At 69.2% G+C, this 115,343-nt stretch carries 103 protein-coding genes and 1 pseudogene (2 of these 104 running past the window's edge); 40 read left to right on the forward strand and 64 right to left on the reverse strand.

Translation table 11 applies throughout. From position 1 onward, the window contains the following. A protein-coding gene (locus Q9R39_RS05415; protein ID WP_311277184.1) for a bifunctional methylenetetrahydrofolate dehydrogenase/methenyltetrahydrofolate cyclohydrolase crosses the window boundary here: on the reverse strand, positions 1-639 show its 5' portion. Its footprint begins 237 nt before the window's first position; only the first 639 of its 876 coding nucleotides appear in the window; the start codon lies at positions 637-639; the stop codon falls past the left edge of the window. Positions 640-679: 40 nt separating this feature from the next. Between Q9R39_RS05415 and Q9R39_RS05420 the strand changes: the two genes are divergently transcribed. Further along, complete coding sequence (locus Q9R39_RS05420; protein WP_396275644.1) at positions 680-1,612, forward strand: serine/threonine dehydratase; 933 nt, start codon at positions 680-682, stop codon at positions 1,610-1,612. A 54-nt stretch (positions 1,613-1,666) separates the two neighbouring features. Next, positions 1,667-2,131: a tRNA (cytidine(34)-2'-O)-methyltransferase gene (locus Q9R39_RS05425; RefSeq protein ID WP_058250672.1), complete on the forward strand. Its 465-nt coding sequence runs from the start codon at positions 1,667-1,669 to the stop codon at positions 2,129-2,131. Here the strand turns inward: Q9R39_RS05425 and Q9R39_RS05430 are convergent, their stop codons facing one another. The 4 genes from Q9R39_RS05430 to Q9R39_RS05445 all read right to left on the reverse strand — a co-directional run bounded on the left by Q9R39_RS05430 (position 2,132) and on the right by Q9R39_RS05445 (position 6,945). After that, complete coding sequence (locus tag Q9R39_RS05430; protein WP_065630705.1) at positions 2,132-2,359, reverse strand: DUF167 domain-containing protein; 228 nt, start codon at positions 2,357-2,359, stop codon at positions 2,132-2,134. A gap of 63 nt (positions 2,360-2,422) precedes the next feature. Beyond that, positions 2,423-5,710: an error-prone DNA polymerase gene (locus tag Q9R39_RS05435; RefSeq protein WP_065630704.1), complete on the reverse strand. Its 3,288-nt coding sequence runs from the start codon at positions 5,708-5,710 to the stop codon at positions 2,423-2,425. Positions 5,711-5,757: 47 nt separating this feature from the next. Beyond that, complete coding sequence (locus Q9R39_RS05440) at positions 5,758-6,558, reverse strand: enoyl-CoA hydratase (RefSeq protein ID WP_065630703.1); 801 nt, start codon at positions 6,556-6,558, stop codon at positions 5,758-5,760. Between the two features lie 24 nt (positions 6,559-6,582). After that, the gene (locus Q9R39_RS05445) at positions 6,583-6,945 is read right to left on the reverse strand and encodes a metalloregulator ArsR/SmtB family transcription factor (RefSeq protein ID WP_065630702.1); all 363 of its coding nucleotides are present in this window, start codon (positions 6,943-6,945) and stop codon (positions 6,583-6,585) included. Between the two features lie 296 nt (positions 6,946-7,241). Here Q9R39_RS05445 and Q9R39_RS05450 point away from each other — a divergent pair, with 296 nt between their 5' ends. The 3 genes from Q9R39_RS05450 to Q9R39_RS05460 all read left to right on the forward strand — a co-directional run bounded on the left by Q9R39_RS05450 (position 7,242) and on the right by Q9R39_RS05460 (position 12,352). Next, positions 7,242-9,173 (forward strand): heavy metal translocating P-type ATPase, encoded by a 1,932-nt coding sequence (locus tag Q9R39_RS05450; protein ID WP_311277186.1) that lies wholly within the window; start codon positions 7,242-7,244, stop codon positions 9,171-9,173. 156 nt (positions 9,174-9,329) lie between these two features. After that, positions 9,330-11,273: an SDR family oxidoreductase gene (locus tag Q9R39_RS05455; RefSeq protein ID WP_211538167.1), complete on the forward strand. Its 1,944-nt coding sequence runs from the start codon at positions 9,330-9,332 to the stop codon at positions 11,271-11,273. After that, positions 11,270-12,352 carry an alanine racemase gene (locus Q9R39_RS05460; RefSeq protein ID WP_211538168.1) on the forward strand — a complete coding sequence of 361 codons (1,083 nt, stop codon included), beginning with the start codon at positions 11,270-11,272 and terminating at the stop codon, positions 12,350-12,352. Before Q9R39_RS05455 ends, Q9R39_RS05460 begins: the two co-directional genes overlap by 4 nt. Before the next feature lies 1 nt (position 12,353). Here the strand turns inward: Q9R39_RS05460 and Q9R39_RS05465 are convergent, their stop codons facing one another. The 4 genes from Q9R39_RS05465 to Q9R39_RS05480 all read right to left on the reverse strand — a co-directional run bounded on the left by Q9R39_RS05465 (position 12,354) and on the right by Q9R39_RS05480 (position 17,472). Beyond that, the gene (locus Q9R39_RS05465; RefSeq protein ID WP_211538169.1) at positions 12,354-13,583 is read right to left on the reverse strand and encodes a UPF0158 family protein; all 1,230 of its coding nucleotides are present in this window, start codon (positions 13,581-13,583) and stop codon (positions 12,354-12,356) included. Positions 13,584-13,666: 83 nt separating this feature from the next. Further along, positions 13,667-15,340 carry a DNA polymerase Y family protein gene (locus Q9R39_RS05470; RefSeq protein ID WP_211538170.1) on the reverse strand — a complete coding sequence of 558 codons (1,674 nt, stop codon included), beginning with the start codon at positions 15,338-15,340 and terminating at the stop codon, positions 13,667-13,669. Then, a complete protein-coding gene (locus Q9R39_RS05475) occupies positions 15,340-16,188 on the reverse strand; it encodes a hypothetical protein (RefSeq protein WP_211538171.1) in 849 nt (282 codons plus the stop codon). Before Q9R39_RS05475 ends, Q9R39_RS05470 begins: the two co-directional genes overlap by 1 nt. A 258-nt stretch (positions 16,189-16,446) precedes the next feature. Further along, positions 16,447-17,472: an Rv2578c family radical SAM protein gene (locus Q9R39_RS05480; protein ID WP_065629888.1), complete on the reverse strand. Its 1,026-nt coding sequence runs from the start codon at positions 17,470-17,472 to the stop codon at positions 16,447-16,449. A 78-nt stretch (positions 17,473-17,550) separates the two neighbouring features. Between Q9R39_RS05480 and Q9R39_RS05485 the strand changes: the two genes are divergently transcribed. Then, positions 17,551-18,810, forward strand: coding sequence for a serine/threonine-protein kinase (locus Q9R39_RS05485; RefSeq protein ID WP_211538172.1), 1,260 nt, complete (start codon positions 17,551-17,553; stop codon positions 18,808-18,810). Positions 18,811-18,826: 16 nt separating this feature from the next. On the opposite strand, the gene Q9R39_RS05490 is transcribed toward Q9R39_RS05485, so the two are convergent. Next, the gene (locus Q9R39_RS05490; protein ID WP_265965336.1) at positions 18,827-19,567 is read right to left on the reverse strand and encodes a response regulator transcription factor; all 741 of its coding nucleotides are present in this window, start codon (positions 19,565-19,567) and stop codon (positions 18,827-18,829) included. Beyond that, on the reverse strand, positions 19,564-20,832 hold the full coding sequence (locus Q9R39_RS05495; protein WP_265965339.1) for an ATP-binding protein: 1,269 nt from the start codon (positions 20,830-20,832) through the stop codon (positions 19,564-19,566). Before Q9R39_RS05495 ends, Q9R39_RS05490 begins: the two co-directional genes overlap by 4 nt. 171 nt (positions 20,833-21,003) lie before the next feature. On the opposite strand from Q9R39_RS05495, the gene Q9R39_RS05500 reads away from it, so the two are divergent. Together Q9R39_RS05500 and Q9R39_RS05505 are read left to right on the forward strand one after the other, a co-directional pair. After that, on the forward strand, positions 21,004-22,542 hold the full coding sequence (locus tag Q9R39_RS05500) for a PspC domain-containing protein (RefSeq protein WP_311277187.1): 1,539 nt from the start codon (positions 21,004-21,006) through the stop codon (positions 22,540-22,542). Next, positions 22,539-22,769 carry a hypothetical protein gene (locus tag Q9R39_RS05505; protein WP_211538175.1) on the forward strand — a complete coding sequence of 77 codons (231 nt, stop codon included), beginning with the start codon at positions 22,539-22,541 and terminating at the stop codon, positions 22,767-22,769. Before Q9R39_RS05500 ends, Q9R39_RS05505 begins: the two co-directional genes overlap by 4 nt. A 60-nt stretch (positions 22,770-22,829) precedes the next feature. On the opposite strand, the gene guaA is transcribed toward Q9R39_RS05505, so the two are convergent. After that, on the reverse strand, positions 22,830-24,377 hold the full coding sequence (gene guaA / locus Q9R39_RS05510) for a glutamine-hydrolyzing GMP synthase (protein WP_058250688.1): 1,548 nt from the start codon (positions 24,375-24,377) through the stop codon (positions 22,830-22,832). A 160-nt stretch (positions 24,378-24,537) separates the two neighbouring features. Between guaA and Q9R39_RS05515 the strand changes: the two genes are divergently transcribed. The 3 genes from Q9R39_RS05515 to Q9R39_RS05525 are packed head-to-tail and all read left to right on the forward strand — an operon-like array spanning position 24,538 to position 26,473. Then, positions 24,538-25,176 (forward strand): biotin transporter BioY, encoded by a 639-nt coding sequence (locus Q9R39_RS05515; RefSeq protein WP_058250881.1) that lies wholly within the window; start codon positions 24,538-24,540, stop codon positions 25,174-25,176. A gap of 23 nt (positions 25,177-25,199) precedes the next feature. Next, the gene (locus Q9R39_RS05520) at positions 25,200-25,874 is read left to right on the forward strand and encodes an energy-coupling factor ABC transporter ATP-binding protein (protein ID WP_058250689.1); all 675 of its coding nucleotides are present in this window, start codon (positions 25,200-25,202) and stop codon (positions 25,872-25,874) included. After that, on the forward strand, positions 25,871-26,473 hold the full coding sequence (locus Q9R39_RS05525; RefSeq protein ID WP_058250690.1) for an energy-coupling factor transporter transmembrane protein EcfT: 603 nt from the start codon (positions 25,871-25,873) through the stop codon (positions 26,471-26,473). The genes Q9R39_RS05520 and Q9R39_RS05525 overlap by 4 nt, the downstream gene beginning before the upstream one ends. 9 nt (positions 26,474-26,482) lie before the next feature. On the opposite strand, the gene Q9R39_RS05530 is transcribed toward Q9R39_RS05525, so the two are convergent. The 4 genes from Q9R39_RS05530 to guaB form a co-directional block, all read right to left on the reverse strand. After that, positions 26,483-27,418: an epimerase gene (locus Q9R39_RS05530; protein ID WP_058250691.1), complete on the reverse strand. Its 936-nt coding sequence runs from the start codon at positions 27,416-27,418 to the stop codon at positions 26,483-26,485. Between the two features lie 95 nt (positions 27,419-27,513). Beyond that, complete coding sequence (locus Q9R39_RS05535; protein WP_078112082.1) at positions 27,514-29,301, reverse strand: FAD-dependent oxidoreductase; 1,788 nt, start codon at positions 29,299-29,301, stop codon at positions 27,514-27,516. A 226-nt stretch (positions 29,302-29,527) separates the two neighbouring features. After that, positions 29,528-30,685, reverse strand: coding sequence for a GuaB3 family IMP dehydrogenase-related protein (locus Q9R39_RS05540; RefSeq protein ID WP_058250882.1), 1,158 nt, complete (start codon positions 30,683-30,685; stop codon positions 29,528-29,530). Between the two features lie 87 nt (positions 30,686-30,772). After that, positions 30,773-32,284, reverse strand: coding sequence for an IMP dehydrogenase (gene guaB, locus Q9R39_RS05545; RefSeq protein WP_058250693.1), 1,512 nt, complete (start codon positions 32,282-32,284; stop codon positions 30,773-30,775). 146 nt (positions 32,285-32,430) lie between these two features. Between guaB and Q9R39_RS05550 the strand changes: the two genes are divergently transcribed. Beyond that, complete coding sequence (locus Q9R39_RS05550; protein WP_058250883.1) at positions 32,431-32,820, forward strand: DUF5319 domain-containing protein; 390 nt, start codon at positions 32,431-32,433, stop codon at positions 32,818-32,820. A gap of 136 nt (positions 32,821-32,956) precedes the next feature. On the opposite strand, the gene Q9R39_RS05555 is transcribed toward Q9R39_RS05550, so the two are convergent. From Q9R39_RS05555 to Q9R39_RS05565, 3 genes are all read right to left on the reverse strand, one after another. After that, on the reverse strand, positions 32,957-34,030 hold the full coding sequence (locus Q9R39_RS05555; RefSeq protein ID WP_058250694.1) for an anti-sigma-D factor RsdA: 1,074 nt from the start codon (positions 34,028-34,030) through the stop codon (positions 32,957-32,959). Continuing rightward, a complete protein-coding gene (locus Q9R39_RS05560) occupies positions 34,014-34,601 on the reverse strand; it encodes a sigma-70 family RNA polymerase sigma factor (RefSeq protein WP_010841867.1) in 588 nt (195 codons plus the stop codon). The genes Q9R39_RS05555 and Q9R39_RS05560 overlap by 17 nt, the downstream gene beginning before the upstream one ends. Positions 34,602-34,776: 175 nt before the next feature. Next, positions 34,777-35,736, reverse strand: coding sequence for a hypothetical protein (locus tag Q9R39_RS05565; protein ID WP_058250695.1), 960 nt, complete (start codon positions 35,734-35,736; stop codon positions 34,777-34,779). Between the two features lie 416 nt (positions 35,737-36,152). On the opposite strand from Q9R39_RS05565, the gene Q9R39_RS05570 reads away from it, so the two are divergent. Then, positions 36,153-36,449, forward strand: a complete 297-nt coding sequence (locus Q9R39_RS05570) for a WhiB family transcriptional regulator (RefSeq protein ID WP_010841865.1) — start codon at positions 36,153-36,155, stop codon at positions 36,447-36,449. A gap of 99 nt (positions 36,450-36,548) precedes the next feature. On the opposite strand, the gene groL is transcribed toward Q9R39_RS05570, so the two are convergent. From groL to alr, 8 genes are all read right to left on the reverse strand, one after another. After that, positions 36,549-38,165 carry a chaperonin GroEL gene (groL, locus tag Q9R39_RS05575; RefSeq protein ID WP_058250696.1) on the reverse strand — a complete coding sequence of 539 codons (1,617 nt, stop codon included), beginning with the start codon at positions 38,163-38,165 and terminating at the stop codon, positions 36,549-36,551. Between the two features lie 132 nt (positions 38,166-38,297). Beyond that, a complete protein-coding gene (gene groES, locus Q9R39_RS05580) occupies positions 38,298-38,597 on the reverse strand; it encodes a co-chaperone GroES (RefSeq protein ID WP_004019185.1) in 300 nt (99 codons plus the stop codon). Between the two features lie 195 nt (positions 38,598-38,792). After that, positions 38,793-39,839: a tRNA (adenosine(37)-N6)-threonylcarbamoyltransferase complex transferase subunit TsaD gene (gene tsaD / locus Q9R39_RS05585; RefSeq protein ID WP_058250697.1), complete on the reverse strand. Its 1,047-nt coding sequence runs from the start codon at positions 39,837-39,839 to the stop codon at positions 38,793-38,795. Continuing rightward, a complete protein-coding gene (gene rimI, locus Q9R39_RS05590; RefSeq protein ID WP_058250698.1) occupies positions 39,836-40,345 on the reverse strand; it encodes a ribosomal protein S18-alanine N-acetyltransferase in 510 nt (169 codons plus the stop codon). Before rimI ends, tsaD begins: the two co-directional genes overlap by 4 nt. Beyond that, on the reverse strand, positions 40,342-41,046 hold the full coding sequence (gene tsaB / locus Q9R39_RS05595; RefSeq protein ID WP_058250884.1) for a tRNA (adenosine(37)-N6)-threonylcarbamoyltransferase complex dimerization subunit type 1 TsaB: 705 nt from the start codon (positions 41,044-41,046) through the stop codon (positions 40,342-40,344). Before tsaB ends, rimI begins: the two co-directional genes overlap by 4 nt. Next, entirely contained in the window at positions 41,043-41,519 is a 477-nt protein-coding gene (gene tsaE / locus Q9R39_RS05600) for a tRNA (adenosine(37)-N6)-threonylcarbamoyltransferase complex ATPase subunit type 1 TsaE (RefSeq protein ID WP_058250699.1), read from the reverse strand. Before tsaE ends, tsaB begins: the two co-directional genes overlap by 4 nt. Next, positions 41,516-42,652 (reverse strand): alpha/beta fold hydrolase, encoded by a 1,137-nt coding sequence (locus Q9R39_RS05605; RefSeq protein WP_058250700.1) that lies wholly within the window; start codon positions 42,650-42,652, stop codon positions 41,516-41,518. The genes tsaE and Q9R39_RS05605 overlap by 4 nt, the downstream gene beginning before the upstream one ends. After that, the gene (alr, locus tag Q9R39_RS05610) at positions 42,649-43,815 is read right to left on the reverse strand and encodes an alanine racemase (RefSeq protein ID WP_058250701.1); all 1,167 of its coding nucleotides are present in this window, start codon (positions 43,813-43,815) and stop codon (positions 42,649-42,651) included. Before alr ends, Q9R39_RS05605 begins: the two co-directional genes overlap by 4 nt. A gap of 126 nt (positions 43,816-43,941) precedes the next feature. Here alr and Q9R39_RS05615 point away from each other — a divergent pair, with 126 nt between their 5' ends. After that, the gene (locus tag Q9R39_RS05615) at positions 43,942-44,481 is read left to right on the forward strand and encodes a hypothetical protein (protein WP_231742303.1); all 540 of its coding nucleotides are present in this window, start codon (positions 43,942-43,944) and stop codon (positions 44,479-44,481) included. Here Q9R39_RS05615 and Q9R39_RS05620 read toward each other — a convergent pair. The 12 genes from Q9R39_RS05620 to eccCa all read right to left on the reverse strand — a co-directional run bounded on the left by Q9R39_RS05620 (position 44,429) and on the right by eccCa (position 59,464). After that, positions 44,429-45,898: an NAD(P)H-hydrate dehydratase gene (locus Q9R39_RS05620; RefSeq protein WP_311277188.1), complete on the reverse strand. Its 1,470-nt coding sequence runs from the start codon at positions 45,896-45,898 to the stop codon at positions 44,429-44,431. The genes Q9R39_RS05615 and Q9R39_RS05620 overlap by 53 nt on opposite strands. 9 nt (positions 45,899-45,907) lie before the next feature. After that, positions 45,908-47,770, reverse strand: coding sequence for a glutamine--fructose-6-phosphate transaminase (isomerizing) (gene glmS, locus Q9R39_RS05625; RefSeq protein ID WP_058250703.1), 1,863 nt, complete (start codon positions 47,768-47,770; stop codon positions 45,908-45,910). 100 nt (positions 47,771-47,870) lie between these two features. Continuing rightward, positions 47,871-48,860, reverse strand: a complete 990-nt coding sequence (locus Q9R39_RS05630) for an alpha/beta hydrolase (RefSeq protein WP_058250704.1) — start codon at positions 48,858-48,860, stop codon at positions 47,871-47,873. A gap of 10 nt (positions 48,861-48,870) precedes the next feature. Then, positions 48,871-49,131 carry a hypothetical protein gene (locus tag Q9R39_RS05635; protein WP_058250705.1) on the reverse strand — a complete coding sequence of 87 codons (261 nt, stop codon included), beginning with the start codon at positions 49,129-49,131 and terminating at the stop codon, positions 48,871-48,873. Then, positions 49,128-50,255 carry a hypothetical protein gene (locus Q9R39_RS05640; protein ID WP_311277189.1) on the reverse strand — a complete coding sequence of 376 codons (1,128 nt, stop codon included), beginning with the start codon at positions 50,253-50,255 and terminating at the stop codon, positions 49,128-49,130. The genes Q9R39_RS05635 and Q9R39_RS05640 overlap by 4 nt, the downstream gene beginning before the upstream one ends. Further along, entirely contained in the window at positions 50,252-50,632 is a 381-nt protein-coding gene (locus tag Q9R39_RS05645) for a hypothetical protein (RefSeq protein WP_068970166.1), read from the reverse strand. The genes Q9R39_RS05640 and Q9R39_RS05645 overlap by 4 nt, the downstream gene beginning before the upstream one ends. Positions 50,633-50,797: 165 nt before the next feature. After that, a complete protein-coding gene (locus Q9R39_RS05650) occupies positions 50,798-51,502 on the reverse strand; it encodes an HAD family hydrolase (RefSeq protein WP_068970165.1) in 705 nt (234 codons plus the stop codon). Continuing rightward, a complete protein-coding gene (gene glmM, locus Q9R39_RS05655; RefSeq protein ID WP_068970164.1) occupies positions 51,499-52,845 on the reverse strand; it encodes a phosphoglucosamine mutase in 1,347 nt (448 codons plus the stop codon). Before glmM ends, Q9R39_RS05650 begins: the two co-directional genes overlap by 4 nt. A gap of 2 nt (positions 52,846-52,847) precedes the next feature. Continuing rightward, complete coding sequence (gene rpsI / locus Q9R39_RS05660; RefSeq protein WP_065629913.1) at positions 52,848-53,369, reverse strand: 30S ribosomal protein S9; 522 nt, start codon at positions 53,367-53,369, stop codon at positions 52,848-52,850. Then, on the reverse strand, positions 53,366-53,809 hold the full coding sequence (rplM, locus tag Q9R39_RS05665) for a 50S ribosomal protein L13 (protein WP_058250710.1): 444 nt from the start codon (positions 53,807-53,809) through the stop codon (positions 53,366-53,368). Before rplM ends, rpsI begins: the two co-directional genes overlap by 4 nt. 206 nt (positions 53,810-54,015) lie before the next feature. After that, the gene (locus tag Q9R39_RS05670; protein WP_247451833.1) at positions 54,016-55,368 is read right to left on the reverse strand and encodes a type VII secretion-associated protein; all 1,353 of its coding nucleotides are present in this window, start codon (positions 55,366-55,368) and stop codon (positions 54,016-54,018) included. A 16-nt stretch (positions 55,369-55,384) separates the two neighbouring features. After that, a complete protein-coding gene (gene eccCa, locus Q9R39_RS05675) occupies positions 55,385-59,464 on the reverse strand; it encodes a type VII secretion protein EccCa (RefSeq protein ID WP_311277190.1) in 4,080 nt (1,359 codons plus the stop codon). A 97-nt stretch (positions 59,465-59,561) separates the two neighbouring features. Between eccCa and eccD the strand changes: the two genes are divergently transcribed. Further along, positions 59,562-61,115 carry a type VII secretion integral membrane protein EccD gene (gene eccD, locus Q9R39_RS05680; RefSeq protein WP_311277191.1) on the forward strand — a complete coding sequence of 518 codons (1,554 nt, stop codon included), beginning with the start codon at positions 59,562-59,564 and terminating at the stop codon, positions 61,113-61,115. Further along, positions 61,115-62,512 (forward strand): type VII secretion-associated serine protease mycosin, encoded by a 1,398-nt coding sequence (mycP, locus tag Q9R39_RS05685; protein WP_311277192.1) that lies wholly within the window; start codon positions 61,115-61,117, stop codon positions 62,510-62,512. The genes eccD and mycP overlap by 1 nt, the downstream gene beginning before the upstream one ends. Positions 62,513-62,540: 28 nt before the next feature. Here the strand turns inward: mycP and Q9R39_RS05690 are convergent, their stop codons facing one another. Continuing rightward, positions 62,541-63,494 (reverse strand): 4-hydroxy-3-methylbut-2-enyl diphosphate reductase, encoded by a 954-nt coding sequence (locus Q9R39_RS05690; RefSeq protein WP_058250715.1) that lies wholly within the window; start codon positions 63,492-63,494, stop codon positions 62,541-62,543. A gap of 52 nt (positions 63,495-63,546) precedes the next feature. Between Q9R39_RS05690 and Q9R39_RS05695 the strand changes: the two genes are divergently transcribed. The 3 genes from Q9R39_RS05695 to Q9R39_RS05705 are packed head-to-tail and all read left to right on the forward strand — an operon-like array spanning position 63,547 to position 65,773. Next, positions 63,547-64,251: a lipid droplet-associated protein gene (locus tag Q9R39_RS05695; RefSeq protein ID WP_211538181.1), complete on the forward strand. Its 705-nt coding sequence runs from the start codon at positions 63,547-63,549 to the stop codon at positions 64,249-64,251. Then, complete coding sequence (gene xseA, locus Q9R39_RS05700; RefSeq protein WP_211538182.1) at positions 64,248-65,534, forward strand: exodeoxyribonuclease VII large subunit; 1,287 nt, start codon at positions 64,248-64,250, stop codon at positions 65,532-65,534. The genes Q9R39_RS05695 and xseA overlap by 4 nt, the downstream gene beginning before the upstream one ends. Beyond that, on the forward strand, positions 65,531-65,773 hold the full coding sequence (locus Q9R39_RS05705) for an exodeoxyribonuclease VII small subunit (RefSeq protein ID WP_058250718.1): 243 nt from the start codon (positions 65,531-65,533) through the stop codon (positions 65,771-65,773). Before xseA ends, Q9R39_RS05705 begins: the two co-directional genes overlap by 4 nt. A 6-nt stretch (positions 65,774-65,779) precedes the next feature. On the opposite strand, the gene Q9R39_RS05710 is transcribed toward Q9R39_RS05705, so the two are convergent. Together Q9R39_RS05710 and Q9R39_RS05715 are read right to left on the reverse strand one after the other, a co-directional pair. Beyond that, positions 65,780-66,109 (reverse strand): hypothetical protein, encoded by a 330-nt coding sequence (locus Q9R39_RS05710; RefSeq protein ID WP_211538183.1) that lies wholly within the window; start codon positions 66,107-66,109, stop codon positions 65,780-65,782. Between the two features lie 57 nt (positions 66,110-66,166). Beyond that, on the reverse strand, positions 66,167-66,748 hold the full coding sequence (locus tag Q9R39_RS05715) for a DUF4245 domain-containing protein (protein ID WP_068970157.1): 582 nt from the start codon (positions 66,746-66,748) through the stop codon (positions 66,167-66,169). A gap of 135 nt (positions 66,749-66,883) precedes the next feature. Between Q9R39_RS05715 and glpX the strand changes: the two genes are divergently transcribed. From glpX to Q9R39_RS05735, 4 genes are all read left to right on the forward strand, one after another. Further along, entirely contained in the window at positions 66,884-67,879 is a 996-nt protein-coding gene (glpX, locus tag Q9R39_RS05720; RefSeq protein WP_058250720.1) for a class II fructose-bisphosphatase, read from the forward strand. Between the two features lie 89 nt (positions 67,880-67,968). Further along, positions 67,969-69,666, forward strand: coding sequence for a fumarate hydratase (locus Q9R39_RS05725; RefSeq protein ID WP_058250888.1), 1,698 nt, complete (start codon positions 67,969-67,971; stop codon positions 69,664-69,666). Positions 69,667-69,674: 8 nt separating this feature from the next. Next, complete coding sequence (locus Q9R39_RS05730; RefSeq protein ID WP_058250721.1) at positions 69,675-71,099, forward strand: class II fumarate hydratase; 1,425 nt, start codon at positions 69,675-69,677, stop codon at positions 71,097-71,099. A 5-nt stretch (positions 71,100-71,104) separates the two neighbouring features. Next, positions 71,105-71,791, forward strand: coding sequence for a PIG-L deacetylase family protein (locus tag Q9R39_RS05735; RefSeq protein ID WP_058250722.1), 687 nt, complete (start codon positions 71,105-71,107; stop codon positions 71,789-71,791). 367 nt (positions 71,792-72,158) lie between these two features. On the opposite strand, the gene Q9R39_RS05740 is transcribed toward Q9R39_RS05735, so the two are convergent. After that, the gene (locus tag Q9R39_RS05740; protein WP_058250889.1) at positions 72,159-73,877 is read right to left on the reverse strand and encodes a GAF domain-containing sensor histidine kinase; all 1,719 of its coding nucleotides are present in this window, start codon (positions 73,875-73,877) and stop codon (positions 72,159-72,161) included. A gap of 171 nt (positions 73,878-74,048) precedes the next feature. On the opposite strand from Q9R39_RS05740, the gene Q9R39_RS05745 reads away from it, so the two are divergent. Next, entirely contained in the window at positions 74,049-74,696 is a 648-nt protein-coding gene (locus tag Q9R39_RS05745; protein WP_058250890.1) for a response regulator transcription factor, read from the forward strand. A gap of 168 nt (positions 74,697-74,864) precedes the next feature. Continuing rightward, positions 74,865-75,104 carry a hypothetical protein gene (locus Q9R39_RS05750; RefSeq protein ID WP_058250723.1) on the forward strand — a complete coding sequence of 80 codons (240 nt, stop codon included), beginning with the start codon at positions 74,865-74,867 and terminating at the stop codon, positions 75,102-75,104. Here the strand turns inward: Q9R39_RS05750 and Q9R39_RS05755 are convergent. The 5 genes from Q9R39_RS05755 to Q9R39_RS05775 form a co-directional block, all read right to left on the reverse strand. Beyond that, positions 75,092-76,066, reverse strand: coding sequence for a L,D-transpeptidase (locus Q9R39_RS05755; RefSeq protein WP_058250724.1), 975 nt, complete (start codon positions 76,064-76,066; stop codon positions 75,092-75,094). The two genes, Q9R39_RS05750 and Q9R39_RS05755, sit on opposite strands and share 13 nt — an antisense overlap. Positions 76,067-76,624: 558 nt before the next feature. Beyond that, positions 76,625-77,917, reverse strand: coding sequence for a PhoH family protein (locus Q9R39_RS05760; RefSeq protein WP_058250725.1), 1,293 nt, complete (start codon positions 77,915-77,917; stop codon positions 76,625-76,627). A 341-nt stretch (positions 77,918-78,258) separates the two neighbouring features. Further along, positions 78,259-79,125: an acyl-ACP desaturase gene (locus tag Q9R39_RS05765; protein ID WP_058250726.1), complete on the reverse strand. Its 867-nt coding sequence runs from the start codon at positions 79,123-79,125 to the stop codon at positions 78,259-78,261. Positions 79,126-79,168: 43 nt separating this feature from the next. Continuing rightward, entirely contained in the window at positions 79,169-80,476 is a 1,308-nt protein-coding gene (gene glyA / locus Q9R39_RS05770; protein WP_058250727.1) for a serine hydroxymethyltransferase, read from the reverse strand. A gap of 51 nt (positions 80,477-80,527) precedes the next feature. Continuing rightward, complete coding sequence (locus Q9R39_RS05775; protein WP_058250728.1) at positions 80,528-81,760, reverse strand: hypothetical protein; 1,233 nt, start codon at positions 81,758-81,760, stop codon at positions 80,528-80,530. 97 nt (positions 81,761-81,857) lie between these two features. Between Q9R39_RS05775 and coaA the strand changes: the two genes are divergently transcribed. After that, positions 81,858-82,799 (forward strand): type I pantothenate kinase, encoded by a 942-nt coding sequence (coaA, locus tag Q9R39_RS05780; RefSeq protein ID WP_058250729.1) that lies wholly within the window; start codon positions 81,858-81,860, stop codon positions 82,797-82,799. Here the strand turns inward: coaA and Q9R39_RS05785 are convergent. Continuing rightward, positions 82,771-83,280 carry a carboxymuconolactone decarboxylase family protein gene (locus Q9R39_RS05785; RefSeq protein WP_058250730.1) on the reverse strand — a complete coding sequence of 170 codons (510 nt, stop codon included), beginning with the start codon at positions 83,278-83,280 and terminating at the stop codon, positions 82,771-82,773. The two genes, coaA and Q9R39_RS05785, sit on opposite strands and share 29 nt — an antisense overlap. Next, a complete protein-coding gene (locus tag Q9R39_RS05790) occupies positions 83,277-84,056 on the reverse strand; it encodes an SDR family oxidoreductase (protein WP_058250731.1) in 780 nt (259 codons plus the stop codon). The genes Q9R39_RS05785 and Q9R39_RS05790 overlap by 4 nt, the downstream gene beginning before the upstream one ends. A gap of 82 nt (positions 84,057-84,138) precedes the next feature. On the opposite strand from Q9R39_RS05790, the gene Q9R39_RS05795 reads away from it, so the two are divergent. Beyond that, entirely contained in the window at positions 84,139-85,602 is a 1,464-nt protein-coding gene (locus Q9R39_RS05795) for a PLP-dependent aminotransferase family protein (RefSeq protein ID WP_058250732.1), read from the forward strand. Between the two features lie 27 nt (positions 85,603-85,629). On the opposite strand, the gene Q9R39_RS05800 is transcribed toward Q9R39_RS05795, so the two are convergent. Further along, complete coding sequence (locus Q9R39_RS05800) at positions 85,630-86,412, reverse strand: isoprenyl transferase (protein ID WP_058250733.1); 783 nt, start codon at positions 86,410-86,412, stop codon at positions 85,630-85,632. A gap of 114 nt (positions 86,413-86,526) precedes the next feature. On the opposite strand from Q9R39_RS05800, the gene Q9R39_RS05805 reads away from it, so the two are divergent. The 4 genes from Q9R39_RS05805 (at position 86,527) to Q9R39_RS05820 (ending at position 91,238) form a co-directional block, all read left to right on the forward strand. Further along, positions 86,527-87,195: a hemolysin III family protein gene (locus Q9R39_RS05805; protein WP_058250734.1), complete on the forward strand. Its 669-nt coding sequence runs from the start codon at positions 86,527-86,529 to the stop codon at positions 87,193-87,195. A gap of 59 nt (positions 87,196-87,254) precedes the next feature. Continuing rightward, positions 87,255-87,806 carry a hypothetical protein gene (locus Q9R39_RS05810; RefSeq protein ID WP_231742312.1) on the forward strand — a complete coding sequence of 184 codons (552 nt, stop codon included), beginning with the start codon at positions 87,255-87,257 and terminating at the stop codon, positions 87,804-87,806. A 107-nt stretch (positions 87,807-87,913) separates the two neighbouring features. Continuing rightward, the gene (locus Q9R39_RS05815) at positions 87,914-89,473 is read left to right on the forward strand and encodes a PepSY domain-containing protein (RefSeq protein ID WP_374193859.1); all 1,560 of its coding nucleotides are present in this window, start codon (positions 87,914-87,916) and stop codon (positions 89,471-89,473) included. 115 nt (positions 89,474-89,588) lie between these two features. Beyond that, positions 89,589-91,238 carry an alkaline phosphatase D family protein gene (locus tag Q9R39_RS05820; RefSeq protein ID WP_311277193.1) on the forward strand — a complete coding sequence of 550 codons (1,650 nt, stop codon included), beginning with the start codon at positions 89,589-89,591 and terminating at the stop codon, positions 91,236-91,238. A gap of 235 nt (positions 91,239-91,473) precedes the next feature. Here Q9R39_RS05820 and Q9R39_RS05825 read toward each other — a convergent pair whose 3' ends face one another. Together Q9R39_RS05825 and Q9R39_RS05830 are read right to left on the reverse strand one after the other, a co-directional pair. Next, on the reverse strand, positions 91,474-92,562 hold the full coding sequence (locus Q9R39_RS05825) for a 3-deoxy-7-phosphoheptulonate synthase (RefSeq protein ID WP_058250736.1): 1,089 nt from the start codon (positions 92,560-92,562) through the stop codon (positions 91,474-91,476). A 249-nt stretch (positions 92,563-92,811) separates the two neighbouring features. Further along, entirely contained in the window at positions 92,812-93,258 is a 447-nt protein-coding gene (locus tag Q9R39_RS05830) for an Lrp/AsnC family transcriptional regulator (protein ID WP_058250893.1), read from the reverse strand. Between the two features lie 97 nt (positions 93,259-93,355). Here Q9R39_RS05830 and rocD point away from each other — a divergent pair, with 97 nt between their 5' ends. Then, complete coding sequence (gene rocD / locus Q9R39_RS05835) at positions 93,356-94,612, forward strand: ornithine--oxo-acid transaminase (protein WP_058250737.1); 1,257 nt, start codon at positions 93,356-93,358, stop codon at positions 94,610-94,612. Here rocD and Q9R39_RS05840 read toward each other — a convergent pair. Genes Q9R39_RS05840 through mca form a run of 3 tightly spaced genes read right to left on the reverse strand, consistent with a single transcriptional unit; the run spans position 94,578 to position 96,329 of the window. After that, positions 94,578-95,081: a TspO/MBR family protein gene (locus tag Q9R39_RS05840; protein ID WP_058250738.1), complete on the reverse strand. Its 504-nt coding sequence runs from the start codon at positions 95,079-95,081 to the stop codon at positions 94,578-94,580. The two genes, rocD and Q9R39_RS05840, sit on opposite strands and share 35 nt — an antisense overlap. A gap of 22 nt (positions 95,082-95,103) precedes the next feature. After that, entirely contained in the window at positions 95,104-95,433 is a 330-nt protein-coding gene (locus Q9R39_RS05845) for a hypothetical protein (RefSeq protein ID WP_058250739.1), read from the reverse strand. Continuing rightward, complete coding sequence (gene mca / locus Q9R39_RS05850) at positions 95,433-96,329, reverse strand: mycothiol conjugate amidase Mca (protein WP_055474886.1); 897 nt, start codon at positions 96,327-96,329, stop codon at positions 95,433-95,435. The genes Q9R39_RS05845 and mca overlap by 1 nt, the downstream gene beginning before the upstream one ends. Positions 96,330-96,377: 48 nt before the next feature. Between mca and Q9R39_RS05855 the strand changes: the two genes are divergently transcribed. From Q9R39_RS05855 to greA, 3 genes are all read left to right on the forward strand, one after another. Then, on the forward strand, positions 96,378-96,875 hold the full coding sequence (locus Q9R39_RS05855; RefSeq protein WP_055474887.1) for a DUF4307 domain-containing protein: 498 nt from the start codon (positions 96,378-96,380) through the stop codon (positions 96,873-96,875). Next, positions 96,872-97,645 (forward strand): queuosine precursor transporter, encoded by a 774-nt coding sequence (locus Q9R39_RS05860; RefSeq protein WP_058250740.1) that lies wholly within the window; start codon positions 96,872-96,874, stop codon positions 97,643-97,645. The genes Q9R39_RS05855 and Q9R39_RS05860 overlap by 4 nt, the downstream gene beginning before the upstream one ends. A 128-nt stretch (positions 97,646-97,773) precedes the next feature. Next, a complete protein-coding gene (greA, locus tag Q9R39_RS05865) occupies positions 97,774-98,265 on the forward strand; it encodes a transcription elongation factor GreA (protein ID WP_004020945.1) in 492 nt (163 codons plus the stop codon). 164 nt (positions 98,266-98,429) lie between these two features. Here greA and Q9R39_RS05870 read toward each other — a convergent pair whose 3' ends face one another. The 3 genes and pseudogenes from Q9R39_RS05870 to Q9R39_RS05880 form a co-directional block, all read right to left on the reverse strand. After that, complete coding sequence (locus Q9R39_RS05870) at positions 98,430-98,798, reverse strand: Ltp family lipoprotein (protein ID WP_231632647.1); 369 nt, start codon at positions 98,796-98,798, stop codon at positions 98,430-98,432. Between the two features lie 182 nt (positions 98,799-98,980). Beyond that, positions 98,981-99,916 (reverse strand): annotated as a pseudogene (locus tag Q9R39_RS05875) (hypothetical protein). A 162-nt stretch (positions 99,917-100,078) separates the two neighbouring features. After that, a complete protein-coding gene (locus tag Q9R39_RS05880) occupies positions 100,079-100,849 on the reverse strand; it encodes an Ltp family lipoprotein (protein WP_084817203.1) in 771 nt (256 codons plus the stop codon). A 193-nt stretch (positions 100,850-101,042) separates the two neighbouring features. Here Q9R39_RS05880 and Q9R39_RS05885 point away from each other — a divergent pair, with 193 nt between their 5' ends. After that, positions 101,043-101,561 (forward strand): hypothetical protein, encoded by a 519-nt coding sequence (locus Q9R39_RS05885; RefSeq protein ID WP_055474890.1) that lies wholly within the window; start codon positions 101,043-101,045, stop codon positions 101,559-101,561. A 15-nt stretch (positions 101,562-101,576) separates the two neighbouring features. Here the strand turns inward: Q9R39_RS05885 and Q9R39_RS05890 are convergent, their stop codons facing one another. Beyond that, positions 101,577-102,326 (reverse strand): hypothetical protein, encoded by a 750-nt coding sequence (locus tag Q9R39_RS05890; RefSeq protein WP_055474891.1) that lies wholly within the window; start codon positions 102,324-102,326, stop codon positions 101,577-101,579. Between the two features lie 249 nt (positions 102,327-102,575). Between Q9R39_RS05890 and Q9R39_RS05895 the strand changes: the two genes are divergently transcribed. From Q9R39_RS05895 to Q9R39_RS05905, 3 genes are all read left to right on the forward strand, one after another. After that, positions 102,576-103,875, forward strand: a protein-coding gene (locus tag Q9R39_RS05895; protein ID WP_156354154.1) for an IS3 family transposase whose coding sequence is annotated in 2 segments (ribosomal slippage) — positions 102,576-102,862 and positions 102,861-103,875 — 1,302 coding nt in all. Because the reading frame shifts where the segments join, the coding sequence is not laid out codon by codon here. 105 nt (positions 103,876-103,980) lie between these two features. Further along, complete coding sequence (locus Q9R39_RS05900; RefSeq protein ID WP_058250745.1) at positions 103,981-105,051, forward strand: ATP-binding cassette domain-containing protein; 1,071 nt, start codon at positions 103,981-103,983, stop codon at positions 105,049-105,051. Further along, positions 105,048-105,881: an ABC transporter permease gene (locus Q9R39_RS05905; protein WP_058250746.1), complete on the forward strand. Its 834-nt coding sequence runs from the start codon at positions 105,048-105,050 to the stop codon at positions 105,879-105,881. Before Q9R39_RS05900 ends, Q9R39_RS05905 begins: the two co-directional genes overlap by 4 nt. Here Q9R39_RS05905 and Q9R39_RS05910 read toward each other — a convergent pair. Genes Q9R39_RS05910 through Q9R39_RS05925 form a run of 4 tightly spaced genes read right to left on the reverse strand, consistent with a single transcriptional unit; the run spans position 105,863 to position 114,108 of the window. Then, a complete protein-coding gene (locus Q9R39_RS05910) occupies positions 105,863-109,090 on the reverse strand; it encodes a BTAD domain-containing putative transcriptional regulator (RefSeq protein ID WP_078112088.1) in 3,228 nt (1,075 codons plus the stop codon). The genes Q9R39_RS05905 and Q9R39_RS05910 overlap by 19 nt on opposite strands. A gap of 28 nt (positions 109,091-109,118) precedes the next feature. Further along, positions 109,119-110,318 carry a threonine ammonia-lyase gene (gene ilvA, locus Q9R39_RS05915; protein WP_058250748.1) on the reverse strand — a complete coding sequence of 400 codons (1,200 nt, stop codon included), beginning with the start codon at positions 110,316-110,318 and terminating at the stop codon, positions 109,119-109,121. A 49-nt stretch (positions 110,319-110,367) separates the two neighbouring features. Next, complete coding sequence (locus tag Q9R39_RS05920) at positions 110,368-113,370, reverse strand: BTAD domain-containing putative transcriptional regulator (protein ID WP_159370432.1); 3,003 nt, start codon at positions 113,368-113,370, stop codon at positions 110,368-110,370. Between the two features lie 30 nt (positions 113,371-113,400). Further along, positions 113,401-114,108, reverse strand: a complete 708-nt coding sequence (locus tag Q9R39_RS05925) for a PIG-L deacetylase family protein (RefSeq protein ID WP_058250750.1) — start codon at positions 114,106-114,108, stop codon at positions 113,401-113,403. 163 nt (positions 114,109-114,271) lie between these two features. Between Q9R39_RS05925 and Q9R39_RS05930 the strand changes: the two genes are divergently transcribed. After that, a protein-coding gene (locus Q9R39_RS05930; protein ID WP_058250751.1) for a class I SAM-dependent methyltransferase crosses the window boundary here: on the forward strand, positions 114,272-115,343 show its 5' portion. It continues 35 nt past the right edge of the window; the window shows 1,072 of its 1,107 coding nt (coding positions 1-1,072); its start codon is at positions 114,272-114,274; its stop codon lies beyond the right edge, outside the window.

Raw genomic sequence — 115,343 nt, forward strand, 5'->3', positions numbered from 1 at the left:
CACGCCGGCCGCGGCGATCACGATGTCGGCGCGCTCGATCTCCGACGCCAGGTCGGTGGTACCGGTATGGCACAGGGTGACCGTCGCGTTCTCGCTCCGGCGGGTCAGGAGCAGCCCGATGGGCCGGCCGATGGTGACCCCGCGCCCGACCACCGTGACCCGGGCGCCGGCCAGCGGGACGTCGTAGCGTCGCAGGAGGTGGATGACCCCGCGCGGGGTGCAGGGCAGCGTCGACTCCTTGCCCAGCACCAACCGCCCGAGGTTGATCGGGTGGAGTCCGTCGGCGTCTTTCAGCGGGTCGATCCGCTCGAGGGCGGCGTTCTCGTCGAGATGCCTGGGCAGCGGCAGCTGCACGATGTAGCCCGTGCAGGCCGGATCGGCGTTGAGCTCGTCGATCGCCGCGTTGAGCTGGTCGGTGGTGGCATCGGCCGGCAGGTCCTTGCGGATGGAGGCAACGCCGATCTGGGCGCAATCAGCGTGCTTTCCCTTGACATAGGAGTGCGAACCCGGATCGTCGCCGACCAGAACGGTACCCAGACCCGGCGTGATACCCGCCAGCCTGAGCTTCTCCACCCGCTCGGCCAGATCAGCGAAGATCTCGTCGCGTGTGGTCTTGCCATCGAGTCGTATCGCGGTCACGCCGACATTCTTCCACGGCGCTACTGTCGGAACGGTGACCGTGGTGCGCAGCGACGTCGACCTCGCCCGCGCGGCGATCGCACCCCACCTCCGTCGCACCCCGGCGCTGCGCACGACCATCGGCACCGTCGACGGGCCGGTCGAGGTGGTTCTCAAACTCGAGTACACCCAGCTCGGCGGGTGCTTCAAACCGCGCGGCAGTCTGTGGGCCACGCTGCACGCCCGTGACCAGGGGTTGCTGACCGACGCCGGCGTGCTCGTCGCCTCCGGCGGCAACGCCGCGATCGGCGCGACGATCGCCGCGCGGATCGTCGGCGTGCCGGTCACCGTGGTGATCCCCGAGACCGCGCCGCCGGTCAAGATCGACGCGCTGCGCGCCGCGGGAGCGCGCGTCCACCTCATCGGACGGCGTTATTCCGAGGCCGCCGACGCCGCCGTCGCGCTGGCGGAGCAGACCGGCGCGCTCGCGCTGCACGCCTACGATCTTCCCGATGTCGTCGCGGGCGCCGGCACCATCGGTCTCGAGATCACCGACGACGTGCCCGGATCGCTCACCACGGTTGTCTGTGTCGGTGGTGGCGGCCTGCTGGCGGGCCTCACGGCGACGCTGCGCCCGGGCGACCGCATCGTCGGCGTCGAACCACTCGGTGCGTCGTGTCTGCATCAGGCCCTCGCCGCGAGAGCTCCCGTACCCGTCGAGCTCGAGAGCATCGCCGCGGACTCGCTCGGCGCCACCAGCGTCGGCCAGCTCTGCTGGAACGCCGTCGCCGGGAACCCGGCGGTCGGCAGCGTCCTGGTGACCGACGAGCAGATCATCGCGGCGCGACGGATGCTCTGGGACACCCACCGCATCCTCGTCGAACACGGCACCGCCACCGCGGTCGCCGGTGTGGTCTCGGGAGCTGTTCGGCCGCAACCCGATTCGACGCTGTGCATCGTGCTTTGCGGGGCCAACACCGCGCTCGCCGTGTGACCGGCGCGATCGCGCGCATCTGCGACGGTCGTCACCGACTACGCTGGCACCATCATGTTCCGAATCATGTTCTACCAGCCGTGCATCCCGCCGAACACCGGCAACGCGATCCGGCTGGCCGCCAACACAGGGTGCGAACTGCACCTCATCGAACCGCTGGGGTTCTCGATGTCCGACGCACAGGTGAAGCGCGCGGGACTCGACTACCACGAGATGGCCAATGTCACCGTGCATCCGAACCTGGTGACCGCCTGGACGACGCTGAAGCCGGAACGGGTCTTCGCGTTCACCGCCCATGCCGAGCGCTACCACACCGACGTCGACTACCAGCCGGGCGACGTGTTGCTGTTCGGCCCCGAGCCGACCGGGCTACCGGCGGAGGTCCTCGACGAACCCGAGGTGACCGACCGCGTCCGCATCCCGATGCTCGCCGGACGTCGTTCCCACAACCTCGCCAACGCCGCGAGCATCGTCGTCTACGAGGCGTGGCGGCAGCACGGTTTCGCCGGCGCGGTCTGATCAGCCGACGCGGTAGCGCTTGGTGCGTGCCGTGGCACCGCCGATGAGCGCGATCTTGCTCTTCGGGACCCCGAGGTGGGCGGCGAGCAGTTCGGAGACGGCCTTGTTCGCCCGGCCATCGGTGGCCGGCTCGCGGACGTAGACGGTGATCGCGCCGCCGGGACCCGTCTCGACCAACGGGCCCTTGCTGCTCTTCGGTTTGACGGTCACCACGACCTGTTGCGGCATGACTCTTCCTGTTCTTCGTGAACACCGATCCGGCTCGGACATCCCGGCGCGTCCGCCGGAGGACTACTGCCAGTCCCGGGATCTGCTCCCCACCCGAAGATCCATGCGCTGCAGTCGATCTGCGACGACGGTCACAGCGCCTTCGGCGTTCTGCACCCGGCCGCGGATCAGCAGAGCGGGTGCCGTCTGAGCGAGTACACGGTACCGCGCCCACAAACCGACCGAACACACCACGTTGACCATCCCGGTCTCGTCCTCGAGGTTGATGAAGGTCACCCCGGACGCGGTGGCGGGACGCTGCCGATGGGTCACCGCGCCACCGACCAACACGCGCGAACCGTCGGGCACCGACAGCAGGCGATCAGCGGCCAGCACACCCATCGCGTCGAGCCGGGGACGCAGGAACTGCGTCGGATACGACGTGGGGGTGATCCCGGTGGCCCAGGCGTCGGTGGCCGCCAGCTCGACGTCGGAGAGACCCGGAAGCGTGGGGGTCGCCTGCGCCGATTCCAGGGCCAGCTGATCGTCGCGCACCGTCGCGGCGGCCCCGGCCTCCCACAGGGCCTGACGCCGGCTGAGGCCGAACCCGTCGAAGGCGCCGGCGCCGGCGAGCCCCTCGAGTTCCTTGGTCGTCAACCGGGCGCGCCGGGAGAGATCGGTGATGTCGAGGTAGGGACCGTCGGACCGACGGTCGACGATGCGCTGCGCCGCCTCCTCCCCGACGCCGCGCACCCCGTCGAGACCCAACCGGACATCGAGACCCTCGTTCTCCAGGGTGGCGTGCGCGAGTGAGGCATTGATGTCGGGGCGATGGACCGCGACACCGTGCCGTCGGGCGTCGGCCACCAGGGTCTGCGGTGAGTAGAAACCCATCGGTTGCGCCCGTAGCAGCGCGGCGCAGAACGCCGCCGGGTGATGCAGCTTGAACCACGACGAATAGAACACCAGCGACGCGAAGCTCTGCGAATGACTCTCCGGGAAGCCGAAATTGGCGAACGCGGCCATCTTCTCGAAGATGCGGTCGGCGGTGTCCCCGGTGATGCCGTGCAGGTTCTCCATGCCCTCGTAGAAACGTTGCCGCAGGCGTTCCATCTTCTCCGGCGACCGTTTGGAACCCATCGCCCGGCGCAACTGGTCGGCCTCGGAGGCGTCGAATCCGGCCACGTCGACGGCCAACTGCATCAGCTGCTCCTGGAACAGCGGCACCCCCAGGGTGCGTTCGAGCGCCCTGCTCATCGACGGATGCTCGACCGTCACCGGCTCTTCCCCGTTGCGCCGTTTGATGAACGGATGCACCGAGCCGCCCTGGATGGGGCCGGGCCGGATCAGGGCCACCTCGACGACGAGATCGTAGAAGCAGCGCGGTTTCAGCCGCGGGAGGGTGGCCATCTGCGCACGGGACTCCACCTGGAACACGCCGACCGAGTCGGCGCGACAGAGCATCTCGTACACAGCGGGTTCAGCGAGGTCGAGGGTGGCGAGGTCGACGTCTATCCCCTTGTGTTCGGCGACCAGGTCGATCGCATAGTGCAGCGCGGAGAGCATGCCGAGACCCAGCATGTCGAATTTGACCAGCCCGATGGCGGCGCAGTCGTCCTTGTCCCACTGCAGCACGCTGCGGTTCTCCATCCGCGCCCACTCCGTGGGGCAGACATCGGCGATCGGCCGGTCGCAGATCACCATGCCGCCGGAGTGGATACCCAGATGCCTTGGCATTCCGAGGATCTCACCGGCGAGTTCGGCGACGTCGGCGGGAGCGGTGTCGGGCATCTTGGCCCAGGCGTCCTGCTGGCCGGGCGCGTACCCGAGCGCCCGGGCCATGTCCCGGATCGCCGACTTCCCCCGGTAGGTGATGACGTTGGCGACCTGCGCGCTGCGCTCCCGGGTGTAGCGGCGGTAGACGTACTGGATGGCCTCCTCGCGTCGGTCGGACTCGATGTCGATGTCGATGTCGGGCGGGCCGTCGCGCTCGGGGGCCAGGAACCGTTCGAAGAGCAGCGTGTTGGCGACCGGGTCGACGTTGGTGATCCCGAGGGCGTAACAGACGGCCGAGTTGGCCGCACTCCCCCGGCCCTGGCACAGGATGTCGTTGGCCTTGCAGTAGTCGACGATGTCGGCGACCACCAGGAAGTAGCCGGGGAACGTGAGCGTCTCGATGATGGCGAGCTCGTGCTCGATCTGCCGGTAGGCCTGCGGATGTTCGGCGGGGGTGCCGTACCGGCGGCGTGCCCGGGTCATGGTGAGTTCGCGCAACCAACTCGCCTCGGTGTACCCGTCGGGGACGTCGAAGGGTGGCAACTGCGGTGCGATGAGGCCCAGGTGGAATGCGCAGTCCGCGGCGATGCCCACCGCGTTGTCGATGGCATCGGGATGTGCGGGCAGCAGCCGCGCCATCTCGTCGCCGCTGCGCAGATGTGATCCGGCGACGCCGGGCATCCACCCGGAGATGGTGTCGATGTCGGTGCGGGCCCGGACGGCGGCCATCGCCATCGCCAGCCGTCGGCGCCGGGGCGCGGCGAAGTGGGCGCCGGTGGTGGCCACGGTCGGCACGCCCGCCCCGGCGGCGAGGCCGGCGAGCACCGCGTTGCGTTCGTCGTCGTCGGCCATGCCCTGCGCGGTCAGCTCGACGACGATGTTGTCGTGGCCGTAGGTCTCGATCAGTTCTCGCAGCGCCTGCTCGGCGGCCGGGACGCCGCCGCGGTCGAGGGCGCGTCGGAGGGCACCCTTCCGGCATCCGGTGAGGATGAGCCAGTGCCCGCCGCCGGCCGCGGCGAGCGCTTCGCGGTCGTAGCGGAGCAGACCCTTCTCCCCTGCGACCATGTGCGCCTCGGCGATGGTCCGTGACAGACGGCGGTAGCCCTCACCGTCCCGGGCGAGGACCAGCAGATGCTCGCCCGGTGGATCGTTCTGACCCGTCCGCGCGATGTCGGGTTCCAGTGACAGCTCAGCACCGAAGACGGTCGGCATGCCGAACTCACGGGCCGCCTCGGCGAAGCGCACGATGCCGTAGAACCCGTCGTGATCGGTGACGGCCAGTGCGCGGAGTCCGAGCCGTTGCGCCTCCTCCACCAGCTCCTCCGGCATCGACGCACCATCGAGGAAGCTGTACGAACTGTGGGCGTGCAGTTCGGCGTAGGGCACCGCCGACGAGCCGCGCGCGATGTCCTCGGCCTGATAGGCGCCGCGTTTGCGCGACCAGGCCGGACTGTCGCCGCCATCCCCGGGGAACGGCGCCCATTCGCTGAGGTCGGGACCGAACTCGGTGCCGGGCCGGTCGGCACTGCCGGGCGCTCGGCCGGCGAGCACCCGTTCCATCTCCGACCACGTCGGTGGTCCTTGATCCCAGCCCACCCGCCAAGCTTATCGAACACAAGTTCGATGCAACAGCCGGGGAGGACTCAGCTGTTGGCCCGGCCCCGCTCGACAATGCCGGACCGACGATCGGCCACCCGAGCGGGGTCGAAACCTGCCATCCACTCGACCGACATGTCGTTCTCCACGTCGAGCGCTGGGCCGACGAGATGCTGCTCGGCACGTCGATACGAGTCGAGCATGGTCCGCACCGCGAGCTGGTCACTCCCGGCCATGGACACCGCGAGTTCCATCGCCGCGGCCATCAGCTGATCGTGGGCCACCACCTCGGTCACCAAACCGACCCGCAGCGCCGTCTGAGCATCGACGAACTCCCCGGACAAACTCATGCGGCGCGCGAAACCCCGGCCGACCGCTTCCGGCAATCGGGACGTCAGACCCCAGCCCGGCAACACCCCGACCCGCGAGTGGGTGTCGACGAAGCGGGCCCGTTCGGACGCGATCAGGACATCGCACGCGAGGGCGAACTCCAGACCACCGGTGGCGGCGACACCGTTGACGGCGCCGATGATCGGCTTCGAGATGGGGCGCCACGGATGCCCGACAGGTACGTCCGCATGATCGAGCAGTCGAGCGCTCTCGGTCGACGAGCCCAACTCGGCCAGGTCCAGGCCGGCGCAGAATGCCGAGCCCGCGCCGGTGAGGATGACGACGTCGACGTCATCGGCCCGGTCCGCGTTCTCCAATTCGGTACGGAGAGCCTCGATCAGGCCGGAGCTGAGCGCATTCCGGACCTCCGGACGGTTGAGGACCAACGTCCGCACCCGTCCGGATTGCTCGATCAGCAGAAGCGGTTCTCCCGACGTGGCCGTGTGGTCACTGGTCATGCGATGCCTTTCGGTGACGTCGGATCAACCCGCCGATTGCGGACGCTCGGCGAGCCCGAGCCGCAAGTGTTCGCTGTGGTAGACCGCCTCGTCGAGCAGCTGGGCGACATGGCTGTCATAGAGGCTGTAACTGATCGACCGACCCGACCGGGTGCCGGTGACCAGCCCGAGGTTGCGGAGCAACCGGAGCTGATGGGAGACCGCGGACTGCTCCATGCCGACGGCGTCGGCGAGATCGGTCACCGAACGCGGTCCGGACCGCAACTTGGTGAGGATGAGCAGCCGGCTCGGGGTCGCCAGCGCCTGCAGAGTGGTGGCGACGTGCACGGCCGATTCCGGATCGAGCCGCGCAGCCGGCCGCATCCCTTCATCGATGCCGTGTCCCATGCAGCGGATGCTACCGGCCGGACCTCACATGAAAACCTCTTCATATGAACTGTTACTGTCTGAGAGGTGGTTGTCGGCGAGTGGCTTCGACTCGGCGCCTCGCTCGCGCTCGGTGCCGGCTCAACCAGCAGGAGGGCGGCTGTCGGCAATTGGCTTCGACTCGGCGCCTCGCTCGCGCTCGGTGCCGGCTCAACCAGCAGGAGGGCGGCTGCCGGCAAGTGGCTTCGACTCGGCGCCTCGCTCGCGCTCGGTGCCGGCTCAACCAGCAGAAGGGCCGACGACAGATGGGAGACACGATGGGTACGGCGGAGACGACGGAACGAACGGCCCGCGACTCGACGCTTACGGGAGCAGACCGCGGGAGCACCCCGCCGTCGATCGTCCGGACCGGACTTCGGCTACCCGAGGTGCGCTGGGCGGGCCTCGCGCTGGCACTGTTCCTCGCGGGTTGGCTGCTCCAGATCTGCCAGGCGCCCGAATGGTCCTGGTGGACCGCATATCTCGCGTGCTATCTGGCCGGCGGATGGGAACCGACCCGATCGGGCCTGCAGGAACTGCGGGAACGACGACTCGACGTCGATCTGCTGATGATCGTCGCCGCCGTCGCCGCCGCGTCGATCGGGCAGGTCTTCGACGGCGCGCTGCTGATCGTGATCTTCGCGACCTCGGGCGCGCTGGAGGTCGTCGTCACCCAGCGCACCGCCGATTCGGTGACCGCCCTGCTCGGACTGGCCCCCGAACGGGCCACCCTGTATGCGCCCGACGGCACGACACGCGAGATCGACTGCCGCGAACTCGAAGTCGGCCAGCGCATCCTCGTCCGTCCGGGCGAACGGGTGGGCGCCGACGGCGTCGTCGTCGACGGCCGCAGCGAGGTCGACCAGCAGGCCGTGACCGGCGAGTCGGTCCCGATCGTGCGGGCGGCGGGCGACGACGTGCTGTCCGGCACCGTCAATGGCACCGGCGCGCTGATCGTCGAGGTCGCCCGTCCGGCGTCGGAGTCGGTGATCGCCCGCATCGCGACGCTCGTCGCCGAGGCATCCGAGACGAAGGCGCCGACCCAGCTCTTCATCGAGAAGGTCGAGCAGACGTACTCCGTCATCGTCGTCGTCGCCACCCTCCTGGTGCTGGGCGTCCCGATGATGTTGTTCGGCAACACATTCGACGAGGCGCTGCTTCGTGCCATCGTGTTCATGATCGTCGCCTCGCCTTGCGCCGTCGTCCTGTCGACGATGCCGCCGCTGCTCGCGTCGATCGCCAATGCCGGTCGGCACGGCGTCCTGGTCAAGTCCGCCGCGGTGATGGAGTCGGTGGGACGGACCTCGGTCGTCGCGTTCGACAAGACCGGCACCCTCACCGAGGGACGCCCGCAGGTCGTCGACGTGACGGCGTTCGACGGTCACGACCCGTTCCAGGTGTTGGCGCTGGCCGCCGCGGTCGAGTACCCCAGTGAGCATCCCCTCGGTCGCGCGATCGTGACCGCCGCCGCCGACCGCGGACTGCGCGTCGGGGCAGTGGACAATTTCCGGGCACTTCCCGGGCGCGGGGTGACGGGTGCGGTCGGCGGGCGCCGCGTCACCGTCGAGCGCACCGTCGCCGGTTCGACCGGGACGATGGTCGGCGTTCTCGTCGACGGACGGGAGATCGGCCGGATCGAACTCGTCGATCGCCTGCGGGACGACGCCGCCGAGGCGGTGCGGCTGATCGGCGACGTCACGTCGGGTTCGGTCCTGCTGCTGACCGGCGACCGGCCATCGGTCGCCGCGGACGTCGCCGACCGGACCGGAATCCGCGAGGTACACGCCGACCTGCTGCCGGAGGACAAGGTCCGGATCGTCGGCGAGATCGAGGGACACGTGCTCGTGGTCGGCGACGGCATCAACGACGCACCGGCACTCATGGCGGCGGGGACCGGCATCGCGATGGGTCGTCGCGGTGCGGACCTCGCGGTCCAGACCGCCGACGCGATCATCGTGCGTGACGACCTCACCGCGGTCCCCGCACTGATACGGCTGTCCCGCCTCGCCCGCCGTTACGTCATCGCCAATCTGTGCATCGCCGCCACCGTGATCCTCACCCTCGTGACCTGGGATCTCATCGGCACCCTGCCACTTCCCCTGGCCGTGGCCGGGCACGAGGGTTCGACCGTGCTCGTCGCCCTCAACGGCGCCCGCCTGTTGCGGAAGTCGGCCTGGTCAGGCCCTCGGGGCGCACAATCGAAGACTTGAGGCGCACGGTCGACGCATTCGGGCGCGCGACGCCGCGCGCGTAGTCGTTGCCATCACCGCAAGTTAGTGTCACCCTGAGTACCAGACAGATCCGCGGCCCGCGGGCCGTGGACAGCCAGCGGGCCGTCGGCCCGCCCATCTGATGGGATCTCATCCATGACGAGCTACTTCATCACCGGGGGCAGCGGGTTCATCGGGCGACGCGTACTCGAACGCCTCCTGACCGTCGCTCCCGACGCCACCATCCACGCACTGGTACGTGAGACCTCGCGCTCCGCGTTCGTCGCCATGCTCGACGACCTCGACGCGGGCGACCGCGTCACCCCCGTGGTCGGCGACCTGACCGCACCCGGACTCGGTATCGCACCGGACACCGTCCCCGCGATCGATCACGTCATCCACCTCGCGGCGATCTACGACATGGCCGCCGACGCGGAATCACAGCGCGCCGCCAACGTCGCCGGGACCTCGCGCGCCGCCGACTTCGCGATCGCGCACGATGCGCTGTTCCACCACGTCTCCTCGATCGCCGTGGCCGGTGATCACCGCGGGCGTTTCACCGAAATGGACTTCGAAGTCGGACAGGGCTTTCCGACTCCCTACCATCGCACCAAGTTCGAGGCCGAACGCGTTGTGCGCGAACGTGAGGGACTCCGCTGGCGCATATACCGGCCGTCGATCGTGGTCGGCGACTCGCGCACCGGCGAGATGGACAAGATCGACGGTCCCTACTACTTCTTCGGCCACCTCGCGACGCTCGGCCGACTGCCCTCCATGCTGCGACTGCCGATGCCCGATCTCGGGACGCTCAACATCGTGCCGGTCGACTACGTCGCCGCCGCGATGGTCGCCCTCCTCGGCGTGAACCCCACGCGCAGCGGACTGGTGTTCCATCTCAGCGACCCGAAGTCGCTCACCACCACCGAGATGTACAACGCGCTGGCACCGGCGTTCAACGCGCCGAAGGGGTTCGACGCCATCCCACGGGCTGCGGTGGAACCGGTGATGACGTTGTCCGGCATGGGGGTCGCGCGCGTCGGACGCAACCTCGTCGCCGCTCAGCAGGGCATCCCCGGGGCAGTACTCGACGCGGTGACGCTGCCGGTCGACTTCCGCGCCGACACCACCGTGGCGGTCCTGGGTGACCTCGGCATCACCGTGCCCGCCTTCGCCGACTACGCCCCGCGCCTGTGGACCTACTGGTCACGACACCTCGACCGGTCGCGCAACCGGCGCACCGATCCGCGCGGGCCGCTCGTCGGCAAGAACGTCCTGATCACCGGCGGGTCGAGCGGAATCGGCAAGGCCACCGCACGGATGTGTGTCGCACGCGGGGCCAACGTCCTCATCGTCGCCCGCAACGCCGACGAACTCGAGTCGGCGACCGAGGAGTTGAACTCGACGACGAGCAAGAAGGGCATCCCGCCCGGTCAGGTGACCGCATACCAGTGCGACATCACCGACGAGGAATCGGTCCATGCGCTCGTCAAGACCGTGCTGGCCGCGCACGGTCACGTGGACGTCCTGGTCAACAATGCCGGCCGGTCGATCCGTCGTGCCACGGTCAACTCGGTGGATCGGTCTCACGACTACCACCGGGTGATGGCGGTCAACTACTTCGGCGCGGTGAACCTCGTCCTCGGACTGCTGCCGCACATGATCGCCCGGCAGGCGGGTCATGTGGTGAACGTGACCTCGATCGCGGTGCAGTCGCGTGGCCCGCGGTTCGGTGCCTACGCGGCGTCGAAGGCCGCCTTGGAGGCCTTCAGCGACGTCACCGGTACCGAGACGGTTTCCGACCACGTGACCTTCTCCAATGTCCGTCTCCCCCTCGTGAAGACGCGGATGATCGCGCCCACCGAGGCCTACGACAACCAGCCCGGGACCTGGAACGTCGACCGGGCCGCGGCGCGCGTGCTGCACGCGATCATCGATCGACCCAAGCGCGTCGACTCGCTGGTCGGGCTCGTCGTCGAGATCGGGCACCGCGTCACCCCCGGACTGACCACTCGCATCCTGCACCAGGAGTACCTGGTCTTCGGCGAATCGGCGGCGGCGCTGGGCCGTTCGGATCGTGACGCCGGCGGGCGGGACGCGTGATCGACACCCCGTATCTCGAGGTCGACGTCGACCGCATGACGCGCAACCTCGCGGTGCTCGCCGACCGCGCGCGATCGGCGGGCGTCGACTTCCGGCCGCATGCGAAGACCCACAAATGCGCCGAGATCGCGCGGATGCAGATCCATTCCGGTGCCACGGGGCTGGCGGTGGCCACCATCGGCGAGGCCGAGGCCTTCGCCGACGCCGCCGACATCACCTCGTGCACCGACATCTTCATCGCCTATCCCATCTGGCCGACCCCGGCGAAAGCCGCCCGGTTGCGCGCCCTTGCAGACCGGGTGTCGCTACGGGTGGGTGTCGACTCGGCGGAGGGCGCACGGCATCTCGGGGCGCTGCTCGGCGGGCAGCGGATCGAGGCGCTCGTCGAGGTCGACTCCGGACAACACCGCACCGGGGCCGTGCCAGGGGACGCCGGAGGCGTTGCGGTGGCGGGCGTGTCAGCGGGGCTCGACGTCGTCGGCGTCTTCACCTTTCCCGGCCACGGCTACGGCGTCGGCGACACCCGCCGGCGGGCCGCGGAACAGGAGGTGGCGGCACTGCGTACGGCGGCGGAGAGTCTCCGAGCGCAGGGCATCGATCCGCGGGTGCGTAGCGGCGGGTCCACACCCACCGTCGAATTCGTCGGCGACCCCGCGTATGCGGGCGTGCTCACCGAGATCCGTCCGGGCGTGTATCCCCTCAACGACGCCCAGCAGGTCGAGATCGGCACCTGCGGATTCGACGACGTCGCACTGACTGCGGTGGCGACCGTGGTACGGAGCGAACCCGGACGGATCGTCGTCGACGCGGGCAGCAAGATCCTCGGCGCCGACCGAGCCGCCTGGGCGACCGGCCACGGACGCCTCCTCGATCACCCCGACGCCCGCGTCGTGCAGTTGTCCGAACATCATGCGGTGGTGGAGTTCCCGGCGGAATCGACGTCGGCCCCCCGGTTGGGCGACGTGATCCGGGCGGTGCCCAACCACGTCTGCACCGCGGTCAATCTCGTCGACGAACTGGTGGCGACCGACGGCTCGGACAGCCGGTGGCCGGTCATCGCGCGGGGGCGCAACAGCTGAGTCAGACGGGTCGGATTCCTTGCCGGACCAGGAATTTGCGTGCCCGTCCGAACTTGCGGTCGGTGGAGAACGCGTACCACTGCTGACTCACACCCGCTTCGTGGACGACGTCCCGGAACCTGCGGAACGCACCTCGTCCCTCTATCGCGCGCTCCAGACGGTTTCGCAGGTCGGGATCAGTGGTGCGCGTGGCGAAATCGGCCATGTCCCGCCAGCTGTCGCGCGAACCGATGCAGTCGAAGCGCAGCCAGCGGTCCGGGTCCTCCTCGACGTCGATCTCCTCATCGAGCACGCCCGGGTCGAGCATCTCGTCGTTGTACACGAAGCCGGTGCTCAGGTCGATGAGTCCGCCGGTTGACCGGTTCGGATCACCCTCCATCTCGTCGCTGAGCATCTCGAGATCCACCGCGATCGGCCGTCCCGGCGCGGGTTCCCCGCGCAGGCTCGCGAGCAGTTCCTCGGCGAGTTCGGCGTCGCCGGCCTCTCCCCGTCGGTTGAGTTGTTCGACGATCGACACGGCCACCGGTTCGGCTCGCTCGCGGCGCTTCTGCAGTGCCATCGGTACCCCGGGGCCGACCTGCTGGAGTGCGTCGTGCAGATCGCATCCGATGACGGCATCCAGGAAACGATCGGCATCCGACGACGCGATCGACCCGCGTACCTCGCCCAGATCGAGTTCACGTATCTCCTTCTGCGCGGGCCACTGTCCGACGAGCATCGGATGAGGAACGGTGGGGCGTGGTGGCGTGTCGTCGTCCCCATCGGCCGTCCGTCGACCGTACTGATCCGGGATGTCACCCCACCCGAAGTACGGCAACGGCGCTTTCGGCTTGATGCCCAACACGTCCACCGGGTCGACCTTCAGATCCCCCACGACGCACCGATGGGTCCACCCGTCGCCGAGATCGAAGGTGTACTGGAACTCGGAGCCGGTCGCTGCGAACGCGGCGACCTTGGCCGTGGCGATGTCCACGGGCTCGGAGATCGGGCCGCCGATACCACCGGCCAGGTCGGAACCGAGCGCGGCGTCGGCGACGACCCGGCCGTCGTCCAGGGTGAACAGTGACAGATGGGAACGATCCCATCGAGCGAACGCGTCATCGATGGCGGTCGCCAGATCCTTGAACGTGTGCGCCGGCCCGACCGCGAAAACCCTTCCGGGCCAGGGCCACAAATCGATTCCACGACCACCGAGCAATTCCACGGTGACCGACAACCAGGTACGTGCCATGCGTCGAGAGTGGCATCTTCGAGGCGAACGCGCACGCTTTCGGTCGCGGCGTTTCTTCCCGAAGGCCACTCCGCGGGACGCAGTCACTCGTAGACACCTTCGACGATCCACTCCCCGGCGCGGTAGCACAGCAGCAGGGCGCGCGAATCGTCGAGCAGCACCTGCGCCCGCGCGGTCAGTCCGGTCTCGGCGGCTCCGGTCGGCACCGAGGCCCCGGCGGGCCGGTCGGCGCCTCCGACCGGCCACGGCCCGGCCCACCAGCACAGACCCCAACTCGACCGGCGCGCCCGGGACGAGGCCAGCGCGACGGTCACCGGTTCGGCGGTGAAGGCCCCGCGATCGGTCACCTTCACCGGTTGCCCGACGGCGTCGAGCACGTGGATCGCGGTCTCCACCAGCACCGTCGGGCTGGGTTGTGGCAGGCGTCCGGGCCATGGCGCCGACGGATCCCGGCGCGGCACCGGCTCGTCGCCCAGTGAGACCATGGTGATCCGTTCGGCGGGTCCACGACCACCGCTCAGCACGGGAATACGGACCGCATCCCCGCCCAGCAGCCCCTGTATCCGCACCAGCGAACGCCGGGCGCGCTCCTCCACATCCGGTTCACCGGCCAGCCCGCCACGGGAGAGATCGTCGGTGAGCTGATAGTGCAGGGCCCCGGCCTCGACGACCTCGACCGGTTCGAGCCGCAGCCGGACGATCGGCGAGTCGGGTCGGGCACTGCTCCTCGCTGCGCGCGGCTCGACCCGCGGGGAGGTGGGCCGCGCCGCGCCGGTCAGCCACCCCTCGAGTTGCCATCGGATACGATCCGCGGTTGTCTCCGGCGTCAGCGGTTGGGCACATCGCCAGGTCCGCGAATGCTGTTGTCCGCGTTCGGTGGTCGCGATGATGGTGAGTCGCGTGCAGGCCACCGCGGCATCACGCAGGCGTCGGTGCAGCACGTCGGCGAGGGTGCGACCGATGAACGCCGCGACGTCGATGCGGTCGACCGGCGGGTCGCAGGTGTGGTCGACGTCGAGTTCGGCCGGCACACCACGTGACGACGGGACACGCCCCGGCACCGCATTGGCCAGCCGGTGCGCGACGACCGCATCCCGGGCGAACCGGGTGGCGACGTCGGTGACGGACATGTCGGCGAAGGCGCCGATCGTGCCGATCCCCAGCCGGCGCAGCAACTCCACGAGATCGGCACGGGACGGATCGCTCATGCTGGGTTCGACGGCGAGGTCGGCGACGGGGCGGCCGGCGAGGTACTCCCGGTCACCCCCGGGCTCCACCTGATGTCCGTGCCGGGCGGCGAGGACGGCGGTGAAGATCTCGTCGGCGATGCCGACCTGCGACTCGATGCCGCACGCCGACACCACGTCGACGAGCTCCTCCGCGAGGGCCTCCATCCCGCCGAAGTAGCGGGCGGCACGGTCGCCGGCGATCACCAGGAGACCCGGCCGGAGCACTTCGAGGGCGGGGATCACCTCGGCGACCGCGGCGACCACCGGTTCGAACAGCCGTCCGTCCCGGTTCTCGTCGGCGGCGACCACGGTCATCTCCGTGCACGCCGCCTGCGCCTGTCGCTTCCGCATTCCCCGCCGCACACCGGCGGCCCGTGCCGAGGCCGAACAGGCCACCACCCGATTCGCCGACAGCACCGCGACCGGATGCAGCGGGGGCAGATCCGCCTCGGCCGCCGCGGCCATCGCCGGCCAGTCCGGGCACCAGAGCGCGAGGATACGCCGGGACCCCGGCTCTCCGGAGGGCATCAGTTCGCCACCGCGAGCACCGGGGAGACGGTCGTCGCCGCGACCATCTCGACCGTGCGATCGGCACCGTGGCCCGTCGCCCGGAGTTCGACCTCGGTGCTCTCGGATTGCCGGCCGCGACCCGACACCGTGACCTGCAGCCGCATCCCGCCGATGCGGCCGTAGCCGCTGCGTGCGGAGTCGAGACCGGCCGCGCGGGAGGCGGGAGCAGACCGGCCGGGCAGGACCGGACTGTGCCGGTAGGTGAGGACACGGGCCTCGATGGCCAGTTGCGCACCCGGCCATGCACCACCGGTCACCAGCAGCACCGACGACTGCTTGCGCACGCGGCCCATGACCACCCGGGCACGCGAGGGGGTCACCATCTCGTTCCGCGGGCGGGCCCCCTCGCCGCCGCTCCCCAGGTCCAGGATCACCAGGTCCATACCGTCGAGCAGCACCGCTGCCACCTCGACCGGGTCGGGACCGGGATCGGGGATGGTGGCGATGCGGGACAGGTCGGCGCCCATCTCCGCCGCGGGCAGCAGACTCAACCGGGGCAACCCGACGATCCCCACCTGTCCACCCGCACGGGTCACCGAAGCGATCATCGCGATCAGCACCGAACGGGCGCCGTCGAGCCGGGCCACCGAACCTCGCGGAATGCCGTTGTGCGGCAAGATATCCGACAACGATTCCGGCACGGGGAGGACACCCACCGACCGGTCTCGGACCTCGACCACCCGCTGGTCGGGCCGACCGGACATGGCCGCCATCCGCCGGCGCAGACCCGCCAGCTCGTCGGCCCGGCCACCGGCCGCCGTATCGGTCACGGCATCGGTCACGGCCACACCAGCAGAGACATCCATTCCGGCACCCTCCAGTCGACATGAGTAGTTCTCGACGAGCCGGGAAGGTGCGCGCCATCAGGGTTCTCGACACAGTTCCCGAACGATCCCGAGGGAGGCCCCTCGTCCGCCGATCATTCGAACACTGTTTCGATTGTTCGAGAGTAGAACCAACCACCGACAAGCGTCAACTGAAGCCGAAAGCCGTTGCGCAGCATAGGATTTTCGTATCCACGTCGAATCCGCCCAGCTCAGCGGGCGCGGTCAGGACGGCACGGGTCAGAACAGGGTGAGGGCGTGCTGCAACTCGGGCGCGGCCACCGTCGCCGGCGAGTCGGGACCCGATTGCCGGAGACCGCCGGAACCGGCCAGGCCATGCCGGTGCACGAGCGGCTTCATCCGGTCACGCAGCCACGAGGAGTACTCCGGGGTGACATAGGCGCCACGCCCGTAGAGCCCCCGGTACCGGCGGATGAGCGCCGGATGCTCCCCCGCCAGCCACTCGAGGAACCACGGCTTGGTCGAGGAGCGCAGATGCATCGGGAACGCGGTCACACCCGACGCGCCCGCCTCGGCGAGGGCCTCTAGCAACGAGTCGAGATGCGCGGTCGAATCCGTGAGGTACGGGATGACGGGGGCCACCATCACGTGCGGCGCGATGCCGGCGTCGGCGAGATCGCGGATCACCGACAGCCGCGCCTGGGGCGACGGCGTCCCCGGTTCGATCTTCTTCTGCAGGTCCTGATCGAGGATCGCCAGCGAGATCCCGACGCTGACCGAGACCTCCCCCGCAGCCTGACGCAACAGCGGAAGATCCCGACGGATCAAGGTGCCCTTGGTCAGGATGGAGAACGGCGTCCGGGACTCGGCGAGCGCGGAGATCACGCCGGGCATGAGTCGGTACCGCCCCTCGGCACGCTGATACGGGTCCGTGTTGGTGCCCAGCGCCACCGTCTCCCGGGTCCACGACCGGCGCTTGAGCTCCTTGCGCAGCACTGCCGCGACGTTGAGCTTCACCACGACCTGGGTGTCGAAATCGGTGCCCGCGTCGAGGTCGAGATACTCGTGCGTCGGACGGGCGAAACAGTAGCGGCAGGCATGCGTGCACCCACGAAAGGTGTTGACCGTGAACTGGAACGGGAGCTGCGAGGCCTCCGGCACGCGGTTGAGCGCACTCTTGGCCAGTACCTCGTGGAATGTGACACCCTCGAAATCGGGCGTACGCACCGACCGCACCAGACCCGAGCGGCTCAGCCCCGGGAGCGACCCGTCGTCGACCTCGACCGCCTGATCCGACCATCGCATGATGGGAGTCGAACATACGTACGAGATGGCTGTCAAGTGCGGTGCCCGCGGCGTCGACCTCGCCGCTATCATCTCCGTATGTCGACGACCGCCGGAACCCACCATGCGCCGGGTCCCCAGTACCTGGTGGCCGGCCGGTACCGTCTGAAGTCGCGCATCGGCGGCGGCGGCATGGGAACCGTGTGGCTCGCCCGCGACCAACTCCTCGACCGTGACGTCGCCGTCAAGCAGGTCGTCTCCACCGAGGGCCTCACCGAGGACTCCGCCGACAACGTGCGCAAGCGGGCCATGCGGGAGGGGCGGATCGCCGCAAAGCTCTCCCACCGCAATGCGATCGCCATGCACGATGTCGCCCTCGACCGGGGCGAGCCCTGGCTGGTCATGGAATACCTACCCTCCCGCAGTGTGGCCCAGATCTTGCACGCCACAAAGACTCTCGCGCCCGCCGAGGCCGCCCAGATCGGCGCCCAGGTGGCCGATGCGATGGTCGAGGCCCACGCCGCGGGGATCGTGCACCGCGACATCAAGCCCGGCAACATCCTCATCGCCGAGGGCGGACGGCAGACCGGCCTGGTCAAGATCACCGACTTCGGGATCTCGCGGGCGAAGGACGATGTCACTCTCACCCAGACCGGCGTGATCACCGGAACGCCTGCGTATTTCGCACCCGAGGTCGCGCGCGGCGCCGATCCGCAGGAGGCCTCGGACGTCTACTCGCTGGGCGCGACCGTCTACACGATGGTGGAGGGTCAGCCGCCCTTCGGTGTCGACGACAACTCGATCGCGCTGCTGCACAAGGTCGCACGCGCACGCATCAATCCCATGCAGAATGCCGCCGAGCTCGAGCCGATCCTGCTGCGCCTCCTGGAACCGAGCCCGACCAAACGCCCGACGATGAGTCAGGCACGAGACATGCTCACCTCGTTCGCGGCCGGTTCCCGAGGCACCCGCGAGGCGGTCCTGACCGGCCTCATCACCCGGCCCGGAGCGGGCACGCCGACCTGGTCACAGCGCGGCGGCCGGTCGTCGACGACCGGTTCGCATCGTCCGGCCGGTGCCACCCTGCCCCCATACGCCCCGACGATGTCCGCCGATCGCGGCTCCCGCGACCTTCCGGACACACGTCGCGGCATGTCCCCGACCCTGATGTCGACGCCGCAACCACATTCGTCGACGCCGAGACCGCCTGCCTCCCAGCAGTACTCATCCGGATCCCGGCAACCGAACCCCGGTCCGCCGGCGCCGGGCACGTCGAGCACGGCACTGGCGGTGTCGATCTTCGTGTTCTTCGCCGTGCTCGCGGTCGTCGTCGTACTCGCGATCGCGCTGTTGCGCTGAGCCGGCGCCGCTGCGGTCAGCCGATGTGACGGGTGGCCGCCCATCGGGTGAGGGCATTGCGGTTGGACTGCTGGGTCTTCCGCAAAACGTTCGACGCATGTGTCTCGACCGTCTTGATCGAGATGAACAGCTCCTCGGCGATCTCCCGATAGGTGTACCCGCGCGCCAGCAGGCGCAACACCTCCAGTTCGCGCCTGGTCAGCGAGTCGAGTTCGGGGTCGAGCGGCGGTTCGGGTGCCGCGGACTTCCCGGTGAACGAGTCGAGGACGAAACCCGCGAGACGTGGGCTGAACACCGCGTCGCCGTCGGCGACCCGGCGGACCGCGTCGGCGAGTTCCGGGCCCGCGATCGTCTTGGTCACGTAACCGCGGGCACCGGCCCGGATGGTCGCGATGACATCCTCGGCCGCGTCCGACACACTCAGGGCCAGGAAGACCGGCGGTGTCGAACCCGTGGCATTCGAACCGGTTGCATTCGAACCCGTTCCGTTCGATCCGAGTCGATCGAGCACTCCGCGCAGGACCGCCACCCCGCCGCCGGCCGGCATGTGCACGTCGAGCAGGACCACATCGGGAGCCGCCGCGACGACCCCGTCGATCGCCTCGGGTACGGTGCCCGCCTCGCCGACGACGCGTAGGCCCGGTTCGTCGGCCAATTCGGCACGGACCCCGGAGCGGAAGACCGCATGGTCGTCGACGAGATAGACGGTCACCGGACCGGGGCCGGTCGGGTCGGAACTCGGGGAACTCGGCGTCATCGTGCCTTCCTGTTGTCGGTCGGGGCGACCGCGTCGACGGTCACCTCGGCAGAGCGTCGGGTGTCGTCCGCTCTCTCGTCGATCGATCCCGATCCCCCGTCACCACGCGGCATCATCAGACCCACGTTCGTCCCGCGCCCGGGGGTCGATGTGATCCGCACGCGGCCGCCCATCCTCTCCACACGTGCGCGGATCGACCGGGAGATGCCTTGGCGGTCGTCGTCGACGGCGTCGGGGTCGAAACCGATTCCCCGGTCACGGACATACACCTCGACCTCGTCGTCGGTGATCTCGCCGTACACGTCCACCGTGCGTTCACCGGAGTGCTTGGCGGCGTTGACCAGCGCCTCGCGGGTGGCCCCGACGAGAGCCGACCAGCGTTTGGCGTCCCGGGTGTTGTCCGGACGCAGATCGCCGACGGTGATGATCTCCACCTCGATACCGTAGGCGTCCTCGACCTCGGCGCCGATACTCCGGAGTGCGGCCGCGAGCGAGCCGCGTTCGGTGGCCGGGTCGCCGAACAGCCAGGCCCGCAGCTCGCGTTCCTGACTCCGGGCCAGGCGTGCCACCTCTTCGGGGCGGCCCGCCTTCTTCTGGATCAGGGCCAGGGTCTGCAGGACCGAGTCGTGCAGATGCGAGGCGATCTCCTCGCGCTCGGCGTTGCGAATCCGGGCCGAGCGCTCCTCGTTGATGGTGCGCAGCATCCGCATCCACAGGGGCACGGTCAACAGGACGACGCCGATCAGGGTCGCCCCGACCGCGAGGATCGTGGAATTGAGACCGCCGAAGCTGCGATCCCCGGCCACCACCACGACCACGAGGCCACCGACGACGAGGGCGACCCCGCCGATCAACCGCGTCCAGGTGCGCAGTGGGGTGCGGGGTGCCCGGGGGGATGTGTCGAACTCGCGCCACACGAGGGCGGCGCCCAACGCGATGAAGACGAACGGGATGAGATATTCCGCCGGGGTCCCCGACGCCGCGAATCCCACCACGGCCATGGCCACCAGCCCGACCATCGCCAGACCGAGGGATTGACGACGCTCTCCCGGTGCCGGTGACGCGGTGTCGTCGCCCTGCGGGCAGAAGAACCACAGCAGCCCGTAGGCGGCGACCCCGGCGCCGGCCAGCGCGGCCAGGACCACGAAGACGATCCGCACGCGGAAGACCTCGACCCCGAGATGATCGGCCAATCCGCCGGCGACACCGGCGACGACGCGGCCGCCGTCGCGGCGCACCAGTTTCGGGACCGGCTCGACCTCCATTCGACTCACTCCTCGATCGTCCCATGCGATCGGCTTCGCGACATCGGGGTCAACCCCGGTTCATGCGCCGCGATCTCAGGGTGTGTCCGCTCCGCCGCCCCGGGCCTCGGGATTCTCCGGGGGACAATTCAGGGGATCACCCGATGTGTCCGGGGCCGGACGGGCGGCACGATGATCGTCATGGACACCAAGGAGTTCCAGCAGCAGATCCAGGGCCTGTGGGCGACCCGTCCGTATCGGCCCGACGATCGGACGATCGCCGGCGTGTGCACCGGCATCGCCGCCCGGTATCGCGTCGACCCGACTCTGGTGAAGGTCGCGTTCGTGGTGGCCGCCTTCTTCGGCGGCAGCGGACTCATCCTCTATCTCGCGGCCTGGGTCGCGTTCCCGGGCGCCGGACGCGCCCGGGCCGATGCGCTCCGTGTCGATTCCTCCCTGGCCGGTCACACCGCGTCGAACAACTCGATGCACGGACTGGGGAATCCGCAGGTGATCCTGCTGGTGGTGCTCGCGATCGTCATCGTCACCTCATTCGGCCCCAATCGCACCTGGGGCTCGGGCGGGCTCGTCGGCGCGATCCTGATGCTCGGCGGCTGGTACCTGCTGTACCTGCGGACCCCGACTCCAGCGGCCGGTACCAGCATCGACACCGCGGCGGTCACCGACATCGTCGTCCCGCCACCGGCGGCCGGGCAGTTCGAACGGTGGGTGCCGCGCGCGATGAGCCACCCGGCCCCCGGCGCGGTCACCCCCACGGACGGCCCCCAGACCCCAGGAGTATCCATGACCAAAGCACCGGACACATCCGCGATCGGCGGGGATCCGGCCACCGAACACCCGGCCACCCCAGCGCCGGGCGTCGAACTGTCAGAGGACCCTTCGAGGCTCGTCGCTAACGCTCCTCACACCTCAGGGAGCGGAGAGAGGGGCGCTGACGCTCCTCACACCTCAGGGAGCGGAGGGTCGAGCGACGTGCAGACCCAGAGCAGTCGAGAACTCGATGCCGACTTCGAGGCGAGTCCACCCGCGTGGGATCCGTTGGGAGCGGCGCGGTTCGCCTGGGATCTGCCCGAGCCGACCCGCCCGGCCGAACCGGCCGTCCGTCGGCACCGACGCTCACCGCTGACCCTGATCGTGGTCGGTCTGGCGACCATCGTGGGTGCGATCGGTGCGGGCCTGCACCAGATGGGTGTCGAGTGGTTCACCGTCCCCCACATCCTGTCGCTCTCCCTCGCCGTGATCGGAGCCGGACTCCTCGTCGCGGCCGTCGTCAAGCGCCGCACCGGTGAGCACAGCACGGGCCTGGCGCCCATCGCGGTCTCTCTCGGTGCCGCGGTCATCGTCACCACCGTGATCTCCGGGGTCAACGGCCTGTCCGGCCCGCTGCCGCCCGGCGGGGTCGGTGACCGCGAGTGGAAGCCGTTGACCGAGAACGACATCCAGGCCGAGTACTCACTCGGCATCGGCGAGATGGCCTTGGACCTACGCGCGGTCGAACTCACCGCCGACCGGACCGTACGACTCGAGAGCGGGGTCGGCAAGATCACGGTGCACGTGCCAGAGACGATGAACGTGCGTGCCGATTGCCAGACCGGTGTCGGCGACTACAACTGCCCCACCGGGCTCGACGGCGGACGTGACGGCACCGATGGCCCGGTCCTGCAGATCGAGGCCCGCACCGGATTGGGAGAGGTCGAGGTCCTGCGATGAGCACCGAGATGAACGCTTCCGGCACCGATGACGACCGAGGTTGTGGCGCGACCCATCGCGCTCCCGGTCTGGGGCTGCTCGGAATCGCCGCCCTTGCGGTCGCCGGGTGGGGGCTCGCCGACGGGCCGGCACTTCCCGACGCCGCCGACCTCGGATGGGTCGTCGTCGGAATCGGGCTGCTGGTCGGACTCGTGCTGATCGTGTCCGGCACGCGTTCCCGGCGCTGAGACCCGGCACGCGCAGACGAGAGCGGCCGGTGGCAGACGCCACCGGCCGCTCTCGTCAGCTCATTCCCACTCGATGGTGCCCGGCGGCTTGCTCGTCACGTCGAGCACCACCCGGTTGACCTCGGCGACCTCGTTGGTGATGCGGGTGGAGATGATCTCGAGGACCTCGTAGGGCACACGCGTCCAGTCCGCGGTCATCGCGTCCTCGCTCGACACCGGGCGCAGCACGATCGGGTGGCCGTAGGTGCGGCCGTCTCCCTGCACGCCCACGCTGCGCACGTCGGCCAGCAACACGACCGGACACTGCCAGATCTGCGAGTCGAGGCCGGCGGCGGTCAGTTCCTCGCGCGCGATCAGGTCGGCCTTGCGCAGCGTCTCCAGTCGGTCGCCGGTCACCTCGCCGACGATGCGGATCGCCAGGCCGGGCCCGGGGAACGGCTGGCGGGCGACGATCTCCTCGGGCAGCCCCAGTTCGCGGCCGACCGCACGCACCTCGTCCTTGAACAGCAGACGCAGCGGTTCCACGAGACTGAACTCGAGGTCGTCGGGCAGACCGCCGACGTTGTGATGACTCTTGATGTTCGCGGTACCGCTGCCGCCGCCGGACTCGACGACGTCGGGGTACAACGTGCCCTGCACGAGGAAGTCGACCTTCTCCCCCGCCTCGGCCTCCTCGCCGAGGACCTCGCTGACCGCACCCTCGAACGACCGGATGAACTCGCGGCCGATGATCTTGCGCTTGGTCTCGGGGTCGCTGACGCCGGACAGCTCACGCAAGAAGGTGTCGGCGGCGTCGACCGTCACCAGCTTCGCCCCGGTCGCCCCGACGAAATCGTGCTGTACCTGTTCGCGTTCTCCGGCGCGCAGAAGACCGTGGTCGACGAAGACACAGGTCAGACGATCGCCGATGGCGCGCTGCACCAGCGCGGCGGCCACCGCGGAATCCACGCCGCCGGAGAGCCCGCAGATGGCCCGCCCGTCACCGATCTGGTCGGCGACCGCGTCGATCAGCGCGTCGGCGATGTTGGCCGCCGTCCAGGTGGCCTCGAGACCGGCGATCTCGTACAGGAAACGGGTGAGGATCTGCTGGCCGTGCGGTGTGTGCAGCACCTCGGGGTGGTACTGCACACCGGCCATCCGGCGCTTCAGGTTCTCGAAGGATGCGACCGGCGCGCCGGGCGTCGACCCGGTGACGGTGAACCCCTCCGGCGGGGACTGGACGGCGTCGTTGTGGCTCATCCAGACCGGCTGGGTGTCCGAGAGACCTTGGTGGAGAACGCCTTCGCCGTTGGTCGTGAACGTCGTCCGGCCGAACTCGCGCCCGCCGGTGTTGGCCACCTCGCCGCCCAGCTTGTCCGCCATCGCCTGGAAGCCGTAGCAGATGCCGAAGACCGGGACGTCGAGGTCGAAGAGGGCGGGATCGAGGTCCGGCGCGTCCTCCGCGTACACCGACGACGGTCCGCCCGACAGGATGATCGCGACCGGATCCTTCTCCTGGATCTCCGCGATCGGCGCCTCGTGCGAGATCACCTCCGAGTAGATCCGCGCTTCCCGCACCCGACGCGCGATCAGCTGCGCGTACTGCGCGCCGAAGTCGACGACGAGCACCGGCCGCGGGCCCTCGAGGAAATCCTCGGGAGAGGACGAGTTCGCAGAAGAAGTGTCTGTCACCGGGCCGAGTCTAGTGGGCGGACCGGCGTCGATACCTGGTCACCCCGCCCGGTGGGTGCGGCTGCGCCGCCGCCGCGTGAAATACTCCGGAATCGACATGACTGCATCGCCGAAATCCCCCAACCGCTGGTCGCTGAGCATCGGCGACCTCACCCAGGCCGCCGTGTTCGCCGCGCTGATCGCCGCGCTCGGCCTGCCCGGGACCATCAACATCGGCACCAGCGGTGTGCCGATCACGTTCCAGTCGCTCGGGGTCATCCTCGCCGGGGCGGTCCTCGGCCCGCGGAAGGGCACGCTGGCCGTGGTCATCTTCATGGTGCTGGCGATCGCCGGACTCCCGATCCTCTCGGGCGGACGCAACGGCCTCACCGCGCTGTCCTCCCCGACGGCCGGATACTTCATCGGGTTCCTCCCGGCGGTCATCGTCATCGGGGTGCTGACCGCACTCATGGTCTCGACCGGCGGGAAGACGGGCTCCGGGAAATATCGCGTGCTGTGGGGCATCGGCATCAACGCGCTCGGCGGCATCGTCGTCCTCTACGCCTGCGGGGTGCTCGGCCTGCTGGTGCGGACCGACCTGACACTGTGGGCGGCCATCGCGACCAACGGTTCGTTCATCCCCGGCGACATCGCCAAGTGCGTCATCGCGGCCCTGGTCGCGGCCCAGGTCCACCGCGGCCGGCCGGGCCTCATCGAACCGTTGCGCGCGCGCCGATCCGGCACCGTGGCCGGCTGAGAAGCCGCCCCACCCCAGCGGCGATGATCGAATTCACCGATGTCACCCACGCCTACGGCGACCGGGTCGTCCTGCGCGAGGTCTCACTGACGTTGTCGGAGAACCGGATCGGGATCGTCGGCGCCAACGGCAGCGGCAAGTCGACGCTGGCGCGGATGATCAACGCGCTCGTCGTGCCCGACTCCGGGACCGTCATCGTCGACGGGCTATCGGTCGCGAAGAACAAGCGTGAGGTCCGACGCCGGGTGGGCTTCATCTTCTCCGACCCCGACCGTCAAATCATCATGCCGACGGTCCGCGAGGACATCGAACTGTCGCTTCGTCGAACCGATCTCGACAAGTCCGCGCGCGCCGAGCGTGCCGGCGAGGTGCTCGCCCGATTCGGCCTCGCCGACCACGCGGACCATCCGGCCCAGCGGCTCTCCGGCGGGCAGAAGCAGCTCCTCGCCCTGGCGTCGGTGTTCGTGACCGACCCCGCGATCATCGTCGCCGACGAACCCACCACCCTGCTCGACCTGCGCAACACCCGCATGCTCACCGACGTGTTCGCGACCCTCGACGAGCAACTCGTCGTCGTCAGCCACGATCTCGACATCCTGGCCGACTTCGACCGCGTCATCGTCATCGACGAGGGGCGGGTCGTCGTCGACGACGAACCTCGGCCTGCGCTGGCCGCCTACCGCGGGATGATGTCGTGAACGTCCTCGGCGTCTACCGTCCCGGCAACACGCTGCTGCACCGACTGCCCGCAGGCGTCAAGTTCGTCGCGATGGGCGTGGTGATCCTGGTGCTGTCGCTGACGGTCCGGTCGCTCACCGCCCTCGGCATCGCGACGGCCGGGGTCGCGGTCGTCTACGCGCTGGCGGGGATCGGGCCGCGCGAGGCGTGGCGGCAGCTGCGGCCACTGATGTGGTTGCTGCTGTTCATCTTCGCGTTCCAGGTCGTCTTCACCGACTGGCGGCGGGCGGTAATCGTCTGCGGCGTCCTCGCGCTGTCGGTCGCACTCGCCGCGGCCGTCTCGCTGACCACCCGCACGACGGACATGCTCGACACGATCGTCCGTGCGCTCGGCCCCCTGAGACGGCTCGGGGTGCGCGTGGACCTCATCGCCCTCGCGCTGGCGCTGACCATTCGGGCGATCCCGCTGATGGTCGAGGTGGTGCGGGAGGTCGACGAGGCACGCAAGGCTCGCGGGCTCCGGCCCGGTCCACGCATCCTCGTCGCGCCGGTTGTCCTCGCCGCCCTGCGCACCGCCGACGGTTTCGCCGACACCCTCACCGCGCGCGGACTGGACTGAGGCGACCTCTCAGAGCAGATCGGAGAGTGCGTCCTCGAGCCGTGGGAAGCGGAATTCGAAACCGGCGTCGGCCAGTACATCAGACCGCGCGCGGCGCCCCGTGAGTCCGAGGGCCGGGTCCGTGCGCAGCACCACCGCACCGAGCTTCAGCAACCACGCGGGCGTCGGCGGCGCGGGCGGCCGTCCGATCTCCGCGCGCAGCATCGCCATAAGTTCGGAGTTGCGCACCGGATTCGGACTGGCCGCCACGACGACACCGTCGGGCAGCGACACCGCGCCGTCGACCCGCAGCGCCGCGCGGGCGATCGCGAGCCAGTCGTCGATGTGAATCCAGCTGAACCATTGCCGGCCGTCGCCGACCCGCCCGCCGAGTCCGAACCTGGTCAGGCCCACGAGGCGTCGGATGGCCGGCGAATCCGCATCGAGCACGATCGAGGTGCGCAGCACGGTCAGATGGTCGGTGTTCGCGCCGTCCACCGCCTCCTCCCAGGGCTGCGCCACACCGGTCATCTGCGGGAGGCCCACCGGGATCGGCGTCGATTCGGTGCACCACAGTTCACCCGCGTCGCTCCAGATCGCGGTCGTGCTGGACTGCAGCCAGTACGAGATCGGCGTCGTGCGTTCGCGCGATGCGGTGACGAGTGCTCGCGTCGCGTCGACCCGACTGTTCCGCAGTGCGGCGATGTTGGCGTCCGTGGGGCGGCAATCCACGAGTTTGCCCGCGAGGTTGACCACCGCCGTCGGACGATCTGCGGCCAGCGTCTCGACCCAGTCGCCCTGGGTCCTGCCGTCCCAGACCACCTGCTCGAACGGCGACGACGGATCGACCCGCCGCGTCAGGATGACCGGATGGTATCCACGCTCGGCGAGATCGGTCGCCAGATGCGTTCCCAGCGAGCCACTTCCGCCCGCCAACACCACGGTCAGCGGCTCTGTACCCGACATGCGTCTCCCCCCGTTCGGCACTGGACGACGACACTACCCGCCGACGCCTCCGACCGGGATTTCGTGGTCACAGTGCGCGTGACGGCGCACCGGCGCTACGAGATGCGTTGTGCCGTGAGTGGAGTGGCGGGGACGACCGGGGTGATCGGCAGCCGCAGGGCGCCGGGTGCGTCGGCCGGCACCACCGGGGACGCCGGCGTCGTCGGCTCGATGCGGCGGTACGGGTCGCCCTGCGCAGGACGCCGGTCCTGTTCGCCCTTGTTCGGCCACAGTGCCGCCGCGCGTTCCGCCTGCGCGCAGATCGTCAGCGACGGATTGACGCCGAGGTTCGCCGACACCGACGCGCCGTCGGCGATGTGCAACGTCGGGTAGTTCCACACGCGCTGGTAGGGATCGATGACGCCGTTGTCCGGGTCGTCGGAGATCGCGCAGCCGCCGAGATAGTGCGCGGTCAGCGGCATGTTGACGATGTCGCCCCAGGTCCCGCCGGCGACGCCGCCGTCGAGTTTCGCCGCGATCCGGCGAGTTGCCTCGTTGCCCTTCGGAATCCACGTCGGGTTCGGCTCGCCGTGGCCCTGCTTGCTGGTGACGTACCGCACCGGTCCGCGCTTGCGGACGAAGGTGGTCAGCGAGTTGTTGTTGTTCTGCATGACCAGGGCGATCACGGTCCGCTCGCTCCACTGTCGCACCACGAGCAACCGCACCAGCAGGAACGGGTTGCGGGCGACCTGACGCAGGAACTGCCCGAACCGATTGCGCCGGGACCCGCCGTCGGTGAGCAGGGTCTGCAGGTACGCGATCGCGTTGGAGCCCTTGCCGTATCGCACCGGTTCGATGTGCGTGTTCGGCTCGGGATAGAACGACGAAGTGATCGCGACGCCGCGCGAGTAGTCGTTCTCCGGATCGATCCGCGACCCCATCGCACCCAGTATCGACTCCGAGTTGGTGCGCGTGAGCCGACCCATCGCGTCCGAGATCTGCGGCAGCGTACCGAGTTTCGCGTGGTGCAGCAGTCGTTGGGTGTTGAACGTGCCGGCCGCCAGGATGACCTGACCCGCCGTGATCGTGCGTCGACGGCGTCCGAGCGGACCCCACGACGACGAGTGATGCGTGCCCACCTCCCAGACACCGTCGGCGCGCTGCCGGAGCGAGTCCACCGTGGTCCGGTCGATGATGGTGGCGCCGTGGCGTTCCGCGAGGCCGAGATAGTTCTTCAGCAGGGTGTTCTTGGCACCCACCCGGCACCCGGTCATGCACGCGCCGCACTCGGTGCAGGCGGTCCGGTCCGGACCCGCACCGCCGAAGTACGGGTCGGCGACGGTCTCGCCGGGCGCCCCGGACAGACCCGTCTTCGCACCGAAGAACACACCGACCGGCGTCGGGGTCACCGTGTCCCCGACACCCATCTCGGCGGCGACTTCGGCGACCACGCGGTCGGACGCGGTGACCGTCGGGTTGGTGACCACGCCGAGCATCCGCCGGGCCTGGTCGTAGTACGGGCTGAGCTCGTCCTCCCAGTCGGTGATGTGATTCCACTGGGGATCGGTGAAGAACGGCGTCGGGGGCTTGTAGAGCGTGTTGGCGTAGTTGAGCGAGCCGCCGCCGACGCCCGCCCCGGCGAGGATCATCACGTCTTTCAGGGCGTGGATCCGCTGGATGCCGTACAGGCCCAGCTTCGGTGCCCACAACCACCGGTTGAGGCGCCAGCTGGTCTTGGCGAAGTCCTCGTCCTCGAACCGACGACCGGCCTCGACCACGCCGACGCGGTACCCCTTCTCCACGAGCCGCAGCGCACTCACGCTGCCGCCGAACCCGGAGCCGACGATCAGAACGTCGAAGTCGGTGGCGCGTTCGGTCGACTTGTCGAATCCCATGCCGAACATACTAACGCGCCTTGTCACATAACGAGACCCAGGTCACCCTAACCCTTCGTGACGCACCCTCCGCAAGCTCCGGGCGCTCCTCAGGGAGCGGAGGGGCCGCTGCCGTCCCGCAAGCTCCGAGCGCTCCCCAGGGAGCGGAGGGGCCGCTGCCGTCCCGCAAGCTCCGAGCGCTCCCCAGGGAGCGGAGGGGCCGCTGCCGTTCCGCAAGCTCCGGGCGCTCCTCAGCTCAGCCGCGGACGGACAACCCCACGCGCTGGAATTCCTTGAGGTCGCAGTAACCGGCCTTCGCCATGGCCCGACGCAGTGCGCCGACGACGTTCAGCTCGCCGTACGGGTCGTCGGAGGGGCCGTAGAGGACCCGCTCGAGACTCGGTCGGTCCTCGCCCGCGGCGACCTGCAGGAGGGCGCCGCGCGGGGTGTCGGGGTGAGCAGCGGCCGACGGCCAGTACCACCCGTTGCCGGGCGCGGAACTCGTTGCGGCGAGCGAGGTCCCGAGGACCGCGGCGTCGGCTCCACAGGCGATCGCCTTGACGATGTCGCCCGAGCTGTGGATGTCGCCGTCGGCGATGACGTGGACATAGCGGCCGCCGGTCTCGTCCAGGTAGTCGCGACGCGCGGCGGCGGCGTCGGCGATGGCGGTGGCCATCGGCACACCGATGCCGAGCACCTCGCCCGTCGTGGTGGCTCCCGCGGCGGAACCGTAGCCGACGATCACGCCCGCGGCACCCGTCCGCATCAGGTGCAGCGCGGTGCGGTGGTCGTGCACGCCGCCCGCGATGACCGGTACGTCGAGATCGGCGATGAAGGTCTTCAGGTTCAGCGGTTCCCGCTGCGTGCCGTCGGCATCGACCTGCGCCACGTGCTCCGCCGAGATGATCGTGCCGTGCACCACCAGGATCTCCACCCCGGCGGCCAGCAGCGCCGGGGTCAGCTCGGGTGCGTGCTGCGGGCTGACGCGGACGGCCGTGGTGACCCCCGCGTCGCGGACCTGGGCCACGGCCTCGCCGAGCAACCCGCTGTCGAGCGGGGCCGAGTGGAGTTGCTGCAGGTGTCGAACCGCCGCATAGGGATCCGGGTCCTCCGCCGCGATGGCGACGAGTTCGGCGATCTTCGCCTCGACGTCGCGGTGACGGGCCCACAGCCCCTCACCGTTCAGGACGCCGAGCGCGCCGAGCTTGCCCAGTTCGATCGCGACCGACGGCGACACCAGGGCATCCGTCGGGTGGCTCAGGATCGGCGAGGAGAACCGGTAGGCATCGATCTGCCATGCGGTGGAGACGTCCTTGGACGAACGGGTCCGACGGGACGGGACGATGCTGATGTCCCCCAGCTCGTAGGTCCGTCGGGCTGTCCGGCCCATGCCGATTTCGACGAGGTCACGCACCACTGCGCCTTTCTGCGGAGTTCAGCTGCACAACGACCCTACGGCCTGGCCCCCCGGACGAGTCCGGCGGGAACGACCTCGGGGAGTTCAGCGGGAATAGTAGTTGGGTGCCTCTGCGGTCAGCGTGATGTCGTGCGGGTGGGATTCCTTCAGGCCGGCCGCGGTGATCTGGACGAACCGCGCGGTCTGCAGATCCGGGATCGTCGACGCGCCGGTGTAGCCCATCGCGGCACGAAGGCCGCCGACGAGCTGATGTATCACCTGCGACAGCGGACCGCGGAACGGCACCCGTCCCTCGATGCCCTCGGGAACCAGCTTCTCCTCTTTGAGGACGTCGTCCTGGAAGTAGCGGTCCTTGGAGTACGACTTCGCCTGTCCGCGACCCTGCATCGCACCCAGCGAACCCATGCCGCGGTAGCTCTTGAACTGCTTGCCGTTGACCAGGACCAGCTCGCCGGGGGCCTCGGCGGTGCCGGCGAGGAGCGAACCGAGCATCGCGGTCGACGCCCCCGCCGCGAGGGCCTTGGCGATGTCGCCGGAGTACTGCAGACCACCGTCGGCGATCACGGGCACTCCCGCCTTCTGACAGACCGCCACGGCTTCGAGGATGGCGGTGATCTGCGGGGCACCGACACCCGCCACGACGCGGGTGGTGCAGATCGAGCCCGGTCCGACGCCGACCTTCACCGCATCGGCGCCGGCGTCGACGAGGGCCTGCGCGGCCTCGCGGGTCGCGACGTTGCCGCCGACCACGTCCACCCGATCGCCGACCTCGGCCTTCAACTTGGCCACCATGTCGAGCACGAGCCGGTTGTGCGCGTGGGCGGTGTCGACGATGATCACGTCGGCCCCGGCGTCGGCCAACGCCATCGCCCGGTCCCACTGCGGGTCACCGGTGCCGACGGCCGCCCCGACGAGCAACCGTCCGTCGGAGTCCTTGGTCGCCAGCGGATGCTGTTCGGTCTTGACGAAGTCCTTGACGGTGATGAGTCCGGTCAGGCGACCGTTGCCGTCGACGATCGGCAGCTTCTCGATCTTGTGCCGGCGGAGCAGTCCCAGTGCGGCCTCTGCGGAGACGCCCTCCTGGGCGGTGATGAGCGGGGCCTTGGTCATCACCTCGGCGACCGGACGGCTCTGGTCGACCTCGAACCGCATGTCGCGGTTGGTGATGATGCCGACGAGCTCACCCTTGTCGTCGACAACGGGCAGACCGGAGATGCGGTAGCGCGCGCACATGGCGTCCACCTCGGCGAGCGTGTGCGTGGGGGTGCACGTCACCGGATCGGTGACCATGCCCGCCTCGGACCGCTTGACGGTCTCGACCTGGCCGGCCTGCTCCTCGATCGACAGATTGCGGTGGAGGACACCCATACCCCCGGCGCGCGCCATCGCGATCGCCATCCGGGACTCGGTCACGGTGTCCATCGCCGAACTCACCAGCGGGACACGCAGCGTCACGTTCTTGGTCACCCGCGACGAGGTGTCGACCTCGCTGGGTATCACGTCCGACGCCGAGGGCAGCAACAGGACGTCGTCGAAGGTCAGGCCGAGCATCGCGACCTTGCCGGGATCGTCTCCACCGGTACGAACAGCAGTCATCGGACCATGGTATCGAGTCCCTTGTTGCGGCGATCGTCACACAGGAGTCTTCGCGCCGATGAGGTCGCCCGACCCACTCTCAACAGGTGCGCTCGACCGGTGAACGCCTGCGGCGCGCGCACCCGCGGATCGGCTACGGTGGTGTGGTGCGTGACCACCTGCCACCCGGCCTCCCGCCGGATCCGTTCGCCGACGATCCCAGCGATCCCGCATCCGCATTGGACAGCGTGGAGCCGGGTATCCCGTTGGACGAGAACGAGCGGCTCGCGGTCGAAGAAGACCTCGCCGATCTCGCACTCTACGAGGCCCTACTGGCCAATCGCGGTGTACGCGGCCTGGTCGTCGTGTGTGAGGACTGCCGCGAGGACCACTACCACGACTGGGACATGTTGCGCGCCAACCTGATCCAGCTTCTCATCGACGGCACCGTCCGGCCGCACGAGCCCGCGGTGGATCCCCGTCCGGACGCCTACGTCACGTGGGATTACTGCCGCGGTTACGCCGACGCCCGTAGTCATCTCGACGACGAGCGCTGATCCTCCACGGACGCGGCGGTAACTGTCGCCGACTCTCCGGCACCACCAATGAGCGAGGCCCCGCACCGATCGATCCGGTGCGGGGCCTCGCTCATGATCTCCAACGACCGTTGGGGCCGGCGATGGTGCGGTCGCGTCAGCCGATCGGCCGACCGGCGTCCACGCCGGGCGGCGGCGTCCACGGGATCTCGGGGAACTCGGCCGGGAAACGGGTGACCTTCGTGCTCGACGACGGCGTCGACGGTTCTGCCGGCTCGCTCGAGGGCGGGACCGACGACGGCTCCTGCGGTTCGCTCGTCTGCTCGGACGGCGTGGTCGGTTCATCCGTCCCGCCGCCCGGAGGCGTCGACGCGTCGGGTGAGGGCTGGTCCTCGGAGTTCCGGAGATCGGGCCGGGTCGGGTCGATCGTCCCGGGCTGTTCCGCACCGGTCGACGGTGCGGGATCGGTGGTCTCGGTCGGCAGACCCGCACCCGCGCGGATGCGGTTCATCCAGTCCGTCATCTCGTCACGCATCTCGTTGTCCATCGGACCCATGCGCTCCTGCGCCTCGGCCAGCAGGCTGGCCGCCGCACCCGGATCACCGGCGGCGATCGCGGCCTCGGCACGCTCGAGGTTGTTCCGGACGTCGTGGGCCGCCTGCGTCTGCGACGCGGCCTCGGCGAACACGACCTGTTTGATGCCCCACAGCGGGTCGCCGGGTTGCGAGCCCTCGGAGAGCACGGTCAGGCCGGCAGCCGCAACGATGACGATCGCGGCGGCACCCGACACGACGCGCAGGTGACGGACCATGCGGCGGCCGCGACTCGCGCGCTCGCTGGTCCCGATTGCCCGCTCGACGTCGTCGACGGACAGCAGCTCGGGCTCGGGGGTGGACACGATCTCCGACCGCCAGCCCGACAGCATCTCGGCCAGCTGATACTCGGCCGCGTCGCGGGTCGGCACCGGCACATCGCGGGTCAGCGCGTCGAGGAAGTTCTCGTCGAAGTTCAGTTCGGAGAGATCGAGCGCGTCATCGGAAGCGGAGAGATCGAACGCGTCGAGTCCGGACTCCGCGTCCGAGGAGAACGGGTCAACCGGGCGGGGTCCGGGCCCGGCGGGCGCCGGGCCGCTCGAACCGGGCGCGCGACGGTGCGCCGGCGGCTGACCGGGTCGATTCGGCTGGTCACCACCGGCGACACGGCGTCTACGCCAATCAGACTGTCCGCTCATCGTGACCTCCTGTCCGTCTCAACTCGTCTTTCAATTTCGCCAGCGCTCGATGCTGGGCGACTCGTACTGCTCCCGCGGTGCTGCCGATCGCCTGCGCGGTCTCCTCCGCCGACATCCCGACGATCAACCGCAGGACCAGTACCTCGCGTTGTTTCTCGGGGAGGATGCCCAGCAGGGCTCTCATCCGCCTGCTGCCGTCGGCATCGATCGCGAACTGCTCGGGGCCACCGGTGACGTGTGAGACCTCGGGGATCTCCTCGACCGGGTCCGACTTCACCCGTGCCGCCACCCGCATGGCGTCGGCGACCTTGTGCGAGGCGATGCCGTAGACGAAGGCCATGAACGGTTTGCCCTGGTCACGGTACCGTGGCAACGCGGTCATCACCGCCATCAATGCCTCCTGCGCGATGTCGTCGGCGGAGAACAGATGCCGTTCCCCTACCCCGATGCGTCCTCGGCAGTAGCGCAGGATCGGTTCCTGCACGCTTTCGAGAACTGACGTGAGAGCTGCCCGATCGCCTTGGCCCGCGGCCCGAACGGCGTCGTTCAACTCACCACCTGTCAACTTCATCGCGCGTAGGAATCCCCGTGTTACAAGTCGGCCAACCGGTCTAATTGCCGGTCCTGGTCCGGGCCCCGGCACGGTGACGCCGCCGGTGGCGATCGTCGTGGCACGCGGCTGGAGAGCGCGTTCCGGCGACGTCTCCGGCGGCGACGACGTGGCAGACCCCAACACACCTTAGCGATCAACCGTCCGGCATCAGCGCCATGCCCTTGCCGATCAGCGTGGCGCGGAGCCGGCGGTGGTGAACGGCCTCGTCGCCGGACGCGGCTCCGGTGCCCAGCAGCAGGCTCATCGCCGCCCACTCCAGGGGCAGGAGGGCCTCGTCGCGAGCGTCGGCGACGACGTCCCGCGCCGCGTTCGCGGTGCCACCCCGATCCCCCGCGCCCGCGGCGGCAGCCGCGGCGATCAACGCGGTCTTCACTCGATGGCGGGCCGGGACCGGAGTCGCCGCGTCGTGCATCTCCCGCACCAGCAGTGCCCCCGCTCGGGCGTGTTCGAGCCCGGACGCCACGTCACCGCGGTACAGACCGAGTTCGGCGCTCACCCATTCCCAGCGCAGGCGGCAGCGCGTGGCCGTCATCCAGTCCGCGTCCGCCGGCCGCCAGGACCACTGTTCGGGGTTCGCCCCGACCGGCCGCTCGTCCGTGGGATCGAGGACCGTTCGCGCCCGGTCGAGCAGCCGACGGGACGCATCGAACCGCAGCAGACCCAGATTGTCGGCCGCGAGCCCGACGAGTCCGTCCGCGACCGCCGCTCGGATGAGCGAGACCTCGCGTGGCCCGGGGCCCGGTGCACCCGGCTCGGCCCGGGCGCCGGAGATTCCGACGGTGAGGAGGGCTCGACCGTCGACCCCATGCGAGATGTGGTGTCGCCCGGCCTGGCGGATCAGCGAGGCCCGCGTGCTCTGACACAGAGACAGCACGGCGAGGTGGGGGTCGGTGGGCGCGAATCCCCGCGCTCGCACACCGGCGACCCGTTCGAGGGACGCGAGCTCGGTGAGCGCGCGGGCGTAGTTCCCGTCCCCGCCGGCGGAGACCGCCGCGGCCCACGCATGCAGCAGCGGGACCACCGAAGGTCGCATCGAGGGGTGTCGACGCAGCTCAACGGCTTTGTCGAGCGTCGAGGAGGTGTTCTTGGTCACTCGATCTTTTTCGGTTTGCATGAATTTAACGAACGATTCCCAACGTTAATTCTCTGGACAGATCACGGGTGCATCATCGGAAGATTTCCGCCGTGTAAATCGGTTCGATCGACGTCACCACACCCCTACGTCCGACGCACTGGACAGACACCTGGACCCGGCAGTCATCATTGCAGGTCACACCGGGTCGGTCACCCCGGATCAGGGGGCACCGCAACGACGCATCCGCGCTGTGCTATCCAACCGCGATCACCTAACCCGCCGTTAACATTTCTGAGACTTTCGCAGCAATCCGGTCCCATTTCAGGGCTATTGACGCAATTTCTCAGGCCCGCTTAATGTGAGTTCAGCGTTGCAGGAAATCGACGTTTCCCACCGAAGCACCCCGGTGCGGCCCACGACAAGGAGTAGCTGTCATGCCTCAGCCCAATCATCTCCCCGGCCCCAACGCTGACATCTGGGACTGGCAGATGTCAGGACTCTGCCGCGGCGTCGACTCGTCGATGTTCTTCCATCCGGACGGCGAACGCGGCCGCGCCCGAGCGCAGCGTGAGCGACGCGCCAAAGAGATGTGCCACCAGTGCCCGGTCATCGCGCAATGCCGGGAGCACGCACTCGCGGTGGCGGAGCCGTACGGCATCTGGGGCGGACTGTCCGAATCCGAGCGCAGCATCTTGATGAAGCGGGGCGTCGGCCGCCGGATGGCCAGCTGAGGCCAGGGGCGTCGAACCCGACCAGACCACGACCGCGAGAGCCGGGCATCCCTGCGAGGATGCCCGGCTCTCGTGTTCGTCGAACTGCGCGGAGTTACGTCAGTGCGCGTGCCCGTGTCCCGCGTGACCGGCCGGTTCGTCGGCCGGCTGATCGGTGATCGCCGTCTCGGTCGTCAGCACCATGCGGGCCACCGACGCGGCGTTGACGACCGCCGACCGGGTGACCTTCACCGGGTCGATGATGCCTTCGGCGACCAGGTCGCCGTAGGACAGGCTCGCGGCGTTGAACCCCGAGCCCTCGGCCCCACCGGCGACCTTGTCGACCACGACCGCACCGTCGAGTCCAGCGTTCGCGGCGATCCAGTAGAGCGGCGCCCGCGCGGAGTCGCGGACGACCCGCACACCCAGGGCCTCGTCACCGGTCAGGGACTCGGCGAGGGCGTCGAGCTTCTTCGACGCCTGCACGATGGCCGAGCCACCACCGGGGATGATCCCCTCCTCGACGGCGGCCTTGGCCGCCGCGACGGCGTCCTCGACGCGGTGCTTGCGCTCCTTGAGCGCGGTCTCGGTGGCCGCACCCACGCGGATCACCGCGACACCACCGGAGAGCTTCGCCAGACGCTCGGCGAGCTTCTCCTTGTCCCAGTCGGAGTCGGACTGCTCGATCTCCCGTCGCAGCTGCGCCGAACGGTCCGCGATCGCGTCCTTGGTGCCGGCACCCTCGACGAGGGTGGTGGCGTCCTTGGTGACGACGACGCGACGGACCGAGCCGAGCACGTCGAGACCGACCGTCGGCAGGCTCAGGCCGATGTCGGAGGAGACGACGGTTCCGCCGGTGACGATCGCGAGGTCTTCGAGGAAGGCCTTGCGGCGGTCGCCGAAGAACGGCGCCTTGACGGCGACGGCGCGGATCGTCTTGCGGATCGAGTTCACGACGAGGGTCGACAGCGGCTCGCCCTCGACATCCTCGGCGATGATCAGCAGCGACTTGCCTGCTTCGACGACCTTCTCCAGCAGCGGCAGGAAGTCCGGCAGGGAGCTGATCTTGTCGCGGTAGAGCAGGACCAGCGCGTCCTCGAGAACCGCTTCCTGGCTGTCGAGATCGGTGACGAAGTAGGGCGAGAGGAAGCCCTTGTCGAACTGGACGCCCTCGGTGATCTCGAGGTCGGTGCTCAGCCCCGAGCTCTCCTCGACGGTCACGACACCATCGGCGCCGACCGCGGTCATCGCCTTGCCGACCATCTCGCCGATCTCCTCGTCGCGGGAGGACACGGTGGCGATCTGGGCGATGGCCTGTTCACCGGCGACGGGGGTCGCAGCGGCGAGCAGGGCCTCGCTCAGCGCATCGGCAGCCTTGCTGATGCCCTGCCCGAGAGCGATCGGGTTGGACCCGGCGGCGACGTTGCGCAGGCCGGCCTTGACCATCGCCTGTGCCAGCACGGTCGCGGTGGTGGTGCCGTCGCCCGCCACGTCGTTGGTCTTGGTGGCGACGGACTTCACCAATTGCGCGCCGAGGTTCTCGAACGGATCGTCGAGCTCGATGTCGCGCGCGATGGTGACGCCGTCGTTGGTGACACTCGGTCCGCCGAACGCCTTGGCGAGGACCACGTGCCGTCCGCGCGGGCCGAGGGTGACCTTCACGGTGTCGGCGAGCTGGTCGATGCCTCGCTCGAGCGCCCGGCGCGCGGTTTCGTTGAATTCAATCTGCTTGGCCATGAATCACTTTCTGCAACGGGAGCCTGTCGGCGTAACGCACATCGCCCCGGTACCCCTGCACGGGGCGCCGGGGCGATGTGAGACGCGATGAAGGCTCGCGGGGTCTAACTCGGCCGGAGTTCGGTGCCGGTCCTACTTGCCGATGACGGCGAGGACGTCGCGCGCCGAGAGGATCAGGTACTCCTCGCCGGCGTACTTGATCTCGGTGCCGCCGTACTTGCTGTAGATGACGGTGTCACCTTCCTTGACGTCCACGGGGACGCGGTTGCCCTGCTCGGTGACCCGACCCTCGCCGACAGCGATGACGGTGCCTTCCTGCGGCTTCTCTTTGGCGGAGTCCGGGATGACCAGGCCCGACGCGGTGGTCGTCTCGGCCTCGACGGCCTGCACCAGGATCTTGTCCTCAAGCGGCTTGATGTTCACGCTCGCCACGATGTGAGTCCTCAACTTTCGTACTGAGAAAGAATCTGCACGTTCACGGCCCTGCAAAACCCCGTCGTCGCGGGTGTCCGAGGCTTCGGTCAGCGCCATCTAGCACTCTATACATGCGAGTGCCAGCACTCAAGGGTGGAGGCTGCAAAAACCCGGCCGTGTTCGCTCCCCGCGAAGACGGCCGGGCTCCGTCCGCTACAGCTGACTGACACGCACCGACATCGCCGGGTCCGACGCCACGGTCAGCGGCGAGGGCGCCGCGCCCCCGCCGATCACATGAGCGCCGAGCGTCGCGATCATGACGCCGTTGTCGGTGCACAGGCGCGGCTTCGGAACCCGCAGGTCGATCCCGGCCGCCGCGCAGCGTTCCTCCGCCAGCGATCGGATGCGCGAATTGGCGGTGGCACCGCCGCCGAGGACCAGGGTGTCCACCCCGAGGTCACCGCAGGCCCGGACTGCCTTCATCGTCAGCACGTCCGCCACCGCCTCCTGGAACGAGGCCGCGACGTCCGCCACCGGTGCCTCCACACCGTCGCGCACGCATTTCTCGACATACCGTGCGACCGCGGTCTTGAGTCCGCTGAAGGAGAAGTCGTGCCGCGAGTCGCGGGGACCGGTCATACCGCGTGGGAAGGCGATCGCACCCGGGTCACCCTCACGGGCGACGCGGTCCAGCGCCGGCCCCCCGGGAAAACCGAGATCGAGCAGGCGGGCGACCTTGTCGAAGGCCTCCCCGGCCGCGTCGTCGACCGTGGTGCCCAGTTCGACGATGGGCTCGGCGAGATCGGTGACGTGCAGCAGGTGCGTATGTCCACCGGAGACCAGCAGTGCGACGCACTCCGGCATCGGTCCGTGCTCGAGGGTGTCCACCGCGACGTGCCCGCCGAGATGGTTCATCGCGTACAGCGGCACGTCCCAGGCGAGTGCGTAGGCCTTCGCCGCGGCCACCCCGACGAGCAACGCGCCGGCGAGTCCCGGCCCGATGGTGACCGCGATGGCGTCGGGGCGGTCGATCCCGGCCGCCTCCCGCGCCCGACGCATCGTGGGGACGATCGCCTCCAGGTGCGCTCGGGAGGCGATCTCGGGGACCACGCCGCCGAACCGGGCGTGTTCGTCCACGCTCGACGCGACCTCGTCGGCCAGCATCGTCGCGAATCCGGGTGTGTCGCCGTCGCCCGGCGTCCACCGGACGATGCCGACACCCGTTTCGTCGCAGGAGCTTTCGATGCCGAGAACGATCACGCCGGGCCCTCCTCCGGTTCGAGCGGCCGGCCCGACACCGGGAGCCGCAACATCGTGTAGGCATCCGCGCCGGACGGCTGATAGTAGTTGCGGCGAATACCCGCGGTGCTGAACCCGTGATGTGAGTACAGCCCGATCGCCACCTCGTTGTCGGTGCGTACCTCCAGGAACACCGCGGCGTCGTTCTCGTCCGCGACGGCGAGCATGGCCTCGAGCAGCGCCCGGCCCACTCCCCGTCCCCGATGGTCCGGATCGACGGCGATGGTGTGGATCTCGCACTCCCAGGCGTCGGGTTGCCCGAGCGTGGAGATCCCGGCGTAACCGATGACGTCGGCGCCGAGGCGCTCCCGAGCCGCGAAATAGGTGTTGTACGGGGCGTTGAGTTCGGCGCGGAAAGCCGCGGCGGGCCAGGGTGAGTCGTCGGCGAACATCCGCCGTTCCAGCGCGGCGCAGCGCGGGATGTCACCGAAGGTGAGCGCGTCGATGACCAGCTCCGGTGTGGTCATCGCGCCGCACCCGCCCGACGGGCCTTCTGCTCGACCGCGTCGGGGCGTCGTAGATACAGCGGCACAAGGGGTTCGGGTTCGGCGCCCGCGACGATGTCGGCGGCAGCCGCCATGACCACCCCGCGTACGGTCGGCACGCCGGTCGCGGGTGGATCACCGGTCCAGCCGGCGAGTTCGAGGTGGGCCGCAGAACCCGCCACCGCACCGATCCGCCCCCCGGCGACATCGGGGGCGAGCTCCTCGGCGACCACCGCGGGCGCGGTCACCTCGGGGCCGCGCACACGGCGGCCACCCTCGTAGAGCGCCCAGTAGACCTCGCGCCGGCGCGCGTCGGTCACCACCAGAGCCCGCGATCCTGCGTCGTCCGGACCGGCGTCGACGGCAAGCGCATCGAGGGAGCACACGCCATACGCCGGTATCCCCAGCCCGTCGGCGAAGGCGGCGCCGGTCGCCATCCCCACCCGGAGTCCGGTGAACGGCCCGGGCCCGCAGCCGACGACCACCGCGGTCAGTTCGGTTCGGGCCGTGCCGGATTCGGCAAGACACTCGGCGACCAGGGTGGTGAGCAGTTCCGCGTGCCGTCGGTGGTCGGCGACCACCCGTTCGGCCAGCACGCGCACCTCACCGTCGCGCAGTTCGGCCACTCCGGCCACCACCGAATCGGTGGCGGTGTCGACCGCCAGCACCAGACCCTGACTCATTCCGCGCTCACCCACTCCCACTCGGCGTGTCGCACATCGGTTTCGGTGTCCCGTCGCAGCCGCACGACCAGATGCCGGTCGGCGAGCCGCTCGGCCACACCTTCGCCCCACTCGACGACGACGACCGCCTCGTCCAGGTCGGAGTCCAGGTCCAGGGCATCGAGTTCGTCGAGCATCCCGGACCCGCTTCCCGTACCGCCGAGCCGATAGGCGTCGACGTGGACCATCCCCGGGCGGTCGGGCCGGCCCGGCCGGTGCTCGCGGGCGATGATGAACGTCGGCGAGGTCACCCGTCCCTCGACGCCGAGACCGGCACCGATCCCGCGGGCCAGCGCCGTCTTTCCCGCGCCCAACGGACCGTCGAGGATGACCACGTCACCTGCGGACAGGGTCGACGCCAGCTCGGCGCCGAAGGCCTCGGTGTCATCGACCTCGGGGAGGTCGCGCGTACCGCGGGGACCCACGCCGCTCATCGGCGGCCTCGCTTCCACCAGCGCCGACGGGGGGCCGGCAGAGCGATCCGCGCGCGATCCACCAGTTCGGCGATCGCGTCGCTGACGAGCCGGGGCTCCTCCATCTGGACCATGTGGCCGGAGCCCTTGGCGACGACCAGGCGGGAATCGGCGCCCAGTTGGGAGTACATCCGGACCGAGTTGCGTAATGGTGTGAGCCGGTCCCGGTCTCCGCACACGACCGTGGTCGGCACCTGGGCGACCACCGGCAGGGCGGTCGACTCGTCGTGGATCTCCAAGGCGTGCAGAAAGTTCACGATGGTCTCGATCGGCGTGCTCTGGATCATCGTGTCCACCGCGGCGCCGAGGGCCGGACTGTAGAACGTCGGCCCGAAACTCGCCGCGACCAGCACCGGTTCGAGGGCGGCGCGGGTCAGGCCGCGGCCCGCCTGGACCAGGCGCGGCGCGCGGCGCACACTCATCCGGAAGGCATCCACCACCGGATTGCGCAGTCCCTCACCGAGTCCGGCGTCGGTGACACCGCGCGACGCCGTCGCCACCAGCGCCACCCCGGCGACCGGACCGTGCGACGAGAACAATGCCGGGTGCCGGCGCGCGAGCCCCATCAGCGTCATCCCGCCCATCGAATGACCCACGAGCACAACGGGTCCCATGGGTACGGTGGCACGGATCACCGCTGCCGCGTCGTCGGCCAGCTGCGCGATCGTGCAGGTCTCGGTCGGGGCCGGGTCGCTCTCCCCGTGCCCCCGGTGATCGAAGAACACCAGCCGGTAGTTGCGATCGTGCCACTCGGCGGCGAGTTGCTCGCGCTGGAAATGCCAGCTCGACAGCCGGAGGCTGAAGCCGTGCACGAACACGATCGTGAGGTCGGGCACGGAGCCTTCCGACACCGTCCCGAGGTCGACGATCCGCACCGCGAGATCCAGGCCGTCATCGGCGGTGACCGTGGTCCCCCGCTCGCGGTAGAGCGCGGTGAGATCGACATCGGCGTGCGGGTCCGGCCGGCCCACCACGCTCTTGCGGGCGATGTTGCGCGCTGCCCCGACGGCTGCCATGCCGCCCAGGGCGGCGATCCCCGCCACCCCGGCCAGCAGTCCGACCCGGTCGGATTCCACCACTGCTGCCTCGCTCACTGTCCGGTCTCCGTTGTCTCGGCGGCGAGCCCGACCTGCCTCTCGCCGAGGTAACGACGGACCACGCGCGTCCCGACCTGGGAGACGATCTCGTAGTCAATGGTGCCGATCGCGTCCGCCCAGTCCTTCGCGGTGGGGCCGCCCGAGGCGCCGGTGCCGAACAGTTCGGCCTGGTCGCCCTCGCGGACACCCGCGCCGTCGGGTCCGAGGTCGACGACCAGCTGATCCATGCAGATCCGGCCCACCCCGTCGAACATCCGCTCGCCGATCCGGACCCGGATCCGGCCCGACAGCAGGCGCGGCACGCCGTCGGCGTACCCCGCGGCGACCACGGCCACCACCGTGTCGCGCGGCGCGATCCACGTCTCGCTGTAGGACACACCCTGCCCCGCGGCGACCTTCTTCACGAGCGCGATGGTCGCGGTCAGGGTCATCGCCGGGATCAGCCCGAAGTCGCCGCGTGCCGGTACCGGGGTCCGGCCGTAGACGGCGACCCCCGGCCGTACCAGGTCGCGGGCGAGATCCGGACGGGTCAGCGCGGCAGGCGAATTGGCGATGTGGACCACCTGCGGTGCAGCGCCGAGGCGGGCCAGGTCGGCGACCGCGGCGTCGAGTCGCTGCGCCTGCGCGTCGTTCAGCGGGTGCTCGGGTTCGTCGCCGCGCGCGAGGTGGCACATCGCCGCACGCAGGGTCACCGAGCCGTCGACGTGCGCCTTCGCCACCCGCTCGGCGAAATCCGCCCACTCGTCCACCGCAACGCCGCTGCGATTGAGGCCGGTGTCCACCTTCGCGGTGACGACCGCGGACCGGCCGGTGCGGTGTGCCGCCGCGATCACCGCGTCGAGCTGGGAGATCGACGAGAGTGCGATGTCGATGCCGTCGACGATCGCTCCGGCGAAGTCGGCTCCCGGCGTGTGCAGCCACGCGGTGATCGGGGCGTCGATGCCGGCGGCGCGAAGCGCGGCGGCCTCGGTGAGGTGCGCGACCCCGAGTTCGGCGGCGCCGGCGGCGAGCACGGCGCGGGCCACCGGCAGGGCGCCATGGCCGTAGGCGTCGGCCTTCACGACCGCCATCACGTCAGCGCCCGAAGCGGCGCGCAGCACGCCGACGTTGTGGGCGATCGCGCCGAGATCCACGGTCGCGGTCAGAGCAGGGGAAGTCATCGTCGACCATTGTCCCAGATCGCCGGGTGCGGCTCGTCCCGGCTGCCTCCGGCGTGAGGTGCGCGTCGTTCTGCGGAGATGGTCTGAGTAGTCACACCGATGCGCGGCGTCGGGGAGGACGGTTGAGTGGACCCCGACGCTGATCCCGAACCGCCGCATCCACCGGAAGTCACCATGTACACGAACTCGAATCCGCAGGACCCCGCCGTTCTCGCCCCGGTCCGCCTGCGCCCAGCCCACGACCTCGCCGGCTTCGTGCCCGCCGGCTTCGTGCCCGCCGGCTTCGTGCCCGTCGACCCGATCGTCCCGCCCGCGCGCCCGGGTCGGCCGGGCCTGCGCGCATCGCTCACGTCGTGGGCCGCCAACACGATCGGGTGGGTGGCGTTCGCCACGGCCGCGGTGCTCTTCCTGCTCGCCCTCGGGCACGCCATGGCGGGCGAACCCGCCGACGGGTACGGGGTCGCGGCTCTCGTCGCCTTCGGCGTCGGAGTACTCGCGACGATCGCCGCCTGCGCAGGTCTCGTCGTGTCATTCGTCCAGCGGGTCAGGCACGGCGCCTTTCGGCGCCCGGGCGTCATCGCCGACGCGATCGTGCTGTCGTCGGTCACCGCGTTCAGCGTGCTGACGGCGCTGTACCCGCTCGCGTTCGTGCTGGCGGCGTGGTGAACTCACGGATCGCCGGCCGCAGCGCCCCCAGCAGCGTCGACGCCCCGATCGGCGCGCCGCCACTCGCGAGCTGCGCCGCCCGGGCGTGGACGCGCGCCGCCGACGCACCGGCGACCAGCGGCGACCTCCCGGCGGCGAGCAGGGCCCCGGCGATCCCCGACAGGACGTCGCCGGCCCCGGCGGTCGCCGCCCACGACGACCCGGCGTCGTTGCCCAGGACGTGACCCGTCGGGTCGGCGACCAGCGTGATACGTCCCTTCAGCAGCACCGTGACGCCCCACCGTGCAGCGAGACCGGAGACGGCGGTCAGACGGTCGGCGCCCAGTTCGGTACCGGTCAAGCGGGCGAATTCGCCGGCGTGCGGGGTCAGCAGCGTCGGTGCCGTCCGCCCGTCGACGAGCCCGGGGTCGCGGGCGATCAGGGTGAGCGCGTCGGCGTCGGCCAGGACCGGCAGATCGGTGTCCAGGACAGTGCGCAGGGTCGTCGCGGCCGCATCGTCGGTACCCATGCCGGGGCCGAGGACCCACGCCTGCACGCGTCCGGCACCGGCGAGGTCGGGCGTGGCGACGACCTCCGGCCACTGCGCCACCACCTCGGCGTGGGCGGAGCCGACGAACCGGGTCATTCCGGAGGTCGCAGTCACCGCCGCGCCGGTGGCGAGGACGGCCGCACCGGGGTACCGATGCGACCCGGCGATCACCCCGACCACCCCCTGCGTGTACTTGTCGTCCCCGGGACCCGGTGTCGGCCAATCGATCTCGTCGTCGGTCAAGGTGGCGAGCGCCGAATCGGCGGGGTCGCCGAGGCCGGCGTCATCGAGGCCGATGTCGACGAGGACGACCCGCCCGCACTGTGGGGCGGCGAGCAGGTGCGCGCGGCGACGGAAGCCGAAGGTGACGGTGATGTCGGCACGGACCGCCGGATCGTGGACCTCACCGGTGTCGGCGTCGACACCCGACGGCAGATCCACCGCGACGACCGCGGTGTCCGGATCGACACCCGCGAAGACCTCGGCGGCGTTCGCCCGCAGCGGCCCCCGGCCACCGAGTCCGACCACGCCGTCGACGATCACCTCGAGGCCGTCGGGTAGCCGCTCGCCGATCCGTCCGCCGGCGGCGCGGAATGCCCGCAGCCCGGCGGCGTGGGCGCGGTCCGGGGCGAGCAGGACCGCGTCGACCCGCACGCCGCGGCGGCACAGCTCGGCACCGGCGAACAGCGCGTCGCCGCCGTTGTCCCCCGCACCGACGACCAGCCCGACCGGCCGTCCAAAACATCCGCCGGTCCGGCTCAGCTCTGCCGCGATCACCCGGGCGACGCCGTGCGACGCCCGGCGCATCAGGACGCCGTCGGTGAGCAGGTTCCCCGTCGCCCGCTCGGCGGCGCGGACCTCATCGGCCGTCAGGTACCGGATCGGCATGCGGAACCGCTATTCGACGGTCACCGACTTGGCCAGGTTCCGCGGTTTGTCGACGTCGTAGCCACGGGCCTGCGCGACGCTCGCCGCGAACACCTGCAGCGGCACGGTCGAGACCAGCGGTTGCAGGAGCGTCGGCGTCTTCGGGATGGGGATGAACTCGTCGGCGACGGCACGGGCGGCCGCGTCGTCGGGCTCGGCGATGACGATCGTGCGGGCTCCGCGGGCCTGGATCTCGCGGATGTTGCTGACCATCTTCGAGTGCAGCACGGCGCGGCCGTCCGGCGAGGGCATGACCGTGATCACCGGGAGCCCGTCCTCGATCAGCGCGATCGGCCCGTGCTTGAGCTCGCCGGCCGCGAACCCCTCGGCGTGCATGTACGCGAGTTCCTTGAGTTTGAGAGCGCCCTCGAGCGCCACCGGATACCCGACATGCCGGCCGATGAACAGCACCGTGTTGTGGTGCGCCAGCGAACGCGCCAGCTCCCGGACCGGTTCCATCGTGTCCAACACCTGCGCGACCGAGTCGGTCATCGCCTCGATGGCCGCGAACTCGCGGGCGACCTCGTCGGCGTACTTCGTGCCGCGTGCCTGCGCAAGCGCGAGCCCCACGAGATAGGCGGCGACGATCTGCGCGAGGAAGCACTTCGTCGACGCGACGCCGATCTCGGGGCCCGCGTGGGTGTAGAGAACCGCGTCGGATTCCCGGGGGATCTGTGCCCCGTTGGTGTTGCAGATCGCGAGGACGCGTGCCTTCTGGTCCTTCGCGTGCCGGACCGCCTCGAGCGTGTCGGCGGTCTCACCGGACTGCGAGATGGCCACCACCAGGGTCGACCGGTCGAGAACCGGGTCGCGGTAGCGGAACTCACTGGCGAGTTCGATCTCGACCGGGAGGCGCGTCCAGTGCTCGATCGCGTACTTGGCGAGCAGCCCGGCGTGGTAGGCGGTGCCGCAGGCCACCACGAACACCTTGTCGACGTCGCGCAGATCGTCGTCGGTCAGGCGTTGCTCGTCGAGCACGATGCGACCGTTCTGCAGGTGCCCGAGGAGGGTGTCGGCGATCGCGCGCGGCTGCTCGGCGATCTCCTTGAGCATGAAGAAGTCGTAGCCGCCCTTCTCCGCGGCCGCGAGATCCCAGTCGATGTGGAACGGCTTGCCGTCCCGGGCGTTCTCGTCGAAGTCGGTGACCGTGTACGAGTCGGCGGTGATCACCACGACCTCGTCCTGGCCGAGCTCGACCGCGTCCCGGGTGTGTTCGATGAAGGCCGTGACATCCGACGCGAGGAACATCTCGCCCTGCCCGACACCCACCACGAGCGGGGTCGACCGCCGCGCGGCGACGATGGTGTCCGCGTGGTCGGCATGGGTGAACACGAGCGTGAACGCACCTTCGAGGCGACGCAGCGCCGCATACGCGCTAGCCACGAAGTCGCCGGCGGTCGGCCCGAACGCGTAGTACTTCGACACGAGGTGCACGGCGGTCTCGGTGTCGGTCTCGGACACGAACTCGATGCCGTCGTCCTCGAGTTCGGCGCGTAGCTCGGCGTAGTTCTCGATGATGCCGTTGTGGACGACGGCGAGCTTGCCGTCGTCACTGGCGTGCGGATGCGCGTTCCGATCGGTCGGCTTGCCGTGCGTGGCCCACCGCGTGTGTCCGATCCCGGTCGTGCCCGACAGCGACTCGCGCCCGACCGTGGCGATCTGCTTCTCGAGGTTCTCCAGCCGGAGTGCCTTCTTCTGGATCGCGGTGCTTCCCTCGCCGTCGAGGATTGCGACGCCCGCCGAGTCGTACCCGCGGTATTCCATCCGCCGCAACGCGTCGACGACGATGTCCAGGGCATCGCGCCGCCCCACGTATCCCACGATTCCACACATAGCTAGTCAGGGTACCTGCGGACGCGCGAGCGGCAGCGCGGCGCGTCGGGTGCCGAGCGGGGGTCACAGCAGGCCGCCGTCGGGTGCCGCGGCACGGACGTCACTCGATGGTGTCGGGCACCACCGCGTTCGGGGCCCGGGACGGCACCGGACTCGCCGCGCGGCGGCGTTTGCGTTCTTTCGCGCCGAGCAACTTGGCGATCTTGTCCTGGATCTCCGGCGGATCGTCGAGGTCCACCGCGGGCACCTTGCCGAGCTCGGTGTCGGAGTCGGCGAAGGCCTCGTACCGGCTGTCGTCGTCGAGGGTGTGCAGCAGGAATCCCGTGGTCAGGGCGCGTGCGGCGGTGTGCGTCTTCTTGTCGGCGCCGTTGCCGCCGAGGAGTGATTTGATCGATCGGTGCTCGATCAGCCCGCGGGAGGTCGCGGCCGGCGGGGTACGCAGCACCACACCGGGACGGGGATCGGCGGCCGACTCCGACCCGTACGCCTGTGCCAGCGGCAGGGCGTTGCCGTCGATGGTGTCGAGTTCGCCGATCGCCGACACGATGAGTCCCGGAGCACTCACCCGGCGGGCCGCGGGCAGGAGTTGCGCAGTCGTCGGCGCCGGGAACAGAGCGACCACCCCCCGCGCCGGCGGTTGCGGCTGACCGTGCAGCACGCCCTCCGACGCGGCCAATACCGCTGCGGCGGCACCGAAGCCGTGGCCGGCGAACCCGATCTTGCGCGGGTCGACGGTGATCTCGCCGAAGCCGAGTGGGACCCGGGTCACGATCGACAGCGCTGAACGGAGCTGGGCGGCCATCGTGTCGTCGGACGCGAGCAGGCCTCGCTGACCCGCCGGGACGGCGACGACGATGCCCCAGGACGCGAGGTGGTGGCACAGGTCGCGGTAGCGCTCGACCGACGTCATCCACCCGTGCCCGAACGCGATGGCGGGGAGTCGTTCGCCCTCGGCGGGAGTGAACACGACACCCGGGGTCCCGACGATCCCGAGGTCGCCGCGCAACACGCGATGGGGGCCGCGTCGGGCGAGCACCTTCATCAGCTTCGCGGGCGACTGCGTCGGCTTCTGCTGCTTCTTGCCTGGCACAGCAGACAGCCTATGTGTTGCGCGGCGGCAGATGGGGACTGGCGTCGGCCACGTCGGCCGGCAACATGATGCCCGGGGTGGCGTCCGCGGCGTCGGCGGCGTTCTCGAGCTCGTCCCGGAGCTGCTGCGTCTCCGACCGCACCGCGTTGCGGCGATGCTCGTCCATGGCGAGTTCGAGGTCCCGCTGTCGAGCGGAGAACACGTGTGACGCCTCCGCGACGCCGGCGGTCGCGGTGCGGGCGAGGGCCTCGATCTGGTCGGCGAGGTTCACTGGTCACCCGCCAACGCCAGATCACCCGACGATCGGTCCGGCGATGCCTCCGGTTCCGGCCCCGACCGATTCTGTTTCGACCGATTCGGTTCCGCGGCTTCGGTTTCGGCGACCGCCCCGGTTGCCGCCTCGACGGTGGCCGAGGCCGTCGGCCCTGACGCGACGGGCGCGTCGTGTCCCTCGGCGCCGCCCAGCCGGAACGGGACGTCGACGCCGTCGTCGCGGGGTGCGCGCGCCGACTCGTCGGGCTCCGACGACCGTACGGACGCCGGGGGCTCGGACGCGGCCGCACCTGACACCGACACCGGGGGCTCTGATCGTGCCGCGGCGGTCGCCGCCCCGGTTTCCGCCGGCCGGGCATCGGTGGTCGATTCGGCCATCCAGGTCTGGGGTCCCGATGCGGGCGCGGCGACGGTCTGAGCCGGTGCCGCCGCCGACGGTGATCCCGGCGACACGACCGGGACGGCGTCCGGGGGCCCGGCGTCGACCGGATAGGACTCGTCGTCGATGCCGTCGACGGACCGGTTCAGGAGGTCGAGGATTCCGGCGATCCCGCGGGTCGTCGTCTCCTGCGAGGTGCTGAACAGGGCCAGCCGGGACGAGATGTCCTCGACCGCCACCCCGATCGGCACGCGACCGGTGAGCACCGCCTGCGGCAGTTCCGCCGGCGGCACCCCGGCCGCGGTCGGTGCCGACAACCGGGCGACGGTCAGATAGAAGGTGCGCAGCAGGCGGTCGATGCCCGACGCCGCGGCCGAGGTGGCGTCGGTGAGCGTGCGCAGGATGTGCAGATCCGATTCGGCGCGACGCTGATGGTCGATGACCGTCGTGAGGGCGACGGCCGCGGACTCGCTGTTCCAGCCGTCGTCGAGGCGGACCTGCTGTTCGGGGAGATGGTGGAGTTGTTCGGACACGGCCCGGTGCGCCGACACCAGGGCGCGGCTGTCCGCGGACAAGGCCGCGATGTCGAATCCGTCGACCACGCGGAGTCCGTTGCGGAGGGTGACATCGTCGGGGGCGGCGACCCCCATCAGACGCCCGGCCGCCACGAGTTCGATCAACGTCTCGACGCCACCCCGGGCGTCGGACCTCAGCACCGACAGCGAGTCCGCGCCGCGCCTCACCGGACGTCCACCTCCGAAGGCGGCAGCGCTCGCGAGATCTCGCCCGCCACGCGCCGATCCCCGTCCGCCATGGTCAGCGCACTGTTACGGAGAGTGTCAGCGAGCGCCGCAGCGGCCGTGGCCTGCACCCGTAACCGGCGCGACAGCGTCGCGCTCATCTCGGCGTACGCCGCGGCCGACGGCCCGAAGGCGACCGGGTTCCCGTCTGCTGCGATCGACTCCCGAGCCCAGGTCCCGAAGTCGTGTGCGGCCAGATCGTCGGCGACCGCCGACAGCACCAGCGAGGACCTGCGGTAGTACGCCGACACCGCGGACACCGCGGCGGTGTCCATCGAGATCGGGCGCGACCCGACACCGTCCGCACCGTTGCCGTTCATGTCACCCCTCCCCGACGTGCGCCCACCAGTTCACCGCGATCCCGTCCGCGCGGCCTGCATTCTTGGACGCACGGCAGCGGCCGTCGGTTCCCGGGACTTCTCCGGACACGCAGGGAATTGTCGCGTACGGAGGCACGAGGCGCCAGAGCGGCATCAGACGAGCGCTCAGTCGGGCAGTTCGATGCCGTTCGAGGTCACGGCGTCGAGCAGAGCGGTGGGCCGGTCGGCGGCCGGGACGTCGTGGACCAGCGCGAACGCGCAGCCGAGGGCGCGCGCCCCGCCGTCGGCGGTCTCGCTGTCCCCGACCATCAGCACCTCATCGGCCGGCACGCCGAGCGGGTCGAGCGCGGCGCGGAAGATCCGGGGGTCGGGTTTGATCGCCCCGACCTCGTACGACAGCGCGAACGCGGCGACGAGGTCCTCGACGCCGTGCAGGGCCAGGACCTTGCGCAGGTCGAAGGCGATGTTGCTGACGATGCCGACCGGAACCCCTGCCGCACCGAGCTTCTGCAGCACCGCGACGGTGTCGGCGAACGGAACCCACGAGGACGGGTCGAGCACCCGGTTGTAGAGAGCGTTCGCGTGGTCGGCATTGCTCATCCCGACCGTGCGCAGCAACGCCAGGTAACCGGTCCGATGCAGCGCCGGGTCGAGATCACGACGTTCCCAGGCATCCTGGTCGGCACCGACGACGCCGTCGGGCAGACCGACGGGTGCGACCATGCGCCGGATGATGTCCGCCTGACGGTCGCGGTCGAACTCGGCACCGGAGTCGTCGCGCAGGTCGGCGAACCACTCGTCGCGCGCCTCGAAGCGGAACAGGGTGCCGGAGAAGTCGAACAGGACCGCGCGCGGTGCCCCACCGGTCATGCCCCGGCCCCCTGGACGACGTCGGCCAGACGGCCGGCCACCGCCAGCGCCTGATCGGCGGTCGCGGCTTCGACCATCACGCGGACGAGTTGCTCGGTTCCCGACGGACGCAGCAAGACGCGACCGGTCTCCCCCAGTTCGGCTTCGGCGGCCACGACCGCTTCTTTCACCGATTGCGATTGGGCCACTGCGTGTTTGTCGCCGACGCGCACGTTGATGAGCTCCTGCGGCAGCACCGTCACGATGCCGGCCAGGTCGGCGAGCCGCGTCGACGTGGCGGCCATCCGCGCCATCAGCATCAGCCCGGTCAGGATGCCGTCACCCGTCGTGCCCGAACCCGGGACGACGATGTGACCGGACTGTTCCCCGCCGATCGAATAACCACCCCGCCGTAGTTCCTCGAGGACGTACCGGTCCCCGACCCCGGTGGTGTGCACGGTGATCCCGGCCTCGCGCATGGCGATGTGCAGTCCGAGATTGCTCATGACGGTCGCGACGAGCACATCGTCGTGGAGCTTGCCCTGGTCTTTCAGGGACGTCGCCAGCACGGCCATGATGGCATCGCCGTCGACGATCTGACCCGTGGAATCGACTGCGAGACAGCGGTCTGCGTCACCGTCGTGAGCGAGTCCGAGGTCGGCTCCGTGCTCGAGCACGGCCGCCTGCAACTTGTCCATGTGCGTGGACCCGCAGTCGGCGTTGATGTTGAGGCCGTCCGGCTCGGCGTGGATCGCGATGACCGTCGCCCCGGCGTCGGCGTAGACCTGCGGAGCGAGCTCCGACGCCGCGCCGTGCGCGCAGTCGACGACCACGGTCAATCCGTCGAGGCGGGTGTCGACGGCCTGTGCGAGGTGGCGCCGGTAGCGGTCGCCGGCGTCCGGCGCAGCGACGATCCGGCCCACCGCAGCCCCGATCGGGCGGATGAACTCGCCGTCCATGGTCGCTTCGATGCGGTCCTCGACAGCGTCGTCGAGCTTGTGCCCGCCGCCGGAGAAGAACTTGATCCCGTTGTCGGGCATGGGGTTGTGCGACGCGGAGATCATCACGCCGAAGTCGGCGTGGTAGTCCGCGGTCAGGAAGGCGACCGCCGGGGTCGGCACGGTGCCGACGCAGATGGCGTCGACTCCGGTGGCGGCGAGCCCCGCACACACCGCGGCTTCCAGCATCTCGCCGGATGCGCGCGGATCACGTCCGACGACCGCGCGCGGACGCCGGTGCGAATCGGTCGCCGAACTCTCTGCGAAAACGACCGCGGCGGCCGAGGCCAGGCGCAACGCGAGCTCGGGGGTGAGCTCGTCGTTGGCCAGGCCTCGGACGCCGTCGGTTCCGAAAAGGCGTGCCAAGATCAGCGCTTGGAGTACTGCGACGCCTTGCGGGCCTTCTTGAGGCCGTACTTCTTGCGCTCGACCGCACGCGGGTCACGGGTGAGGAAGCCGGCCTTCTTCAGGGCGGGACGATCCTCCGGGGTGACCTCGATGAGCGCACGCGCGATGGCGAGACGCAGCGCGCCGGCCTGGCCCGAGGGGCCGCCGCCGACGAGCTTGGCGTAGATGTCGAACGACTCGGTGCGCTCGACGGTGACCAGCGGGGCCTTGATCAGCTGCTGGTGCACCTTGTTGGGGAAGTAGTCCTCCAGCGAACGGCCGTTGAGGGTGAACTCACCGGAACCCGGCGCCAGGCGAACGCGGACGACGGCCTCCTTGCGGCGGCCGACGGTCTGGATCGGACGGTCGATGACGACCGGCTCGCGGACCTCTTCGACGACAGCGGCGTCGTAGTCGTCAGCGGCGACCTCGACGGCCTCCACGACCTCGACGGCAGCCTCGTCGACGGCCTCGACGGCGTCGTTGATGTTCTCGTTGCTCACTGGGCCACCTGCTTGATCTCGAAGGGGACGGGGCGCTGGGCCGCGTGCGGATGGTTCGGGCCGGCGTAGACCTTCAGCTTCGAGGCCATGGCGCGGCCGAGCTTGGTCGACGGCAGCATGCCCTTGACGGCCTTCTCGATGACCCGCTCGGGGTAGGTCGCGAGCAGCTCGGTGGTGGTGCGGGACTTCAGGCCACCGGGGTGCCCCGAGTGGGTGTAGTTCAGCTTGCGATCAGCCTTGTTGCTGGTCAGCGCGACCTTTTCCGCGTTGATGATGACGACGAAGTCGCCGCCGTCCATGTGCGGGGCGTAGGTCGGCTTGTGCTTGCCGCGAAGCAGGTTCGCGACCTGCACGGCCAGCCGGCCGAGCACCACGTTCTCGGCGTCGATGACATGCCACGTACGCGTGATGTCACCGGCCTTCGGGGTGTAGGTAGGCACAGTTGTCCTCAACTCTTGTCGAATGAATGCTGGTCGGGTGCACGGCAGAGGTTGTTCCCGGCGACCAGTGGGGACCCGGGCCTCCGCTGACCTGGACACACAGCTGTGCGCCAGGCGCCGAGCACCAGCGATCCAGGCTACGCGACCGTGCTGGTCAGGGTCAAAACGGACTCAGCCTCCGGCCGGGGTCAAAACGGACTCGGCCCTCACGACGACGGCGACACCCGGACCGACCGCACCGCCGCCGCGCATTCGTCGTCGGGGGACTCGGCCGCGGTACCCGCCTGACAACCGATCGAGACCTGCAGACCATCGTCGACCACGACGTACCAGCGGATCGCGCCGCCCGAGGCCGGTGACTCGCGGTAGCCGATGACGTCCCGCCCGCCGAACCGGGTGGCGGCGGAGAACTCGGTGACGACGTCGTCGCCGCGCTGCTCGATCCGGTTGCGCAGGCTCCCCGCGACCGATTCCCGGGTCGAGCCGGCGCGCACCTCGGTGAGGACGGCGATGATGCGCCGGCCGTCGTCGGGATCGACGAACACCGCGCGAGTGGTCGAGGGGTCATCGGCCGAACCGCTCGGGGTCCGCTGTTCGGACTGCCGCCAGTCGCCGGGCACCGTCAGCGTCGCACGCCCGAGGCCGACCTCCGTCGACGCCGCGTCCGGTGCGGTGCCGCGCTGCCAGAGTCCCACCCCGATCGCACCGCTCACGACCAGGATCGCCATCACCGCCGCGGCGAGCAGCGTCCCTGACCGGCGCCGGGTGGCGCCGACCGGGAGCGGGTCCGGGGGCCCGGGATCAGGGGCCGGGGCCATCGTGTCCTCGTCCGCACCGCCGGTGCGGTGGCCGAGCCGGACCACGAGCTCGCGGTCGACGGCGACCACGCGTCCGGCGACCGCGTGCCCGGCGATGACGCCGATCGCCGCGGACACCTCGTCCGGGCGGTCCCCGTCGACGAACACCGCCTCGACCGAGTCGTCGATGATGTCGAGCCCGTCCGCATTCGGCGAGGAGCGCGGCGCACGGTCGGCACCGGGACGGATGAGCCCGGAGCGCTCGATCACCCAGCCGTCCGGACCGCGCCCCACGATCTGCACGTCCCACCACGCTGGTCGCGGGTGGCCGGGATCGGCGGGCGGCCGCGGGAGATGAGTGGTCTCGACGACGGCGCACCGTCGCACGGTGAGGTCGGCGTGACTGCGCGCGACGAGCACCGCCCGCGGTAGGAGAGCCACCGGCGCGCGGCCGTCGGCGAGGTCGGCGAGGGTCGATGCCCGACGGGGTCCCCAGGTGCTCGGGTGCCCGACGACGAGCGGTCGACCCGCGGGCAGGTCGAGGCCGGCGAAGACCCGCCGCCACACCTGCCGCAGGTGTTCGCGCCGACCGTCGACCACGACACTCATCTGGTCCACCGCCTCGAGCAGCGGCCGCACATCGCGATCCACCCGGCGCAGCCCGCGCTCCGGGTCATGGACCAGCGGCGTCCCGAACGCGAGATCGACCACCATCGGACGGATCCCGTCGCCGATCGGTTGCACCTCGCCCGGCTGTGTCATCCGGCCCGACCCACCCCTAGTCGCCGATCGGGAGATGGGCGACCTGGATCATCTCCTGCGGCCGGACGCGCGACACCAGTTCGCCGCGGCCGGGCACCAGCGTCTGCATCCTCGACCGGCCGGTGATGAATCCCTCGTCCCGGTCACCGCTCATCAGCAGGATGTCCGACGACAGGTCCTTGAGGCGCGCGATCAGCGGATCGAACATCGCCCGACCGAGGCCGCCGGAACGTCGGGCGAGCACGATGTGCAGCCCGATGTCGCGCGCATGGGAGGCCAGTTCGACGATCGGCAGCATCGGATTGCCGGTCGAGGTGACGACCATGTCGTAGTCGTCGACCACCACGTACACCTCGGGCTGGCCGTCGAGCCAGGTGCGGTCCCGCAGTTGCTGGACCGTCACGTCCTCGGGCGGCATCCGGTTCTTCAGATACGCCGCCAGCTCCGTCATCATCGACGCCGCGCGGTCGGGCGAACTCGCGTAGCCGGCAAGATGATCGCCGTCGATGATCCCCAGCATCGTGCGGCGGTAGTCGACGAAGACGATGCGCACCTGCTCGGGTGTGGCACCCGCGACCAGCCCGGTGACGATCGTCCGCAGCAGGTTGGTCTTGCCGTGTTCGACGTCGGCGAACGCCATGAAATGCGGTTGGGCGGTGAAATCGAGGACCACCGGGGCGAGTTCGAGCTCACCGACACCGATCGCCACCTGATTGGGTGCCAGCGTCAGCCCGGCGGCGGCAACCGCGCGCTGCACCGATGCGTAGCCGATCTCGGTGCTCAGCTTGCGCACGGCCATCGCCGAGCGGCCCGGATAGGCGGCGGTGAGCTTCTCGACCGACTGGGCGACGCCCGCGGGCAACGACTCGGCACTGCTGACCGAATCGAGCCGGGGCAGCGCGATCAGCATGTGCAGCTCCTGCCCGGTCAGGCCGCGGCCGGGTCGGTTCTGCGGGACCAGCGCGGCGGCGCGACGACCCATGTCGGAATCCATTGGGTCGCCCAGCCGCAGCTCGATCCGGGTACCCATGAGATCGCGGACCGCCGGGCGCACCTCGGCCCATCGGGACGCGGTGACCATGACGTGGACGCCGTAGCTCAACCCCTGGGCCACGATCGCGGTGATCTGTTCCTCGAGCGATTCCAGTTCGGTACGCAGCACGTTCATGCCGTCGAGAACGAGGAACACGTCGCCGAACCGGTCCTGCGCGAGCGGGTCCGACGCCGGCGAGGTGACGCCGGACCGGAACCACGCTTCCCGGCGGGACCTGTAGTCGCGCATCGACTCGATGCCCAGCCGGGTGAACAGCAGTTCGCGCGAGCGGACCACGGCCGCCACCTCGGCGACCGTACGGCGGACCGCGTCCATGTCGCCGCGCGAGGCGACCGAGCCGACATGCGGGAGCCCGGCGAGACCGGCCAGACTGCCGCCGCCGAAGTCCAGACAGTAGAACTGCACCTGTTCGGGCGTGTGGGACGCGGCGGCCGACATGATGATCGTGCGCAGCGTCGTCGACTTGCCCGACTGCGGACCGCCGACCACCGCCACGTTGCCCGCGGCCCCCGCGAGGTCGATGACGAGCGGGTCGCGTCGCTGGTCGTAGGGCCGGTCGACGACACCGATCGGAACCGTGAGATGCCCCGGCACCGCCGGGTGGGACCAGTCCCGCTCGCCGAGAAGATGTTCCACGGTGGGCGAGTCGTCCAGCGGCGGCAGCCACACGCGGTGGGCCGGCGGGCCCGCGTGCTCCATGCGTTCGACGATGGTCTCCATGAGCGTGGGCACCTGCGCCGAGACCGGCTCGAACTCGGTGGGCGCCTCGGGTGCCGGCGGTTCCTCGTCGAGCAGGCTCTCGGCCTGATCGAGCAGCGAACGCGACGCGCCCTCCTCCAGCGGCACCGGAAGTGCGGTGAACACCTTGAGGTTTCCGCGACGCGATGACGCCGTGGTCGTCGGATCGACCGACTCGGTGACCGTCGGCGAGTAGTAGGCCCCCGACACGTAGGAGGTGTTGAACCTGATCGGGTCCGCCGAATCGCACTTGAGGTACGCCGAACCCGGGACGCTCGGCAGGTGATAGGCGTCGGGAACACCGAGAACCGAGCGGGACTCGTTGGCGGAGAACGTCTTCAGGCCGATCCGATACGACAGGTGCGAGTCCAGGCCCCGGAGTTTGCCTTCTTCCAGCCGCTGCGAGGCGAGCAGCAGATGGATGTGCAGCGAGCGACCCAGACGACCGATGGCGACGAACAGTTCGGCGAAATCGGGCTTCTGCGAGAGCAGTTCGGAGAACTCGTCGACGACGATGAACAGTGCCGGCAGCGGATCGAGGCGCACCCCCGAGGCGCGGGCGCGCTCGTAGTCGGCGACGTTCGCGTAGTTGCCCGCCGCCCGCAACACCTCCTGGCGCCGGTTCATCTCGCCCGAGAGCGCGTCCTTCATCCGGTCGACCATCGAGAGTTCCTGCTCGAGGTTCGTGATGATCGCGGCGACGTGCGGCGCGGATTCCAGGCCCAGGAACGTCGCGCCGCCCTTGAAGTCCACGAGCACGAGATTCAGCTCCGACGGCGAATGAGTCGCCAGCATCGCCAGGACCAGCGTGCGCAGGAACTCCGACTTCCCCGATCCGGTGGCGCCGATGCACAGCCCGTGCGGACCCATGCCGCCGTGCGCGCTCTCCTTGATGTCGATCTCCACGGGCGCGCCCGTCGGCGTGTAACCGATCGGCACGCGCAGGCGCTCCCGGCCGGTACGACCACGCCAGGCCGTCGCCGGATCGAAGCGCGCGGCGTCGTCGATGCCCAGCAGCGCGGGCAGGCCGGGGTCGGCCGAGGTCGCCTCGGACTCGAGGTGGGCCAGCGTCGCCGCGGTGGCCAGCCGGTAGCGCGCCATGCGCCGGGCGACCGCCTCCGCCTCGGGAATCGTCAGCGAGTCCATGTCGGCGAACTCCTCGACGCCGGCGGCACTGCGCGCGGAGACCTTGCCCCCGCGCACGACGAGTTGCAGCCCGCGCCGCACCGCGAGACCGTCCGGCGGCGCGGTCAGGTCGAGGATCGTGACGCCTTCCATGCCGGCGTCGTTGATGATCCGCTCGTCGCCGGCGACGTAACCGTCGTCGATGATCACCACGAGGTGTGCGCGGTTGGCGTTCGGCGGCGCCGAACGGCTGAACCGGCCGCGCTCGAGGAGGTCCGCGGCCATCGAGTTCTCGAGGTCCGCCAGCGTCGGATAGATCATCCGCATCGCCCCGACGCCGTCGCGCAGCGTCGGATGTCCCACGTGCGGAAGCCATTTCGCCCAGTCCCAGGCCTCCCCCGCCGGATCACCGGTCACGATGCCGATGTGCAGATGATCGGGACCGTGGAACGCACACAGCTCCACGACCATCGACCGGATGAGTTCGCGGGTCTCCTGCCGCGCACCCTCGATGTTGATGGCGGGGAAGCCGCGCAGCGAGATCGAGGTGGGCAGGCGGTACACCGCGGAGTGCGTGCGCACGAACCGGCGCAGGGCCACCATCGACACCGGCTCGATGTCCTCGAGGGGCCCGGTCTCCGGCGGCATGAGCCGCGTGGCGAGTCGCTGGACACCCACCCCGACGCGCACATGGGCGAAGTCGGCGTCGCTGGGGCGGCGTTCCCACATGCGCCTGCTGCCGATCACGTCGAGCAGCGCACGCGGGTCCGGGTGGCTCCAGGTGCGTGCTGCGCGCTGGTTGTCGACGGTCTCGAAGACCTGGCCGCGCAGCTGGCCGAGATAGCGGAAGTAGTCCTTGCGTTCCTCGTTGAGTTCTCCGGCGCGTTTGCCCCCGCCACGGCCGCCGGCGGCGAACATGCCGAACATCGACATCAGCATCATCAGCGGGAACATCATGAACAGCGGGTTGGTCAGGATGTTGCGCCCACCGGTGACGACCATCAGTGCCACCATGCCGACGACGGCGACGACCATCACCACCGGCAGCAGTTTCATCAGGAGGCCGCCGGGCACCACCCGCGGCACATCCGGCGGCGCCTGGATGTTGACCTCGCCTCCGGGCGTGCGTGGGGGCGTGATGCGCGGGCGACGCACAAAGCCCTCCGTCGTCGTGACCACACGTCCCCCCTGACATGTCGCGCTGTGTATCCCCGGGCGGTCGAACCCGCCGCGGTTGGCTATGTTAGCTGCTGAATCTAGGGGGAGGATTGACCTGATGTCGTCTGTGGACGGATTCGCACCGGGGTACCCGGCCACCGCTGCCGACGCGGACACCGGGGATCGCCGGCGGGGTGAGGGGGCCGTCGAGCCGCAACTCGTACGGGTGTCCGTGCTGGGCGGCAACACCCAGCTCGACGTCGGACTGCCGGCCGGCATCCCCATCGCCGGACTCATCGGTGACCTTGTCGCCCAGATCGAATCGCGCAATCCCTCGAGGTCGGACCCCGACGACCCGGATGCCGACGCCCGCAATCCCGGCCGACCGCACGACCGGCAGAACAAGTGGACGCTCGCGCTCGTCGGACAGGACCCACTGCCCCTGCACCGGTCGCTGTCGGAGTCGGGTATCCGTGACGGCGACCTGCTGCTGTTGACCTCCACGCGAACCGGGGAGTCCCCGGTGCTGTTCGACGACGTGGTCGACGCTGTCGCCCGATTGAACGAATCGCAGTTCGTCGACTGGACCGCGGCGTCCGCCCGGAAGGTCGGTTACGCACTGGCACTCGTCGCCGCGATCGCGGCGGCGGCGTCCCTGGCCGCGGTCCGCTCCGGCACCGGCGCCCTGTGGTTCGCCGGGTTGTCCGGGCTGGCGGTCGTCGGATTCGTCACCGCCTCGACGATCGTGTCCCGCTACTACCGCGACGAGCAGAGTTCGACGGTGCTGTCCCTGTGTGCCGCACCGATGGCCTTCGTGACCGGGATGATCGTGACGCCCGGGTCATACGGCGCCGCACACCTCACCCTGGGCTTCGCGTTCGCACTCGTCGCCGCGGTCGTCAGTTATCGCATGACCGCGGCCGGGGCGACCGCACACAGCGCTGTGACCAGCGCGGCGCTGCTCGGCGCCACCGGTTGTGGGGCGCGACTCCTCATCGATGCGCCGGTGGCCGATGTCGCCGCCGTCATCGCCGCGGTCGGTCTGCTGTGCATCGGTCTGGCTCCCCGCACGACGATCCTGCTCGCGAAACTGCCGCTGCCCCCGGTGCCGACCGCGGGTGCCGCCATCGACGTCAAGGACATCGAACCGCGACCGGCCATCGAGGGCATCGGGGCGATCGGCGCGACCGCCCTTCCCAAAGCCGATGCGCTGGAACGTCGTTCCTACCTCGCCAACGCGTACCTGACCGGCATCGTCGGCGGGCTCACGATCGTCACCGCCATCGCGGCCGTGCTCACCGCCGCCCCGCTCGCCGGGTTCGAATGGCGCAACGCCGTCTACGCCGCGATCATCGGCGTCGTGCTGTGTCTGCGGGGCCGCTCTCACAGCGACCTGTTCCAGGCGGGAATCCTCGTCATCGGCGGATCGCTCGTGTTGATCACCCTGATCACCGGTCTCGCGTTCGGCGACGACCAGTGGCCGGTGATCGGTTTCGCCCTCGGCATCCTCGTGGTGATCGGCGCCCTCGTCTTCGGGGTCGTCGCACCGAACCAGGACTTCTCACCCGTGATGCGTCGGTGGGCCGAAATCGGCGAGTACATCCTCGTCGCCCTCATCGTGCCCCTGCTGTTGTGGCTGCTCGACCTGTACCGAATGGTCCGCGAGATCTGATGCGCGACAACCGTGTCCGTGGTACTGGAGTATTCGCGACGACCCTCGTCGCGGCACTCGTCGGGGCCTCGGCGACGCCCGCTGCGGCGGTGACCCCGCCTCGGATCGATCCCGGCGCCCTCGTCCGGTCGGCCCCGGTCGCCCCGCTCGAACCGACCGAGCAGCGGCACCTGTGCAACATCCCGGAACTGACGCGCACCGTGACGAAACCGACCGCGGCGCAGGCGATGATGAATCTCGGCGAGGCGTGGCGTTTCAGTCGCGGACAGGGTCAGCGGGTGGCCGTCATCGACACCGGGGTGACGCCCCATCCTCGGCTCGGTCGCGTCGTCGCCGGTGGCGATTACGTCTCGGGCGGCAACGGACTCGACGACTGCGACGCCCACGGCACCCTGGTCGCCGGGATCATCGCCGCCCGGCCCAGCACCGCCGACGCGTTCGTCGGCGTCGCGCCCGCGGCATCCATCATCGCGATCCGCCAGTCCAGCAGCGCTTTCCAGAAGAAGAACGACCGCGCCCGGGACGACGCCGCGCCGGTGGTCGGCTCTGGATACGGGTCCGTCCGGACGCTGGCGCACGCCATCGTGCGCGCGGTCGATCTACGCGCCACCGTCATCAACATCTCCGAGGTGGCGTGCGCGTCGGCGGCGGATTCGGTCGATGACCGGGCGCTCGGTGCGGCCATCCGGCACGCCTACGACCGGAACGTCGTGGTCGTCGTGGCAGCCGGCAACCTGAGGCGCGACGGCGCCTGCCAGAACCAGAATCCGGCTCCCGCCGCCGACGACCCCGACGGATGGCGGTCGGTCGCGACCGTCGCCAGTCCCGCCTGGTACTCGCCGTACGTCCTCACGGTCGGCTCGGTGGACGCCGACACCGGCTCACCGAGCGATTTCAGCCTGCATGGCCCGTGGGTGAGCGTCGCAGCGCCGGGCACCGACATCGTGAGCCTGGACAGCAAGCGCGGTTCGAGCCGGCTGGCGTCGGCCCAGCGGAGCGACGGCGGGCCGGTGCCCTTGATCGGCACGAGTTTCGCCGCGCCGTACGTCGCGGGCACCGCCGCGCTGATCCGGGCCCGCTTCCCGGATCTGACCGCGCGCGAGGTGATGGACCGCATCATCGCCACCGCCCACTCCCCGGGAACCGGGCGCGATCAGCGGATCGGACACGGTGTCATCGATCCGGTCGCCGCCCTGACCGCCGAAGTGCCGGCCGATCAGCAGCCGGACCGGGCCTCGGCGCCCATCGCCGCACCTACCGTGGCGCAGCCACCGGACAATTCCGCGCGCAACGTCGCGATCATCGGCAGCGCCGTCGCGGCGATCGTCATCGCCGCCGTCCTCGCGATCGCACTACCCCACCGACGGGTGCGCAAGCTCGACCCGGACGAGTTCTGATCTGTCGACGCCGGATCGTGGCCCGAGGTCAGCTGGACGAACGTGCGGGGCGCAGCTCGCGCGGGAGCGCGAAGGTCAGCGTCTCGTTGGCCGTGTTGACCGTCTCGACCGTGCCGTAGCCGCGTTCGGCCAGGTAGTCGAGAACCCCCCGGACCAGCACCTCGGGCACCGACGCGCCAGAGGTGACCCCGACAGTCGTCACACCGTCGAGCCACGAGTCGTCGATCTCACGGGCGTAATCGACCAGGTGGCCTGCCTTCGCGCCGGCCTGCAGGGCCACCTCGACGAGGCGCACCGAGTTCGAGGAGTTCTGCGATCCGACGACGATCACCAGGTCGCATTCGGGAGCCATCGCCTTGACCGCGACCTGCCGGTTCTGGGTGGCGTAGCAGATGTCGTCGCTGGGCGGGTCGTTGAGCAGCGGGAACTTCTCGCGGAGTCGACGGACCGTCTCCATGGTCTCGTCGACGGACAGGGTGGTCTGCGACAACCAGACGAGCTTCGACTCGTCACGGACCTCGACCGCGTCCACGCTGTCGGGACCGTCGACGAGCTGGATGTGCTGTGGGGCCTCGCCGGCGGTGCCCTCGACTTCCTCGTGGCCCTCATGGCCGATCAGGAGGATGTCGTAGTCGTCGCGCGCGAATCGCTTCGCCTCTTGATGGACCTTCGTGACCAGCGGACACGTGGCGTCGATGGTGCGCAGGTTGCGCTCCGCGGCGGTCTGGTGCACCAGCGGGGACACCCCGTGCGCGGAGAACACGACCAACGCACCCTCGGGCACCTCGTCGGTCTCGCCGACGAAGATCGCCCCGCGCTCGGCCAGGGTCTCCACGACGTGCCGGTTGTGCACGATCTCCTTGCGCACGTAGACGGGAGCGCCGTGCTTGTCGAGGGCACGCTCGACCGTCTCCACCGCACGGTCGACACCAGCGCAGTAGCCGCGGGGTTCGGCGAGCAGGACACGCTTCGTCTCAGACATGCTTCCCAGGGTACGGGTTACGCGGCGTTGCCCGTGATGGCAGAGTGTTGGCATGGATCGCGCACCGTACCCCGCCCGGATAGCCGCAGGTCTGATCGTCACCGCCCTCGAGGAGACACGGAAACTCCCGGCGCTGCTCATCACGTTGCCGATGACCGCCATCAGCCAGACCCTCCAGGCCGGTATGCGAGCGCAACAGAACATCGCCGAACTGGCCATCAAGGGCGACGCCGCCCTGGAGATGCTCTTCGACCGGCCCGACGAACAGCCCGAGTGGGCACGTTTCGACGAGGACGACGCAGCGGGTCCCGACCCGGTCGCGCCCGCCGCGCCCGCGGCGATCACCGACACGTCTGTGCAGGACGAGAAGCCGAAGGCCGCCGCGACGACCCCGTCACCCACGACCATCGACGAGGAGATCGAGGAGGCGGCCGCCGACGCCGATCTCGCCGCACCGCCGCGCGCCGATGCCGGGCGGTTCGCGCTGTACAGCTCGACCCCCGACGAGGTCGTCGCGGCCGAGGTGCCGGGCACCGAGGCGGTGGGTTCCGCCGACGGCTCGGGGCCCGAGATCGTCGAGCTCATCGACTACGACACCCTCACCCTCGCGCAACTCCGGGCCCGCCTGCGGTCGGTCGCCGTCGAGGACCTGATCGCACTCGTCGACTATGAGAAATCCCGCCGCGACCGCGCGCCGTTCGTGACGATGCTCGAGAACCGGATCGCCGCGCAGAACAAGCGCTCCACCGAAGCGTGACCGGGGCCGACACGAGCGACACACCGCGACGTTCCTCGTCACCGAACTCGGCCGAGCATCCCTGGCCGGTCCGGACGGTGAACACCAAGATCGCCGACTGGATCCATCGGCTCGGACAGATCTGGGTCGAGGGACAGGTCACCCAGATCAGCCGGCGGCCGGGGACCCGCACCGCGTTCCTCACCCTGCGCGATCCCGCTGCCGACATCTCGATCTCGGTGACGTGCAGCCCCGACCTGCTGGCACGCACCGAGGTCCCGCTGACGGACGGCAGCTCCGTGGTGGTCCTGGGCCGGCCGAGTTACTACACCGGGCGCGGCACGGTGTCGCTGCGGGTCAGCGAGATCCGGGCCGTGGGCATCGGCGAGCTGTTGCTGCGCATCGAACGGCTGCGGCAGCTCATGGCCGCCGAGGGCCTCTTCGATTCACGGCTCAAACGGCCGCTGCCGTTCCTGCCGCGCGCCGTCGGCCTGATCAGTGGCCGCGCGAGCGCAGCGCAGCACGACGTCGTGAGCGTCGCGGCCGCTCGATGGTCGAACGTGCGCTTCGACATCCGCGAGGCCCCCGTGCAGGGGCCGACGGCGGTCGCCCGCATCCTGACCCACCTCGCCGATCTCGATGCCCACCCCGATGTCGAGGTCATCATCATCGCGCGCGGCGGGGGTAGCGTCGAAGACCTGCTCCCGTTCTCCGACGAGGCGTTGCTGCGCGCGGTGTCGCGGTGCCGGACCCCGGTCGTCAGCGCGATCGGGCACGAACCCGACAATCCACTGCTCGATCTCGTCGCGGATCTGCGCGCCGCCACTCCGACGGATGCGGCCAAGCGCGTCGTTCCCGACGTCGAGGCCGAACTCGCGGGCATCGCGGATCTGCGGCGACGCAGCGCGCAGGCCCTGCGCAACTGGGTGCGCCGCGAGTCCGGCGTCGTCGCCGCGTTGCGGGCGCGGCCGGTGCTCGCCCGTCCCGGGGTGCTCGTGGACTCCGAAGCCGGGCAGGTGGCCGAGCTGGTCCGCGCCCTGCGCCGAGATGTGTTGCGCCACATCGACTCCGAGGAACGACGTACCGACCATCTCGGTGCGCGCCTGTCGACACTCGGTCCCGCGCAGACCCTGGCCCGCGGCTACGCGGTGGTACAGCGCACCGACACCGACCCACCCCATGTGGTCGGCACGCTCGCGGACCTGCCGCCGGGTGCACCCCTGCGCATCCGGGTCGCCGACGGCGCCGCAACCGCCCGGGTCGACGAACCCACGACCATGCCGGAACACGGAGGAAATGCGTGAGCACCGACGAATCATCCACTCCGATCGAGGAACTCGGATACGAGGAAGCACGCGACGAACTCGCCGAGATCGTCACCGCCCTCGAGCACGGCGGACTCGACCTCGACGCCTCGCTGGCGCTCTGGGAGCGTGGCGAGGCCCTCGCGACCCGCTGCGAGGAGCACCTGCGCGGTGCCCGCGAGCGCATCGAGGCGGTCATCAGCACCGGCTCCGATCCCGACGACCCCGAGGACGACTGAGACCGATCAGTCGAACCGGGTGAGCGCCTCGCGGTCGAGAACACTGATGCGCGTGTGCTCGGCGGTCGGTCGCGCACCGGCCCGCGCGAGGACCGGCCGACGATCCTCCCCACCCCTCGATGAGGAGGAAAGCGGCCGCCCCACAGCGCAATCCGGAGGCGGCCCGACGATGTACGGAAGACCGGATGCGGTCGCGGCCCCGGATCGCGGGTCGGTCGGCGCATCGATGGCGCCCGCCTGTTGCACCGGAACGGTCACCACGAGCAGCACGAGGACCGCGACGAGCACGAGCCTGGCCCACACGAGGTGCAAGCCGAACCCCGATCCCCCATCCATGAGCGCCTCCTGCCGAAGACGCTAGGAACCGCGGGCCGGGTTCTCACGAGTAGTGCGCTACCCCAATTGCAGCGGCTGCTGGGCGACGACCGACGACGCGATCGTCTCGATGTCGGCGTCGCTGCCGCGTGACAGGACCGCGATGCGTACCTTGCCCAGGTCCGTGATCCAGAACCGCTTGCCCTCCGACGTCTCGTAGGTCACCCACTGCCGCCCGCCCGCCTGGCGCGTACCGGTACCGGAGATGTCGGCGAAATCACCCCCGCTGCCGCCGCCGAGGTAGGGGACGAACACGTCCTCGGGCGCATCGGACTGACTGAGCTGGACGTAGGCGCCGTCGCTGCTGAGCCATCCCACCGTGCTGACCCGGTGCCCCTCGATCGCGTCCGACGAACCGGAGTTGGGCCGCCAGCCCTCCGGCGTAGGCGGGCGGCGGATCGGGAACGGGAGCTGGGCGGCGTCGGCGTTCAATGCGCTGACCACGTCGAACGGCGGCAGCTTGCTGTCGGCCACGTCCTTGGAGGCCCCGATCGAGCAGTTCCCCGACGCGATCGCCACCAGCGCACACAGCGCGAGCAACGGGACCAACGACCAGAACATGTCCTTGCCGTTGTTCAGAATGCGGGGTTTGTCAGCCATGGCGCCGAGTATCCCACCAGCAGGGTCACTGACCGAATGCCCGGTGTGACATGCAAGGATGGTGGTCGAGACCACCGCCACCATCACTCGGCGCCGCTGGAGTCGACCCGCGCCGAACAGAGGAGTCGATTGCCCATGACCGTCAGCACCCATCAGGCCCCGGACCGCAACCTCGCGATGGAGTTGGTCCGCGTGACCGAGTCGGCTGCACTCGCGGCCGGTCGTTGGGTCGGTCGTGGCGACAAGAACGGCGGCGACGGCGCGGCGGTCGACGCGATGCGCGAACTGTTGTCGTCGGTCTCGATGCGCGGTGTCGTGGTCATCGGAGAGGGCGAGAAGGACGAGGCGCCGATGCTCTACAACGGCGAAGAGGTGGGCAACGGCGAAGGCCCCGACTGTGACGTCGCCGTGGATCCCATCGACGGCACCACGCTGATGGCGGAGGGCCGCCCCAACTCGATCTCGGTGATCGCGGTCAGCGAGCGCGGCACGATGTACGACCCGTCGGCGGTCTTCTACATGGACAAGATCGCTGTCGGACCCGAGGCCAAGGGCGCCATCAACATCAACGAGTCCGTCGAGTGGAACATCAACTCGGTCGCGAAGGCGAAGGGCATCGACGTCGCCGATCTGACCGTGATCGTCCTCGACCGTCCTCGTCATGCCGATCTCATCGGTGAGATCCGGCAGGCCGGCGCCAAGATCCGCCTCATCTCCGACGGTGACGTCGCCGGTGCGGTCGCCGCCGCCGACGACTACTCCACCGTCGACATGCTGATGGGCGTCGGTGGCACTCCCGAGGGCATCATCACCGCCGTCGCGATGAAGTGCATGGGCGGCGAGATCCAGGGCAAGCTGTGGCCGCGCAACGACGACGAGCGTCAGAAGGCCATCGATGCCGGCCACGACCTGGACCGGGTGCTGACCAACGACATCCTGGTCAGCGGCGAGAACGCCTTCTTCTGCGCCACCGGGGTCACCAACGGCGACATGCTGCGCGGCGTCACCTACCGGCCCAATGGCGCGACGACCCGGTCGCTGGTGATGCGCTCGAAGTCCGGCACCGTCCGCCGCATCGAGGCCGTCCACAAGCCGGCCAAGCTTCGCGGCTACTCCCGAATCGATCTCTGAGACACGACATCGGCCCCACACCAACACCGGTGACTTCACGAGTCAACCTCTGGCGTGGGGCCGATGTCGTGGGCGATACGATGCGGTCCGTGAGTAAACCAGCCTCAGCCCCCGAGTTTCTCTACTCCGATCTGCTCCCGACCGGCGCCGACGAGACCCCGTACCGGTTGATCACGACCGAGGGTGTGTCCACGTTCTCCGTCGACGGTCGGACCTTCCTGAAGGTCGACCCGGAGGCCATCCGGAGGCTCACCGCGGAGGCCATGCACGACATCAGCCACTATCTCCGCCCGGCTCATCTCGCGCAGTTGCGCAAGATCATCGACGACCCGGACGCCTCGGGCAACGACCGGTTCGTCGCCCTTGACCTGCTGAAGAACGTCAACATCTCCGCCGGCGGCGTGCTGCCGATGTGCCAGGACACCGGCACCGCCATCGTGATGGGCAAGAAGAGCGAAGGGGTCCTGACCGGCACCGACGACGCCGAGGCCATCTCCCGCGGTGTCTACGACGCCTACACGCAGCTCAACCTGCGGTACTCGCAGCTCGCCCCGCTGACGACGTACGAGGAGAAGAACACCGGCTCGAACCTGCCCGCCCAGATCGAGATCTACGCCACCGAGCAGGGGCCCAACGGTCCGGAGTACAAGTTCCTGTTCATGGCCAAGGGCGGTGGCAGCGCCAACAAGTCGTTCCTGTTCCAGGAGACGAAGGCGATCCTGAACCCGACGAGCATCCTGAAGTTCCTCGACGAGAAGATCCGCTCACTGGGCACCGCGGCCTGCCCGCCATACCACCTGGCCGTCGTGATCGGCGGCACCTCAGCCGAATTCGCGCTCAAGACCGCCAAGTACGCGTCGGCGCACTACCTCGACAACCTGCCCACGCAGGGATCGATGTCGGCGCACGGTTTCCGCGATCTCGAGCTCGAGGACGAGGTCTTCCGGCTCACCCAGTCGTTCGGCATCGGGGCGCAGTTCGGCGGCAAGTACTTCTGCCACGACGTGCGCGTGGTCCGGTTGCCCCGCCATGGAGCGTCGTGCCCGGTGGCGATCGCGGTCTCGTGCTCGGCCGACCGTCAGGCCCTCGGCAAGATCACCGCCGACGGCGTCTTCCTCGAGCAGCTCGAGACCGATCCGGCCCGCTATATGCCCGCAGCCGGTGTGGCCGAGGACATCTCGGGCGGCGAGGTGGTCGAGGTCGACCTCAACCGCCCGATGCCGGAGATCCTCGCGCAGCTCTCGGAGTATCCGGTCAAGACGCGCCTGTCGCTGACCGGACCGCTGGTCGTCGCGCGCGACATCGCCCACGCCAAGATCAAGGAACGCCTCGACGCCGGCGAGCCGATGCCCGACTACCTGCGCGACCACCCGGTCTACTACGCGGGGCCGGCGAAGACCCCCGAGGGCATGGCCTCCGGATCGTTCGGTCCGACGACGGCCGGCCGGATGGACAGCTATGTCGAGCAGTTCCAGGCCGCCGGGGGCTCGATGGTCATGCTGGCCAAGGGGAATCGATCCAAGCAGGTCACCGAGGCGTGCGGCGCGCACGGCGGTTTCTACCTCGGCTCCATCGGCGGGCCCGCGGCACGTCTCGCGCTCGACTGCATCAAGAGCCAGGAGATCATCGAGTATCCCGAACTCGGCATGGAGGCCGTGTGGAAGATCGAGGTGGAGAATTTTCCCGCCTTCATCGTCGTTGACGACAAGGGCAACGACTTTTTCACCGACCCGAGTGGGGCCGTCAACGTCCCGCTGAGCGGCATAAGGATTCGATCGAAGGAGTAGGCACGCCGATGACCGAGGAAACACAGACCGACGCGCAGGGCGAGCAGTACCGCATCGAGCACGACACCATGGGCGAGGTCCGGGTACCCGTCGACGCCCTGTGGCGGGCACAGACGCAACGTGCCGTGGAGAACTTCCCGATCAGCGGACGCCCCCTCGAACGGACGCAGATCCGGGCGATGGGACTGCTGAAGGCGGCCTGCGCCACCGTCAACGCCGACCTCGGTCTCCTCGACAAGGAGAAGGCCGACGCGATCGTCGCCGCGGCCACCGAGATCGCGGACGGACGCCACGACGACCAGTTCCCGATCGACGTGTTCCAGACCGGTTCGGGCACCAGCTCGAACATGAACACCAACGAGGTCATCGCGTCGATCGCCAAGTCCAACGGCGTCGAGGTGCATCCGAACGACCACGTCAACATGTCCCAGTCGTCCAACGACACCTTCCCGACGGCGACGCACGTCGCCGCCACCGAGGCCGCCGTCACCGACCTGATCCCGGCGCTCGAACATCTGCAGAAGACGTTGGCCGACAAGGCAACCGAATGGCGTGAGGTCGTCAAGAGCGGGCGCACGCATCTGATGGACGCGGTACCGGTCACGCTCGGACAGGAGTTCGGCGGTTACGCGCGTCAGGTCGAGGCCGGCATCGAGCGCATCACCGCCGCCCTCCCGCGCGTCGGCGAACTGCCCATCGGCGGTACCGCGGTCGGCACCGGCCTCAATGCGCCAGATGGCTTCGGTACCAAGGTGGTCGCCGAACTCGTGTCGCTCACCGGCGTCGAGTCACTCACCCTCGCGAAGGACAACTTCGAGGCGCAGGCGGCCCGTGACGGGCTCGTCGAACTCTCCGGCCAGTTGAAGACGATCGCGGTGTCGCTGACCAAGATCGCCAACGACGTCCGCTGGATGGGCTCGGGTCCGCTCACCGGGCTCGGCGAGATCCTGCTCCCCGACCTGCAGCCGGGCAGCTCCATCATGCCGGGCAAGGTCAATCCCGTTCTGCCCGAAGCTGTCACGCAGGTGGCGGCGCAGGTCATCGGCAACGACGCCGCGGTCACCTGGGGCGGCGGCAACGGCGCCTTCGAACTCAACGTCTACATCCCGATGATGGCGCGCAACGTCCTCGAGTCCCTCAAGCTGCTCGCGAACGTCTCGCGGTTGTTCGCCGACCGCTGTATTACCGGTCTGCAGGCCAACACCGAGCGGTTGCGCACGCTCGCGGAGAGTTCGCCGTCGATCGTCACCCCCCTCAACAGCGCCATCGGCTACGAGGAGGCAGCGGCCGTCGCCAAGCAGGCACTGAAGGAGGGCAAGACCATCCGCGAGACCGTCCTCGAACGTGGCCTGGTCGGCGAGAAGCTGACCGAGGACGAACTGGACGCCCGGCTCGACGTGCTGAAGATGGCCAATCTCGACCGGGAGCGCTGAGAACCGTGACGGCGCAGCTGCTCCCCTTCCCCACCGACTGGCAGACCGCACTCGTGCTCGTCGCCCACCCCGACGACCCCGAGTACGGGATGGCGGCGGCCGTCGCCCGCTGGACCGGCGAGGGCAAGCGAGTCGTCTACGCGCTGGCCTCGAGCGGCGAGCGGGGCATCGAAGGTCTGCCACCCGCCGAGTGCGGCCCCCTGCGGGAAGCGGAGCAGCGCGCGTCCGCGTCGATCGTCGGCGTCGACGAGGTGGAGTTCTGGGGGTTCCCCGACAGTGACATCCGCAACGTGCCGGAGTTGCGGGACAAGATCACGGAGACCGTCGAACGGGTGCGTCCGCAGGTGATCGTCTCGCTCTTCGGTGGGCCCGAGTGGGCGCCGGGCATGCCCAACCAGCGCGACCACATGGAGTTCGCCGCGGCGGTCGTCGAGGCCTACGACGCCCTGGAAGCCCCGCCGTCGTGGTTGTTCGAGAACGGTCCGGCGGCGACCCACGGCGTCGAGGTCGAGGAACAACTCGACGCGGCCGTTCGAGCACTCGCCGCCCACGACCGCTACCTCTCCGTCCTCGATCCGGACACCCCGGTCCTCGACCAGGCGCGGGCGCAGATCGAGATGGCGACCGCGCCGCGGGACGGCGATGCCCGTCATGTGACCGGCTTCGAGCTCAAACGGGGTCGGCCCGCCTGAGGCCGGCACGACTCACCGCGCATCAGCAGCGGCGGCAGCGGCAGCGGCGACGACCCGACGTTTCCTTGGCCCCTCGGATCGGTGACCTTCGGCCCCTCCCGGCGGGCGCGACGTCGGTGGATGGTGTGAGGGTCAATTTCTCCGCACACAGTCGGAGCAAGCTCTCCCAGGGGGACCGTCATCACTCTCACGGCCGTTCTCGTCGCTTTCCTCGCCGCATTCGCCGTCTGCGCGATCATCGGATTGTCCGTGTGGCTGCTCGTGCTCTTCGGCGTGCTCACCGGACTCCAAACGGTCGCCTGGCTGACCGAACGCATGTCGGCATGGCGACTACCGGCCGAGGCGGACGCCCCCTAGTGGTGTGTCACTAGAGCTGCGCCGACCACCGCAGCGCGAGACCGCCGCCCGGCGGCGGGGTCGTCGTGAACGTTCCGCCGGCCTTCTCGGCCCGGAGCGCGAGGTTGGCCAGACCGCTCGGAGTCACGTCCGCCGGCAGCCCGATGCCGTTGTCGATGACCTGGACGACCAGCTCGTCGGCGACCGTGATCGACACCGTCACCGTCGTGGCCCGGGCGTGCTTCACGACGTTGCTGACCGCCTCGCGTATCACCGCGACGACATTCTCGGCCAATGGGCGATCGACCACGGACAGCGGACCCGAGGTCCGCACGTGCATCTGGATCGGCAGGTCGTCGATCTGCTGGTCGATGACCTCCTGCACACGCTGGCGCAACCGAGTGACGGTCATGTCCTCCGTCTGCAGGTCGAAGATGGTCGAGCGCACCTCCTGGACGATGTCCTGGAGGTTGTTGATCGAGCGGGTGAGCCGCGACCGGATATCGGGTGAGTGGGTGCGCTGCAGCGTCGCCTGTAGGCTGAGCCCCTCGGCGAAGATCCGCTGGATCACATGATCGTGGAGGTCGCGCGCGATACGCTCGCGGTCTTCGAGCACGCGCATGTGGTGGGCCTGCATCGTCGCGGTGGCCAACTGCATCGCGAGTGCGGCCTGGTCGGCGAAGTCCGCGCTCAGTCCCAGCAGATCCCGGGCGAACGGCTCCCGCCCGTCGGCCCGCATGGCGATCAGCACTCCCCGTGTGGAATCGACGGTGCGCAGCGGGGCGGCCATGACCGGCCCGTAGCGCGTCGAATCGCCGACCTCGTACTCCAGGTGATTCCGGAGCACGGGCCGGCGCTGGACGAACGCCGTCCCCGAGGTGGACCCGGTGATGGGGATGCTCTGGCCGCGGAAGACGTGTCCGTCTTCTCCCTCGGCGACCGTGATCACCAGTTCGTCGATCAGTTCCACGGGTTCTTCGGTGTCGTGGGGCTCGGCGATGAAGACCAGGTCGGCATCGGCCAGGGTCAGCACCTTCCGCGCGATCTGCTCGAGGACGTCTTGATGATCGGCGCCGGTCAGCAACTCGGTCATCACGTCCCGGTTGGCCTCGATCCAGGCCAGCTGGTTCTGCGCCTGCGCGTAGAGCCGGGCGTTGTCGATCGCGATCCCGGCAGCCGACGCCAGCGCCTGGATGACCACCTCGTCGTCCTCGGTGAAGACGCCGCCGTTTTTCTTCTCGGTCAGATAGAGATTGCCGAAGACCTCGTCGCGGACCCGGATCGGCGTGCCGAGGAAACTCGTCATCGGCGGGTGGTTGGCCGGGAAACCCGCCGATTCGGGGTGCTCGGACAAATCGGACAACCGCAGGAGCTCGGGCTGGTCGATGAGCTGACCGAGGACGCCGCCACCGGTGGGCAGGTCGCCGATCAGTACCCGGGTCTCGGCGTCGATGCCCTGGGAGAGGAACGCGGACAGGTGATGCCCGCTCCCGAGCACGCCCAGCGCCCCGTACTCGGCGTCGACGAGACGGATCGCCGACGCCACGATCGATTCGAGAGTGGTTTCCAGATCGAGTCCGGAACTGACGACCAACATCGCCTGCAGGAGCCCGTCGGTCTGATCGCGTACGTCGGCGATCAGGCTGATCCGGTCGGAGACCTCGTCGAGCAGTTCGCGCAAACGCATCTGCGACAGCGCTTTCTGCAATTCGAGCGATCTCGGATCCAGTTCCGAGAATTCGGAAACCATGTACCGGATCATAGTCAGGTTCATTTCCGGGTGCTGCACTTCGGGTTCGAACGCGGTTTCGCTCGGGGTGGGACACGAGCGATGACATTTAATTAGACCTGCACACATTCGTCTAATTCGTCCGGCCCGTCCTACAATCCGATTCAGGTGTCCGATCCGGAGGGAGACGGCATGATCAGGGTTTTCCTGGTGGACGACCACGAAGTCGTCCGACGGGGACTCGTCGAGTTGCTCGACTCCGTTTCCGACGTGGAGGTCGTCGGCGAGGCCGCCACCGTCGCGCAGGCGCTCGCGCGCATTCCCGCGGTGTCTCCGGATGTCGCCGTGCTCGACGTCCGGCTTCCGGACGGCAACGGCATCGAATTGTGCCGTGAGCTCCTCAGCAGAGTGGACGGCCTGCGTTGCCTCATGCTGACCTCACTGACCGACGACGAGGCGATGATGGACGCCATCCTGGCCGGGGCCAGCGGTTACGTGATCAAGGACATCACCGGGATGGAACTGGCGCAGGCGATCGCCGAGGTGGGCGCCGGCCGGTCTCTGCTCGACAATCGCGCCGCGGCAGCCTTGATGGATCGGTTACGCGCCCGGCAGGACGCCGCGGAACCGGCGGACGACGGACTCAGCGAGCAGGATCGGACGCTGCTGGCCCTACTCGGCGAGGGCCTGACCAACAGGCAGATCGCCGCGCGGATGCATCTCGCCGAGAAGACCGTCAAGAACTACGTCTCGCGACTGCTCGGCAGGCTCGGCATGGAGCGCCGGACCCAGGCGGCGGTGTACGCGGCGAAGACCGCGAACCGCGACCGACGACGCTGACGCGCCGCGCGGGGGGCCACGCGGGGGGTCGATCGAACGATGTGTCATTCGACTCTTGAGATCTACATCACATAAGCTGACACTGAAATGGTCGCTCGTCCGAACAGGGAGGGCTCTCGGACGAGTGCGGCCCGACGCCCGAACAAGTGACAGAGAAGGTCCATCGAGATGACAGTTGTTTCCGCATTCGTGGAAACCGGGACTTCCCCCTCCGACCGGCACTGCGGCAGTTGCGGACGCGCGTTCGCGATCCGTACGCCGCTCCGCCAGTCCGATCTGGACGATCTCGCCCGGGTCAACGGGTGGCACATCAGCACCGAGGCCACGTGGTGCCCCGGCTGCCGATGTGCCCGGATGAGTTTGTCCGACGTTCGCGCCCGGCCCGGCCGGACCGATCAGCCCGCCTGACCGCCGAGCCCGAACAGGGCCGGAACCACGCCGACGAGCTGCGAGAGCAGACCGGTCAGGACGTCGGCACCCGGAACGCCCGAGGTGGTGGGAGGCGTCGTCCCCGGCGTCGTGCCCGGAGCGGTTTGAGGGGTTGCTCCGGGCGCGTCGCCTGCGGGTGCACCCTGGTTGACACCGATGGTGATCTTCGGGTTCTTGGCCGGATCGAGCCACACGAGGATCTGTTTCATCAGCTCGCGTTCGATCGCGACGCAGCCCATGGTCGGTTCACCGTTGGTCACGTGGAGGAACATCGCCGACGCCCGCCCCGGGGTGCGTTGCGGGTTGTGCGCGATGTTGACCGCGTAGTCGTAGACCGGGCCGGAGTTGTAGAGGTTCTCACTGTCCCCGCCGGGGCTCTGCGGCTGACGCACGTGCGTGTTGTAGGTCGGCGACTTCATGTTCGAGTCCCACCAGTCCTGCTGGTCGACCTTGCGATACGGCATCTTGGTCCCGGGATTCTCCGCACGGCCGAAGGCCTGGTCGAGCGGGAAGGTGCCCTGCGGGGTCCGGTGGACGTTGTCCTTCGGCTCGCCCATGCCCAGCGAACCGAGGTAGGCCTTCGTCGGGCCGATGACGGGTTTCCAACTGCCGTCGGCGCCCCGGTCGAAGGCCGTCAGGGTGGCGGTGGTGTCGGACGCCTTCGGCGCGGTCACGACGATCATCTGGCTCGTCGGCCCACCCGCCCCGGGTACACCGGCACCGCCGGTGCCGTCGTCCGACCCGGTCCCACCGGCGAGCTGGTCGAGAATGCCGTCGAGCAGCGGCATGCCCGACCCGGGCGTCGTTCCCGGACTAGGCGTGGTGGACGTCCCCGGCGTGGATGTCTCGGGTGTAGTTGTCTCTGGGGCGGCGACCGACTGCCCGGCGCCGCCGACAACCGCGGCGAGCACCGCGATCACCAACAGTCCCAGCAGTCTCATTCGCCTCATCAGTAACTTCTGCACCATGCCAGTCTGACAGTACGCAAGAGACCATGAGTCACGTCCTGGTCACGGTGCGGTTCGGATCGGGTGTCGGCGACGAGTCGGTCAGCGTATGGACAGAAGCCGGATTCACTCGGTCGAGGTCGATTTCTCGATTCGAAAACACAGAATTGCCATGATTCGAGAGGCAGTACAAAAACGCATTCGACGAATTAATCTGAGAAAGGGGTCGAATTCTCTTGGACTTTGTTTGCGCGTTTGTTATCAGATCATTACTGTTGCGAACGACGGCGTCGAATAGAGGCGGCCGTCGAAACGGATAGCCATTCGATTAAGGGAGAACAATGACATCCTTGGAGAACGTCGAACTGCTCACCGCCATCGTCGACCTCTTGAATTCGCTCCGCGACTTCACCCCGATCGAACCGCCGACCGCCTGATCTGACACACGAGGGCCGCGTCGACTCCCTTCCGGAGTCGACGCGGCCTTCGAGTTTCCGGCGGCGAAATCCTTACGGCCACCGAGCAATTGGAACCCAGAGGTCGGCGCCGACCCTACGGCGCGAACTCCTCGAGCATCTCGGTCACGAGTGCGGCGATCGGCGACCGCTCGCTGCGGGTGAGCGTGATGTGCGCGAAGAGCGGGTGTCCCTTCAGCTTCTCGATGACCGCGGCGACGCCGTCATGGCGGCCCACGCGAAGATTGTCACGTTGCGCGACATCGTGGGTCAGCACCACGCGAGATCCCGACCCCAGGCGGGACAGGACGGTGAGCAACACGTTGCGTTCCAGCGACTGCGCCTCGTCGACGATGACGAACGAATCGTGCAGCGACCGCCCGCGGATGTGCGTCAGAGGCAGCACCTCCAGCATGCCGCGGCTCAAGACCTCGTCGATGACCTCCGGCGACGCGAGCCCCTCCAGCGTGTCGAAGACCGCCTGCGCCCACGGACCCATCTTGTCGGACTCACTACCGGGCAGATAGCCGAGCTGTTGTCCGCCGACGGCGTACAGCGGCCGGAACACGACGACCTTCCGCTGGGTACGCCGTTCCAGGACCGCTTCCAGTCCCGCACAGAGCGCGAGCGCCGATTTTCCGGTACCGGCCTTGCCGCCGAGCGAGACGATCCCCACGCTCTCGTCGAGGAGCAGGTCGAGGGCGACCCGCTGCTCGGCCGACCGTCCGTGCAGTCCGAAGGCCTCGCGGTCGCCGCGGACCAGTTGCACCCGCTTGTCCGCGTTCACCCGGCCCAGGGCACTCGACGTGGCGCTGAGCAGTCGAACACCGGTGTGACACGGCAGTTCGCGTGCCTCGTCGAGGTCGACGACGCCCTCGGCGAACAGCGTGTCGACCGTGGCGGTGGCGACATCGAGTTCGGTCATGCCCGACCACCCCGAGACCACGACATCCTGCGCGTGGTACTCGTCGGCGGCCAGGCCCACCGCGCCGGCCTTCACCCGCAGCGGTGTGTCCTTCGAGACCAGGGTCACGTCCTTGCCCTCGGCGCGCAGGTTCAGTGCGCAGGCGAGGATCCGGGAGTCGTTCGAATCGGTGCGGAAGCCGGCGGGCAGCACCGCGGGGTCGGTGTGGTTGAGCTCCACCTGGAGGGTGCCGCCCTCGTCGCCGATCTCGAGCGGCAGGTCCAGCCGGCCGTGTTCGAGTCGCATGTCGTCGAGCATGCGCAACGCCTCACGCGCGAACCAGCCGAGTTCGTGGTGGTGACGTTTGCCCTCGAGTTCGCTGATGACCACCAGTGGCAGCACGACGTGGTGTTCGGCGAAACGCATGACCGCCCAGGGATCGGACAGCAGCACGGAGGTATCGAGGACGTAGGTGCGTGTGGTCACGTGGGGCTCCTACGTTCGTGCGGCTCCCGCACAAACCAGTGTTGGTCGACCGGCCGGTCCAGTTGTCCGTTGTCCCGGCGTCAGCCGAGGGGGACGAGGACCGGGGCCGGTCCCCTCGCGTTGCTCGCACAAACCACGAATTGAACCTCCCGAACGAACCGCTTCCCCGCGGTCCGTCACTCGCCAACGTACGCGCGGAAATCGTTGGCGGCGCGCCGGAATCCGGTGTGTCGGCGTGAATTGTGGGTAAACCGCCGTATCGTTTCCACCGGAGACGCAACACGGCGCCACCAGGACTTTCGTCGTCCCGGTGGCGCCGTGTTCGTACTGGGCGCGAGTCGTCAGCGGCCGGTGCGGGCGAGGATGCGGGTGCGCGCGGCCTCCGCCTCCTCACCAAGACCGGAGACGGTGTCGAGCTTGACCGCGTCGGCCAGGGCCGCCGCGATGGCCGCCTTCACCTCGGCGTTCTCGTAGTCGGCGAGGAGTGCGCGCTCGGCGTCGAAGTCGGCGATGTCGTGGCCGATCGGCTCGTCGAGGGCCAGCGCCCGGTCGATGGCGAGGACCGTGGTGTCCTGGTCGGCGACGACACCGGCGTTGAGGGACGCGCCGAAGGTGGTGGCCTGGCCCTGGTCGTCGTTGGAGATCTTCGTCAGGATCTCCACGAGCGCCTCGTCGCCGGCAACCGCCGACAGGCGCTTGATGAAGTGCACGCACTGGTTCTCGTGTACCGCCATCAGCGCGAGCACGTCGAGCGGGCCGAGCGGCTCGACCTGCTCCGGCGTCTGCCGATACCCCTGCGTGACGTGGATGCGACGACGCTCCTCGGCGTCCACCGGATCGATCGCGCGCCGCACGACGAGGTAGTCGCGCAGGACGATCGCGTGGCGGTTGTCCTCGGCGGTCCACACGCCCACGAGCTGCCGCCAGTCCGAGAAGGCCGGGAAGTGCTTGGCCAGCACCCGGTGGTACGACGGCAGGTTGTCCTTGGTCAGCAGGAGGGCGAGCAGTCCCGCACGTGCCTCATCGGACAGGAAGGCCTCCGACGGATCGAAATCCGCTCCGCCGAGGAACCCGAAGTTGCGTCCGTCGTCCCACGGCACCCAGTCGTGCGGATTCCACGGAGCCGCGGCCGACTGGTGGTCTTCGGCGATCTCGGGAAGAGCCTTCTCGAGCGCGATGATCAGGTCGTCTTCAGTGAGGGCGTTCATCGCTGAAAGGATACGGACGCGCCGCCGGGACAGGCAATCCAGGTCAGATCCGGCTCATCAGGCCCCACTCCTCGAGACCGTCGTAGAGCGGGAAGTCGAGCGCGAGCTTGGACACGCGACCACGCAGCGCCGAGACGTCGGCGGCGTCGCCGGCCGCGAGCGCGGTGGCGATGATGTCGGCGACCTCGGTGAACTGTTCGTCGTCGAAGCCGCGGGTGGCCAGCGCCGGGGTGCCGATGCGCAGGCCCGAGGTGACCATCGGCGGCCGCGGATCGAACGGCACCGCATTGCGGTTGACGGTGATGCCGACCTGATGCAGCAGGTCCTCGGCCTGCTGGCCGTCGAGTGCGCTGTTGCGCAGATCGACGAGCACGAGGTGGACGTCGGTACCGCCGGTCAGGACCGAGACGCCGGCGCCGGCCACATCCGTGCCGTTGAGGCGTTCGGCGAGAATCCGCGCCCCGGACAGGGTGCGCCGCTGGCGCTCGGCGAATTCGTCGGTGGCGGCGATCTTCAGGGCCACCGCCTTACCGGCGATCGCGTGCATGAGCGGCCCGCCCTGCTGACCGGGGAACACCGCCGAGTTCAGCTTCTTGGCCCACTCCTGCTTGGCCAGGATGATCCCCGAACGCGGGCCGCCGAGGGTCTTGTGCACGGTCGAGGACACGACGTCGGCATGCGGGACCGGCGACGGATGCAGGCCGGCGGCGACGAGACCGGCGAAGTGGGCCATGTCGACCCAGAGGTATGCACCGACCTCGTCGGCGACGGAGCGAAACGCCTCAAAGTCGAGCGTGCGCGGGTAGGCCGACCACCCGGCGACGATGACCTTCGGTTTGACGTCGAGGGCGATCTTGCGCACCTCGTCCATGTCGATGCGGAAGTCCTCTTTGCTCACGCCGTAGAAGGCGTTCTCGTAGAGCTTGCCGGAGAAGTTCAGGCGCATGCCGTGGGTGAGGTGACCGCCGTGCGCGAGGTCGAGACCGAGCATGGTCTCCCCCGGCTCCATCAGGGCCTGCAGCACCGCGGCGTTGGCCTGGGCACCCGAGTGCGGTTGCACGTTCGCGAAGTCGGCGCCGAACAGTTCCTTCGCCCGGTTGCGGGCGATGTCCTCGACGACGTCGACGTACTCGCACCCGCCGTAGTAGCGACGTCCCGGATATCCCTCGGCGTATTTGTTGGTCAACACGCTGCCCTGGGCCTGCAGCACCGCACGCGGCACGAAGTTCTCCGAGGCGATCATCTCGAGGGTGTCCCGCTGGCGGCTGAGTTCACCGTTCATGGCGGCTGCGACGTCGGGGTCGAGCTCGGCCAGGGACATCGAGTTCAAGGATGACGGATTCGCGGTCATGCCCCGATTCTAGGTACCAGGCGCCGGGAGCGAAGCGAGCGGGCCGAGTGTCTACAGCAGTTCGCGCCGCAGACTCGCCGGGATGAGTGGTTCGTCGAGTAGGCGACCGAAGGCGGCCGCGCGGTCGTCGGCCTGCTCGAGCCACGCCTCGACCAATCGGTATCCCTCGACGTAGGTGCTGATGTACGCGCGCCAGAGCGGCGAGGTGAGGAATCGCAGCATCTGCCGGGCCCGTTCCTCGGGTGCGAGAAGCCAGCGCCGGAGATGTTCGGCGACGGTGTCGGCGTCGGCGTGGCGGTCGTGCAGCAGCAGCGCGGCGTCCTGACGAACGCCGAGGAGCCCGGCGGTGGCGCGTCCGACGCCCATCGCCCGGCCGGCGTCGAAGCGGAGTCCGAGGTCGGCGTAGATCTCCTGTGCCCACGTTTCCCACTCGGGACCGACGATCGCGGCCAGCGCGTGGTCGGCGAGGCCCTCGGCCATCAGGCACTGCGGGGTGTTGACCAGGAAGATCGACTGCTCGTCGTGCCCCGCGCCGACGAGCAACTGCTCTTTACGGCAGTGCTCGGTGTGGTGACCGGGGTAGGCCTCGTGCGCGATGAGCGCGGGCAGGGAGGACATGTACTGCGTGAGATCGGCGTTGATGGCGACGCGTGAGCGATAGTTGCCGAGGTAGTAGTTGAATCCCGACCACGGCTTGTCGGTGACGACCTCGAACTCGACGATCTCGTTGTCCGGCAACGGATATGCGGACCGAACTCGTTCGCGGAGCGCGCCGCTGAACGCGCGGACACACTCGTCGACCCGCTCGGGCGGGATCTCGTCGGCACGCCGGTGCGCGGCGTAGATGTCGCGGAGCTCGTCGCCGGTGGCGCCCGGGACGCCGAGGGCCTCCGCCAGGTCGGCGTGCGCCTGCCGATACCGGTCCGGATCGGCCATCGCGATGTCGACGTCGAAGTAGGCGCGGACCTCGTCGACGAATCCGACGTCGTCGCCGGCGAATTTGCGCGCCGAGCACTCCAGCGCGCGCAGGTGGGCGCCGATGAACTCGGCGCGCGCCGCGTCGAGAGCACCGGGCAGGTCGGCGAGCAGCCCGCGCGCGCGGTCGGCGAGCCGGGCGGGATCGGGTGCGGACGCGTTCTCGACCTCCGCCTTCAGCGCGGGATCGCCGGTGTAGGCGTCGACGAAGCCCCGTTCGAGGCGGTCGAAAGCGAGGCCGAGGCGGAGGTACTCGGCCACCAGCGGGTCCGAGGCGTGGTCGGTGTCGGCGACGGTCGGGGACGGCATACCGGCAGGCTACCGATCGACGCTGTCACACGTCGCCCTAAGCTGTACGCATGATCACTCCGGGAGCGGCGGAACCGACATCGGCGGAGCTGCCCTGATGGCCCGCAACGCCACCGATCGGGATCCCAGTCTGTACCTGGAACTCGACCGGAGGCAGTGGCGCGAACTCCGCGAGTCGATGCCCCTGGTCCTCAACGAGGACGAACTGGCCGAGCTCGTCGGCCTCGGTGAGCAGATCGACCTCGACGAGGTCGCCGACGTGTATCTGCCGCTCTCTCGTCTGATCCACCTGCAAGTCGCTGCGCGGCAACGGTTGTTCGCCGCGACCTCCACCTTCCTCGGTGAGCGACAGACCAATCGGCAGGTGCCCTTCGTCATCGGGATCGCCGGCAGTGTGGCGGTCGGGAAGTCGACGACGGCACGCGTGCTCGCCGCCCTGCTCGCCCGCTGGGAGTCCCACCCGAAGGTGGACCTGATCACCACCGACGGTTTTCTGCTGCGCACCGCGGAGATGCAGCGTCGGGGCATTCTGCACCGCAAGGGATTTCCCGAGTCCTACGATCGCCGGGCCCTTCTGCGCTTCGTCACCGAGGTGAAGTCGGGTGCGCGCGAGGTCGCCGCGCCGGTCTACTCGCACCTCGCCTACGACATCGTGCCCGACGTCTATCACTATGTGCGCCAGCCCGACATCCTGATCCTCGAGGGCCTCAACGTGCTCCAGACCGGAGCGACGCTGATGGTCTCGGACCTGTTCGACTTCTCCATCTACGTCGACGCCAAGATCGACGACATCGAATCCTGGTACATCTCGCGCTTCCTGCAGATGCGGACCACCTCGTTCGCCAACCCGGACTCGCACTTCCACGCGTACGCGTCGCTGACCGACGATCAGGCGACCGCCGCGGCCCGGGATCTGTGGACCTCGATCAACCGTCCGAATCTGATCGAGAACATCCTGCCCACCCGGCCGCGGGCGTCACTGGTGCTGCGCAAGGACTACGACCACTCCATCAACCGGGTGCGCCTGCGGAAGCTCTGACCGACGACGCGGCCCGGCGTTCGTCGAGTCCGGCCGGGTACCCGCCGGCCAGCGCGATGCGGTTCCACGCGTTGATCATCACGATCGACGCGACCAGCTGACCCATCGCGGCGGCGTCGAAATAGGCTCGTGCGGAATCGAACACGTCGTCGGGGACACCGTTCTCGCCGATCAGCGTGACGCTCTCGGTGAGAGCCAGCGCCGCCCGTTCGGCCGGGGTGAACGCCGATCCGGCCTCCCGCCACGCGGCGATCATCATCAGTTTGTGCGGGTCGATGTCCTTGGCGAGGGCATCGGAGGTGTGCATGTGCAGGCAGTAGGCGCACCCGTTGAGTTGCGAGGCCCGGATGACGATCAGTTCGGCGAGTTCTGGGTCAACGCCGGCCGACGATGCCCGCTGCAGAGCCACGAGGGCCTTGTACACGGACGGATTGTCCTGCGGTATCCACATTCTCGTCGCCGGCCGGGCGGCGGCGCTCATCGCCGTTCCCCGGCATTCGCACTCTCGCGACCGGCCAGCCACCCGTCGAGCGTCGTCGACGTGACGACGTCGGGATCGGCGGGCACGAGTCCGCCCCCGCGGATCGCCGGCCCCCCGAACCGGACGCCGAATATCCATCGCGGTGAGCCGGTCTGCGCAGCAACCGCTTTCGCCACATCGACCAGGTCCATCTCCACCGGTCCGCTCACCTCGATCGTCCGCTTCCCGGTCGGACCCGCGGTCACCACGTCGGCGACCGCCACGGCCACGTCGGCGACCGCGGCCGGGGCGCACCGCATCCTGGGCACCGCGGCGATCGGACCGAACCCCATCGACGACATCATCTGCTCGGCGAGCTCGAACCACTGCACCGACGCAAGGATGCTGAGTGCCGCGGGGTCGACGACCTCGCCGTAGGCGGCCTCCTGTGCCGCTTTGCCCTGGTAGTAACCGAATTTGGCGTTGACCGCCGGATCGCCGGCGTTGACGATCGACACCACGACGACGTGCGCGACGCCGGCCGTCGTCGCGGCGCGGCCGATCTTGGTCGCCGTGGTCTCGAAGAAGTCGATCGCCTCCTTCGCCTTCAGCGTCTGGAGACTGAGGCAGTCGACGACGGCGTCGGCACCGTCGAACGCCGCCGCCAGACCCGTTCCGGTGTAGGCGTCGACGCCGGTCGCCCGGCTGGCGCGCACCACCTCGTGGCCCCGCTCGACGAGCAGGTCGGCGACCCGACTTCCCAGCGCACCGCTGGCACCCACGACCACGATCTTCATCTCGTTCCTCCTCAAGGACGGACAGCTCTGTGTTGTGGGTTTAGGCTATGCCGCAATTAGCTCAAGAAAGTGGTCCAATCCGATGGCAGAAAAGCGGGTCAATTCGATGGCGGATCCCTGGGCCGAAGTAGCCGAGCGGCTGGGCGCGGACCTTTTCCTCGATCTGCAGCCCGATCCGGGCGCGGGTGCACGCGGGCGCGGTGCCACCCTGCGCCGGGCCCTCACCGAGGCGCTGCGCTCGGCCATCCTCGACAACCGGCTGCCCGCGGGCACCGCATTGCCGCCGTACCGATCCCTCGCCGCGGACCTCGGTCTCGCTCGCGGCACCGTGTCGGCGGTCTACTCCGAACTGATCGCGGAAGGGTGGCTGACCGCGCGCCAGGGCTCGGCCACCCGGGTCGCCGACGGTGCGGCACGGCCACCGGCCATCGACGATCCCGGTGCGTCCACCGCCTTGCCGGCCCTGCGTCACGACTTCTCGCTGGGACGACCCTGCGCCGGGATGTTCCCGCGCAACGACTGGATCCGCGCCACCCGACGCGCCCTGACCGAGACCCCCGACGACGCCTTCGGACCGGCTCACCCCCGCGGGCGCCTCGAGCTGCGGAACGCCCTCACCGGTTACCTGGCCCGCACGCGGGGTGTCCGCACCGCACCGGACCTGATCGTTCTCGGGACGTCGGTGCTGTCGGCACTGGAGTTGTTGGCGCGCACGGTGATCGGTGGTGTCGTCGCGGTCGAGAGCCACGGTCTGCCCTTTCATCGGCACGCCCTCGAGCGCGGCGGCGCGCGGGTCGTACCGGTGCGCATCGACGCCGACGGCATGGTGATCGACGAGCTCGAACGCACCGGGGCGGCCGCGGTCGTGCTGACCCCCAGCCACCAGTTCCCCACCGGTGTCGCTCTTTCGCCGGCGCGCCGGATGCAGGTCGTCGACTGGGCGCGGCGGACCGGCGCGGTCATCGTGGAGGACGACTACGACGGCGAGTTCCGCTACGACCGCGAACCGGTCGGTGCGTTGCAGGCGCTCGGCCCCGACGTCGTCGTCCACACCGGCTCGCTGAGCAAGAGCCTGTCGCCGGCGGTACGCGCGGGCTGGCTGGCCACTCCCGCCCACCTGGTCGAACCGGTGTTGCGCGGCAAGGGCTTCCGTGAGGCCGACGCGAGCATCGTCGATCAGCTCACGCTGGCCGAACTGATCGGTTCCGGAGCCTACGACCGGCACATCCGGCGCAGCCGTCAGGCCTACCGGACCCGGCGCGATGCGCTGGTGTCGGCCCTGGCCGGAATCGGACTCGAACTCCCCGGCATCGCCGCCGGACTGCACGCGTTGATCCCCGTCGACCATGCCGACGAGGGAACCATCGTCCACCGGGCCTACGAACGCGGAATCGCGGTGACCGGACAGTCCCTGTTCCGGCATCCCGACGCCGACCCGCTGCCCTCCGGCGGGATCGGCGTCGGCTTCGGCACTCCCGCGGCGTCGACCTTCGGCGCCGATCTCACCGCATTGACCGGGCTCCTGGCCGACTCCGCCGCACGCTGAACCCGGCGCGGATCGACACCGGCGGAGTCACTTGCCGAACCGCCGGCTCCGCGCGGAGTAGTCGCGCAAGGCGCGCAGGAAGTCCACCCGACGGAACTCCGGCCAGTAGGCGTCGGTGAACCAGATCTCCGAATAGGCGCTCTGCCACAACAGGAATCCCGACAGCCGCTGCTCTCCGGAGGTCCGGATCACGAGATCCGGGTCGGGCTGACCCTTGGTGTAGAGATTGGCGTCGATCGCCTCCACGGTGACCGCATCCACCATCTCGGCCGCAGTCGCCCCGGCGGTCACCTTCTCCTCCAGGAGTGCGCGAACCGCGTCCACGATCTCCTGGCGCCCGCCGTATCCGACGGCGACGTTGACGTTCATCCCCTGCCGTTCGGCGGTGCGGTCGGCGGCCGCCCGCAGACGTCCGGCCACCGGCTCGGGCAGTGCGTCGAGGGTGCCGACGATGCGGATCCGCCACTCGCCCTCGGACGCGGAGATCTCGTCGACGATGTCCGGCACGATCTCGAGGAGTGCGTCGAGCTCGTCCGACGACCGGTTGAGGTTCTCGGCCGACAACAGGTAGATCGTGACGGCTTCGATGCCCAGGCCGGCGCACCAGCCGAGCATGTCCGCGATGCGCTGGGCACCCACGCGATGTCCGTGGCTGACGTCCTCGAAACCAGCCTCACGCGCCCACCGCCGGTTGCCGTCGCAGATGATCGCCACGTGACGCGGCAGGCGCTCGGTGTCGAGGAGCTGGATGAGCCGCCGTTCGTAGACGGAGAGAACGGGTCGTCGAAGCCGGTCCGGCAGGAGCTTCATCCTCGCGTCGTTCCCGCGTCGTGTCGGCCTCGTGTCACGCAGGACACCTTACGCGTCGCATCGCGCCTTGCCGGTGACGCTGTGGACGCGCGAAGTTACGGTACCGTAGGTTCGGTGAGCACGTTGCTGAACCCGCCGGCTGACGTCCGCCCACGACTGCGCGGGGTCATCCACCACTACTCCGCCTATGTGGCCGCGGTCGCGGGGCTGGCCCTGGTGATCGGCGCGGCCACGGTCGGCGACCCCGTCGCCGTCGTCCCGTGTGCCGTCTACGCGGTCACCGTGCTCGGACTCTTCGCGATCAGCGCCGGCTACCACCGGATTCCGTGGAAGACCGCCCGCGCGCGGACCCGGATGAAACGTGCCGACCACGCGATGATCTTCCTGTTCATCGCCGTCACCTACACGCCGTTCTGCGCCCTCGGGCTTCCCTCGCCGACCAGTTGGTGGGTCCTCGGCATCGTCTGGGCCGGCGCAGCCGCCGGTGCGACCCTCAAGATCGCGTGGCCCGGCGCACCCCGCTGGCTCGGGGTCACCCTCTACATCGTGCTGGGCTGGGTGATCGTGGCCGTCGCCCCGGCGCTCGTCGGCGAGACCGGTCTGCCCGTTCTGATCCTGCTCGCGCTCGGCGGTGTCTTCTACAGCGTCGGTGGCGTCCTCTATGCGGCACGCTGGCCCGACCCCTGGCCGGAGACCTTCGGTCATCACGAGGTGTTCCATGCATGCACCGCAGTCGCGGCCCTGCTGCACTACGTCGCCGCCTGGCTCCTGGTGTTGGGCTGACCTGCCCGTTCGCTGACCGCGCGCGGTTCGGGCATGACCGCCGTCGCTATGCTCCTTCCGTGAACCCGGACGTGCGCGCCCTCCACCGCCTTCGCGGTGGGGTCGTCGGCGCGCTGTCGGCGAGCACCGCGGTGGCCGCGCACGGGCTCGCGGCCGGTTCTCTCCCCGCCACCTCATCTCTGGTGTTCATGATCGCGGCGTGCACCGTACTCGGCTGGACGATCGGCGCGACGGCCCGTCGTCGTCCCGGGTGGCTCGGCACGATCGGGCTCCTCGCGGCCGGACAGGTGCTCGCACACGTGTCCCTCACCGCGCTCGATGCCTCGTCGGCGCACCACGCCGGTGTGAGTGCGCTTGCACACGCGCCGAGCGGGACCATGCTGTTCGTCCACGCGGTGGCGACTCTGCTCACCGCCGCCGCCATCCACGTCGTCGAACCCGCCCTGCTCAGCGTCCTGACCGCGGTCGTCGCTCTCATCCGGGCCGTCCTCGACCCGCCCGCTGACGACGCGATCCTGCGCGCCCCGCGGGCGACCCACGACGACGCGCGGCCCCGCCTGCGCGCCATCGCCGCTCTCGACACCCGCGGACCCCCGGCCCTCACGCGCTGATTCCCTACTCCGCCGACCCGTCACCCGACGGGCCGGTCGGTGCGCGTCTGCCATCCCGCCTGACCGCGGTCGATGCCGCGCGCCGTCTTCCGCATGAGAGGCCCACCGTGTCCCTGTCGAACCTGTCCCGCCCCGGTGAACCCACCGGGCCGCCCGACCCCCGTCCCAAAACATCCGACGACAACCCCACTCCACCAGCCGCCGCACCAGACCGGCGGGTGACCCCGAACAGCTGGCAACCTCTGCTGCGCCGCTTGCACTTCTACGCAGGCATCTTCATCGCGCCGTTCCTGATCGTTGCGGCGGTCAGTGGCGGGCTCTACGCGATCTCCCCGTCGCTGGAACAGGTCGTCTACCGCGATCAACTCTCCACCGACAGCACCGGCGACGCACGTCCGATCTCCGAACAGGTCGAGGCGGCGGCCCGGCTCCGCCCGGACCTCACCCTGTCCGCGGTGCGCCCGGCCGCCGAGGCCGGCGACACGACCCGCGTCCTGTTCGACGATCCCTCCCTCGGGGCGTCGAAGCGCCAGGCCGTGTTCATCGATCCGGTGACCCTGGAATCGACCGGAGAGCTGGTGTCCTACGGCAGCAGCGCGGCGTTGCCGATGCGCACCTGGATCAGCGAACTGCACCGTCACCTCCATCTCGGCGAGCCCGGCCGGATCTACAGCGAGCTCGCCGCCTCCTGGCTGTGGGTCATCGCCGTGGCCGGCCTCACGCTGTGGATCTCCGCGTATCGCGCGCGCCGAAAACGACGCGCCGCCGACCTGGTCGCCTTCGACCGATCGGCGACCGGACGCAACCGCACCCGCAACCGGCACGGCGTGATCGGCGTCTGGATCGCGGTGGGGTTGGTGTTCTTGTCGGCCACCGGTCTGACTTGGTCGAAGTACGCCGGTGAGCACGTCTCCGATGTGCGCACGGCGCTGAGCTGGACGACCCCGACGGTCGACACCTCGCTGTCCGGATCGACGTCCGGATCGGACGGGCTGGGTGATCACAGCGGGCACGGCGATCACGGCGGCGCGGGTCACGAGCAGCACGTTCCGGAAGCGTCCGGGCAGACGATCGCGCAGCTCGACCGGGTGCTGGGCACCGCTCGGGCCGCCGGTGTGGACGGCCAGGTGGAGGTCTCGATCCCGACCGATGCGGACACCGCCTTCACCATCGCCGAGACCAGGCAGCCCTGGCAGTTCGCCCAGGACACCGTCACCGTGAACGGCGCGACCGGTGCCGTTGTCGACGAACTGCGGTTCGCCGACTGGCCGCTCGCCGCGAAACTCACGACCTGGGGCATCGCACTGCACATGGGCATCCTGTTCGGCTGGGTGAGCCAGCTGGTTCTCCTGCTCCTGGCGATCGCGCTCGTGGTGTTGATCGTCCGCGGCTATCAGATGTGGTGGCAACGGCGGCCGAAGCGTGGCGGCGCGGTCGCGGTGGGTCGCCCGCCGGCACGGGGTGCACTGCGTCGGGTGCCGGTGGCCGGCGCGGTCGCGATCGTGGTGGTGGCCGCGGTGGTGGGCTGGTTCGTGCCGTTGCTCGGACTCAGCCTGCTCGGGTTCCTCGTGGTCGACGCCGCACTCGGAATCCGCGCCCGTCGCAAGCGAGTCGGCGTCGTGACCGACGCCGAGAGCGAGTCGAGCGGGTTGATCGACTCGCGGTAGCCCGTCGGGCAGGCGGCGGGGACGTACGCGTGGAGGTCGGAGACTTCACCTCCGCATCATGTCCCCGCCGTCTGCAGGTGGAGCCCAGGTCAGGTGATCCTGGTCGGCTGAGGCCATGCGGGGAAACCCGGCCGACGCATCACCGGCCCTTCTCACACCGTCGACCATCCGTTGTCATCCCGACCTCACGCTCCGCGGCGGCACTTCCCGACGCCGCTTCCTCACCTGGTCGGCACTCGTCGCCGGTCTCGCGTTCACGCCCGGCCTCCTCGGCGGCACCTCGCCGGCCCTACCCACACCGGCTCACCCCGCCGGCGTGTTCGGACTCGGGGTGGCGTCCGGTGACCCCCTCCCCGACGGCGTTGTGCTGTGGACGCGATTGTCGCGCAACCCGTTCGCGCCCGGTGGCGGCATGGGACCACGCCCGGTGCGAGTCGACTGGGAGATCGCCGCCAACGAATCCATGACCCGCATCGTGCGTCGGGGTACGGTCCACGCCACCGCGGAATGGGGGCACAGCGTGCACGTCAATGTCCGCGGTCTCGCGCCCGCCGCCGACTACTTCTATCGGTTCCGGGCACTCGGCGAGGTCTCGACGGTCGGCCGGACCCGAACGGCACCAGCACCTTTCGCACGCGTCGAGAAGATGACGGTCGCCGTCGCGTCCTGCCAGAACTGGTCCGACGGCTACTACCATGCGTACGCCGACCTGGCGGCGCATGCACCCGACGTGGTGCTCCACCTCGGTGACTACATCTACGAGAAGCCGATCCCGGTTCATGGTGGTGCGAGACCCGATGCGGTGCTTCCTCTCTCGGCAACACGGGAAGCAGTCGACCTCGACGACTACCGCGAGCGCTACGCGCTGTACAAGTCCGACCCCGACCTCCAACTCGCCCACGCGATGGCACCGTTCGTGATCACCTTCGACGATCATGAGGTCGACAACAACTGGGCCGCAGCGATTCCCGAGGACCACACCCCACTCACCGCGTTCGCGCTGCGTCGCGCCCGCGCGCTGCGCGCCTGGTGGGAGAACACGCCGGTGCGGGTGGCGGCCCGACCGAACGGAACCGTCATCCGCGCGCATCGGCGGCTCGGTTTCGGCGATCTCGTCGACCTCACCCTCCTCGACACCCGCAGTCACCGCAGCGATCAGGCCAACGGGGACAACGACACCGGGCAGAACGCGCGCACCGCGGACGTCTCCCGCACCATCCTCGGCGCCGAACAGGAACGATGGGTGCTCGACGGTTTCGCCTCGTCCCGGCACCGGTGGAACGTCCTCGCCCAGCAGGTACCGATGGCCGACCTCGCCCGAACCGTCGGCTCGACCCGGGCGGTCAGCATGGACGGGTGGAGCGGCTACGAGGCCTCGCGCTCCCGCATCCTCGGCGGCGCCGCCGACCGGGGCGTGCGCAATCTGGTGTCCCTCGCCGGCGACATCCATCGCAGCGTGGTCGCCGACCTCCGGACCTCCTACACCGATGAATCGCTCACGCGCGGCGTCGAATTGGCCGCGACGTCGATCACCTCCGGCGGGGACGGGGAGGACAGCGACGACGGCGACCGCCGCCTCAAGGAAGCGTCACCCCACGTCCGGTTCGGCAACTCGCAACGCGGCTACCTGCTCAACCGGATCCACTCCGATCGGTGGGAGGCCGAGTTCCGCGTGGCGCCGTCGGTACGGTCGCCCCGCGGAACACTGCGTCGTCGAGCACTGATCACGATCCCGGACTCGACGTCTGAGGTCGACGTCGTCTGACCCGAGCGAAGCGTCTCCCATCGTTCCCCGGTCCGAAAGAAGCACACAACCCACTGATCCCTGAGGTGCGAGGAGCGCAAGCGACGAGCCACGAAGGGCCTGGTGAGACACGTTGCTACACCCTTCGTGGCTCGCTTCGCTCGCACCTCAGGGAGCATGAGATTCGGACGCTCACGAGTGTTCTTTCATGGTCCACGACGGCCGCCGAGCCGCAGATACTGAGGCGAGGGAAGGGTCAGCCCCGCGCGAGCGCCGCCAGGACCTGGGCGCTGGCCTCCCAGCCCATGCACTTGTCGGTGACGGACTTGCCGTACACCAGCGGGGTGGCCTCGGTCGACTGCGCGCCGGGCTCGAGGAAGCTCTCCAGCATCACGCCGCTGACGTTCGAGGGCTCACCGGCCTCGCGCGCCGCCCGGAGTCGCGTCGCGATCTCGGTGGCGACCTCCGCCTGACGGACATGATCCTTGCCCGAATTGGCGTGCGAACAGTCGATCATGACCCGGGCGGGCAGGCCGGCCGCGGCGAGCGCCTCGGCGGCCGCCGACACCGACTCCGCGTCGAAGTTCGGGCCGCGCGTGCCGCCGCGCAGGATGATGTGGCAGTCCTCGTTGCCCGCGGTCTCCACCACGGCACCGTTGCCGAAGTCGTCGACTCCGAAGAAGACGTGTTCGGCCGCAGCGGCTTTCACGCCGTCGATGGCGACCTGGACGTTGCCGTCGGTGCCGTTCTTGAAGCCGATCGGCATCGACAGGCCCGACGCCAGCTGCCGGTGGACCTGGGACTCGGTGGTGCGGGCGCCGATGGCACCCCACGCGACCGCGTCGGCGATGTACTGCGGGCTGGTCGGTTCGAGGAACTCACATCCGACGGGCAGACCGAGGTCGATGATGTCGAGCAGCAACGACCGGGCGGTGCGCAGGCCACGCTCGACATCGAAGGTGTTGTCCATCCCGGGGTCGTTGATCAGGCCCTTCCACCCCACGGTGGTGCGCGGCTTCTCGAAGTAGACGCGCATCACGATCTTGAGTCGCTCGGAGTAGGCATCGGCCAGCGGCGCGAGGCGCCGGGCGTAGTCGATGGCGGCGATCGGATCGTGGACCGAACAGGGCCCGACGATGACGAGCAGCCGGTCATCGCGGCCGGCGAGGATGTCGGCGATCTCGTCCCGGTCGCGCTGGACGGCGACGGCTCGTCGTGCCGAGAGGGGCAATTCGCTGCGCACGGTGTCGGGCGACGGGATCGGACGGAACGCCCGGATGCGGCGGTCGGAGGTCGATTCGGCGTTGTCGTCGGATCGGATCGGGAGGTCCGGCAAGGTGGTCACGTTGTGTGCCTTTCGAGGTCATGCCCGTGTCGTTGTGGTGACGAGGCATGCCCTGGGTGTGGTCGGAGCCCCGCTCAAATGACAAGAGCAGCGACCGTGGGGTCGCTGCTCGGGCTCCGGGTGTGTCGTGCGCGCGTCAGGTCAACGCATCATCGTGGCCCCACCCGGAGCCTCGATAAAGCGCCAATACGCGCGCACGGTGCTGATCACGGCGACCACACTAGCACAACGGTTTCGACACCCCGATTCTCACGGGTGCCCCCGGTCGATCAGCTCGCTGAGCACGAGGATCGACTCTGATCGATCCACCGGGCCGGCCCGCCGGATGCGTTCGAGCGCCTGCTCGAGGTGCCGTACGTCGCGGGCCATCACGCGCAGGACGGCGTCGGCCTGACCTGTGACCGTCGCCGCACCCACCACCTCCGGTATGGGCTCCCACGCCGCCTTCAACTCGTCGGGCGAGATGTTGCCCCGGCAGTACACCAACACGTATGCCTCGGTGGTCCACTGCATCGCGTGCGGGTCGACGACCGCGGTGAAACCCCGGATGACGCCGTCGGCGACCAGGCGGTCGACGCGTCGTTTCACCGCGGGGGCCGACAACCCCACCTGCTGCCCGATCTGCTGGTAGGTCGCCCGGGCGTCCCGGGTGAGGTGCGCGAGCACCCTCTCGTCGAGGTCGTCCAGTGTCCGCAACAGACCGCTCCCCTTTGCTTCCATACCGGCGATCCGTTGCGTTCAGACGCAATCGACGTCGATTGTTTGCACCAGACCTCGACGATACCCTCGATTCATGACGATGACGAGCCCCGGCACCGGCACCCACACCAGCGCGGGCGCACCGCTCGGCGTCGTCGAACCTCATGTGGCGCACAACTATTCGCCGATCCCGGTGACCGCGGCCACCGCCGAGGGGGCCTGGATCACCGACATCGACGGCCGTCGACACCTCGACTGTCTCGGGGCCTATTCCGCGGTCAATTTCGGCCACCGCCATCCACGCATCGTCGCCGCCGCACTCGATCAGCTGGCGCGGGTCACCCTCACCAGCCGCGCATTTCGGTCCGATCGACTCGAACCGTTCTGCGCCGCACTGGCTTCCCTGTGCGGCAAGGACATGGTCCTGCCGATGAACACAGGTGCGGAGGCGGTCGAATCCGGGATCAAGGTCGCCCGCAAGTGGGGTTACGACGTCAAAGGCGTACCCGACGGCCGCGCCACGATCGTGGTGGCCTCCGGGAACTTCCACGGCCGCACGACGACGATCGTCTCGTTCAGCGACGACCCCGAGGCGCGCGCCGGATTCGGCCCCTACACACCGGGATTCGTTCGTGTCCCGTTCGGCGACCTGGCTGCCCTCGATGCCGCGATCGACGAGAACACGGTGGCCGTCCTGCTCGAACCCGTCCAAGGCGAAGCCGGCGTCGTCGTGCCTCCCGACGATTACCTGCCCGGCACGCGGGCCCTCTGCTCCGAACGCGGCGTGCTGTTCATCGCCGACGAGATCCAGTCCGGTCTGGGCCGCACCGGTAGGACCTTCGCAGTAGAGCACTGGGGCGTCGAACCCGACGTCTACCTGCTGGGGAAGGCACTCGGCGGCGGGCTCCTACCGGTGTCGGCGGTGGTTGCCGACCACGACGTCCTCGGCGTGCTGCATCCCGGTCAGCACGGATCGACCTTCGGCGGTAACCCGCTCGCCGCAGCCGTCGGTCACACCGTCGTCGACATGCTCGCCGACGGGACCTGGCAACGACGGGCGGCGGAACTGGGCGATCATCTGCACGCCCGACTGCGCGACTTCGTCGGGAACGGGGTGGTGGCGGTGCGCGGCCTCGGCCTGTGGGCAGGGATCGATCTCGACCCCGCGCTCGGCACCGGCAAGGACTTCTGTCTGCGGCTGTCCGAACGCAATGTCCTCGCCAAGGACACCCACGGCTCGACGCTGCGACTCGCACCACCGCTCGTGGTCACGGAATCCGAGATCGACTGGGCGATGGACCGATTCGCCGCGACGCTCAGGCAGGCGCCGGTGACCGCCGACCACGATTGAGCCACCAGGCGCTCGTCGAGAGCACGGTGGCGAACGCGCACCACGCCGGGTAGGCGGCGAGCGCGGCACCTGCCGTCCGGTTCGTCCGTGCGGTGCGCCGGGCGAGGTCGGCGCTGCTCACGGTGAGCGCCGCCGCCGCGACCGACGCGGTTCCGAGGGCGCCCCGGCCGAAGTAGATCCAGCTCCACCCGCCGTTGAGCACGAGGTTGGCGCCGAGCGCCGCGAGATACCGCTGACGTTGTTCGTGGTCGCCGTCGTCGGCCAGGTCGTCGAGGGTGACTGCCGAGGTCACCGCGAGGTCGGCGTAGAGCGAGGTCCAGGCGAGCGGGAACGCCCAGTTCGGTGGTACGAAGGACGGTTTCGCCAGCTTCGGATACCAGGTCTCGACCGCCGGCTTGGTGACCACACTGCCGATGGCTGCCGCCGCAGCGGTCGCGAGTGACGTCCCGATCAGAGTGGAGATGCGCATGACTCCACTTCTACGCCTCGACTCAGGTGTCGGCGGGCCGCCGGTCGTCGGTGCCCGCGGCACTGGTGGCACCCGGGGTCCCGGGCGGGTTCGGTGCGACCGCGTCCGAACCGGCCGGGCCCGGCGAATCGGTTCCCTCGTCGAAGGCCTGGTCGGCCTCCGGGTGTTCGGCGTCGAAGGACGCGGGCAGCTTCTTCAGCTGCCGGTTCATCGACCAGATGAGGAACGCGGTCCCGACGAGCAGCAACAGGATCACGAGCAGGCCCAGCGGTGAGGCCTTGCCGAACTCCGGCCCCTGGGGTTCCTGCGCCAGGACCATCAGGGTGTCGTTCACGACTGTGCTGGTGCCCATCACGCCTCGATCCCGGCGAAGAGATCGGTCTCCGGCAACGCGGTCTTGACCCGGGTCCGGGCGAGCTCGAACTCCTCCGTCGGCCACAGGCGTTGTTGCCACTCCAGCGGCACCGCGAAGAACACCCCGTTCGGATCGATCTGCGTGGCGTGGGCGCGCAGCGCGTCGTCACGCTGCGGGAAGTACTTGGAGCACTCGACCTGGGTCGTCACACGTCCCATCAGATCGCCACGGCTCGGGTCCCACTTGCTGAGCCACTCGGCGAACGGACTCTCCTGGCCGTGCCGCGCGAACTCGTCGGAGAACAGGACCATCCGGTCCCGGATGAACCCGTGGGTGTAGTAGAGCTTCGACACCGTCCACGGTTCGCCGGCGTCCGGGAACGCGTCCGGATCGCCGGACTGCTCGTACGCCGCGACCGACACCTCATGGCAGCGGATGTGATCGGGATGCGGATATCCGCCGTGCTCGTCGTAGGTGACGATCACGTGCGGGCGGAACTCGCGGACCACGCGCACCAAGGCCTCGGTGGCCTCGTCGAGCGGCACCGAGGCGAAGGAACCCTCCGGAACAGGCGGGAGCGGGTCGCCCTCGGGGAGGCCCGAGTCGACGAAGCCGAGCCATGTCTGTCGGACGCCGAGCGCCTCGGCGGCCTTGGCCATCTCCTCGCGACGGACCTCGGTCATCCGCTCTTTGATGCCCGGGCGGTCCATCGCCGGATTCAGGATGTCGCCACGCTCACCGCCGGTGAGTGTGACGACGAGCACTTCGTTGCCCTCGGCCGCATACTTCGCGGTCGTGGCGGCACCCTTGCTCGACTCGTCGTCTGGGTGCGCGTGCACCGCCATCAGCCGGAACACACCCGACTTGGGGTCGCCGACGTGGGATTCGGTCACAGTTCCTCACCTTCGGATCGCTACTCCTCCCATGGTAGGTATTGACGCGTGAACAGTTCGGACGGGGGCGCCGCAGACGCCGGTGACGCGCCGCGCGCGACACCCGACACCTTGCGACCGCACAGCGGTCCGCGCGCCACCTATCCGGAGCGTTCGGAGACCGCCTCTGGGCGTCGTCGCTGGTTCATCGCCCTGTCGATCCTGGTCGTCGCGGCCGGCGTGACCCTCGCCGTCATCGGCTACAGCAAGTTCTCGTCGGCGGACGTGACCGGTGAGGCCACCGGCTACGAGATCATCGACGGCTCGACCGTCGCGGTGCAGTTCACCGTCGAGCGTTCCGATCCGAGCCGGGCGGCTGCCTGTGTGGTGCGCGGCCGCTCCCGCGACGGCGGCGAGACCGGGCGTCGCGAGATCCTGATCCCCGCGGACTCCGCAGAACGGATCGGCGTCCGCACCGAGGTCACGACGTCGAAACCACCGGTCATCGGCGAGGTCTTCGGGTGCACCCTTGACGTGCCGGCCTACCTGAAGCCGTCGGCCTCGTGACCGCCGCGTCCACCGGCAGTGAGTTGCCGTCGCCGCGCGCCGCCTTCGCCTCCATCGGCAGCCGCTACTTCCCCCTTCTGGTCGCCGTCTTCGTCGGCGTCATGCTCATCAGCAACGTCACCGGCACCAAGGGCGTCGTCCTGTTCGACGAATGGCTGCAGGTCGATCTCGGGCCGATCCAGATGGACGGCCTGGTGACCGACGGCGCCTTCTTCCTGTTCCCGCTCGCGTACGTGCTGGGCGACGTGATCAGCGAGGTCTACGGGTTCCGTGCCATGCGCCGGACGATCCTCGCCGGGTTCGCGGTCCTGATTCTCGCGTCGTTGTGTTTCTGGTTGACCATTCACCTCCCGGCCGCTGAATTCTATGAAGGCCAGGCGGCTTTCGAGACGGTTGCCGGAGTCGTCCCACAATTCCTGCTAGCCGGATTGGCCGGTTATGTCGTGGGCGAATTCCTCAATTCCTTCGTCCTGGTCAAAATGAAGGAACGCGCCGGGGAAAATCGTCTCTGGGCGCGCCTGCTGGGTTCGACGATTGTCGGCCAGTTGGCCGACACCATCGTCTTCTGTTCGATCGCCGCCACCGCCCTGGGTATCTCGACCTGGGGAGATTTCGTCAATTACACGATCGTCGGATTCGTCTGGAAAACACTTGTTGAGGTCATCCTCATGCCTGTGACGTATTTCGTTGTGGGATGGCTGAAACGGATGGAACCGACGTATCAGGACGCTCTCGGCGCGCTGTCGCGCGGCAGTACCGATGTGCCATAGGTCTCACCACCTGGTACCCTGAACGGATACACGGCTCCGCGAGGGGTCGTGTTGCTGCATTTTCAGCAGTCCATATGCCCCTGGTGTAAACGGTCGCCCGGGGCGCGGACAACACAAAGGAGTGACCGATGACCGACACCCAGGTGACCTGGCTGACCCAAGAGTCGCATGACCGCCTCAAGAGCGAGCTCGATTCGTTGATCGCCAACCGTCCGGTCATCGCCGCCGAGATCAACGAGCGTCGCGAAGAAGGCGACCTCAAGGAGAACGGTGGCTACCACGCCGCTCGCGAGGAGCAGGGCCAGCAGGAAGCGCGTATCCGCCAGCTGCAGGAACTGCTGAACAACGCGAAGGTCGGCGAGGCGCCGACCCAGTCCGGCGTCGCACTGCCCGGTTCCGTCGTGACCGTCTACTACGACGGTGACGAGAAGGACACCGAGACGTTCCTCATCGCCACCCGCGAGGAGAGCGGCCAGGGCGGCCTGGAGACCTACTCCCCGAGCTCCCCGCTCGGTGCCGCCCTCATCGACGCCAAGGTCGGCGAGACCCGCGAGTACTCCGTGCCCAGCGGTGCCACCATCAAGGTGACCCTGGTCAGCGCGGAGCCCTACCACGGCTGATCGGACGACGAACACAACCCGGGACGGTATGACCGTCCCGGGTTTCGTGTTTTCGGGGGTTCTCGTCCGTGAGCTACCGCCGGTCGCGCGACCGGCGAACCTCAACTCGACTCCTGGACTTCGATCGAAGTCCAGGAGTCGAGTTGGGGTTCATCGGTCGTGCCCTACGCGTGGTCGACCCCATACGTCGCCTGCGTGGACGTGATGCCCTCATACTCGAGCTGTTCGCTCAAGCCCTGCCGCGAGAACGCCGTCATCGAACGATAGTCGCGGGCCTTCTGCGCCGCCTGTTCGTTCCAGTCGACGGCGCCCTGAGCCTCGACCTCGGTCACGGCGTACGTCGCGTCGGCCGTCGAGAACCCTTCGTACTCCAGCTGATCGATCAGACCCGCTCTCGAGAACGCCATGATCGAGAGGTACTCCTTCGCCTTCGCCACTGCGCTCGTCTGCTCCCAGGTCGCGAGTGACTCTGCACCGGGAGTCCCGGTCGTCGGTGACTGCTCGAACACCTGGCTCGAACCGGTAGCGGTCACAGCGACGCCACTTTGAATGCCGATCGTACTGACTCCCAACGCAATTCCGCACACCGCGACCACGCCGGCAATCAGACGGGGCCACACACGGCGTGCCAACGACGGTCGTGCTCCGACCGGCGAACCTCGACTCGACTCCTGGACTTCGATCGAAGTCCAGGAGTCGAGTTGGGGTTCATCGGTCAAGCCGCGGTCAGTTTGTCCAACCACGGCCGGAGCAGATTGGCGAGCCCGCCGCGCTCGAGCGTTCCCCACGTCCATCGGATCACCATGATCCCCTGTGCGCGCAGCGCATCCTCCCGACGCTACTCCCGGATGAGTGCATCGCGCGGGCTCTCACCCTGGCGCAACAGTCGGCCGTACTTCTGTAGTCCGTCGAACTCACCGACAAGTGTTCCGTCCCAGTCGAAGTCGGTCCGCGCGTCTCCGGCGTCCGTCTGGAACGTGTGCTGCAGTCGCGGAGTCGGCAACCCGGCCTCGATCATCTGCGCCCGGCTCCACGACTCCCCGACACTCTCCGACGCACCGTCCGCATGCGCAAGGGCACGACGCGCGGTCCCCGCACCGCGCCAACGGTTCCGCGACGCGAGGATACGGGTCATCGTGGCGATGTCGGCGCCGGACGCTAGCGCGCGATCGAACACGGCCAGCGCTTGGGCGAAGTCACCGGACATCGCAACATCTACGGCGGTTCGCTCACGAGACGTGACCCTGATTCCGCCGATGTCGACCACCTCGTCGGGCGCCACCGGCCCGGCATGGACGATCCGTAACCCGTGCCCGAACCCGCCCACCTTCGACTTCTTCGTCAGATGCACGACCTCGCGTTCCGGGTGCAGCAGCGGCAGCTGGTGAACGGCTGCCGCCGAGTCGTGACTCAGGATCGACGCGTCACAGTCTCGAACAGACGTCGCGACCGCGATCGATCTCAGTCGGTACAGACGGTCACCCGGGTCCTCGGCGGACGCCTCGTCGGCCGCCAGTGCGCAGACCCCCGGGGCAAGACGAATCAGTTCGCCGCGCCGTACGGCGGCTGTCACAGCGTCGTCGTTGATGCCGAGTCGCAGCGTTGCCGTGCGGCGAATTAGCCCGTGTCTGTCGGTGGGAAAAGAGGTCATGACTTTAGGACGCACCAGGGCCGATATCGGATCCGCTTGCGAGGGTCGCTTACCCCACGACCGGCGAACCTCGACTCGACTCCTGGACTTCGATCGAAGTCCAGGAGTCGAGTTGACGTTCACCGGTTGCGACGACTCACGCCGTGTCGGTCGACCTGACCTTCAGGAATCAGCGTTGTCGGCCCCGTATGCAGCCTGTTCGGGCGTGAAACCTTCAAACTCCAACTGCTGGACGAGTCCCTGGCGTGACATGGGTGTCACGGCTTGGTACTCGCCGGCCTTCTTGGCCGCCTGCTCATTCCAGTTCACGTCTCCGTCAGACTCCAGTTTGTCCACCGCCACCGTGGCATCCGCGTTCGAGAAACCCTCGAACTCCAGTTGCTTGATCAAGCCGGACTTCGAGAATCCGGACAGGGACAGATAGTCTTCCGCCTTCGACACGGCGTTCTTCTGCTCAGAGGACAGGTCCTGCTCAGCGGGTGGCTGCGGCTCCGTAGCCTGTGCCGGCGTCGAGGCCTCGTCAGTCACGGAATCTTCTGCCGCAGTGGGTTTCTGAGGGGCGGACGAAACACCCGAATCAGCCGTGGTGTCCGTGTCCTCCGCCCCTCCGCCGGAGGTGGCGGCAAGAATGATGATCAGCAGGACCACGAGAGCCCCCAGGATCCAAGGCCACTTCTTTTTCTTCTTCGCAGGTGGGCTCGGGTATGGCTGCGGCGGAGCGCCGTACTGCGGAGCCCCGGGTTGCGGAGCCCCGGATTGCGGCGGAGCACCGTACTGCGGAGCGCCGTACTGCGGAGCGCCGTACTGCGGAGCCCCGGGTTGCGGAGCCCCGGGTTGCGGCGGCTGTCCGTACTGCTGCCCTTGATACGGCTGGCCGTACGGCGGCTGCTGACCCGCGTTGGGGTCGGGATTCTGGTTCTGGGGGTCGGTCATCGTATGTCCTCATCTACCGTGCGGCACCTGGGAAGCGGTCCCGCATCTGCACGCACTGTCGCACCGGGGTCCGACAGAACCGTTGCCGCACAGTGTCATCCGAACGGACGAACCTCCAGCCGCATCACCGTGCACCGTCGGGACCGAGGCACGCCCGACGCGCCGGTCATACGCCCGTGCTTCAATGTGACCCATGGCACGTTCCCATGAGCTGGAGTCCTTCGATCTCGACTTCTTCGACGATGCGCCGGTGCGGCACGTCATCGACGTGCGTCTGCCGGTCGCGCCGGAGCGCGCGTGGGCCGAGTTCACCCGTCAGCACACGCTGGACTGGTGCCGCGCGATCAAGAAGATCGAGTTCGTCTCACCGCCGCCGTACGGTGTGGGAACGCAACGCCGCGCGGTCCTCGGTCCCGGCTACGTGACCCTCGACGAGGACTTCTTCGACTGGACCGAGGACCCGGCGAACGGTCACTACCGCAACGGTTTCCGGGTCCTGAGGGCGAACGTCCCCGGCATCCGACGCTTCGGCGAGGCCACGGAGATCTTGCCCGCCGACATGGGTTGCCGACTCAAGTGGACCTTCGCGCTCGAGTTGCCCACCTCGTCCCGTGTGGTCACCGCGTTCTCCGGTCCCGCGTCGTCGACGGTCTACAAGACCATCGAGGCCGACACCCTCAAGCATTTCGCGAACCTCGAACCTGCGAAGTGAGTCACCGGCCGGTTGTCAGGCAACCACCGCGACGGCCGCCGAAGTTCGACCCGTCGTCGGCATAGGCGAGGCAGTCAGCGTGCCCCGGACCAGGTCATCGGCGAGACGCATCAGCACGCGAACCGATGGAGACGCTTGTGCGCTCCCCGTCCACGCAGGCTCGACCGCCACGGTGAATGCATCCACGTCGACGACCGCCGGGCGTCGCCCGTCGACCTCTGCAGAGCGGCAGAGCTTCCGGTCGCGGGTCAGCACATGCAGCGTGATCATGTCCACGACGGGCGGCGAGTTCTCCCCACCGAGTGTTGCTCGCCACCAGCACAAGCCGTCGATCCCGACGTCGCGATTGTCGAGACCCGGACATCTCTTCGATGGACGATGGCGTCCGGCGGACCTCTCGAACAAGGCGAGACCGGCGCTACCCAATGTTGGTAGGACGCGGGTGTCCACACCGCCATCCCCGGCGGTGGCTTCCTCGTTCCGCACGCCTGTGATCAGCTCTACTGCCGGGGCAGTGACCCAGTGCACCGGCGCGTCGGCGAGATGCAACACCGTCACCGCGAGGGACGAAGACCACCAGTTGATGAGCCTGAGGAGTCGGTCCGCCTCCTCGAGTGCGGCCTCCCTGTCGGTGTACTCGTCCGGATCGAGATGCAGCGAGCCATCGTCCGCATCGTTGAGATCTTCGGCCAGCAGACTCGCTTCGGCCTCGAGTTCGTCCAGCCGCCGGTAGGCCTTCCGTCGTTGCTCATGAAGGTCATCCATGAGCTCGTGACGGACGCGGTGAGCAATCCGTGGTGTCCAGGCCGCCTCGGCGGAGTGTGTGCGTCGTCCCATAGCGGGCAACGTAATCCGTCCCGCTATCGCAGCCGCACCGAGAATCCACAGCACAGACGCTCATCCACAGAACTCCTCGTGTCAGCCGCGTCGAATCCACGCCGGTCGCCCGTTGGCGGCGACGTGAATCACCCCTGGTTTGATGCCGCTTCCTTCTGAGTCAGGAAGGATGAGCTCATGCCTAAAAAGATCGATCCAGAGGTCCGTTCGAGGGCTCTGCGGTTGCTGGAGGCCCACGGCGGCGAGTACACGTCGTTGACTGCCGCTGCCGAAGCGATCGCTAAGCAGGTCGGTGTCGGCGGGGAGACGGTACGTAGGTGGGCAGTGCAGGCGCAGGTCGATGCCGGCGCCCGCTCCGGGACCACCTCGAAGGAGTCCGCCGAGATCAAGCGTCTCAAGGCGGAGAACAAGCAGTTGCGAGAAGACGTTGCCATTCTGAAGGCGGCGACAACTTTCTTCGCGGGGAACTCGACCCCCGCAACCGATGATCGTGGCGTTCATAGATCAGATGCGCAGCAACGGTTTTGCGGTCGAGTCGATCTGCCGGGTCCTGCGTGAGCAGGGCTGCATGGTTGCCGCACGAACCTACCGGGCATGGCGAACACGAATGCCTGCTGCTCGTACCGTCTCCGACGCTCACGTCGTCGATGCGGTGCGCAATGTCGTCTGGCGCACCGATGACGACGGCCGACGGAAGATGACTCCCGAGGGCCTCTACGGGCGGGTGAAGATGCGCGCCCATCTGCACCGCACAACACTGCCTGGGGTGTCCTACGGCGCTGTTGATCGAGCAATGAAAATGCTAGGCCACAACGGAATTCGAAGATCCAAAGGGGTCCGCACGACCGTCCGCTCCGCTGACGGTGTACGCGCGGAGGATTTGCTGAACCGACAGTTCAGTGCCGCCGAACCCAACCGGGTCTGGGTGACCGATTTCACCTACTGCCGGACATGGGCCGGGTGGGTGTACGTGGTGTTCATCATCGACGTGTTCTCCCGTCGAATCGTGGCGTGGCACGCATCGACATCGAAGACAGTCGAGCTGGTGACGGTCCCGCTTCGGATGGCGCTGTGGCAGCGCAAGCGGGAAGGGCATCCGGTGAAAGCTGCTGAGCTGATTCACCATTCAGATGCCGGAAGTCAGTACACATCGGTTACACTGACTGAACGTCTGCGACTCGAAGACATCGCCGCGTCGATCGGAACGGTCGGGGACGCCTACGACAACGCGCTGGCCGAGTCGGTGAACGGCTTGTACAAGACCGAGTGCATCCGGACCACGATCTTCCACTCCGGTCCGTACAAGACAGTCTCCGACGTCGAGTTCGCGACCGCTGGTTGGGTCGACTGGTACAACAACAGCAGGCTGCACTCGAGTATCGGCCAGATCCCCCCGACCGAGCTCGAAACGCTTCACTACGCTGGCCTCGGCCCCGAGGACCAGCCCACATTGGAGGCGGCACAGAACCTAGGGTGATTCAACGTCCCTCCGGAGCGTTCCGCGGAACACTTCGCCCCGCGCGACAGCACCACGTAAGCCGACGCAAGCCCGACGACAGGCGACGGCGCCACAGTTGTCGGCATGACAACGACAACCACTCCCCGGCCCGACGTCGGGTCGGCCCGGTCCCTCCGCACCGACCTCGCGATCGACGCTCGCGGCCTCGTCAAACACTTCGGTTCGACCCGCGCGGTCAACGGCGTCGACCTCGCCGTGCCGACCGGATCGGTGTACGGCGTCCTCGGCCCCAACGGTGCGGGAAAGACGACCACCGTCAGCATGCTGGCGACCCTGCTGCGGCCGGACGCCGGAGAGGCGCGCGTGTTCGGCTACGACGTCGTCGACGACGCGGTCGCCGTGCGCTCGCTCGTCGGCGTCACCGGTCAATACGCCTCCGTCGACGAGGACCTCACCGCCACCCAGAACCTGGTGCTCTTCGCCCGCCTGCTCGGCTTCTCACGGACCGCGGCCCGCTCGCGCGCAGACGAGTTGCTGGAAGCATTCGCCCTCACCGACGCCGCGGCTCGACCGCTGAAGAACTTCTCCGGCGGTATGCGACGGCGCCTCGACCTCGCGGCCAGCCTGATCGACACCCCGCCGCTGCTGTTCCTCGACGAACCGACGACCGGCCTCGACCCGCGAACCCGCGCCCAGATGTGGGACACGATCCGCCGGCTCGTCGCCGGCGGATCGACAGTCCTGCTCACCACCCAGTACCTCGACGAGGCCGATCAGCTGGCCGACCGGATCGCCGTCATCGATCACGGCCGCGTCATCGCCGATGGCACGGCTGACGAACTCAAGCACTCGATCGGCGCCAGCACACTCCAGCTCGTCGCGGCCGACCGTGCCGACGCACCCCGCGTGTGCGAGATCGCCGAGTCGATCCTCGGGCAGAAGGCCACGTTGAGTCCGGAGGCCGCGCGGACGACCGTGCCGCTGAGTTCGGCCGAGCTTGTGCCCGACGTCCTGATCGCACTGCGCGAGAACGGGATCGGCGTCGAAGAGATCACCGTGCAGAAGCCGAGCCTCGACGAGGTGTTCCTCACCATCACCGGTAGGCCCGCGGAATCCGACGCCGACACCGGCGCACCCGGGCACCGGCCATCCGACACAGATTCTTCCGACACCACCCAGGAGGCCCGTTCATGACCACGACCCTCGACAATCCCCCGTCGACCTCGATCACAACCCGCGCCGCACGCGCGCAGGTCAAGACCTCCATCAGCCTTGCCGAGTCGTTCCGGCAGTCCTTCAGCATGGCCTACCGCGGTGTGCTCAAGATCCGGCACAACCCCGAACAGCTCTTCGACGTCACCTTCCAGCCGATCATCTTCACGCTGATGTTCACCTACATCTTCGGCGGCGCGATCAGCGGCAACGTGGAAGCCTATCTCCCGGTGATCATTCCGGGCATCCTCGTGCAGACCGTGATCATGACCTCCATCGTCACCGGCACCCAGTTGCGGGAGGACATGGACAAGGGCGTCTTCGACCGGTTCCGTTCGCTACCGATCGCCCGGATCAGCCCACTCGCCGGCGCCCTGCTCGCCGACGTCATCCGCTACTCCATCGCCACCGTACTGACCGTCGTGATGGGCGTGCTGATGGGCTGGCGCCCCGATGTTCTCGGTGTCATCGCCTCGGCCGCACTCATCATCGTGTGCAGCTTCGCGGTCTCGTGGATCTTCGCACTCATGGGCTGCCTCATGAGCAAAGCATCAGCCGTGCAGGGCATCTCGATGATGATCATGTTCCCCCTGACCTTCATGTCGAATGCCTTCGTCCCGGTCGACAGCATGCCCGGTTGGCTGCAGGGCTTCGTGAACGTCAACCCGGTCAGCCATCTGGTCACGGCGGTCCGCGAACTGACGAACTCCGGTCACGCCGGAATCCACGTCGTGTGGGCCCTGATCGGCGCCGCGGTGATCACCGCGGTGTTCGCACCACTCGCCGTGCGGGCCTATATGCGAAACGCCTGATCGTGCAGTAGTCGCTGCAGCTCCTCGACGGCCACGTGGCGCGGCACCGCAGGGTGTCGCGCCACCCCGTCCTTTCCGGCCTGCTCCTGTGTCCAGTGCCATGCCCAGTCCAGCGACGGGCAGTCTCGTCGTCCGGGCAGACTCACCGCCAACTCGACGAGGCGTCGGCCGACGGAATCCGTGGGGCGGCCGGCGTTCCACAGCACGGTGAAGGCCGATGCCACCGTGCCCGCCTGCGGCAGGTCCTGCCACCCCGGACCGAACGTCATGTCGTCGAGTCCCTTCACCATTTCCGGAACCAGCTCCCACGCGGCGTCGACATCTCCGCTGCGGACGAGGCCCGCGACGGCGGCGGACACCACCATGAGCACCGCGGGGTCGGCGACGCCGAAGGGGTGTTCCCGCAGCATGACCCGTGCGGCGCGCAGAAAACCCGCGGCCACCTCCGGATTCGACGCGCCGTCTGCGAAGGCGAGTTCGGCAACACCCAGCAGAGCGGGCCCGATCACCTCCGGATTGCCCTGTGGGTCCTCGGCCTCGAGGTCCCAGTCGTCGGTGATCACGTGGAGTTCGCGACGCGCGTCGTCCGGGAAGTCGCCGGCGAGCAAGGTGAGGACCAGCATGGTCCTGATCTGGCGGACGTCTTCGACGGCGCCCAGTGGTGCCAGCAAGTCGATTCCGGCTCGATAGGTCGCCGCGGCTTCGGAATACCTGCCCTGCTGTCCGTACAGACCGCCCGTGCTCGACTGCCGCATGCCCTGGAACCACGAGGCGTAGCGGCTGCCCGCGAGCCATCGGCCGGAAGCCGTCGAGTCCCGGAGTGCCGGACCGACCAGCCCGCGATTCTCTCGGAGATGTGACCGTAGCGTCAGGGCCAGTGCCCGGACCTCGTCGTCGACCGCGGTCTCGGCCGCCTCGCAGATGATCCGGTACGCGCCCGTCGACGTCGAGGCCAGCGCCACGGCCGACAGGAACTCGCTCGCCCGGTGGAATGTGAGGTGGGCACGATGGAGCGAGCGCAAGAGGAACCGGGCGGTGGCCTGCACTCGGAGTTCGCCCGTCATCATGCCGTGCACCGCACCGACGATGGCGGTCACCTGCCAGTTCTCGCGCAGGGCGTCGTCGGGTGCCGCGGGTGGGCGCGGTAACGCCATCAGGACCCGCGCGCCCCACGCGCGCGTCTCCCCGTGCAGACCACGAACCGTCCAGTGATACGCCAGTGCCGGGTACAGCGTCGTGAGTACCGCGACGATGTCGTCGGTGGGCGCCACGACCGCGGACTCGCAGGCCGACCGGAGAATCCAGGTCAGGTTGTCGGCCTCCCGGGCCAAACCGCCGGCACCGGCGGGGTGGTCGCCGTTCTCGGCCAGGTCGCGCATACGGGAAACGAATTCGATGGCCCAGCCACGCATTTGCGACTCGACCCGGGCCGCCAGGTCGGCGGCCATCCGGGTCTCGCCGAACTCACGAACCATCTCCAGCATGCGGAAACGGACCGAACCGTCGGTCTCCACGACCGACAGCAGCGACTGGTTGGTCAGACTCTCGAGGGTGTCGTCGAGAACCGTCCCGGAGGCCCCGGTCACCGCCCGGGCAGCCGATCGGCTGAACCCACCGGGAAAGCGGCACAGCTGCACCAGCGCTGCCCGGCCGGCGTCGTCGAGCAGTTCCCAGCTCCACTCGATCACCGCGTAGAGGGTGCGATGGCGATCCGGCGTCGTGCGGTCGGCGGACCGCAGGAGCGCGAACTTCTCCCCCAGGCGGTCGGCGATCTCCTCGACCGTCATCGTCCGGATCCGGGCCGCCGCCAGCTCGATGGCCAGCGGCAGTCCGTCGAGGTGGCGGCACAGCTCGACGACGCGCCCCGCGGGCAGCTCCGCGTCGGGACGCACAGCCCGAGCGCGGGTCCGGAACAATTGCACCGCAGATGAATTCACGTCCACCGCCGCAAGTACGGGTAGCTGATGCACCTGCTCGCCGACGATGGCCAGCGGCGTTCGGCTGGTGGACAGGACGCGGACGCCGGGCACGGCCGCGGTGAGTTCGGCGACGATCCGGGCGCACGCGCCGATGATCTGCTCGCAGTTGTCGAGGATCACCACCGACGCCCGCTCGCGCAGCGCGTCCTCGAGACGTGCGGTCAGGTCTCCGGGGGTCATGCGGGGACGGCCGGTTGCGGAGAGATCGGATTCGCCGACCCCGAGCGTCGCGGCGATCGCCGGGATCACGTCCTCGCCGGACCGCACCGAGGCGAGCGACACGAAGTAGACCGGGGCGCCCGCCGCATGCAGCCGATGGCCGATCTCGGTCGCGATCCGCGTCTTGCCGACGCCGCCGGGACCGAGCACGGTCACCACGCGCCCGGTGTCGAGCATGCTCGCCACGGCGTCGAGGTCGGCACCGCGTCCGATGAGTTCGGTGGTGGGCGAGCGCAATCCGACGGCACGCACCGGCCGTGGCGCGCTGATCTCAGGTGGTGATGTCGCGGTGAGGATCTCGGCGTGGACCCGCGCCATCTCGGTACCCGGGTCCGTCCCCAGCTCGGTCGACAACCGCCGTCGGAGCCGGTCGAACACCACGAGCGCGTCGGCGGCGCGGCCTTCCCCGGCGAGCGCCCGCATCAGGGCGGTGTGTGCCGGCTCGTCGAACGGGTCTCGCGCGCAGCGTTGTTCGGCGATGGATCGCGCGGTCGCGAAGTCACCCTCGGCGAGCGAGGCCGTCAGCTGCGCACCGTCGAGCGCGTCCTGGGTACGTCGAATGCGTGCGGACAGTGTCACCGTCACCGGGGACCCGTCCCCGAGATCGTCTCCGGGCACGCCGCGCCACCACTGCCGGGCCCGGTCGTGGGCATCCCGGCCGCCTTCGGCGAGCAGCGTGTCGACCACGTCGAGGTCGGTGCGGCTGTTGCGCAGTCGATAACCGTTCTCGGTGCCCTCCAGAACCCCCTCGGGCAGGAGCTTGCGCAGCCGGGACACCTGGGTGTGCAACGCACTGTGCGGCGAACGCGGCGGATCGTCAGCCCAGACGTGGTCGATGAGGCGGTCCGCCGAGATCACGCGCCCGTCGGCGAGGGCGAGCGACACGAGCAGGCGTCGGGCCCGCAGCCCCGGCACCGCGACGAGCCGATCGGGGCTCTCGGCGCCCACCGGGCACGCGCCGACCGCGATCGGGCCCAGCACACCGATCAGGGCGGGTCCGTCGGCAGCCACCCAGACAGGTTAGCGCCGACGTTCGCCCTCAGTCCCGCAGGAACCCCGCGTCGGCGAGGGCCCGCCGGACGTCGTGCTGGTGGTCGTGTCCGCGGGTCTCGACACTGACGGTCACCTGCACCTCGCCGAGATACAAATCGTCGGCGACGCGGGAATGGACGACGTCGAGCACACTCGCGCCGAGGTCGCGGAGCAGTTCCAGCAGTGCGACCAGTCCACCGGGCCGGTCGGAGACGGTCGCGGTCACGGTCAGGAATCGTCCGGCGGCGGTCAGGCCGTGGGTCGTCACATGGCGCAGCAGCAGCGGGTCGATGTTGCCGCCGGACAACACGACGCACACGGTCCCGGACAGCGCGAGCCGACCGCTCACCGCCGCCGCCACCGCCGCGGCCCCGGCAGGCTCGACCACCAGCTTCGCCCGCTCCAGCATGAGCAGCAGCGCGGTGCTCAACTCTTCCTCGCTGACCGTGACGATCCGGTCGACGAACTCGGAGACGTGCGCGAACGGGACCTTCCCGGGTGTCGCGACGGCGATGCCGTCGGCCATGGTGTTCATCGCCGCGACCGGCGTCGGTCGCTCCTCGGCGAGTGATGTCGGCCAGGCCGCGGCCTGCGCCGCCTGCACGCCGATCACCTCGACCTCCGGTCGTCGCAGACGCGCCGCCGCGGCGACGCCGGCGAGCAGCCCACCGCCGCCGAGTGGCACGAGAATCGTTGACACGTCCGGGATCTGCTCCAGGATCTCGACGCCGACCGTCGACTGTCCGGCAACGATGTCGAGATGATCGAACGGGTGGATCAGAGCCGCGCCCGTCGTACCGGCATGACGCTGCGCCTCGACGAGCGCCTCGTCGACGGTCGATCCGGCGAGCACCACCTCTGCGCCATAGGCTTTCGTCGCGGCGATCTTCGGCAGCGCGGCTCCGACCGGCATGTAGACCCGTGAGGCGATCCCCAGTTCCGATGCCGCCCAGGCGACTCCCTGCGCATGATTGCCCGCACTGGCCGCGACGACCCCACGGGCACGTTCCCCCGCCGACAACCGCGAGATACGCAGGTACGCGCCGCGTGGCTTGAAAGATCCGGTGCGTTGCAGGTTCTCGCACTTGAGCCACACCTGCGCACCGCTCCGCTCGGACACCACCCGCGACGCGATCGTCGGGGTCCGCCGGATCACGGACGCAAGCTCGTCGGTCGCGCGGTCGACGTCGTCGGCAGTCAGCAGCATGCGACCAGTATCGGCCATCTCCGCCCTGCAGGAGCCACCCGAGGAGACGTCATCGCGCCGCCGAGCTCCCGCGGTCGTCCGATGACGTCGACTCCCTGATCTCTCGGAGTTCGCGCATCGCCCGGTCGAGCACGACTTCGGTGTCGGCGTGGACCGTGTTGTCGGCGTGCACCAGGTCCCCGAAAGCACGGTCCGCGGCACCTCTGCGTGTGTCGAAGGCCGCGGCGGGGTCGAGATCGGCACACTCGACGAGCACGTCGGCCACGTCGATCCGGCCCCGGACGCGCAGCAGTGCGGCGGCGTCGCGCGCCGTGGTCCACAGCTGCGTCGGCTGACCGCTGTCGCGCCATGCCCCGAGCAGGACGACGTAGGCCTCCGCGGCACGCGCTACATCGCCGACGCGGACGAGACACGCCGCCGCGCCGACACGAGCGACCCCGACGATGAACGTCGCCCCGACGCCGGCGGCCCGTTCGTGGGCGCGTTCGTAGAGGGCGAGCGCGCTGGACGGGTCGTGCGCGGACAGCAGCTCGCCGTGGACGTAGTCAAGGAAGGCGTGCTGCGACGGCCCCGCCGACGGGTCCAGCGTCGACCGGGCCTCGGCCAACAGCCGGGCAGCCCCGCTCGAGTCACCGGAGTACGACGCGGCGAGCGCCGCAGACGCGAGGAACGCCGACCCCAGGGACGGGTGTGTGCCGCAGCGGGTCCATTCCCGTACCGCCACCGCGAAGTCGCCACGGAAGTGCGCGACCGCCGCCCTGGCCGCCCGCGCGCCGACCAACGCGGGCGCATCCGGATCCGGTGGTGCCCCGGAGGCATCGGGACGTAGGGCGGAGGTCGCGAAGTCGACGGCGAGGTCGAACTCGCCGACGAGCCGCGCGGCCTCGGCCGCCGCGGACAGCATCTCGGCGCGATCGGGATGACCATCGAGCCACGCCGAACGCGCCGATTCGACGGCCCACGTCCACAATTCGTTGAGGTTGCGCCATGTGCTGATCAGCGACAGCGATGTCGTGATCGCCACGAGTACGTCGACGCGTCCGCGCGCCAGTGCCAGGTCCCGCGCCGACCGCAGGTTGTCCATCTCGGCATGGAGACGCTCATTCGCCTCGAACTCCGCGACGCCGAGCCACTCGTCGCCGATGTCCCGCACCGTTGCGACACATTCGTCGAGGAACCGGTCCTCGGCCGCGGCGAGCACGCCCGCACGGTCGAGGTGATCAAGCAGATGGGTGCGGATGAGATGCACGAGACGGTATCTGCCGCCCGACGCGTCGGCGACGAGCAACGAGCTGTCGATCAGACGGTGCAGGGTCTCCACCGGGTCGAGCCCGCCGTCACCTCGCGTGCCGATGCCCGCTGCGCCGACGACCTCCGCTTCGACGCTCAGTGCGACGGATTCGAACGTGCGCAGCGACACACCGCCGGGAAACGGTGCGAGGGCGGCGAGTACGGCTTGATCGACCACGCTCAGCCGTCGGAATGACATGTCGATGCTGCTGCGGAGCGTCAGCCGCCGCTGGTCGTCGGCTCCGGTTCCCGTCGCGAGATCGAGTGCACCATCGAGCATTCGGGCCACGGCCGACATCGGCATCACGGCGGCCTGACGCGCCGCCAGCTCGATGCCGAGCGGGAGCCCGTCGACACGGCGCACGACGTCGACGAGGTCCGTGAGCTCACGACTCGACACCGCGAAGGTCGGATTGCGTCGCAGCGCGTGCTCGACGAACGCGCGCACTGCAGGCTGCCGAACGACCGCGTCGACGTCGTCGACGCGGGTGGGAAAGGTCAGGGGCTGCAGACGCAGGACGTACTCGGCGGAGAGTGAGAGCACGACTCGGGAGGTGGCCAGGATCCGCACTGCAGGAGCCAGTTCGACGATCGCCGCGACCAATTCGCGGCAGGACGACAACACATGTTCGCAGTTGTCGAGGACGAGCAGGAGCGACCCGTCGACGGCGCGCGCGATCGCGTCCACGGAAGCACCCACCCCGACCTCGAGACCCAGGGTGGACACCACCGACGGGAGGACGCGGTCGGCTCGCGCGACCGCGGCGAGGTTGACGACGGCAACGCCGTACCCGGGGAACACCGCGGGGTCGGCGGCGACGTCGAGCGCGAGACTGGTCTTGCCGACGCCGCCCGTACCGGTCAGGGTCACGACCCGATGCGCCGACAACAGCCGGATGATCTCGGCGCGTTCTCGCTCCCTCCCCACCAGAGGCCCGGCCGGCGCAGCAGGTCGACGCCGCGACGTCACGCCGGGCCCCGGATTCGTCTCGGCCTGCCCGTATTCGGAGCCCGCCGCCACCCGCTGCTCGAGCGACGCGAGGGCCGGGCTCGGATCGAGACCCGTCCGCTCGCGCAACCGGTCGCGGAACTCCATCGCGACCGCCATCGCGTCGCCGACACGCCCGTCGGCGGCGAGTGCGCGGATGAGCAGTCGTGCCGAACTCTCGCGGAGCGGCGCGGACGCGACACCGGCCCTCGCTGTCGCGGTCGCGCTCGGGTCGCGGCACTCCACCAGCGCTTCGACGTGGGTGTCGGCGAGCCGATTGTGGAGGTCCTCCAACGCAACGCGTTCGGTGTCCAGGTCCGGGATGCCGGCGAACTCGCCGAGCGGCTCGCCGCGCCAGAGTTCGCGGGCACGGACGGTCAGACGGAGACGCTCGGCGGGATCGGGCGTGTCGGCGGCGGATGCGAGCAGGTCGCGCACGATCGTCACATCGACGACGGACACCCGGAGCCGGTAGCCGTCGGGGCGTCGTTCCAACAGATCGGCGTGTCGGCCGAGATGGCGTCGCAGCCGGGACACCAGATTGTGCAGTGCGGCAATCGGTTCCCGCGGCAGATCGTCGCCCCACAGCGCGTCGACGAGCCGCCCGATACCCATGCCGTGCCGGCCGGCGACGGTCAACAGCGCGAGCAGGGCGCGTCGTCGTTCCCCGGGGACCGCGACCTCGGCACCGTCGACCCGCAACCTCAGTGCACCCAGCAGGCCGACCTCGACCGCGGGCGACACGTGCCCGTCTTCGGTTTCGCGCACCACCATCCCGATCGTCGCTCTCTGTTCTCCGACGGCCTATGCAGGATGAGCGTAGGTCTCCACCGACACCCATGTTCGATATCGCTCGAGGCCGATCGCCGCGGCCAGGTCCGCGGTCTGCGAGCGCTGAGCCAGCAGGGCTCGCACCTTACGGTCCAGTTCGGCCCCGTCGAGATCGATTCGCAACGCGACCATCTCCTTCGGACACTGGCGCGGCCCGCCCAGCGCCCACATGTCGAACTCACGGGCGAGGTCGAACTCGATCCCCCGCCCGGTGCCCACCGGGTGAAGGATTCGCGGGCAGGTCGACGAACGGTCGACGGCGAGGCGGACCCACCGGTTGACGGTGCGGTGGTCGGGGTGCCCGGTCACGCCGTCGGGACCGAAGGTCAGGACGGTGTCGGGTGACACGTCGTCGAGGAGGGCGGTGATGCGTCCGACCGGGCCGCTCTCGTCGATCGCCGCCAGTGAACCGTCGGGTAGGTCCAACCAGTGGTGCTCCTGGATGCCGAGCTCGATAAAAGCCTTCTCAAGCTCGCCGGTCCGGACCAGGGCGAGCTCCGAACGCTCTGCGGCGGTGGCATTCTCGTCGGCCGCTTCGCCGCGGGTCGCGGTCACGCACACCACGCGCCCACCCGCGTCGCGGACGGCGGCCATCACGCCGCCGGCGAGGTAGGTCTCGTCATCGGGGTGAGCCCAGATGGACATCACGGTGCCCAGGTCGCTGATCTGTGTTGTTCTCATGCGTCGACGGTCTCCGAGCCCGCTGTCACGGGGCTGTCACCATCGGCTCACCGCCCAGCGGGTCACGGTCCGGTCATGACAGCGCCGCGACAGGACGCCGGCGCACGCTCGGTGCACACGCCGCCCGGCGTGGTTACGACATCGCACACGAGAGGTTCATCCCATGACCACCACACACGCCGCCGGTTCCGGCACCGCGACCGACTTCGCTCGGGTCGAGGCCTTCGCCGGCCAGGTGAGCGCCGATCTCACCCATGCCTATCACTCGATCAGCACCTACCTCGGCGACCGCCTGGGACTGTGGCGGGCTCTGGCGCAACTCGGTTCGGCGACGAGCGCCGAGCTCGCCGAACGCTCGGGACTCGCCGAACGGTATGTGCACGAATGGTTGTGCGTGCAGGCCGCGGCCGGATACGTCCTGCTCCACGACGCCGGCGATGACGCCGCGAATGGCCCAGAGGTGTTCGTGTTCCCCGCCGAGCACGCGATGGTGCTCGCCGAGGACAACAGTCCGGCGGCGATCGTGGCCGGCTTCGAGGTCGCTGCCGCGGTGTGGTCCTCGGTCGACCAGCTCGCGCATGCGTACGCGACCGGCGACGGCGTGCCCTGGCACGCCCACGATTCCCGGCTGTTCTCCGGCGTCGAACGGTTCTACGGCACGATCTACCGCGCGTCGTTGCTCAGCGAGTGGGTTCCGGCGATCGACGGCCTCGGACAGCGCCTCACCGACGGCATCCGCGTTCTCGACGTCGGGTGCGGGTACGGGGTCCCCACGATCCTGCTCGCCGAGGCCTTCCCGAACTCCACGTTCGTCGGTGTGGACAGCCACGAGGAGTCCGTCCGGCGCGCCACCGCAGCCGCCCATGCGGCCGGGGTCGACGACCGGGTCCGCTTCGAGGTGGCCACGGCCCAGTCGTACGCCGGCGACCACGACGCGATCATGATCTTCGACGCCCTGCACGACTTCGGCGATCCGGTGGGTGCGCTCGCACACGCACGGTCGTCACTGCGTCCCGGCGGTCAGGTGATCGCCGTCGAACCGCTGGCGCACGACACACTGGCCGAGAATCTGACCAATCCCGTTGCACTGCTGTTCTATTCGGGTAGCTCATACCTCTGCGTACCGCACAGCATCGCCGACGGCACGACCTCGCTGGGCGCCCAGGCCGGCCCCACTCGACTGCTCGACACCTTCCGGGCGGCCGGTCTGACCTCGGCGCGTGTCGCGGCGACCA

This window comes from Gordonia sp. AC31 (assembly GCF_031844505.1).
GTDB classification, from domain to species: domain Bacteria; phylum Actinomycetota; class Actinomycetes; order Mycobacteriales; family Mycobacteriaceae; genus Gordonia; species Gordonia hongkongensis.

Bases quoted from the DNA above. Each gene is read 5' to 3' on its own strand.
- Q9R39_RS05425 (WP_058250672.1), top strand. From the start codon at position 1,667: ATGTTCCGAATCATGTTCTACCAGCCGTGCATCCCGCCGAACACCGGC.
- Q9R39_RS05430 (WP_065630705.1), bottom strand. From the start codon at position 2,359: ATGCCGCAACAGGTCGTGGTGACCGTCAAACCGAAGAGCAGCAAGGGC.
- Q9R39_RS05440 (WP_065630703.1), bottom strand. From the start codon at position 6,558: ATGACCAGTGACCACACGGCCACGTCGGGAGAACCGCTTCTGCTGATC.
- Q9R39_RS05445 (WP_065630702.1), bottom strand. From the start codon at position 6,945: ATGGGACACGGCATCGATGAAGGGATGCGGCCGGCTGCGCGGCTCGAT.
- Q9R39_RS05450 (WP_311277186.1), top strand. From the start codon at position 7,242: ATGGGTACGGCGGAGACGACGGAACGAACGGCCCGCGACTCGACGCTT.
- Q9R39_RS05455 (WP_211538167.1), top strand. From the start codon at position 9,330: ATGACGAGCTACTTCATCACCGGGGGCAGCGGGTTCATCGGGCGACGC.
- Q9R39_RS05465 (WP_211538169.1), bottom strand. From the start codon at position 13,583: ATGGCACGTACCTGGTTGTCGGTCACCGTGGAATTGCTCGGTGGTCGT.
- Q9R39_RS05470 (WP_211538170.1), bottom strand. From the start codon at position 15,340: ATGCCCTCCGGAGAGCCGGGGTCCCGGCGTATCCTCGCGCTCTGGTGC.
- Q9R39_RS05475 (WP_211538171.1), bottom strand. From the start codon at position 16,188: ATGGATGTCTCTGCTGGTGTGGCCGTGACCGATGCCGTGACCGATACG.
- Q9R39_RS05480 (WP_065629888.1), bottom strand. From the start codon at position 17,472: ATGCGATGGTCGGATCAGGCGGTCGAGGTCGACGACGGGTCGCTCCCG.
- Q9R39_RS05485 (WP_211538172.1), top strand. From the start codon at position 17,551: ATGTCGACGACCGCCGGAACCCACCATGCGCCGGGTCCCCAGTACCTG.
- Q9R39_RS05490 (WP_265965336.1), bottom strand. From the start codon at position 19,567: ATGACGCCGAGTTCCCCGAGTTCCGACCCGACCGGCCCCGGTCCGGTG.
- Q9R39_RS05495 (WP_265965339.1), bottom strand. From the start codon at position 20,832: ATGGAGGTCGAGCCGGTCCCGAAACTGGTGCGCCGCGACGGCGGCCGC.
- Q9R39_RS05500 (WP_311277187.1), top strand. From the start codon at position 21,004: ATGATCGTCATGGACACCAAGGAGTTCCAGCAGCAGATCCAGGGCCTG.
- Q9R39_RS05505 (WP_211538175.1), top strand. From the start codon at position 22,539: ATGAGCACCGAGATGAACGCTTCCGGCACCGATGACGACCGAGGTTGT.
- Q9R39_RS05515 (WP_058250881.1), top strand. From the start codon at position 24,538: ATGACTGCATCGCCGAAATCCCCCAACCGCTGGTCGCTGAGCATCGGC.
- Q9R39_RS05520 (WP_058250689.1), top strand. From the start codon at position 25,200: ATGATCGAATTCACCGATGTCACCCACGCCTACGGCGACCGGGTCGTC.
- Q9R39_RS05530 (WP_058250691.1), bottom strand. From the start codon at position 27,418: ATGTCGGGTACAGAGCCGCTGACCGTGGTGTTGGCGGGCGGAAGTGGC.
- Q9R39_RS05535 (WP_078112082.1), bottom strand. From the start codon at position 29,301: ATGTTCGGCATGGGATTCGACAAGTCGACCGAACGCGCCACCGACTTC.
- guaB (WP_058250693.1), bottom strand. From the start codon at position 32,284: ATGACTGCTGTTCGTACCGGTGGAGACGATCCCGGCAAGGTCGCGATG.
- Q9R39_RS05555 (WP_058250694.1), bottom strand. From the start codon at position 34,030: ATGAGCGGACAGTCTGATTGGCGTAGACGCCGTGTCGCCGGTGGTGAC.
- Q9R39_RS05560 (WP_010841867.1), bottom strand. From the start codon at position 34,601: ATGAAGTTGACAGGTGGTGAGTTGAACGACGCCGTTCGGGCCGCGGGC.
- Q9R39_RS05570 (WP_010841865.1), top strand. From the start codon at position 36,153: ATGCCTCAGCCCAATCATCTCCCCGGCCCCAACGCTGACATCTGGGAC.
- groL (WP_058250696.1), bottom strand. From the start codon at position 38,165: ATGGCCAAGCAGATTGAATTCAACGAAACCGCGCGCCGGGCGCTCGAG.
- rimI (WP_058250698.1), bottom strand. From the start codon at position 40,345: ATGACCACACCGGAGCTGGTCATCGACGCGCTCACCTTCGGTGACATC.
- tsaB (WP_058250884.1), bottom strand. From the start codon at position 41,046: ATGAGTCAGGGTCTGGTGCTGGCGGTCGACACCGCCACCGATTCGGTG.
- tsaE (WP_058250699.1), bottom strand. From the start codon at position 41,519: ATGAGCGGCGTGGGTCCCCGCGGTACGCGCGACCTCCCCGAGGTCGAT.
- alr (WP_058250701.1), bottom strand. From the start codon at position 43,815: ATGACTTCCCCTGCTCTGACCGCGACCGTGGATCTCGGCGCGATCGCC.
- Q9R39_RS05620 (WP_311277188.1), bottom strand. From the start codon at position 45,898: ATGCCGATCCGGTACCTGACGGCCGATGAGGTCCGCGCCGCCGAGCGG.
- glmS (WP_058250703.1), bottom strand. From the start codon at position 47,770: ATGTGTGGAATCGTGGGATACGTGGGGCGGCGCGATGCCCTGGACATC.
- Q9R39_RS05645 (WP_068970166.1), bottom strand. From the start codon at position 50,632: ATGAACGGCAACGGTGCGGACGGTGTCGGGTCGCGCCCGATCTCGATG.
- Q9R39_RS05650 (WP_068970165.1), bottom strand. From the start codon at position 51,502: ATGACCGGTGGGGCACCGCGCGCGGTCCTGTTCGACTTCTCCGGCACC.
- Q9R39_RS05670 (WP_247451833.1), bottom strand. From the start codon at position 55,368: ATGACACAGCCGGGCGAGGTGCAACCGATCGGCGACGGGATCCGTCCG.
- eccD (WP_311277191.1), top strand. From the start codon at position 59,562: ATGTCGTCTGTGGACGGATTCGCACCGGGGTACCCGGCCACCGCTGCC.
- mycP (WP_311277192.1), top strand. From the start codon at position 61,115: ATGCGCGACAACCGTGTCCGTGGTACTGGAGTATTCGCGACGACCCTC.
- Q9R39_RS05690 (WP_058250715.1), bottom strand. From the start codon at position 63,494: ATGTCTGAGACGAAGCGTGTCCTGCTCGCCGAACCCCGCGGCTACTGC.
- Q9R39_RS05695 (WP_211538181.1), top strand. From the start codon at position 63,547: ATGGATCGCGCACCGTACCCCGCCCGGATAGCCGCAGGTCTGATCGTC.
- Q9R39_RS05710 (WP_211538183.1), bottom strand. From the start codon at position 66,109: ATGGATGGGGGATCGGGGTTCGGCTTGCACCTCGTGTGGGCCAGGCTC.
- Q9R39_RS05715 (WP_068970157.1), bottom strand. From the start codon at position 66,748: ATGGCTGACAAACCCCGCATTCTGAACAACGGCAAGGACATGTTCTGG.
- glpX (WP_058250720.1), top strand. From the start codon at position 66,884: ATGACCGTCAGCACCCATCAGGCCCCGGACCGCAACCTCGCGATGGAG.
- Q9R39_RS05730 (WP_058250721.1), top strand. From the start codon at position 69,675: ATGACCGAGGAAACACAGACCGACGCGCAGGGCGAGCAGTACCGCATC.
- Q9R39_RS05740 (WP_058250889.1), bottom strand. From the start codon at position 73,877: ATGGTTTCCGAATTCTCGGAACTGGATCCGAGATCGCTCGAATTGCAG.
- Q9R39_RS05745 (WP_058250890.1), top strand. From the start codon at position 74,049: ATGATCAGGGTTTTCCTGGTGGACGACCACGAAGTCGTCCGACGGGGA.
- Q9R39_RS05750 (WP_058250723.1), top strand. From the start codon at position 74,865: ATGACAGTTGTTTCCGCATTCGTGGAAACCGGGACTTCCCCCTCCGAC.
- Q9R39_RS05755 (WP_058250724.1), bottom strand. From the start codon at position 76,066: ATGAGACTGCTGGGACTGTTGGTGATCGCGGTGCTCGCCGCGGTTGTC.
- Q9R39_RS05765 (WP_058250726.1), bottom strand. From the start codon at position 79,125: ATGAACGCCCTCACTGAAGACGACCTGATCATCGCGCTCGAGAAGGCT.
- glyA (WP_058250727.1), bottom strand. From the start codon at position 80,476: ATGACCGCGAATCCGTCATCCTTGAACTCGATGTCCCTGGCCGAGCTC.
- Q9R39_RS05775 (WP_058250728.1), bottom strand. From the start codon at position 81,760: ATGCCGTCCCCGACCGTCGCCGACACCGACCACGCCTCGGACCCGCTG.
- coaA (WP_058250729.1), top strand. From the start codon at position 81,858: ATGGCCCGCAACGCCACCGATCGGGATCCCAGTCTGTACCTGGAACTC.
- Q9R39_RS05785 (WP_058250730.1), bottom strand. From the start codon at position 83,280: ATGAGCGCCGCCGCCCGGCCGGCGACGAGAATGTGGATACCGCAGGAC.
- Q9R39_RS05790 (WP_058250731.1), bottom strand. From the start codon at position 84,056: ATGAAGATCGTGGTCGTGGGTGCCAGCGGTGCGCTGGGAAGTCGGGTC.
- Q9R39_RS05795 (WP_058250732.1), top strand. From the start codon at position 84,139: ATGGCAGAAAAGCGGGTCAATTCGATGGCGGATCCCTGGGCCGAAGTA.
- Q9R39_RS05800 (WP_058250733.1), bottom strand. From the start codon at position 86,412: ATGAAGCTCCTGCCGGACCGGCTTCGACGACCCGTTCTCTCCGTCTAC.
- Q9R39_RS05820 (WP_311277193.1), top strand. From the start codon at position 89,589: ATGCGGGGAAACCCGGCCGACGCATCACCGGCCCTTCTCACACCGTCG.
- rocD (WP_058250737.1), top strand. From the start codon at position 93,356: ATGACGATGACGAGCCCCGGCACCGGCACCCACACCAGCGCGGGCGCA.
- Q9R39_RS05840 (WP_058250738.1), bottom strand. From the start codon at position 95,081: ATGCGCATCTCCACTCTGATCGGGACGTCACTCGCGACCGCTGCGGCG.
- Q9R39_RS05845 (WP_058250739.1), bottom strand. From the start codon at position 95,433: ATGGGCACCAGCACAGTCGTGAACGACACCCTGATGGTCCTGGCGCAG.
- greA (WP_004020945.1), top strand. From the start codon at position 97,774: ATGACCGACACCCAGGTGACCTGGCTGACCCAAGAGTCGCATGACCGC.
- Q9R39_RS05880 (WP_084817203.1), bottom strand. From the start codon at position 100,849: ATGACCGACCCCCAGAACCAGAATCCCGACCCCAACGCGGGTCAGCAG.
- Q9R39_RS05885 (WP_055474890.1), top strand. From the start codon at position 101,043: ATGGCACGTTCCCATGAGCTGGAGTCCTTCGATCTCGACTTCTTCGAC.
- Q9R39_RS05890 (WP_055474891.1), bottom strand. From the start codon at position 102,326: ATGGATGACCTTCATGAGCAACGACGGAAGGCCTACCGGCGGCTGGAC.
- Q9R39_RS05900 (WP_058250745.1), top strand. From the start codon at position 103,981: ATGACAACGACAACCACTCCCCGGCCCGACGTCGGGTCGGCCCGGTCC.
- Q9R39_RS05905 (WP_058250746.1), top strand. From the start codon at position 105,048: ATGACCACGACCCTCGACAATCCCCCGTCGACCTCGATCACAACCCGC.
- ilvA (WP_058250748.1), bottom strand. From the start codon at position 110,318: ATGCTGCTGACTGCCGACGACGTCGACCGCGCGACCGACGAGCTTGCG.
- Q9R39_RS05920 (WP_159370432.1), bottom strand. From the start codon at position 113,370: ATGGTGGTGCGCGAAACCGAAGACGGGCACGTGTCGCCCGCGGTCGAG.
- Q9R39_RS05925 (WP_058250750.1), bottom strand. From the start codon at position 114,108: ATGAGAACAACACAGATCAGCGACCTGGGCACCGTGATGTCCATCTGG.